The following is a 115,343-nucleotide window of genomic DNA, read 5'->3' on the forward strand; positions in this document are numbered from 1 at the left end:
TAAAAATGCATTGCTAAATTGTTGCTGTAATGCTAAAGTATCAGGAAAATCTTGTGCAGTGACAAATTCTACATATGCTTCATCTACAATTACTGGAATATGACTTGGTACTTGTTCTAAGAAACCTTTAAGTTCTTCATGCGTAAAATATGTCCCAGTCGGATTATTCGGATTACATAGCCATACTAACTTTGTTTCGTCGTCAATTTCATTAAGTATTCCATTTAAATCAAAGTAGCCATCTTTCAATGGTACTTGTACTACTGTTGCCGCTTCAACTACTGCGTTGTGATAATACTGGCCAAATGTCATTTCACTTGTCACTATTTTATCACCAGCAGTCAACACCGCACGAGAAATCATCAGGATGACTTCATCTAAACCCGCTCCAAACAGGATACGTGATGGTTCGACATTTAGATGTTTACTAATTGCTTCTTTAATCATTGGAGAACCCGTTTCCGGATAAAAATTCAACTCTTCTAAATGACTTTGAATTGCTTCTTTAACCTTTGGTGATGGTCCATATAAATTTTCATTTGATGCTAATTTATATAATTCACCTTCAATGCCGTAAGTCTCTTTTAATGCACGAGGCGATAACCCCGGTTCATATGCTGATAATTGTTCTATTTGTTTTTTCATGGTTGCTTCGGTCCTCCTTAATTTTACAGAAATTTCAAAACTTAGTAACTATTATAAACCTTATATGATGGGAAAATCAATGTGTCCCCTAGACAGAAGAAATACTCTGATATACAAAAAGAGAGTTTTAAATGTAAAATACATAAAAACTCTCTTATTATTCCAATTTATTTTAAAATGTGTTCGCGTTCCAAATAATCCTTTGCAACTTGATATGGGTCCTTTTTCTTCACGGTTACATCATAATTCATTTGTTGCATGTCTTCATCAGAAATTTTATTAGCTAATTGATTTAATGTTTTTTTAATTTCAGGATGTTCTTTAAGGTACTTTTCTTTAAACATCGGTGCACCTTGATATGGTGGGAATACATGTTTATCATCTTTTAATACAACCATATCATATTGCTTTAATTCCGCGTCCGTTGAATAGGCATCTATTAAATTAATGTCACCACTTTTGATTGCTTGATAACGTAATTTAGGCTCCATTGTCTTCGGCTTAGATATGTTTAAATGATATGCTTTTTTTACTGCAGGGTAACCATCTGAACGATCATTAAATTCCAATGTAAAACCTGGCTTAATTTGATCACTTACTTTATTTAAATCACCAATTGTTTTAATATTATGCTTTTTAGCAAAGTCTCGTTTAACCGCTAAGGCATAAGTATTATTGTATTTCATAGGTTTCAGCATGGTCATATCGTATTTTTTCTCTAAGCTATCTTTAGCTTGTTGATAAACTTTATCTTCTTGTTTTGATTTTAAGTCTTCTTTCGTTAATTCTCCAAGCACAGTGCCAGTAAATTCTAAATAACCATCGATATCGTCAGACTTTAAGGCATTAAATAAGAATGATGTCTTACCCATGCCATCTTTAACTTCTACCGTATCGTCAGTCTCTTTTTCTATCAATATCTTATACATATTCGTAATAACTGATGGTTCTGATCCTAATTTACCAGCTAACGTTACTTTTTCACCCTTCTGAGCTAATAAAGGTGCGATAATAACTAATAATAATACAATTACGATAATTGTTAATGAAATAATCAATTTTTTGTATGATAAACCTTGCATATAACGTAAGGCTAAATCAAATAATATCGCTAACAACGCAGCAGGTATTGCACCAATAAGAATAAGTGAACTATCATTTCTATCAATACCTAATAGAATTAAATCCCCTAATCCCCCTGCTCCAATAAGTGCAGCAAGCGTAGCGGTACCAATAATCAATACCATAGCAGTTCTAATACCAGCCATTATTACTGGCATTGCAATAGGTAACTCGACCTTTGTTAGTCTACGTCCTGGTTTCATACCAATACCCTTTGCCGCTTCTACAAGAGAAGGGTCTACTTCTGCTATACCTGTATATGTATTTCTTAGAATAGGTAGTAAGGCATAAACTACAAGTGCGATAACGGCTGGCACTTTACCAATACCAAACAATGGAATCATTAATCCTAATAGTGCTAATGATGGAATAGTCTGGAGTATCGCAGCGATATTCATAACAATTTCAGATAGTTTTTTAGTTTTTGTTAATAAAATACCTAAGGGTACTCCAATTAACGCCGCAATAAGTAATGCAATAAATGAAATTTGTATATGTTCAAATATCGTCGTCAGTAGTTGACCGCGTCTATCTGAAAGTGTCTGTAATATTTCAGTCATCTAAGACACTCCTTTCGCTTCAGCGAACAATTTAAACACATCTTGTCTGTACATCAAATAGCGTTGGGCATTAGCTTTATCATCTATGATTACTGCATCATGTGTAACAAAATGCGAATATACATCCTTGACCAATTGGCCACTGTCTACTAATGGATACGTCTGCACTTCCTGTGACTCATTAATTAATGTTAACTGTTCTGTTAACTCTGATAATTTCACATCATTTAATGAGCGTTGTACCTTATTGCCTAAAAATTGTTCTACAAATGCATTATTAGGTCTTGTAGCAAATCCCTCTGGTGTATCAATTTGTTCAATATGACCTTCATTCAATAAACATATTCTGTCACCTAATTTCATTGCTTCTTCAATATCATGTGTGACAAAAATGATCGTCTTCTTAATTTGTTGTTGGAGTTGAATTAAATCATCTTGTAGTTTTTCTCTGCTAATCGGATCTAATGCACTAAATGGCTCATCCATGAGTATAACGGGTGGATCTGCAGCAAGTGCCCTTACTACCCCAACACGTTGTCGTTGCCCACCAGATAACTCATCAGGTTTACGTTCTTTGTATACAGCGGAATCTAAACCAACCATATTTAATAATTCATCGATTCGCGTTTCAATATCTTGCTCTTTCCACTTCTTCATCTGTGGTACTTGGGCAATATTTTCTTTAATTGTCATATGTGGAAACAGTGCAATCTGCTGTAACACATAACCAATATCCCAGCGCATCTCATATACAGGATAGTCACTTATTGGTTTGTCTTTAAAGTAAATATAACCTTCAGTTAGAGAAATCAATCGATTAATCATTTTCAGAGTAGTCGTTTTGCCACAACCTGATGGACCAATTAAGACAAAAAACTCTCCTTCTTTAATATTAAAACTTACATGATCGACCGCCGTCTTATCCCCATATTTCTTTACAACATCTTTAAATTCTATCACATTGTCACCTTCAGTCTTTTATATACACTAATATACAATTATTTGTAGTGTCCGTATTCCCTTTTAATTATATGTATATGTAAATATCATTAATTTATCCCAAAAAAATACACACTTACAAAATTAAATACCACAAAATCTATTTAATACTCAAAAAATAAAGTTAATTTTAATAACCAATCAAAATAATGCCTATACAAGACTTATTTCGACATGTTGTTAAAATTAACTTTGAGATAATTTATAAATTGCCCATTGTTGTACAATGGTTATCAACACTACATATGCATTTTCCGCATAGTCAATTTAAATTTGTGCTTTATAAGATTGAATAGTCTCTAAGAACATTGGACAGTAATGCTTTAATTTATAACTTCCTACACCATCAATAGAGATCATATCTTGTTTAGATTCTGGCTTTCTTTTTGCAAATTCTTCTAAGGTATAATCTGAGAAAATACTTACCGGCGCAATATCCAAATCTTCACTCAATTTCTTACGGACTGCAATCAATTCATCAAATAATGCACGATCAACACCTTCGACGGTATTGATATTCACAATTTCTTTCGATTTACGTTTAAATGGAGTTGTAAAGATTGTCACTTCATCCGTCAACAATTGTTTGACTGAATTATCACACGTCAAAATTTCATCGTGTTCGTTTAAATATCCCTTAAATCTAAGTTCATCGATTAAATGACTAAGATCTGAGGTTGTATATTGCTTCATTATGCCGTGTGTAGATAATTTATTATATTCACAATAACGGATATAATCAGTATCTTCACCTCGTAGAACTTGAATAATAACACTATAGCTTTCTTTTTGTTTCATTCTCGCGATACAACTTACAATCATTTTTGCTTCATTAGTCATGTCATACGTCTTGTTCTCTCGGGTACAATTACTACATTGCTCACACTCTTCTAGCTTTTCATTTGGTTCAAAGTAATGGACTAACGTTGCTTCCAAACACTTCTTCGTTTTTGTATAAAGAATTATCTTTGTTAGTTTTTCACCCATTTTATCTTTGTAATCATCATCTGCTTTTGAAGCAGAAATAAAGTACTGATGCAAACCGATATCGCGTTCACTAAAGAGTAAGATACAATCACTTTTCAGACCATCACGGCCAGCACGACCTGCCTCTTGATAATATGACTCTAAATCACCTGGCATATTATAATGTATCACAAAACGCACATTTGACTTATCAATCCCCATACCAAATGCATTCGTTGCAATTACTACACGCACACGATCAAAGACGAAATCATTTTGCGCAGCTTCTCTGTCTTTGTTAGATAACCCTGCATGATAAATCGTACTGCTGATTTCATGATCTTCTAATGCTTCTTGCAACTCTTCAACCTGTTTACGCGTAGAACAATAAACAATGCCAGCTTCATTTGCATGTGATTTCACATATTCAAGTACAAATTTTTGGCGTTGATAAGTTGGGTTGACTTGAAAGACTAAATTACGACGTTTCGTACTTGTTTTAACTTCATCGTGTTTATTGATATTTAGTCTTTCCATGATATCTTTTTGCACTTCAGTCGTGGCAGTTGCAGTCAAAGCTACAATTGTAAAGTCTTGTGGTAAAGCAAATACCTTATGAATCACTTCTTGATAACTTGGTCTAAAATCATGCCCCCATTTAGAAATACAGTGTGCTTCATCAAATGCTACTAAATGGATAGGTAGACGTTGTAATAACGCCATAAAATAATCATTATTAAAACGTTCTGGAGCAACATAAAGAAACTGTATGTCACCATTTTTCAATTGCGCTTCAATCGCCTTTTGTTCTTTCTGCGTTAAACTACTGTTTAAATATGCTGCGCGTATACCAGCAGCCTTCAATTGATCGACTTGGTCCTTCATTAATGAAATTAATGGACTAATGACAATTGTCGTACCACCTAGCATTAAACCTGGTACTTGATAACAAATCGATTTACCACCACCAGTTGGTAACACCCCTAATACATTACGTTGATCCATTACTTTTGAAATTATTTCCTTTTGGCCAGGACGAAACGTGTCATAACCAAAATAATGCGATAAAGTTGATTCCATGTTATAAGATCCCTCATTGTTCTTTTAGTTCTTCAAGTTCACTCCATCTAGCAATATCATCTTCATAAGTTTGATTTAGTTCTTGTTGCTCTTCACTTAATGCTTTAATCTTTGCGTAGTCTGAACTTGCATTTATCATTTCTTCTTCTATCTCTTCTAGCCTTTGTTCAGTCGTTTCTATGCGCTCGATAATTAATTCATATTCTTGTTTTTCTTTATAGCTCAAACCTTTTTTCCTTTTTTGAGTAGGCTGAGGTTTCACTTTTTGTTGTTGTTTTTCTATTTCCCGTTGTTTATCTTGTTCTTTTTTATAAGCTTCATAATCGTCAAATGAACCAATAATACGCTCCATTATACCATCATGAATATACCAAAACTCTTTAGCAACTTTATTTAAGAAATATCTATCGTGACTGACGGTAATTACTGTACCACCAAATGTATCGATATATGATTCTAATATCGTTAACGTCTCAGTATCTAAATCATTCGTTGGTTCGTCGAGTAATAGGACGTTCGGTTGATGTACTAATAATTTCAATAAATACAAACGTTTCTGTTCTCCTCCAGAAAGTTTATAGACTTTCTTTCCATGTGTTGCACTCGGGAATAAAAATCGCTCTAATAGTTGCGTAATTGACACTGATGTTCCATCTTTTTCCTTTGCAACTTCACTTTCTTCTCTAAGATAGTCAATCATACGAATATCTCTGTCTAAACGCTCTTCTGTCTGTTTAAAGTATGCGACTTTGACAGTTTGTCCAACCTTTAAGGTCCCTTCAAATGCACTATCTTCACCACTTAAAATATTCAATAACGTTGTTTTACCGACACCGTTAGGTCCGACAATACCGATTTGTTGACCATTTTGTATAATTTGCGTAATATCTGCAAACAATGTTCTATCTGGAATACGTTTTGTTAATTGTTCTAATTCAAATACTTGCTTGCCTAAACGTGAATACGCTAAGTTGAGCGAAGCTTGATCTTGTTGCTGTTGTTGCTTTACTTCTTGTTCTAAATCACTAAATCTATTCTTCCTTGCTTGTTGTTTGGTAGTTCGTGCCTTAACTCCTGCACGCATCCATGCTAATTCTTGTTTATACAGTGAGCGTTGCTTAGCTTGTTGCTTTTGCTCAATGATTTCGTTCTCAGCTCTTTGCTCAATATATGCCTCATAATTTCCTGGATACGTTTTTAATTTTCCTTGTGTTAATTCAATGATTCTGGACGAAACTTCATTTAGAAAATAACGATCATGCGTTACAAACAAAACAGTATGAGGATATTGTTTCACATAGTTTATTAACCAATTTATAGATTCAAAATCTAAATGGTTGGTAGGTTCATCTAATAATAGTAAATCAGGTTGCTCGATTAATGTTTTAGCGAGGCCGACACGCTTTTGTTGGCCTCCTGATAATTGATTTACAGGCTTCGTCGTATCATTAATGCCTAGCTTAGATAATATTGTCTTGATTTCAGAACTGTAATCCCAAGCTTGATTGGCATCCATTGCTTCTTGAGCTTGCATCATTTTCTGAAAATGTGCATCAGTTTGTTCTGCACTATATTGATTCACAGCAAACTCATAATCACGTATGACTTGTAGTGTCTTTGTCTCCGAAGTTAATACTGCCTCAAAAACAGTTAAATCTTCATCAAATTCTTGCTTTTGAGAAGAATAACGGATGCGATAGGAGTTGGGATGCGTGATTTCTGCATCGTAATCTTCGTCTATACCTGCTATTACCTTTAATAAAGTACTCTTTCCAGTACCATTAATACCTACGAGACCAATTTTTTCACCATTGGATATCGAGAGTTGTAAATCATCAAAGATAACTTTATCGGCATAGGATTTATGTAAATGTTCTATTTTGTAAGCTTCCATAATCCAACATCCTTTTTAAATATCGATAAATATAGTTAATTCTGTTAAAATTAATTTCAGTTCCATACATTATACACCTTTTTGGGTTCAAATGATACAAAGGAGACAAGCTTATGACGGAATTTTTCCAAGCATTACCTCCTTATATCCAAGCACTAATAGCTGGAATTATCACTTGGCTATTAACAGCACTAGGAGCTGCAGCAGTATTCATATTTAAACGTGTAAATGATAAGATTTTAAACTCAATGCAGGGTTTCGCCGCAGGGATTATGATTGCTGCAAGTTTTTGGTCTTTATTACAACCTGCCATCGATTATGGTAAGGACTCCTCATTTGCATGGTTACCAGCTGCTATCGGATTTTTATTGGGTGGGCTATTTATTCGTGCCTTAGATTTAGTTATACCTCATATCCATCCCAATACATCCGATGAGAATCAGTTCCATGAAGGTGTTGGCACTAAGAAACTCAACAAGAATACTTTACTAGTCTTAGCAATCACGTTACACAATATACCCGAAGGTCTCTCAATTGGTGTTGCTTTCGGTGGTATTGTTTCGGGTAATGGTCAAGCGACATTATTAGGGGCATTAAGTTTAGCTATAGGTATAGGTATACAGAATATACCTGAAGGGGCAGCACTATCTATGCCTATTCGAGCAGCGGGGGCATCTCGATGGAAGGCCTTCAACTATGGACAAGCATCAGCAATTGTAGAGCCAATATTTGCTACAATTGGTGCAGCTGCAGTATTAGTCATTACACCTATGTTACCGTATGCATTGGCATTTGCTGCAGGTGCGATGATATTTGTTGTTGTTGAAGAATTAATCCCAGATTCACAAGCTAGTAATAACACCGACCTTGCCACACTCAGTCTAATGTTAGGATTCACCATAATGATGATTCTTGACGTTGCACTTGGATAAGGACGATAACATTACTTATTAATATCTGATTTACAACAAAGCGTTTAGCATATGATTTATAAATGATGACACTACGGTAATATTGTTTGCGATAACTAAGCATCAATCTCATATCATACCTAGTGAATTATTGTTCGTTTATATCATATCGTCATTAAACGCTTTTTTGTTATATATAGATTCCTCATGTATGCACTAATAAGGCAACATAACGCTTGTGAAGTAGCGTATTTGCACTAGATATACAATTTTTTAATACAGCGGTAAAACCACACTGTACCATGCGCATAGCGTAAGGTTTTTTTAATACAAAAAAGAAGGTAACGCTCTGTTTCATCGAGCGTTACCTTCTTGCTTTTGATCATTATTTTTACATTAAATTTAAAGTCTCTTCTAATTTTTTTCTTGTCCTTTTGGACCTGTTTTATATTCATATTTAGAAGGATTTATTTTATCGAAATCAGGGTTCTTATAGAATCTGAATAAGTCACCGTTTAAGACATTGTCACTCATTTCTAAGTCTTTTTCAGCTTGTTGTTTACGTTTTTCAAAGTCTTTCGGTGTTTTTGTTACAGGTTCATTTGTCTTATTATCATAAATTCTACCATTAACATATTTATAGTCTTTAGTAATAAAGTCACCATTTCTGAATGGTACTGTATCATTATGATCTTTAGATAATAAGTCTGTACCCATCATCAAGTAGTTCTTAGTATCAATACCCATTAAGTGTAAGATTGTAGGCATTACATCGACTTGACCAGCATATGTCTTATCGACTGTACCTTCTTTACCAGGAATCTTCAACCATAAACCTGTACGGTTTAAGTCTGTAAATTTAGCTGGAGTAATGTCTTCACCTAATAGTTTTTCCATGGCTTTATTATGGTTTTCTGAGATACCGTAATGGTCACCATAAATCATGATAACTGAATCGTCATATAGACCTTTTTTCTTCAATTCATTAACAAATTGTTCTAATGATTCATCTAAGTATCTCGCAGTTTGAATATAACCATCAACTGTAGAATCACCTGTATTTGGTCTATCTATTGTTGCATCTTCAGATGACAACGTAAATGGATAGTGGTTTGTTAATGTAATTAAATGTGTATAGAATGGTTCTTTTTCTTTTGCTAAGTAATCAGTTGATTCTTTAAAGAACTCTTTATCTTTAAGTCCAAGGTTTTCGATATTATCTGGTGACATATCGAAGTATGTTGCATCATAGAACTTATCGATACCAAAGTGTTTGTACACTTGATCACGGTTCCAGAAAGTTTTGTAGTCACCATGCATAACGCTTGATGTATAACCTTGTTGTTGATCAAGTATAGCTGGTAATGATTGGAAGGTATTATCACCTTTCAATGAATAAGCTGACCCTTGTGGTAGACCATATAAACTGTTATCCATTGTAAACTCAGCGTCAGATGTTTTACCTTGGCCAGTTTGATGGAAGAAGTTTGGATAATATCTATATCCTTCTTTACCAGTTGACAGTTTATTTAAGAATGGTGTTACCTCTTGACCGTTAACCTTTTTATTAATTAAGAAAGTTTGGAAACTTTCTAAGTGAATTTTGATAATGTTTTTCTTCTTAGCTGCACCAAAATATTCTTTATTTGGTTCAACTTGCTTTTGCTTTGTATAATTTAACACTTTTGTTAAATCATCTTCGTTTGCAAGCGCTTTTTGCTGTTTGTTTTGAATTGTTTTTACGCCATCATACACTGTGAAGTTATATGGTCCTAAATATTTAACTAAATATTTATGGTCAAATGTACGTGTTAACAATTGTGGACGATCAGATTCTGCAAATGCTAAGTTTAAGAAGAATAACGCGACTGATGCTGCCATGATGAATGGAATAAATTTTTTGCTAAATACGCGTTTATCAATCCATTTTTGTTTAAAGATTAAAATAAATAAGTAAATAATCGTATCAAGGAAATAAATGAAATCGTACCATTTAAATGAAGCTGTTACTGCTCCACCCATCGAATCGACGTTACCCACTTGATTTAACGTACTGAACGTTAAGAAGTCAGAGAAGAATCTGAAATACACAACGTTAGCATACAATAGGAAACTTAAGATAAAGCCTCCAATAAAGATAAACCAAAAAGCTTTCTTACCTTTAAAGAATAAGAAGACACTTAAAATTAAAGCCACTAAACTGTATGGATTCATTAATAAGATTAAGTTTTGAACTAATCCTTTAACACCTAAAGAAAAATCAACATAATATGAAAAATACGTCTTTAACGTGACAGTAATCACCGTCAGTATAAAAAACGCAAAAAGAGTCAATTTCTTTTTGTGTAAACTCATGTTTGTTTCCCCCGTTATAAATTAATATAGGCTGGTTATTATCCATACCTAGAAAAAATTGGCAAAGTTACTGTAATGATGTCCTGTTTGCGATAATCATATTGCTTAGTAATTCATTAAATCGTTATTTGCAAAAATACAATCCTTCAGGCTTTAAAGTCATTAAGAAACACATCAGTTATGTTGGCGATTTTACTTCTTTTTAATTTAAAATTTGAGTTCAATTCATTGTTTTTAATATCAATATGCATATCATAGTTATCAATTGTATCAACACATAATATTAATAGTTTGCTATCAAATTTAATTATGTAAAGGCAAGATTTACATTCTGCCTATTTTTGTAATACAAATGTAACAAAACGCATACAGTTCAATTAATTAATATAAAGCAATTCAAGTCAAATTTCAAGTAAAAACACACTTTTTGAGGTGAATAAACTTATAAAAATCCTTTTATTAAGGACTTATTAACGACATATTAACAATCTATTAAGGAACAAGGTACGTATTAATTATACGCACTATCTCTGATATATTAATCAGACTATAGTCCTATATATAAAATAAGAAACAATTATAATATGTATGAATTTCTTATATTTTTTTAATAATATCAAACAATTATCCGTCAATTCAAACTAAAAACGAAAGAAATCACGTTAAAGCAAACGTGATTTCTTTCCGTATTATCTCAATTATTATTAATGAGTACAAACTATATCTGCACGCAACATGATAAGAATATCATATTGTTATATAATTCCACTTTTTTTTGCTATTTCAGCATTTCTAATTGCATTCTATACTCAATGCCATGAAATAATTGGTTTAGCCAGTTAGAATATTTCACAAGATTTTTCTCAGCAGTTTCAACATCTATAAATTGGAATTTTAATTTAGTACCTTGATGTTTTTGTCCTAATTTAGTTAAATGATAGCTCGCAATTGTTCCTAGTTGGGGGTAACTACCTAACGTATAATGATCATTGAGTAAGATGATCGGTGTACCGTCACGCTTTACTTGAATTGTACCTCGTTGGACAGATTGATGTGCTGGCATATCCTCATAATATGCTTTTACAGACGGTCCTTCAACGAGCATGCCAACTCTATTTGCCTTACTTGAGACCTTATATTCACCAAGTGTGAAACGATTCAGTGCATTCTTTTTAAAGTCTTCTGTACCTTTATTTTTGATGACATGAATTACATCTGACATATAGTTAAATGATAATGCATAGCCATCTATACCCCAGTCTGTTTCTCGGCGTTCTTCAAGATTTTCAAATAGTTTATGATGACGTTCTGTATAATCACGTTTCATATTTATCTCGTCGCCTTTTTTTAATTTGCGACCATGAAAACCACCAATTTGAGATTTAAAGTCTGTAGACGTAGAACCAAGCCATTCGTCTAATTCAAAACCGCCACCGATTGCTAAATAGACACGAGACGTTCGCTTTGTTTCCGTAAAAGCAAGTACATCCCCTTTTTCCATTAAATATAATTTATTAGGCAATACCTTCATTTGCTCTGTTGCAGCTTTAAAATTCCCACCACTTAAAGCAATAAGTGTTGGTTCGGTAAAGCGGATACGTGCCATATTATTAGTCATTTCTAATGTTGCTTCACGTTTATCATTTGCGACGAGCCTATTTGCAATTTCATGTGCTAATGGATCTAATGCGCCACCAGGTATAACACCATTATGTTCATATCCTTGACGTCCAAAATCTTGAAAGCTTGAAAATAGCCCCGCATCTTCAATTATAATTGACATGGTTTAAAGCCTCCTAAGTCAAGTTCTTGTTCTGTAACAGGTTTGAATTGCACATTATCTCCTAACTTTAATTTAGCAAAATCAACTTTGTTAGGATTAAATAGCTCAACCGGAGTATAACCAACAACCAACCAGTCACCATAAGTATCCGTTGTTGTTATTCCACACTTTTTACCTTCAATAATAACTGACCCTGCAGGAATAAAGGTCTTTTCATCACCGGTATGATTGACAAACAAACGTTTTTCCATACCTGTTAAATAAGGAAAACCAGGCGTGTAGCCCATCATTGAGACAAAGTAATTAGGCTTCGTATGTAATTTAACAAATTTATCCATTGTTAATTTATAGTATTTTAATAAAGCTTCTAAGTCTGGACCATATTGTCCACCATAAATGACAGGGATTTCTATAGCTGGTGCCGCTTCATCGACATGTGTAATTTCTAGTTGTATGGATTGTAACAATGCTTTCATATACAAAAATGGCGAGCGAATATTATGATGTTTAATCATGTCTCTTGCATCATAACAAATCATCATGTCTGATTCTGTTGGAACAATTTCTGTAATAAAAGAAAAGTTTTTGCTTGATAAATAAGACTTTAACGCCAATAAATCTTCTGTTAAATCTCTTGAGACTTCTTTTTCTATAGAGACCACAATTGCCTGATCTCCCTGGCTATAAATCTTCATAAATTCACCTCATAAATAGTTACCTTGCTTAATGGTAGAATACACGCAACCCTTGAACTAAGTGATGTATAAGTTCAATCATAAAAAAGTAAATAAAGATAATTTGGACAATACAAGATATAGTAACTATGATTTGTGCACGTATAACCACGTGTTGCTTTAATAATTGATTCGTCCATAACTTTGTTAACATCGCTAAAATGATAATCGCTACTGCCCAAATCCATATCATCCATCTTGCCTCACTAACTCATTATTTTTATTTAAACTGTACCTACTCAACGACATATTAATCTAAGTTATTACTTAAAGTTCATTGTGGAAACGATTATTTTATCGTCATTTACTTTGTAATAAAGTATCACTGTTGTACTTAAGCTTTATTTTAAAGATAAAACCTAACCTCGGCAACCTCTCTTAAACTATTTATCAGAAAAACCTCAATCTCTCCACGAATCAATTTATCCTTGAACACGTCTATCGAATAATCTCGCTCTATTAATTTACCTTCTTCTATGAGTTCCTCTCGCATACAACCTTTCAAGAAATCCCCATTATACTCCGGTGTATAATATTGATCATCTTCCTTTATCATGACATTACCGATATCAAATTCTAATAACTTGCCAGATGCATCATATAATAATATCAAATCTGTCGAATGATCGTGTGCCAAATGGTTGCGATGCGTTGTCTTATAAATGACTTGATCTTTGTTAGTTGGCCATTTCAATTGTACTAGTCGTGCCGTAAAATAACTTTTACTTGGTAAATCAGCTACGACATGTTCCATCTGTCCTTGCTCATCAACCAAGACCTTTAAGCGGAACGTCCCATAATGATAAGTTGAACTAACTTCTTTGATAATATCCTCAAATGTTTGTTGTTGAAATTTAATATCGAGATTTTCACATGCACTACGCATTCTTTTAATATGATAATTCAACCTGTTTACTGTTCCATTCTCTAACTTCATTGTTTCAAATAATTGCATTATAATCTCTCCAATATACGCGTCTTATCTTTAAATTCTTGAATTTCTAATTCTGGATTTGAATCAATTGTAATCCCAGCACCAACGCCATATACCGCTTTATCATTGATATATTGAATGGTTCTAATAGGTACATTAAAGATAGACTTGCCATTCGGTAAGAGTAAACCTATTGAGCCACAATAAATATAACGCGGTGTTTGTTCTAATGCTTTGATATATTTCATCGTATTTAGCTTGGGCGCTCCAGTTATAGAGCCACATGGAAATAGTGCCTTTAATACATTGACTAGTGACATTGTGTGATTGACTTTACCCGTCACCATTGTCGTCATCTGATAAACGGTCGTGTATGCTTCTATATTAAAAAGTTGATAGACATAGACTGATCCTGATTGTGCAATTCTACCTATATCATTACGTAATAAATCTACTATCATTACATTTTCAGCTTTATCCTTTGCTGAATGACGCAATGTTTCTAAATTTCGACGATCTTCTTCAGGCGTCCGACCTCTCGCTATGGTCCCCTTCATCGGTTTACTGACGATAACATCCTCATCGTCTTTAAATGGCCCCCTCTGAAAGAATAATTCAGGTGATATTGATGCCACTTTCAGTTCTGATGTATCGATTAAAGCAGAATAAAAGCCATTATTTCCTTTTAATAATATTTCATATAATGCCGCAATCGGATAATGAATATCATCTATTAAACGTGTTGTGTAATTTACTTGATACGTATTCCCCTCAATTATTGCCTGTTGAACTGACTTTATATGATCCATCATCGTCGTATGACTAAATTGAAATTGAAAATTGCATCGTTGACTATGCCCTTCATATTTCGGAAGTGCTGCCATATCATAGCTTTCAAAAACATAGGCCGCAGCATAAAGGTTACGTTCAGAAATTGAAACGGTTGCCATTTCTGGATTAAAATAGCTTGCCGCTTCATATGATAAATATAATGCGACATAATACCCCATTTTTTGCTTAGTCTCTGCAAAGTTAACCACGTCACCTACATCTTGCAATTGATAGGCAAGCCTTTGCTCAATACTATTTGTAAAGTTATACTGATGTGTTTCATGTTCTATTTCATCCTTTAAATAGCGATAATTAAACTGGATTTGCATGTTTTGTCACCATAATTTCTATAAATAATTTCAATTGTTCAATGCCATATTCACTTAATATGGATTCCGGATGGTATTGTACGCCGTATATAGGGAGGCTTTGATGTTCAAATGCCATAATAATTGCTTCATCATTACGTGCAGTAACCTTTAAATGCGATGGCATTGTATCTTGTTGTGCCATCAATGAATGATATCGCATTACTTTAAATGACTGTGGTAAGTCCTTAAATATACCTTCGCCAGTATGCTCAATAACTGTCGTATGACCATGAATTGGGCGATAACTTTTAACAATGTCGCCACCATAGTATGTAATAATATGTTGAAATCCCAAACACACTCCTAAAATTGGCACTTGTTGTGCAAATTCGTCCATTACTTCCGTTAGTATTGGATAATCCTTAGGTGTTCCCGGCCCCGGAGAAATCACAATGCCTTTTGGTTGAATTTGTTGTATCTTCGCAATCGACAACGCTGTAACATCAATAACACAAACACCATCTTTGTAGATTTGCTTAATATAATCTACAATGTTGTATGTGAATGAATCTTTATTATCAATCATTAGTATCATGCGTTCACCTCTTTTTAATAGATATTCTATAATATGATATTAACCCTATTATCACAAATATCACCTTGATTTTACAACGTAAATATATTATTCTATATCACGGCATAAATGAATACAAAGAGGTTCCTAGCTGATACCCTCTATAAAAAACTAGACACTCAAAAACGTCTGTCTTTTTATAGAGACAGACGTTTTTTTGCGTCATTTTTAATTTAAAAAGCTAGTATGAAATTAATAAGGAGTGTACAATACTATGACGCAACAAACATTAAATAATGATAAAGCCATTGTCGTCTTTAGCGGTGGTCAAGACAGTACAACCTGTTTATTCTGGGCTAAGAAACATTTCTCAGAAGTTGAACTCGTAACCTTTCAATACGGACAGCGTCACGACACAGAAATAAAAGTAGCTCAACAAATAGCTGAAGAACAAAACGTCAAACATCACTTGTTAGATATGTCATTATTATCACAGCTAACTCCAAATGCATTAACACAACATGACATGGATATCGAAGAGACAGAAGATGGTGTACCTAATACATTTGTCCCTGCAAGAAACTTATTGTTTCTTTCATTTGCAGGTGCATTAGCTTATCAAACAAATGCTAAACATATTATAACGGGTGTTTGTGAAACGGATTTTTCAGGGTATCCAGATTGTAGAGATAGTTTCATAAAATCTATGAATGTAACACTGTCACTTTCAATGGATAAAGACTTTGTCATTCACACGCCTTTGATGTGGCTAGACAAAAAAGCAACATGGGCCCTAAGCGATGACTTAGGCGTACTTGATTATATAAGAACAAAAACACTTACTTGCTATAACGGCATCATTGGCGAAGGTTGTGGGAAGTGTCCGGCTTGTCATTTACGTGCACGCGGTTTAAATGCATATTTAGAAGAAAAAGGAGCGCGATAATATGTTCCAACAAAATTATCCAAGTGTACAACACGATTATCAATTTGAATTAAATAAAGATTTTAATTTTTCTGCAGCACATTACATTCCTAGTGAAGATGCTGGAAAATGTATGAGAACACACGGTCATACTTATTTCGTCAACCTAACGATTGCTGGGGATACATTAGATCATAATGGATTTCTTGTGAATTTTAGTGAATTAAAAAAAATAGTGCATGGTCAATTTGATCATCAATTACTAAATGAACTACCACAATTTACAGGTAAGAGTCCATCTACTGAAGTTGTAGCACAAACAATTTATGAAATGGTGCAAAGTGCATTAGATGAACGCCAGAATAAGCCACAGTGCTTACAAGTATATGTAAGAGAAACGCCAACAAGTTATGTTGTCTTTAGACCTAAGGAGACTTCACATGAGTAAGATACCTGTTCTAGAAATTTTTGGACCAACCATTCAAGGTGAAGGTCGTGTTATCGGCCGTAAGACGATGTTTGTCAGAACAGCTGGATGTGATTATAGATGTAGTTGGTGTGATTCGAGCTTTACTTGGGACGGAAGTGCAAAGGAAGATATTCAGTTAATGACTGCTGAAGAAATATACGATAAATTATATGAAATCGCCGGTGATTCCTTTAATCATGTAACTATTTCAGGAGGTAATCCTGCGTTGATTAAAGGGATTCAATCTTTAGTTGATTTATTCGACAGTAAAAATATCCAAAGCGCTTTAGAAACACAAGGAAGTAAATTCCAACCTTGGATGACACAAATTGATGACTTAACTATTAGTCCCAAACCACCAAGTTCTAAAATGAAACCTAATCTACCTATACTTGATGACGTAATAGCGAAATGTGTTCCAGAAACACTTAACCTTAAGGTTGTTATATTCGATGATGAAGACTATCAATTTGCTAAAATGATTCATCATCGTTATCCAGAAATACCATTTTATTTGCAAGTTGGTAATCCATACTTAGATGGAGAATATGTTGAATCACATACTGAAAGATTATTAACATTATATGAAACCTTGGTTGATCGTGTTATGGCGAGTCCCGATATGAATAATGTTTATGTTTTACCTCAATTACACACACTACTTTGGAGTAATAAAAAAGGTGTTTAAATTGAGATTTTACTGTGATGCGTTGTATAATGCTCTTTGTCCTAACAACGCATCACTTTTTTATGATAAAATTTAGCATTATTAAATAAAATCATAAATTACTGTTAAGCCAATTATTAAATTGAATTTGAAACCCTGTCATTCAAGCTTAACAACCCTTACGTTTATTGACTGATTAACAAGTATTTAATAAATGCTATAATAAATAAAACTTACTTAATCACTTAATAGGACAGTTACACTGCTTATTATTAAATATAATTTATTTGAAAAATAATACTAAAATAAAACATTTGAATAAATGATTTTAAACACGTGACATTGCATGTTTTCGTATGAATAAATTTATCTTAATTGATATAATATTGCAGTGAAGTATCTAGGTTAGGAGAGCACCATGCTAATTAATATAATCATAAATATAGCTGCGGTATTAGTCATCCTCGGCATTGATTTATATCGTCAGAATTATAAACAACTCAAGTTTAGCTCTATACTCATTGCATTAACCATTTCTAGCTTTATCAATTTAATTATCGTCGGCAAGTATGACTTCATTTCACTTTATACCAATATACAATTGCTATTATGGACAATCTTACAGCTTTACTTAAATAGAAAGGTACATACGTATGTAATTTCACAACAAAAATTCATTGCCTTTATTATTACAAGTATATTGAGCACTTCGTTAATCCTAACGTATAGTACAAGTAATGATTCATATTATATGTCAGTACCTTATTTAGCACCAACAGTATTTATGTTCGGGGCAATCATCGTATTTTATACTACCTTTTCTCCAAGTGAAAAAGAAAAATTCGGATTTATACATCGTATTAAACATCCGATTCTTGTTGGACAAATACTAATGATTATTGCTACTACATTAATGACATTACTCACACCTTATTGGTACATGTTTATTATAATCCACGCCATTTTTATTGCTTTTATTATTTGGCAAAATATATTTTTACATAAACGTGATTAATCCAATTCAAATTGTGGTAACTATTAATATCGTAGAAATTAATTATAAGGAGGTTATATTATGGGATTTATATTAATGCTTATCGTCGGCGGTTTAATCGGTTGGATTGCTGGTGGCATCGTCGGTAAAGATATTCCAGGCGGTATCTTAGGTAATATTATTGCCGGTATCGTTGGTTCTGCTCTAGGTAGTTGGCTACTTGGAGATTGGGGTTGGCATTTAGGTGGCATCGCCATTTTCCCTGCGTTAATCGGTACAATTATATTAGTAGCAGTTGTATCATTTGTAGTAGGTAGACTACGTAAGAAAAATTCAAAATAATATAACCAATAAAAGTTGTTTGCAGTCAAAATGTTATCAAATGAAACATTTTGACTGTTTTTTTATAATAAAAAGCTTCGTAATCTCAGTATATTTACTGCACATTACGAAGCTTTTATTGAAATGATTCAAAGCAATCGACTTAGTATAATTAGCACTATCTCTGGATAATCATTGTGGAACTATTTACTTTGAATTTGTATAAATTAACGATGATTAACTAACTCTTTATCTTTTCTATAGTGTCTCTTATATTTGAAATGATTGCTATTCAAATCTTCTGTAGTTACATTTGAATCTAAATCATGACTTAAATTCGACTTCACTTTATCATTACTTAAATTAGAGGCTTGTACTATATATTTAGGTCGCGCTTTAACTTCATAATAGATACGTCCAATATATTCACCGACAACACCTATAGAAATGAGTTGAATACCACCTAGTAGTAATATAGCTGCTATAGTTGAAAAGTATCCTGGCGTATTAACTCCATTTAATATAATACCTGCAAAAATAAATGTAATGTAAAGTATACTAACAAAGAATACAAATAATCCAAGATAAATCATTGCACGCAGTGGTTTTGTATTAAATGATAACAATCCATCAATACCATAATTTAATAATTTACCAAATGACCATTTGGACTCGCCATCTTCTCTTTCAACATTTTCATAGGTAAACACTTTAGTATTATAACCAATCCACTCGTATAAACCTTTAGAGAAACGATTGCATTCATCCAACTCTGTAAGTGAATTAACTGCACGTTGACTTAACAATCTAAAATCACCAACGCCATCTTCCAATTCAATGTCTTCGACAAAGCGATTGATTACTTTATAATAAATGCGCGTCATAATTTTACGTGATTGTTTTTCACCTGTTCTATCTCTTTTTGCTACAACTTGATCATAACCATCCATGTAGCCTTCAATCATTTTAGGGATTAATTCTGGTGGATGTTGCAAGTCAGCATCTATCATAATTACTGCATCACAGTCTTTACTATGCTGATAACCAGCTATCATAGCTGATTCTTTACCGAAGTTTCTACTAAATGAGATAAATTTTACGTGTTGATCTTTAGTAGCTGCTTCTTGAATATAGTTAATTGTTTTATCTTTACTTCCATCATCGACAAATAATAAATCATATTCATATTGATGATGCGCACTATCTTTTGATAATATCTCCGATAAACGTTGATAAGTTTTTAATATTACTTCACCTTCATTAAAGCAAGGCACAATTACTCTTATTTGCATACCTTAACACCTTCATTTCAGTTACTTCTATTCCTACTTTATCAATATTAATCATCTTTATGCTAACTTAATCCTTTAGATTTACACAATCTTTATACTCTGTTAATATTCACGCGTAAAACTTAATCTTTTTAAAATTAAAATTGCTTTTTTGGTTAGATTTCATTATAAATCTATTAACGGATGGACGTCATTTGTTTGATATATTCAATAATATAATAGTCTAAAACTAATACGCATAAAAATTATAATTAGTTTCAAGTCTTTAAATTATTCCCCTTTTTTAATAATAAAAACAAATTCACTTTATATTTAATACATAAAAGCACTTATTCTAATCGCTCATTAACTCATTTTATTATTTACAGTATTTTGTATTACTGGCTCGCTTTCCTTGGGGACAGCTTCAGCCTGTAGTCTTCAGCTTGTCCTGTTCCCTCAGGAGTCTCGCCTGAATACTAAGCAATGTATTATAGTTCCACATTAGTTTTAGGCATTGATGACTTAGTATTAAACTTAATTTGAAAGTATTTTATTACAAGATAATGCTTATTTTTTCTATAATAATCAGTCATTTGCAACGATTCATACACAAAATGACACAAAAGGTAAAAATGATGCATTTGAAATTATAAACTCAAATCTATTTATCTTAAGCTATGACAAAGATATACGTTCATAATTATAGCGTTTAAATATAAAAGAGAGTTAATCCTTTACGGAATAACTCTCTTATTTTGCAAATGGAGATTTAGCCCCTATTCCATTTGTTATATCTTATATTTGCCAATCTGTTATTTTAAAGTGCCTATCGCTACTTTATCAGGATCTTTACCTTGTCTTTCATTCACATTTAAATTATCAATTTGAGCAATATCTGTTAATTCCAAATTAAAATCAAAAATATCAATATTTTCTCTAATGCGGTCTGGTGTTTTAGATTTAGGAATAATGAGTCTATTATGTGCAAGGTGCCAACGTAACACAATTTGTGCTGGTGTCTTATCATATCGTTTCGCAATATCAGTAATTATTGGATTATCTAGTAGCCCTTGATTTCTCATCAACGGCATCCATGCGGTTACTGCTATATCATGCTTGTCACAAAAATCTTGCAACTCTTGTTGGTTAAAGTAAGGATGTACTTCAATTTGATTAACTGCTGGTACCACATCTGTCTCTTCCATCAACCTTTCCAAATGGTGTTGTTTGAAGTTGCAAACACCAATCGCACGTACCCAACCTTCTTCATACAATTTTTCCATTGCTTTATAGCTTTCAATAAATAAATCATTTTCTTCACATGGCCAATGAATAAGGAATAAATCTAAGTAATCTGTGCCAAGGTTTTCAATAGACTTGGTAAAATATTCGATTGTTTTATCATAACCTTGATAATCATTCCATAATTTTGAAGTAATAAATAAATCTTCGCGAGGTATATCTGAATGTTTGAGTGCATTACCAAGTGCAATTTCATTTTTATAAAAATATGCAGTATCAAATGCTCTATAACCAGCTGCTAATGCCGCTTCAATAGATGTCTCCATTTCTTCTTCTGTAATTTTATATACACCGAGACCAACCTTAGGCATTGGGTAACTATTATTTAAATAATAAACGTCTTCAATCATGATGCAAATCCCCTTTCGATAACTTAAATCATTGTTCATTACATTTTAATATACACTGCCATAAAAATATACTAACAGCGCTTATAATTGATTTTAAACCTAATATCAACTCATAAAAAAACCAGCTAAGCCTTTACATAGGCTCAACTGGTTAATTAATTATGACAAGTTCAGAATCAAAAATTAATCTTTTTCTTCTTCGTCTTCTTCATCCTCTGGTGTTGGACGTGTTTCATTAAATTCATATTTTAATATAACACTAATGATTTGATGATTATCAATTTCTGAAATAACCCAACGATCATATTCAGTATCGACATAATCATTCTGTTGTAAATTGGTATTGTGTGCTTGTAACCATCCACCAATTGTATCAATATCATCCGAATCAACAAATTCAATACCAAATTGATCATTTAAATCATCAAGTAATACTCGACCATTAATTTGATATTTATTGTCGGCTAATTTAACTACATCGTTCACTTCATCATCATCAAATTCGTCTCGGATCTCACCAACAATTTCTTCTAATATATCTTCCATTGTTAAAATACCTGCTGTACCACCATATTCATCAATAATAAGACTCATATGTACATGCTCACGTTGCATACGAATTAAAGCATCACTGATACGTGTTGTTTCAGAAATCATTGGTAAATCATGGATATAATTACTTACTTTAATTGGCTTACCAGATGCATATTCTGTTAAAAATTCTTTAACATTAACGAAGCCTTTCACATGGTCTTTATCGCCATCTTCAGTAATAGGATAACGTGTAAATTGATGTTCTTTAATCGTCTCTAATAATTCATCGACATTAAACGGTTCATTTAACGTTATCATTTGTGTACGTGGTACCATGATATCCTTTGCGTGGCGTTCATCAAATGAGAAGATATTTTGCATATAAGCTAACTCAGTTTGATTAATTTCTCCGCCATTATAACTGTTGTTTATTATGATTTTAATTTCTTCTTCAGACATTGCATCGTTATTAGCGTCTGGATCAACTCCAAACAATCGAATAATCATTCTCGCTGATCCATTCATTAACCAAATTAATGGTTTCATTACTGTTCCAAAGTAATACAATGGTCTAGCATAGATTAAAGCTAGTTTCTCCGTATATTGAATGGCCAAAGTCTTAGGCGCCAATTCACCAAGTACCACATGTAAATATGTCACTACAATAAATGCTACGATAAATGAAATGGTTGTAGTCAAAGCCTCTGGTAAGTGAATCAATTCAAACAATGGATGCAATAATTTATCAAATGTCGGCTCACCAAGCCACCCAAGTCCTAAAGATGTAACAGTTATACCTAACTGACATGCTGATAAATAATAGTCTAAATTCTTAATCATCTTCTTCACGACTCGAGCGCTACCATTGCCCTCTGACGCAAGTTGTTCTATTCTTGTCGTTCTTACTTTAACAAGTGCAAACTCCGATCCGACGAATACCGTCGTCAATGCTATTAAAAGAAAAAATATAACTAAGTTCATTATGGTCACAGTTTCCAATTAGTTCCCTATTTCTAGGGATTCACCTCCAAAATTTCGTGTCACAATAGGTGACCGTTCATAAAATTGTTTATCTGGTACTACTATTAAATTAATTACTAAATCCTTCCCATTGTAACACCTCCCTAAAAATACGCATTTCCTTTATTTTATCATAATGTAATCTTGCAATCTAATTTATACTACAAAATTTTATTTGTTCAACTAGACATTTAAACGCAAAAATTTGTTTGAGTCAACTTTCTAATTTTTCTTTTTATTTTATCTTTTAAAATAATCTTTTAACAAATTGGTGTATTTCACCTTCTTTAATCGTTGCACAAACTTGTTGATCGTCATCTAAAATAACTATATCTGCATCTTTTCCCACAGATAAGCTACCTTTTTGATGATCAATATTTAATGCTATTGCTTGATTGAGACTTGTGACACGCCAAACTTTCTCAAGTGGTTCGCCTGTATATTTCAATAAATTATTTAGGCCTTCATTCATTTTTAAAATACTGCCAGCTAAAGCTCCTGAGGCTAATCTTGCCTCAGCACCTTGTACATGCACATTTTGACCACCTAAATCATATTCACCATCTGGCATTCCTTTAGCTCTCATAGCATCAGTAATTAAGAAAAATTGCTCATTACCTTTTTGTTTAAAGGCAATCTTTACAGCAGCAGGATGCGAATGAATACCATCAACAATCAGTTCAGTACTCAATGCGTCATTCGTCCATGCAGCGCCAAACACACCAGGCTCTCTATGTTCAAATGCAGTGCCAGCATTATATAAGTGCGTCACATGTTTAGCACCTTGTGATACGGCTTTATTTACCTCATCATACGTTGCAACAGTATGACCTATTGAGAATTTAATTTTGTCATGGAATGCATTTAATGTTTCTTCGGCTCCAGTCACTTCAGGAGCAAAGGTTATCACTTTAATTTGACCATTCGCAATGCTTTGAAACTGTCGTACTTTTTCAATCGAAGGTCGTTGAACAAATTCTGGATTCTGTGCGCCTACTTTATGTTCAGAAATAAATGGCCCTTCTAGATGGATACCAACGATGTCTGCTGCTTGGTATTTATCATGTTTACTTTGATAGCTCACAATTGTTTTCAAAGCTTTCATAATATTATCATCTGATTGTGTCATTGTCGTTGCTAAAAAGCTCGTTGTTCCTTCAGATAATAACGATTTTGCAAGATGTTGTAATCCGTCTTCAGATGCATCCATTGCATCTTCACCATAACCTCCGTGAATATGAATATCAATAAAACCTGGTAATACGTGATGACCTTGTGCGTCATATGTAGTCAGTTCACCTTCATATTTACCTTTACCTACACCGGCAATCTTACCAGCTTTGATGATTAAATAACCCTTTTCTATTGTTTCATCCTCTGTATAAATTCGACCATTTTCAATTACATACTCTGCCATGCCTATCTACCTTCTTTACGTTATTTTACTCATTTCACACACTGACGCTTTTCTCCCATTTTACCAAAATTATTTACCATATTATAATCTTAAGTTTATTTCATATAAAATAAAAAATTCAGTAGAAATACGTTAGCAACGCCTTTCTACTGAATTAATTTAATATATCACATCTTATTCATTCATTGCTTCTGAAGCACGGATTTCTTCTTTTCCAAGTTTAGGCTTCAAGATACCATATAAAATCGCTGCAACGATTGAACCAATAACAATTGCTATTAACGATTGTAATACGTGACCAAAGTCAGTACCAACGATAACGAAGATACCACCATGTGGCGCTTGAATTGAAGAACCTAAACCAAGTGCAATCGCACCTGCAACACCTGAACCAACCATCATAGATGGAATAACACGTATAGGGTCAGCTGCTGCGAATGGAATTGCGCCCTCTGTAATAAATGATAGACCCATTACATAGTTTGGTACTATAGAACCTCGTTGTTCTTTAGTAAATTTCTTCTTAAAGATTAACATTGCTGTAGCAATAGCAATTGGAGGAACCATACCACCAATCATTGCTGCTGTAATTGGAGCAGCATTACCTTCAGTTAGTGCCGCTGTTGCGAATACATATGCTGCCTTATTGAAAGGACCACCCATGTCAATCGCCATCATTGCACCAATAACTAAGCCTAGTAACATAATATTTGTGCCTGATAAACTTTGTAAACCATTAAGTAATAAATTATTTAACCAAGAAGCTGGTGGATTTAATACATAGATCATTAGTAAACCAGTAATTGCTACAGAGAATACTGGATAAATCAATGTTGGTTTTAAACCTTCAAGTGCTTGTGGTAAACCACTGACCACCTTTTTAATACCTTGTGTTAAGTAACCTGCTAAGAAACCTGCTAAAATACCGCCAATAAATCCTGAATCACCAGAAACTGCTAGCATACCACCGACTAAACCTGCGGCGAAACCTGGTTTATCAGCAATACTACGTGCGATATATCCAGCTAATACTGGAATAATTAAGGCAAAGGCACTATTCTTACCGATATTCCATAATTGCTCTGCAAAGGCATTATGTTCTGAACTTTTTGGATCAAATGAATTGGGTCCAAATAAAAAGACGATTGCCATCAAGATACCACCAGCAATAACAAGTGGTAACATATTAGAAACACCGTTCATTAAGTGTTTATAAATTGTCTTACCGACACTTTGTTTCTCATTCGAAGTTTCTGATTTACTACTATTTCCTTTAGCTACAAATGGCGTTCTTGAAGTATCTTGAGCCATATCAATTAGCTCTTTAGGTCGCTTGATACCATCAGCAACTGGTACTTCAATTACATTTTTACCATCGAAGCGATCCGTTTCAACATGAACATCAGCCGCAACGATAATTCCTTGAGCACGTTCAATATCTTCTGCTGTTAGATGGTTTTTAATTCCGCCTGAACCATTTGTTTCAACTTTAATATTGACGCCCATTTTTTCCGCTTGTTTCTTCAATGCATCACGTGCCATATACGTATGTGCGATACCTGTCGGACATGCTGTAACAGCTAATACATACGGTTCATTGCTATCAGCAGATGTTGTTGCTGATGCTGCAGCTGCTTCTGAAGCTTCCTCTTCTTCGGTTGCCTCATCATCAGCTCTATCAATAATATTCAATACTTCTTTTTCAGATGATGCGTTTAATAAATCCTTTCGAACATCTTCATCCATTAAGATACCTGATAATTTTGCTAATGCATCTAAATGCGTTTGTGCACCGCCTTCTGGTGCTGCAATCATAAAGAATAAATGCGCTGGTTGCATATCTAAACTTTGATAATCGACACCTGCTTTAGATTTCCCAAACGCAATTGCTGGTGTGTCCACTGCTGCAACCTTAGCGTGCGGTATTGCTATTCCTTCCCCAATTCCCGTCGTGCTTTGTGATTCTCTATTATGAATTGCTTCTTTAAAGGCTGTATCATCATTTAATTTACCAGCTTTGTTTAATTGATTCACTAATTCATCAATTACTCCATTTTTATCGTTTGAAGAAAGGTCCATCGCTATCGTGTCTTTTGTTAATAACTCAGTAATTCTCATAGTTATACACTCCCATCTAGTGTCTTAATTTCAACTTGTGACTGGATGTCTGATATAGCATCACGCGTCGCCAAATCTTCGCTAAACGCTGTTGCAGTCCCTGCTGATACTGCTTGTTTAAATGCTTCTCCCACAGATAATCCATTTTCTAAACCGGCAACCATACCTGCCACTGTGCTATCACCTGAACCAACAGTATTAATAACTTGGCCATTTGGGACAATAGCTTTAAAGCTTTGTTTGCGATCAACATAAATCGCTCCATCTCCACCAAGTGAAATAATGACTGACACTGCACCCTTATTTAAAATTTCATGTGCATACTTAATCACTTGTTGATCAGTTGTAATCTTTGTATTAAACATAACCTCTAATTCATCTTTGTTTGGCTTGATAAATAGCGGATTATACTTCAACACACTTTCTACTAAATCTTTCTCAGCATCTACTACAAGCTTTGCACCCGTTTCACTAGTAATCTTGGCAATTTGTTCATAAGCATCCGCTGGTACACTTTTCGGAATGCTACCCGCAACGATAACTGTGTCTTGGGGAGTTGTTGATTCTATTTGCTGTAATAAATCTGAAAATTGAGTCTCTGTAATAGTAGGTCCTGGTGCATTAATTTCTGTTTCTTTCCCAGTCTTTAATTTCACATTGATTCTGGTATCCTCGTCTACCTTTACAAAATGAGTTGCAATATCTGCTTGCTCTAATGTATCTTCGATAAACTGTCCAGGAAATCCTCCTGCAAAGCCTAATGCTGTTGACGAAACGTCTAAAGTCTTTAATACTCTTGATACATTAATTCCCTTTCCTCCTGCAAATTTATATGTTTCTGTAGCACGGTTTAAACCATCTAGTTCGAAACCTTGTGCAAACATTATATAATCGATAGAAGGGTTAAAAGTTACTGTGTAAATCATAATGTTCCCCCGATAAAATTGTATTTTTCTGAAAAATATTGAAACGTCGTACCTTCTATTGCTTTCTTAGATGTAACTAATGTCACTTCATCAGAGAGTGGCACATGTGCAAAATACACTTTGTTAAATTTTGAATGGTCTACTAACACAAAATTTCGTGTTGCTAAGCCCATCGCTTTATTCTTAATAATGGCTTCTTGGTCATCTGGAGTCGTCAATCCATATTTCAAATCAATACCATTCATACCGAGAAATGCCTTATCAAAGCGATAACGATCCAGTGTTTCAACCGCGCTAACTCCGACAGTTGCAAATGTCGTAGATTTCACTTCTCCACCAATAATCAATGTACGTATACCTTGCTTTAACAGCTCTTCAACATGGGTTAAACCATTTGTCACAACAATAATATCTTGCGCCTGTATATACGGAATCATTTCCAGTGTTGTCGAACCAGCATCTAAATAGATACAATCATTATCTTCAATTTGCTGTGCTGCTAATCTTCCTATTTCTTGCTTTTCTCTATGGTTGGTACTGCGCTTATCTGCTAAATTAGGTTCTAATAGAGATGATTGGTTGAGTGTTGCGCCACCATGAACTCTTTTCAGTTTACCTAGTTGCTGAAGTTTAGATAAATCTCTTCTAATTGTTGAAGCACTACATTCAGTTCTATCAATCAATTCCTGTAACGTTAGAAAGTCTTTTTTTGACAGTTCAGTCAAAATTAACTCATGGCGCTTTTCCGTAATCATCATTTCACCTCATCTCAAAGATATTATAATGTTTCCGCTTTCTTTTTTCAATCACATTTTATCAAAAACAATCAAAAACAATCATTATTTCTGAAATTTTTCAACTTTTTGTCACTTTTTGCCCATCCATTTCGAAAACAACAAAAAAAGATGCACAAACGATCAAATACTTTACTCGTTTATACATCTCTGTAACTTCATTGTATATAATGTTAATCAGCTAACTTTCAATAATTGAGGTAACTTGTGCTTTAGTTTGCGTTATTAAATCTGTTACTTTAATCTGAATTTGGGTACCTCTCTCACCACCACTTACATAAACAGTGTCTAATCGTTCAGACTGACTATCTATGACTGTTGGGAAAAGTTTTTTCATTCCTATTGGCGAACAACCACCTCGCACATAACCAGTCACCCGCTTCAAATCATCAAGTGGCATTAAATGAAGTTTCTTTTCCTTTACTGACTTTGCTGCTAGTTTCATGTTTAAAGTTGCATTAACAGGAATGATAAATACAAAATGCTCGTGTTGTGCATTTTCTAATACTAAGGTCTTAAATACCTCATCTACACTCACTCCGACGAGTTGCGCTACACGAGTACCGTCCATATGTGCTTCAGTAACAGGATAGTTGTTAACTTTATAGTCTATATGATTCCGATCAAGCATCCGCATTGCATTTGTTTTTTTGGATTTCACGTTAAATACACCTCATCTACTTCTCTTTAAATCAATTGTACGCCTCTTATTATGATTAAACTAGCTAATCGCTTACTTTACCTATTATAATTTATTTCAAAAATCAATAACGCTAAAAAAACTGACTATTAGACTACAATCAATTCATACGCGACTGTAGTATAGTCAGTTTCGATGTTTATTTTAGTGCAGGTTGTTGAATAACATCTCCCGCCTTAGTAATAACTACTCTGCATTCATTTTCTGTTTTAGAGTCTATGAATGTATAATACATGCCCTCTTTAGCTTCCTTAACTTGTTTAAGGCTCGCATTCGCACCTAAATGATCTGCTGCATACTTTTGGGCTATGACTTCAGATTCTTGTGGTGATATACATGGTGCATTTTGTGATGGGTTATCTGTAACTCGGTATGATTTATCAAAGATTTCTGCATTACTGTGGGTATTAACAGTGACTCTATAATATGATCCTGGATTCTTGTCATTTTTAAAGGTGAAAATATAATAGTATACACCTTGACAGGTACTATCTATACCATAATCATTATATTGGTTATTACTATGATTATCGTTATTCACCTTTTTTTGTGCAATAGCTAAGGCTTTACTAAATTCAGGTAAATTAGCTTTGCCAACTGCATTATTTTCTAAGTTATGTGTAGAATTCTGTGCAATCGGAACAAAATTCTTGGCGTTATGCGGCTTTTCGTTTTCATTCTTTTTCATTGATGCTTCAATAATTCCCTCATGTTTATCGTTCTGCGCTTTATCTTGTTTATGTGCTTGCTTTGATTTATCTTTAGCTTCAACCACACTTTCAACACCTGAATAACTTGAAATCTTTTCATGCACTTTAACTAATGCGTTTTGATGTGTTGCTAAAAATAACAACAAGACTAAGCACCCAGCTAATACCATCGCTGACAAAGCCAAAGTTATATTTTTCATACTCATTTATATAGATACCCACATTTCTTTTAACATTTCTCTACATATTAGCACATAAAATTAACAAAAAACTTATATAGACCACAATTTAAAACAAATGTAATATCTGTAACAATAGTATTACGCAATATGATTCAATTTAATACAATTGTCATGTTTACTTCACTCCACTAAATTCAATATTCAGCTATTGATATCCTCTATATCTGCAATGGTTTCTCATTTTACTCCCATATTAAAACAGTGTTTAAACAGCTATGAACTCATTGATTAATTGAACTAATAAAAAAGAGAATGATTAGAATTGAGTTATCCTAATCATCCTCTGCCTATAATTTAAATAGCATATTGTTTAATTGTTCATTTTTAGTTTTAAGCTTTATTAAACTTTTTTCTGATAGACTTTTCTACAAAAATCACAAAAATACCTAATAGCATAACCAATACTGCCATATATAATGGAAATTCATAGTTTACATCATACAGTCCTCCAGCTACAAGTGGACCAATAAAGTTCCCCATACTTGTAAACGTTGAGTTGAGACCACCAGCAAATCCTTGACGATCTGCTGCAATATTTGAAAAATAATTTGTAATTGCTGGACGTATCATGTCAAAACCAATAAATACAACAAAACTGATAATCATAATCGACCAATAGCTATGCACTAGAGTCAATCCAAGTAAAATTAACGCTGAATATATCAGTGCATATGTGATAAATGTCAATTCTTTAAAGTATTTCATGAATTTATCGAAGAAAAATACTTGGAAGATAGCACCAAAGATGCCTCCACCTGTAATTGCAAATGAAATATCTAATGGTGAATAATGTGCTTTATCAGCAGTATATAATGGGAACAATGTCTCAAATGCTGATAGACCAAATGCTAATACCAAAGTTAGAACAATAGGTGTTATAAACACTTTCCAATTAATTTTAGACAATAATTCTGGCTGATATTTTGTAAAACCATCTTGCGTTTCATTCTTAGGATTTTTAATTAATATCACAGATAATACTAAGGCTAAACAGCCACTACCACCTGCAACAAAGAATGGTAATCTGTGTGAGAATTCTGCTAAAAATCCACCTAACCCTGGTCCTAAAATAAATCCAGAGTTAATAATTGCAGACATATATCCAAAATTTTTGGCTTTGTCTTTTCCTGGTGAAATGTCGGCAATCATACCTGTTACACCAGGCATAACCATCCCTGCACTAAATCCACCTAATATTCTTGAAATAATTAGCAAACTAAATGAATGACTTACCGCAAATAAAAATTCAGATATCGCAAATAGTGCCAATCCAATACAAATGATTAACTTTTTACCAAGTTTATCTGCTAACGTCCCTCCAAAAGGCGATATGACCATTTGAGCAAGTGCAAATGCTGCTACTAGCACTCCAAGATCACTACCATTAAGCCCTAAGTCTTTAAGATAAACTGGTAGTACCGGTACAATTAACCCAATACCTAAAAAGACTAGAAAAATATTAAAATATAAAATTACAAATTGCTTATTCACATGGCTCCCTCCATTCTATTGCTTTGGATAGAGTAAGTACGATTTACATTTTCAAATTGAAGTTCACAGATGTTTAACCTATTTAACAAATAAAGACTATAATTTTTAATTAAGATAAAATTTTATTAACTCACATTTTTTAAACTATAAATACCTTATACCCTATTCCCTATATAATTGTCGCAAACATAATATTAGAACATTCTATAACATATAGACTATAAAACACAATAGAAGAATTTTATTTTTTACTGTAAATTATGAAATATGCGTTATTACCGTATATAATAATGGGTAAAGAGTGATAGGACGGTGATTGAGAATGGTATATCAAGAAGATAATAATACAATCGTACTTGTGTTAGAACAAGGAGAAGATATCGTAGAAGCAGTAACGGATATCGCTCGTGACAAAAATGGAAAATTTGGAACTGTGAGCGGTATTGGCGCTTGTTCTGAAGTCGAATTAAACTTCTATAATCTAGAAACTAAAACTTATGAGAAAAAATTGATACAAGAGCCTTTAGAATTAACAAGCTTATTAGGTAACATTTCACATATTGATGATCAACCGTTTGCACATTTACATGCGACGTTTGGCACGAACAAATATGAAACTTATAGTGGTCACTTATCGAAAGCGACTGTTTCTGCTACAGCAGAAATTGTTATCACAATGACAAATTTAGATATTAACCGAAAATTCAATGATGAAATAGGTCTTAACCTACTCAATCTATAGTAAAAAATCATATATCGATTAACTCAAGAGCTTATGACAAAGCGTATTGTTATGTACTTGATCATCGACAGTAATTATGTTGCTATTTAACTTGGAATTTAGCAGAACTATATACAGATTAATTACTGCACACGATTTTCTGAATACATTCAATACTATTGTCCTAGGCTCTTTCTTCTTTACATGAGATATTTGATACTGAGTGTTTTTAACACTTACACCACTTATACCACATATTTATATCACACAATCGATTGCACATTAACCTTAATTATATTTCAACATTAATACTGCAAAAAATTAGCAATTATTGATTTTTATTTTTACAACTTGTATTATGTATATTTGTATTTCAAAAATGTGGAACTACATTTTTTTATTATCTCTGGGAATTACGTGCAATACTCCCGAGGTTAAATATTTTAAACTTTATTATTTAATATAATTAAAAGGTAGGTGTGAATATGCGCGCACGTTATATTGCTAGAACTGTTTTTCTTATTTTAATGATTGTATCTATATTCTTTAATAGTTTTTATAAATTTATGACACTCAACTTATTTCTAGCCTATGTCCCATTTGAGCTTTGTTTGTTACTCAATTTATTTAAACCCAAATTTAAATTTGAATGGCCACTTTTTATTATTTTTTCACTTATTTTCTTATTGATGGTCCCAAACACATTGTATATGGTTACAGACCTAATACATTTAAATCAATTTTCATTTAATTTTTATCAAGGCTTGATACTAATTGAATGGGCGTATTTTACTTTTCTTGTATCAGCAGTCATATTTGCGCTATACCTCTTAACTATTATGTTTTTAGAAATGGAACGATTCACACATTACAAATGGTTAAATTATGTGCTGATTGTCATAATGATGTTCTTAAATGGATTCGGGATATTTATCGGTCGCTTTTTAAGATTACATTCCGTGTATCTGATTAATGAACCGATGCGAATATTTAAAGAGGTCGTATTACGCACTGATATAAATGCATTTGGTTTTATTCTACTATTAGTCGTGCTACAAGTCTTATTATTTTCATTCGCGAAAGGAGTGCGAGCTATCAAATGACGTTTAATATTATACTCCTAGTGATTGTATTAATTATCGCTCAACTTATCATTGGTCATTTGTTACATGATATTGGCTTTAGTTACAAAAAAAGTATTATCTTAATGTGCTTTCCCCTTGGTATTGGTCTATTTTATTTACAACTCTTCTACTATGAACGCCGATATCATAAATGGGATGTTCCAATACAAGCCAAGTTAAGACTAAAGTATATGTATATCTTAACCTTTTTCGAATATGTAGCAGTCTATATCTGTTTATTTAAAATGTAATAACATATATGAACTTCGTATTGTTTACGAGACACCTAAGGTCGTAGGGTGAGTGTCTAGAGCAAGGCTCGACCCATCCCAAAAGATAAGCAAGCAATAACAATACGGAATATTGATATAAATAACAAGCCCATCAAAGATTTTGTTCTTTGATGGGCTTAATGTTGGGTATTTATGTTCCAAACGCTTTATAAATAACTATTATTAATAGTAGTCTTTTATTTATTTGTTAATGATTGTTTTACTTCAGTCACCGAATCAGCTGAAATTTGCAATTGTTGTTGTTCATCTTCTGATAACTGTAACTCGACAACTTGTTCAATTCCATTTGCTCCTAAAATAGTTGGAACGCCTAAACAAATATCAGTAAAACCATATTCACCTTCTAATAGTGCAATACTTGGTAATAATCGCTTTTGATCCTTTAAAATTGCCGCAATCATACTATAAATTGCTGAAGCAGGTGCATAATATGCTGAACCATTGCCTAATAATTCAACAATTTCTGCTCCTCCCTTTCTAGTACGTTCAACAATTTTTTTAATTGTATCACTATCCAACATCTTACTTAAAGGGATGCCGTTGACATTTGTTGAATCTACTAAAGGTACCATTGTGTCACCATGACCACCTAAGACCAATCCTCTAATATCCTTTACAGATACATTAAGTGCCTCCGCAATAAATGTCTGATATCTTGCTGTATCTAAGATTCCAGATTGACCAATCACTCGTGATTTAGGGAACCCAGATGCCTTTATTACTGAATATGTCATCGCATCAACCGGATTAGTCAAGACAATGATTGTACAATCAGGTGAATATTTAACAATATTTGTTGTAACATCATGCATGACTGATTCATTTACTTGAACTAAGTCATCTCTACTCATTCCAGGCTTTCGTGGAACCCCTGCAGTAATTACCACGATATCAGAATCTGCAGTATCTGCATAATCGATAGAGCCTTTCACATCAACATCAAAGCCATAAACAGGACTACTTTCTAAAATGTCTAAAGCTTTACCTTTAACTTGACCTTCGTTGTGTGGTCGGTCAATCATTACAACATCTGCAAGTTCTTGCTGTGCGATAATGAACGCCAATGTTGCTCCTGTATTACCTGCTCCTATAATTGAAACCTTTCTATTTGCCATAATATCCCTTCAATCATTAATTTATTATCTTTATTATAACATCAGAAATAAATATATTGTCTCAGCACAAATAAAATAGTGATTCATTTTAGTTAACTAGGTTTATCAGCTTTACTTATTCTTTTTAGAACGTTTTAACCATTTCCAAATAACGAAAATGATTAGAATAGCTAAAATGATATAGATAATACGTGAATATATATCCATATAATGTACAATCGTATGCCAATTACCACCGACAGCTTGTCCTAAATAAATTAATACAATATTCCAAATCAGAGTACCTATCGTGGTAAAAATAATAAATAATGGCATGTTCATTCTTGTTAAGCCTGCTGGAATTGAAATCAAACTTCTTAATAATGGTACAAAACGACAGAAAAATATCGTCCAATAGCCATACTTTTCAAACCAACCAATTGTTTTATCTAAATCTTGGGTCTTTACACGTAATATTTTCCCATAGCGATTAACAAAACGATATAGATTTCGTTCACCTATCCAAGCGCCGATACCATATAATACAATAGCACCTAACACTGAGCCAATCGTTGATGTAATAGTAACGCCAAGAAAACTCAAATCAGATTTCGTAGTCATAAATCCACCAAAGGTTAATATAATTTCTGAAGGAATTGGTGGAAACACATTTTCTAAAAAGATTAGAAACGCGATTCCCCAATAACCAAATTTCTCCATAAAGTGTGTAATCCAGACTTCCATTCATTTCCCCCTATAATCGTATTATCTATTTTATGATTATAATTCCCTATTCTTAGCCTAGCTAAAATATAAAATATTATATTAAATTGTTTGCCGCTGCGTATAAATAAAGTGATAAACCGAATAATGTTAATGATAAGATGGTTAATATTAATGACAAAATTGTAGTTCGTTTATAATGTTTTATAAATGATACGAACAAAATGCCGCCATTATATAAGAAAAATAATCCAAATAATGTCATCATTATATTTATATCCGGAAAGCTTAGATTTAATATCGCAATAATTAATGCAAATGCTAAAAATGGAATATTAATAAAGTTACGTTCAAATTTAAGTTGCTTTCTGCGATGTGTTTCATTTTGGTTATTCATTACTTTTACTCCTCTTACAAATAAATTACGCTATGTCATGTCCTAAAGATGCCGTATAAATGTCGAACCATTCTTGATCCGTCAATGTTAATCCAAAGCCGTCTATTGCTTCATCTATTCTATTAATATTATGTGTACCTAATACTGGCATAATAGATGCAGGATGCTTATTTAACCAAGCCACAATAATACTATTTATAGATACATTATATTTTTCTGTTAATGGTGTTATGACAGTCATGATGCGTTGTGACCTTTCGTCTTTCGGATCAAACAATTTACCACCAGCCATAGGACTCCATGCCATTATTTTAACATCATCTTTAAACATATGGTTGATAATACCATCATCAAGCGCATCTAAGGTATATGGTGAAACCTCCAATTGATTGACAGTAATATGTAGTTTGTCGCAAACCAAACTACGATTTATTAAATCATATTGAGATTTGTTAAAGTTCGACACACCAAAGGACTTGACCTTACCTTCCGTAACTAACACCTTTAACGCGTCTGTAATTTCTTCAGGATCCATTAATGGTGATGGCCTATGGATGAGTAGTGAGTCTAAATATTCCACGTTCAGCTCTTGAAGAGAGCGTTCAACTGAACGTTTAATATGTTGACTACTGTGATCATAGCGATGACCATCTGCATTTGGTATGCGGTCTGTCGGCAAAACAATGCCACATTTCGACACTATTTCTAACTGTTCACGTAATTGCGGTGACAACTTTAACGCCTCTCCAAAGATACCTTCACAGCTATAATTGCCATAAATATCGGCATGATCCATTGTAGTGATTCCTCTATCATGCAATTCGTTAATATATCTATTTAATTCTTGCGCCGTCCAATTCCAGTCTTTCGCCCTCCAAAATCCTTGAATGAGTTTAGAGAAAGATACGTGTTGATTAATTTTAACTTTTTCCATAATTGCACCACACCTCTACCTTTTTAATTATGTGAATTGTAATCCGTCTAATTTATTGCGTAATCGATTGATGTCAAGTTGTTCGCCAATTAATACAATCTTTAATTCCATTGCCTCATCAATAACATGGTAATCTGGCAATCCATTTGCATATTGAAATTCATAAGTATCCATCGGTGCATCTCGAAACTTAACATATCCCTTTAATCTTAGAACATTATCAGGCAACCGTAAAATAAATTGATAAAATAGTTGTCTATCAATCGGACTAGTAAAGGTATAAACTAAACTATTAATACCATGATGATGTCCATATTTAACGCCAGTCATTGATGGTGTGGCAATATTTGCCTCATTAAGTAGATCCTCAATATCACATTCTGTATATGTTGTGTATGTAATTGCAGCATGAGGATTTAACTCTTTTAATACTTTTAAATTTTCTTTTGCTTCATTGTCAATTAAGTCCATTTTGTTAACAATAATTGCGTGACACACTTTTAACTGTTCTTCCATTAAATCTTTTGTATTATTTGTATACAACTTTCTTTTTAAAAATTGTGGCCCATCAACTAAGCCGATAACAGTAGGCACATCAGTATATTCAGCAATTTCTGGATCTTGACATGCAGCTATAATTTCTAAGGGATGGGCAATGCCAGTTGCTTCAATTATTATATGGTGCATTGCACTTTCGTTAATAAAATGTTTTAATTGTTTTATTAAATCTAGTTGCGAATCACAGCATACGCAACCATTTAATATAGATGCGACCTCTACTTGATTACCGAGCGCATAGCTATCAACATCTAAATTCCCGTATTCATTAACAATAACTTGTGGCTTTTCTTGGTTGTTTAATAGGTAACTTACATATTTATTTAAAAATGTAGTTTTCCCACTACCTAGAAACCCCGTTAAGATTGTGATAGAAATTTTTCGATTTTTAATATTTTTCAAAATTATCACTCATTTCCAATAAATGTTTGCATAAGAGTTTAAATACTTATATAATTAGGTCTTTATTTGATACAATATTAAAAGACTTCCGAATTTTTGTACAGGTTTTATTTTAGCATGGCAAAGCACAAAAGTATTCAGGAGGTAGTATCGCACAACATTAGACGGATTCAGTCCGATACAGAGAGAACAAAACGGATAGAATGTCTGGAGGAGAACTTTATGTCTGAAGAACTTAATTTAAAGGAACAACTTTGTTTCAGTTTGTATAATGCTCAAAGACAAGTAAATCGCTACTACTCAAACAATGTCTTTAAGAAATACAAACTTACTTACCCACAATTTTTAGTTTTAACAATTTTATGGTCTGAGTCACCCGTAAATGTTAAAAAGGTCGTAACAGAGTTGGCACTTGATACAGGTACTGTATCACCACTACTTAAAAGAATGGAACAGGTTGATTTAATTAAGCGTGAACGTTCTGAAGTAGACCAAAGAGAAGTATTTATTCACTTAACTGAGAAGAGCGAAGAAATTCGTCCTGAGTTAGACACTGCATGCCAAGACGTCGCTGTGGCATCGTCATTAAGCTCAGATGAGTCAGATGAATTAAATCGCCTTTTAAGCAAAGTAATTAATGCTTTTACAGAAGAAAAAGCAAAATAATTTTTTCTTAAGTTAAAGTCAAACAATCAAATTATAAATTTTGTAATATTGAGAGCTCAAACACAAACGTATTTGAGCCCTCTTTTTTTATTCACTTCCATTGATTTGTAACATTTGATATAAGTAACCTTTATTAGCTATCAGTGTATGATAATCTCCAGATTCTACAATATGACCTTCTATCATAACAATAATTTTATCGAAGTGTGGTAACAATCTTAAATCATGCGTAGCCACGATTAATGTTTCTGCCACTGTATGAATCTTTTCCATGATTGCATCTGTATGCGTAATATCTAATGCAGTCGTTGGTTCATCTAATATCCATAACGGAGCCTGTTTCAACAATAATCTTGCTAAGCCTAATCTCTGTATTTCTCCTCCAGATAAAGTGTTTCCACTTAATGTTATTTCTCTATCTAATTCAATATGTTGTAATCCTAAATCATTAAATACTTGTCGAATTGACTTATCATCTTTGTCCGTAAACAAATTTTCTCTGACAGTACCGTCAAATAATTGTTGAGCTTGTAATAATGCATTTATATATTGATATTTGGACTGATCTTCGACCTCAATTATGTCTTGTCCCTTTAGCTTCAGTTGTCCAGTCTCACTTTGATAAAGTCCTAGCATCAATTGTAGTAGCGTACTCTTACCAGAACCAGACGGTCCTATTACCGCTATTTGTTCACCTTCATGGATTGTTAAATTTATATTTTCCAGCACGTTTTGTGATTGATTCCAATATTTAAAAGCTACATTTTCAAGTTCGAGCAAAGGTTGTTGCTCAGACTGGTCTAACGCATGTGTACCTTGCTTAACTGGGTGTGCAATCACTTCATTTAAACTCGCTAGTGATTCATCCGTATCTGCTTTATAGTAGGCAACATTACTCATTGGTATCGCTTGTTCAAATAACGTTAACATCATTAAAACAATACTCGTCAAATACACGACATCTAATTCGTGGTGCTGAACTTGAAAGGCCCCCAAAGCTAAAGTTCCAAATAATGCGATCATGGAGACAATATTCAAACTATACTCATATAGCGTCAAGAAATTTTGCTCTCTCGCCTGAGCCTGTTTAAATGTAGTTAACTTTTGTAGTAATCCCGTTTTAAATTGGTCTACTTGGTTGAATCGCACGAGTTCTTCATAACCTTCTTTATAATCATAAAATGTACTGAGTAAGGCACTTTGTTCACGATCCACCTTTATTTTCAACTGACGGGCACGTTTACCACTTAACCATGGAATAACTAGTAATGTTAATAGCATACTTAAACATATGATTATTGCATGTATATAAGAAAAATAAATCATTACAATTCCAGCAACTATTGCTGTTATACCTATTACAACAGGCGGATAATACACTCTTAGATAGATATTTTGTAATGCTTCTACACGATCTACCATTTTTGAAATTAAATCACTTGAATTATATTTCCGATAAATATCTGGCACCACTGGAATCAATTTTTTGAAAAATTGAACTCTTACATTACGTAACATTGTAAATGTAGTCCGGTGTGACAATAAACGTTCAATATAACGCGCAATGGCACGTAAAAATCCAAACATTTTCACCGATACAATGAGTACCATTAATGCAAATAACGGTGCCCCCAGTGCACTTTGGGTAACCATATATCCACTTAAAAAGAACATTCCTAGCGCTACAAGACTACCTACCACACCTACGACGATTGAAAGTATTAAGTCTCTATCTGCTTTAAATTTAATATAGGGTTTCATCGTCTTTCACCATCCTTGTATGATTGAACAGGTTGCGTTGTGCGTTGTGATTGCACACAACCATTGTTCATCTCAATACATTTATTCGCATTTTTAATCGTATGGGCACGATGTGCAATAGTAATCATTGTTGTTTTCCGGAATGATGTGAGCAAGACCTCTTGAATAATATGTTCTGTCTTAACATCAAGTCCCGTCGCTGGCTCATCAAAGATCAATAAATCAGGTCTCAGTAATAAGATTCGTGCAAGTTCAATACGTCTCATTTGTCCACCTGACAACATTTCTCCACCTTCACCTATCACCGCATGAATACCATCTTTCAATGCTAGAACCTGTTGCTTAAGTCCTACATCATCTAACACTTTAATAATTGTCTCATCTGGTACATCATCAAACATAGCAATATTCTCTTTAATTGAGCTACTAAATATATAGGGTGATTGACTTAGAAAGCCAATCTTTAAATCTTTATATTTAAAAGAGACACTACCCTCTATTGGTCGAAATCGTTGAGCGATAACTTGTGCTAATGTTGATTTGCCTGCACCGCTTGATCCAACTAAAGCAATATTGTCACCTTCATTGATATCAAGATTAATGTTATTTAATGCATTTTGTGTCGCATCTTTGTATCGATAAGTAACATTACGTAATTGTACAAGTGGGATTTGATTGATATTGACGTTGTACTGTCTTTCCTCTGCTACAGTAGATTGATCAAGTAATTCAAACACTGCGTCACTGGCACCTTCACTTTGCTTTCCTGTATGGAAGGATTGACCTAAATCTTTGATTGCATTATAAAATTCAGGCGCTAAGATTATCGCTATCGCTGCTGTCTTAAAATCAATATTATGAAATAGAATAAGTCCTAAACCAGCCTCTAATGCAACTAAACCGATACCTAACATACTAATAAATTCCAACATTAAACCTGATAAAAAAGCACTTTTTAATATTTTCATAGTTAGATCTCTAAAAGTTGTACTCTCATTATATAATTCTTGTTCAGTTACTGATGTTTTATTAAACAGTTTTAATGTAATTAATCCCTTCACCTTATTCAAAAATTGTTGGCTAAATTGATTTAGATACATCATTTTATCTTTAGATTCATCCCGCGTTTTTAAACCGAAAATGATGTAAAACAAAGGAATAAATGGTGCGGTAACAATCATTATTAATGCAGTATTTAAATGGATAAAGCACATCGCCACAATAATAAAGATTGGAATCATCATAGATTTAAATACTTGTGGCAAATAACCATTAAAAAACGATGTTATTCCGTCGATATTTTGAGTTAATGTACTTAATTGTGCGCCAATTGGTGCTGCAGATTGTTTTGATATTAATTGTTGTCGCAGATCATATTTAACAACCTGAGCTAATCTATCACCCATGAGTTGATTTAATGTATTGAAGGTCGCTCTAGCTAATAATATAAATAATGTAATCGTGATTATGACGACGACATCTTGATTTGTTTTTAGCAGTAACCTATTCAATATTTCTGCGATTGAAACATTCTGTATTACAACCGTAATTGCTAATAAAATACTAAATGTAAACATTAGTATTGGATAAATTTTATATTGTAAAACCATATTTGTTAATCTTTTCACAAAATATCACCTGTCACATATTATAAACTTATTCTATGAAAGTTGAATTAATTCGCATTAAATTTTAGTGGAAAATTTATGGTGGTTTCATATTTCTGTCATATTTATATTTTTTAATATTAATAGTTAAAATACCCATCAATATATAGAATATTACTACAATTTAATCTTTCTCTTAAATTCACAGATATATGTGGTAAATCATATTTTTGTTATGCTATGATTAAAAAATGAACAGCACCATATTATTGAACAAAAAGACAGAAAGTAGGTAAAATATGTTAATACTTGAATTAATAAAAGGTATTATCTTAGGTATTGTAGAAGGCTTAACTGAATTTGCCCCTGTTTCATCTACAGGTCATATGATATTAATTGATGACATGTGGTTGAAATCAAGTGAGTTCCTCGGCTCTCAGTCCGCTTTCACTTTTAAAATTGTAATTCAACTCGGCTCTGTTTTTGCCGGTGCATGGGTATTCAGAGAACGTTATTTTGAAATGTTACACATTGGAAAATATAAATCAGAACCCATCGACGGTATTGGCCAAAAGCCTAAACGTTTGAATTTATTACATATCTTAGTAGGTATGATTCCTGCAGGTATTTTAGGCGTATTATTTGATGACGTAATTGAAAAATATTTATTTAGTGTTCCAACAGTTATGATTGGGTTGTTTATAGGTGCAATTTACATGATAGTTGCAGACATCTATAGCAAAAAAGTTACTAACCCTAAAACTGTAGACCAAATCAACTACTTCCAAGCCTTTGTCATTGGCTTATCACAAGCTGTAGCGATGTGGCCAGGTTTCAGTAGATCAGGGTCAACAATTTCAACTGGAGTATTAATGAAGATGAACCATAAAGCAGCCTCTGATTTTACATTTATTATGGCTGTCCCAGTTATGCTAGCAGCAAGTGCACTATCTTTAGTCAAAAATATGGAATATATTCACATCAGTGATATCGGATTCTATATTTTAGGTTTCTTAGCTGCATTTATTGTTGGTTTAATCGCAATTAAGACGTTCCTATTCTTAATTAGTAAAGTAAAGCTGATTCCATTTGCAATTTACCGAATTATTTTAGTTATTATCATTGCAATTCTTTACTTTGGTTTTGGTATTGGACAAGGCATCACAAATGCATAATTACAACATACTTTGAGATTGGACACATGCGTCACATGTGCCCAATCTTTTTTTGCACCAAGATAATATATCTCGAGAATTTAAATGTGTAGCGCGCTATTTATTTATTTTTAATAAGCCTTTTATAAAACTGTAATTACAGTTTATTTTCATGTATCATAGGGTAATATGAAGATAGTATAAATTAAATGGAGGCAACGAGTATGGACAAAAAACAATTAATCAAAACAATCATCACAGTAGCTCCTGTGTTTTTAGTACCTCTAATTGTTGAGCGAAAAAAAATAAAAGATCATCCAGATGTTAAAAAGGCTACAGATAAAACTGTAAGTGCTTCAAAAACAGTAGCAGGTAAATCAGTTCAATTTAAAGATGCAGTTGTTGATAAATCATCTACTGCAAAAGACTATGTCGTAGAGAAAAAACATGACAGAGATCAAAAACGTGAATTAAAGCGTATTGCTAAAGAACATGACCCTGCTTATATCGAGAAAAAAGGCGAGAAATTAGCTAAAGAAAATCGTAAAGAAGCTAGTAAAATGGATAAAATTTTACAAAAAAACATCGAAAAGCGTCATAAACAAGAAGATAAATTACGCGAAGAAAACAAAAAGCAACGTATTAAAGACATGAAAAAAGCCAACAAACATATGGAAAAAGTTGGTCTTACACCTGGAAAGCTTGACGCTACTACAGAGAAAAAAGGCGAGAAGTTAGAAAAAGATAACCGTAAAGATATCAATAAATTAGATAAAATTCTACAAAAAAATATTGATAAACGCCATAAACAAGAAGAAAAAGAACAAGAGCAGAATAAAAAAGCTAGATTAGCTGAATTTAAAAAATATAAAAACTACGTTGCAAAAAGTGTCGTAAAACAAAACAACGAAGAAAAAGGCAAATAATTTCATGACACGAGTCATAATAGATGGAGATGCTTGTCCTGTAACCAATTCAGTTATTGAATTGACCAAAGGGACAGGCATTTTTGTTATAATAGTACGTAGTTTTAGTCACTTTTCTACTGTAATACAGCCTGCTCATGTAGATACTAAATATGTTGATGATGGACCAGACGCCGTTGATTATCGTATTGTGCAACTCGCCAAATCAAATGACATTGTGATTACACAAGACTATGGTTTAGCCAGTTTACTAATCAACAAGGTACATACTGTACTCCACCACAAAGGATTTCGTTATGATACACAAAATATTAATACATTATTAGAACAGCGCCATGTCAGCGCACAGTTTCGAAAAAGTGGCGGTCGGACAAAAGGACCCGCTCCCTTTACAAATCAAGATATTAAAGTTTTTGAGTCAAAATTTATAACGTTAATTCAAGAATTGTTATAAACAAAGGAGGATATGAATATGAAACGCATTGCTGTTTATTGTGGTGCAAGTAAAGGAAACAATGAAACATATATGAAAGAAGCATATCAATTAGGTAAAAGTATGGCAGAACAAGGCTATGAACTTGTGTTTGGCGCTGGTTCTGTTGGTATTATGGGCACAATTCAAGATGGTGTGTTAGACCATGGTGGACGCGCCATCGGTGTTATGCCTAACATGTTAAATGAACGCGAAATCACTAGTCAAAAACTAACAGAACTTATACTAGTTGATTCAATGCATGAACGAAAGTATAAAATGGCAGAGCTTGCAGATGCCTTCGTTATGGCTCCAGGTGGTGCTGGATCATTAGAAGAGTTTTTCGAAATGTATAGTTGGGCACAAATAGGTATTCATGAAAAACCAATCGCAATTTATAATATCAATCATTTCTATGACCCATTAAATACTATGATTCATCATATGATTGATGAAGGTTTTATCGATGATAAATATAAATCACTGGCCCCATTGTGCGAAACGCCCGAACAGCTATTTGAAACAATTAATACCTACCAACCATTAGGTATTAGAACATATGACTAATCGTCACTATCATTAAAACGTATTATATTTACTTTCATCTTTGTTAGTTGCTTACCAAAGCACTCTGTTCCATCCTAAAGTAATAGATTTTCATATACAATAAAAATGCTATTCTTCTCTACGTTATGAGAGGAATAGCATTTTTTATTACATATTTTCAAATCATATTACCGTCTGGTGAATGTTTTGCCTTTTAAACCTTATTATTAAAGTTTCACGTCAAACATTAACCGCTTATTTAAATAATTGAATAAGTTGTTTAATAATAATAAATGCCACAACTAAGATAATAATACTTGATATTTTATTTAGTAATACAATCCATCTACCTCTCTTATCTATGTGATGTAAAGTTTTTCCCAATATTGCAAGCAAGACAAACCATATCCATGAAACCAATATAGTAGCAATAGTAAACGCTACCTTATCCTCACCGTGATATAGTGTCGCATTGGTCCCTATTACACCTACTGTGTCCATAACAGCGTGTGGATTTAATAGAGAAACTGACATTGCAAAAGTAATTTGTTTTTTGACTGACAATGCCGACTGTTGCGACACCTTTCCAACTTGTTCATTCCATAATGTCCAAGCCATATATAGTAAAAATACTAATCCAATTACATATATGATTACTTGTAACATTGGTAGTGAATAAAAGATTAGCGACACACCTAATACTGCTAATAGTATAAGAAACGTATCACAACACCCTGCCGCAATAATAACTGGCGCGACACTTTTCAAACCATTATAGTTGGCACCCTGGTTAAAAATAAAAATATTCTGTGCTCCTAATGGTAAGATTAAGCCTAGCGCTAAAATAAATCCATGTATAATAGCTTCTATCAACGAACGTCCCTCCAAATTAGATTCTCTTAACATGCTATGGCACAACCCATAATCGTAAGAATTAATATAAATCTATAATCATTATGCTATAATAAAATTCAAATATTTTGACCAACCACGACATAATTTATAATCCAACCAATCATGAGGAGTCGTTTGCTAATGGCAAAAGCAAAATACCAACAAATTATCGATGATATCCTTCTCCAAATTCAAAATGGCTCGCTTGAAGCTGGTATGAAATTACCAACTCAACGTGAACTAGCCACAATGTATCAAGTGAATCGCTCAACTGTGATACAAGCTTTGGATATATTACAAAGCTATGGCACTATTGAAAGTAAACCAAGAAAAGGATTATTTATTGCCGATAATAAATGGAATACTTATATCAAAGATAATATTCAATGGCAAACTTATATGAGTCACAGTACTTCTAAAAATAATCAGTATTTTATACAACGAATCAATGAATTAGAATTTCGTTCAGACTTATATAGGCTCAGTACCGGAGAGTTAAGTCCAAGTTTAATCCCTAACCAACAATTCAAAGAAATACTAGCACAGAGTAATGATATTCCGTTAACATCAAATTATGAATACCCATTAGGTAGTTTGAGTTTAAGAAGCGCTATTGTCGAGCATGTAAAACAATGGGGAATTAACTGCACGGTAGATCAAATATGTATTACTTCAGGGGCATTACAAGGATTAAAATTAATTGCTGATGGCTTACTGGTACCACAATCACATATCATTATTGAATCGCCTTCATATATTCATTCCATTCGAACATGGCACAATATACATGCTGAATTAAAGTCACTACCAATTTCAACAATTAAACGTAATATCAATCATATATTTAATCATTCACAACGTTTTAGACATAGTCTATTCTATACTATCCCCACCTGTCATAATCCGACACAGCATAGCTATAGTATAGAAGAACGCAAAAAAATCGTTCGCCAATGCCAACTACATGGTATTCCAATTGTTGAAGATGACGTATATGGCGAGCTCTACTTTAATAGACCTAGACCACGCCCATTAAAGTCACTAGATCATAACGACAACATTCTTTATTTAGGTAGTCTATCAAAATCTGTAAGCCCTGGACTAAGAATAGGTTGGATTATTGGTAAATCAACTGTAGTTTCACACTTAGCAGATTTAAAAATGCAAAATGATTATGGAGCAAGCTCAATTTCTCAATATATTGCTACACAATGGCTTACAAATCCACAGTATCACCAATGGCATATTCAAAAATTAAAGCATGAATTATTAATAAAAAGAGACCAATTCCTACAATCATTAACAAGTTATTTTTCAGATTTAGGAACATGGCATATTCCTGAAGGTTCGTTTTACATTTGGTTTGAGCTCTATCATCCGATTGATATGAAAGCACTTTTCGATTTAGCAATCAGTCATCACATATTGATCAACCCAGGTGAAATCTATAGTGAAGAAGCCAATCGCGCTATCAGATTCTCATATTCCTATATAGATGTATCAGACATAGACAACGCATTAAAACAACTAAGTCAATTGATTATTCAATTACAGTAACAAACTCATCCATTCGTATGTCACTCCTATCCTTTGTTTAACAGCGCAATAAACATCAAAATAACAGGCTGAGATATTAAATTAAACATATCTCAGCCTGTTGCATTATTTATTCATTAATAACTTATTAAAAACATTTGATTTTAAATTGTTTCCACTGTATTGATGATTCTTTAAAGTATATGAGTATATATTATTGTTGCACCCATAGTTGAATCTCCCAACGATAATAAATTATAAAATTAAGTAAGCTTAATATGATATCGTGCACACGATTTCAATTCATGATAAGGGCTCAATTCTGGATACTCAAAATGATCATAAAAGGTCATTCCAATCTTTTCCATAACTTTACGTGACGGTATATTATTTTCAGTTGAAAATGCATATACTTCAGATATCCCTTTTTGTTTAGCGTATTCTAATACTGCTTCTGCACCTTCTGTAGCAAAGCCATTGCCCCACACTTCAGGTATTAAACGCCAACCAATTTCATAAAATGGCAATTCATCAAATTTATATTTACTATCACTTGTTATGTAATTTACACCAATAAAACCAAGCCAGCCATTTGTCTCCTTTAGTTCCACTGCAAATAGCCCAATACCTTCTTGATTAATTGCATTATTCATTTTATTCATATCGCTTTTTGAACGTTGGTAACTTAATAAACTTGGAAAATATCTTCGAACTTGCGGATTGGCATTCATTTGTTGAAATAACAGTAGATCATTTTCCTCCCAGTCACGTAACCTTAAACGTTCAGTTTCAATATAAACTGTCATTTGTTACACCTCGATACTGGTTAATTACTCCCTATACAAAAGTAACGCGTTATGACTAATCATAGCGCGCTACTCACCTAACATCTAAATTCACTAAGCTCTTGAAATATAACTAATTAATTCTACGTGAACCGGTATTTCTTTCAAACGATTACGCTCACTTTTCGGAGCAGTAAATGTTGCATCAATGAAATCATTTTGATGATTCAATTGATAAGTAGCTACGAATGTATCCGTATCTGATTCAAAATTCGGTAAATGTGCGATAACACGTTTGATTTCTCCTGTAGAATCTTTTATTTGTCTACCAGTAATATTTTCTATTTCTCTACCTAATTCAGGTAGCGTTATTGATCGACCTTCTAATAAATTAAAATCTTGTTCATGCATAATAATTACCTCTCTCCTTATATAGGATAATCATTCATTTGTTTTAACCTTAGTTTAGATGTCCCTATAAAACAAATGTAAAACAACATAACTATCCAGTAAGCCAATTCTTTTTTTATATTTTCAATTAATACACATATACTAAACTGCATTTATCATTAATGATACCCATTATAACAAGTAGCAAAACCATATTACAATAATTTCCTAGGAAATAAACGACAAAATAATAGTATATTTGATTAAACCGCATATGCTTGATTTACGAATCATTTATATACTGAGTAGTCATTTCGTTCGATTTTAGAAATTTTCTTAAATAATTACTCTCACTATATTTCTAATATTTTTCTTATGCTTGTTACGTATCTGCGTTAATTTCTTTTTCTAAATCTTTTGACTTGTCTTTTAGTTTATCATGTTGCTTTTTTAATTTTTCTTTTTGTTCTTTTAAAGATTTATTATCTTTTTCAAGTTTTTTAACATCTTTCTCTAATGCTGCTTTTTCATCGCTTTTTCCACATGCAGTCAGCGCCAAAGTAGACGCTAATATTAAAGCTAAACATTTTTTCATTTGGGAGCTCCTTTTTTCATACATTATCACAATTATCTTATCATTTATCCTTGTTGTGTTCATTATTTAACGGTAATTTTTTGGTCATTATTACTTTACTCACTTGGTAACCTTTTTGTTGATTCAACTGTTGCATCATTATATTATGAGCATCAACTGTGCCTTGCATTTCCTCAGCTCCCTGCTCTATCGCCCATCGCTCTATTTCATCTTTCAACTTTGATGCTATACCTTGTTGTCTATACCTCAAAGCAACATATAGAAATTCAATGATGACCTTCTGTTCATGCTTTAAATAGCGCCCCCAAATTACTCCTATTAATGTATCATCTACAATATGTGTAATTAGGACATCCGTTCCGTGGTATAACCCATTTAAGAGCATCTCTTCGCGTAACGAGACCGACAAAGTTGTCTGTTGATAATCTTGATGCTGCCTTTCAAGTTCAGTTTCATGAAGCTGTGCTATTTGTGAAATAATATGCTTATCTTCGTATGTTATATATCGCATGTAGCCCCCTATAAAAAAGTTATATTGATTTCTCTTATTATATTCGTCATAATAAGCCTATCATTAATATTTTATAAAAAGGAATGCGAAATTCAAATGAAATCTACTGAAAAATTGATGCGCGAAAATAATGTTAAATCTTTACGCCTAAATAATACGGATAGAGAAATTTTCGAAAATTATATGACATATGTACGTGCTGATTTAAGTGTGAATCCTCATGATTCCGAAAAAATGTTGAATCGCATTTTAAATCAACTTTTTAAAGCTGAAAGTAATGGCACTTTAGCTATGGATTTCTTTGACCATGATCCAAAAGCACATGCCAAAAAAGAGTTAAAAAAATTGCCTAATGAAACACTGTACAATATTTTTAAATACATTGTTCAACATCTATTATTATTTTTTGGTATCTTTTGTTTTTTAAAGGGCTTTATAGGTTTCTTCATTGGCGCGAATCGTCTATATTTATATACATTCCCAATCATGATACTCATTGGCATTTTCATCATCTTTTTGTTTATTTGGATGGCTTTTAAAACAGTACAGATGCAGTGTTTTACAAAATCACATTGGACTTGGATACTTACATATATAGTAATATTGCTCCTATTATCAGCAATATTTTATGTATTTTTTATTCCACAATCTAGCTTAGCTTTTGGCCCCTATATCTTTGTTGGCAATTGGACATTTATCATTATCTCATTCATCGTGTTACCCATTGCCTTGTATATAGATCACAAATTCATTAAAAAGGAAACAACTACTTCCTTATAAAACACATTTTTATAAAATAACGAGTCTGAAACATAAAGTTTTGGATCTGTATAAACAGGCAATTTCTATTGAAATAATATAGAAATTGCCTGTTTCAATATTATTTGGAATGATATGTTTTACAACTATGCTAACATTTGAATTCATCAAATTTATTTCCAGGCCTTGTTTCAACGATTTCATTAACTTAACGCGCTATAACATTTGATCACATACGTACTGAAGTTGCCTTTGGTAGTCTAGCTGAGTCATGTTACAGTCTTTATACTTAAAATATTTCGATATTTTATTTTATAAGTGGTTATTAAATGAGAGGATCTTAACTTTTTCTTTCAATAGTATACTAATGTGACTTTACACATAGACAAATTGTATATAGGTGAGACTCCAAAGAAACAATGACAGTTGAAGACCAAAGACGAGAAAGCAAATAGGAAAGCGAAAGCGAGACAACAAATAATAAATGAAGTACTGTGTGTTTTATGATTTAAACATAAACAAAATATATTTAATTAACGTACCCTAAAGTATCTCAATATGAAATCATAATTCTTTAAAACGTATTTTGGCGAGACTCCTGAGGGAACAGGACAAGCTGAAGACTACAGGCTGAAGCTGTCCCCTAGGAAAGCGAGCCAATAATACGAAATATTTAAATAAAAAAAGCACACAGACAAATTGATAATTTATCTGTGTGCTATATTGTATGTCCTTGAGACGCTTTATTTTAAACACAAGTAGTAAATTCATTATTTATATGGCATATACTGCATCAAACACATGAAACAATAACGTTTAACTATGAATGAGATACTAACGTATCTTCCTTACGTTCAACAGCTATACTGATAAATAAGAATATTAAACCGATAACAGTTAAAATCGGTGCAATTAAGCTTAATGATGCAAGTGGTAAGTTTGTAACCACAACACCACCAATAAAGGCACCTAATGCATTACCTAAATTAAATGCAGATTGGTTTAAAGTACTTGCTAAAGTTGGTGCATCTTTAGAAATTAACGTACTCTTAAATTGTAAAGATGGACTCATACTAAAGCCGATTAAACCAAAGAAGAAAATACCTGCTACCATAAGAATACCGCTTGTCTGTACAAAATATAATAAAATGAAATACAAAATAAACACAACAAAGATAATTTTAAGTGCTTTATTTAGATTCCAGTCTGCAAGTTTTCCACCTACAATATTACCTAATGTCACACCCACCCCGAAAATGATTAATAAATAAGAAATCAAGTTTTCCGGTACATGTGAAACATCTGTTAACGTCGAAGAAATGTATGTGAAGTAAGCAAAAACGCTACTAAAACCAAACAATGTTACAGCTAACGTTAACCACAAACGCTTTTCTTTTAATATCTTTAATTCTTTGAGTACTGATGATTTCACAGTTTCACGACGCATAGGAACAAATATAATAATTCCTATTAACGCAAGTACACCAATAATTGAAATAATGATAAAGGTCATTTGCCAACCAAAATTTTGTCCTACTAATGTACCGAATGGCACGCCTAAGATATTACTTAAACTCAATCCCATAAACATAAGTGCCATTGCACTTGCACGTTTTTCAGGATTAACCATACTTGCTGCAAGAATAGAACCAATCCCAAAGAAAGAACCATGTGCTAAAGAAGTAATAATTCTACTTGTCATCATTAAGCCATAATTAGGACTTAGTGAAACGGCAATATTTCCCAAAATAAATATTCCCATTAGTACGAGCAGTAGATACTTTCTATTCCATTTGATTGTTAACATTACTAGTATAGGACCACCAATCGCTACACCTAATGCATAGCCGGTAATCAGTTGTCCTGCTTGACTGACTGTTACATCAAAATCACGTGCAATATTTGGTAACAAACCCATAATTACAAATTCTGACATCCCTATCGCAAATGCACCAATCGCAAGCATCCATATAGCTACTGGATATTTCATATGTGGTTTCCTCCGTTTTCAATTTTTTTCAAACATGTTTGTGATTATACTAAAAATTGCTTAGTGAAAACAAGAGGGTTGCTTAAATTTAATTAATTTTTATAAATAATACGCTTTCATTAAATTTTTAATTACACAATTTGACATAACTATATATATTGAATAATTAAAGTTAATAAAAATAAAATAGAGTTAACACATGCAGCACCGATATTATTTGAAATATCGACACTACATTCTGTTAACTCTTTCGATTACTCACGATTGATTTAATTAATTAATTAATAAAGCATCAACAAAGAACCAAATTACCATGATAAGCATTACGATTGCTTGCGCAACTGAACTTGCTAAGAAAGCGATAACTGAGCCGAAGCTTGCCTTCAATGCTTGTGAAAGGTTAGGTTCTTGAATTAATTCTACTATTAATACCGCTACAAAAGGAATGATAATAATACCAAATGGAGGAAATACAAAGCACCCAATAATTACACCAACTAGAGCTGCATATTCACTTAACTTTGAACCTCCAAATTTATTAACAAAGTATTTATTCATTAAGAAATCTGCCAACAAAATAAATACCGTAAATAATATCATTGAAACATAGAACACCCATGTTAAATGATGATTATGAAAACCAAATTGATAAATTAAAAACCCTATCCATAAAACTAATACTGATGGGATAATCGGTTTAATCAAACCAATAAAAGCCACCACAAATGCTAAAATAATTAGTATCCATAAGATTAGAGACAATCTAGTTCACCGTACTTTCTTCTGTGAATTTTTGATCTTTAGTAAAGAAAATGAGTACCATACCAATAAATATAGACAATGCTGATACAAAGAAAACATTTCCTAAGCCAACCCATTGACTCATAATACCTCCGAGCAAATTACCACACAACTGCCCGATAACCATGGCATTAGCAAAAAGCGTGGAGGCATACCCCGGAAAGTCAGGTAAAATATCTTGGAAGTAGCTAATACCTAATCCCAATAAAATTGCTAAGAAGATTGCTAAGAATACCTGACCAACAAACATCATAACTAAACTATCGAACACTCCAATGCTAAAGTAGAATAATCCTCCAAACAAACCGCCTAACATCAATAATGTTCTAGTTGCTAACTTTGCCGACAGCACACCTAGCAACACCATAAATGGTACTTCTAACCCTGCACAAAGGCTGGCAAGTCCACCTACATAGCCTTCCGGTTCCTTTAAATACTTTGTAACAAATAATGGCATGTTGAGTGTATACATCCACTGTCCAATATGTAATAAAATAAAGGCAGCAAATGGCACGAATAAACGTTTATCACGTAACATGTTAGGCGCTTCTGCTTCCACATGTGTAACATCAGAAACACTTTTCTTAGTTTTAATATCTTTAAAGAAAAATACTTGCAATATGAGTGTGAACAAAATAATCGAAATAGTTCCTGCAAATAAGCCTGAATAACCATTCATTTGCAATAATAAAGCTCCGATCAATGGCCCAAATAAAAATCCAAATGAAAACATTGAACGTAATACTGCATTAGCAAACTTTGCCCTATCTCTAGAGGCAGAAGCATTAATAGATTCACGTGCTGATGCATACATTTGTGGCATTGCAGGTGCAAAACAACCTTGGAATATTGCATAAATAGCGATAAACAACCATATTTCATGGATGTAGAAATAAATAGAAAAACTTACTGCTCCCATAAATAGCGCACAGACTATAATTAATTTTCTGTTAATATCATGTGTATCTGAAAAGCGCGCTACAATCGTATTCATTATAAATTGACTTATCGCAGCTAAAGCCAATAATAAACCATACTGTGACGATGTCATGCCTAATTCATTTGTAGCAAATAAAATGAGGTATGGTACTGTTATTGCAATGCCCATACCTAACAACATCATATTCACTACAAATAATTTATAGTTTTTAATATGTAGTAATGCTCCAAACATCGATTTAACCTCAATTCTTTGTAAAATAGGTTTGAATACATCCATCCAATTATATTCACTTGAATGCTTGAATTTACATGCCTTATTTTTTATTTATGATTCGACATATTCCATCATTAAATTAATAAATGAATCCACCTGAGGCAATTGCAACATACTTGCATCATAACTCATATAAGTCGATCTAATAAGTGGTTTCTCATCGATGTTAACGCGTTTAAATTCAAACTGCTCTTCGTCTAAATGACGCATCATAATCTCTGGTAAAATCGTTACCCCTACACCGTTGAGTAGCATTTCTTTACATGTTGCGACTTGATCCACTGTTATCATCGCACGATAATCTTGTCCAATTTGGCTACTATACCATTCTTTGATTTGATTAATATAAATCGGATCTGCCTGAAATTCAATAAATGGTAATTTATCAACTTCATCAAAGCGATTTTTTGGATGAATAAAGTAATGTTCATCGTTAAAAAGATGTGTGTTACTTAAATTCATAATTTTGTTACCACGAATTATGATTACATGGTAGTCTCTATGATTCGCCTTTATTTGTTCACTTGATCCTACTTGAACTTGAATTTCTACATTTGGAAATTGTCTCGTATATAAATTCAATACCTCTGGTAACAATGTTTGACCAATTAACGACGAACAACCTATTGAAATTGTCCCATTCACTTCGCCTATATGCGCTTGCATTTTATCGAGGAATAGTCTTTCTCTATTTAACATATCTCTAGCATGTTCTATAATCATAGTTCCTTCAGTTGTCGTAATCAGTTGCTTTTTCGTACGTATAAAGATTTCCACACCAAAAGCATTTTCAATGGTTTTCAAACGTTGTGTTACCGCTGGTTGTGATATATAGAGTATTTCAGCAGCTTTTCGTAGTGTTTTCGTTTCATCTAAAGTAGTTAACAAGCGATAATCATCAATCTTCATATTATCCCCCTATATGCTCAAAAAAACCGACATTCTATTGTTCATTTAATAATCAATGCATTTATCATTAAATTAACTATATATGCAATGTGTCGATGGATTAACTTGAGTCTCTTATACTCTTATTTGTTTCTTAACCATAATAATTACTATAACATGATTATATCTATACCGATATAATGATTCATATCCTTTTTGATAGATACTTAGCTATTGATACAACAGGCATTTAAATGTGATTATCTCTAAATTTATACCTCTATAGTGGGTAAATAACTTTAATTCTGCTCTTTTGAGTCAGTGTGTTTATTTTGTGTGTTTGAAGCATAATTAGGGTGTTGCTTATGTTTTGCATGCTTTGATTTATGCCCATGGTGGTTACGCTCATTCTTTTTATGTTTGGGGTGTTTATATGGCTTTTTCGCTTTAGGTTTATGCTTTATCTTATGATAGCAATACATAATCTTATCTTGCATTGTCTTGAAATCTTCATCTATCTTAATCATGAGTTGATGTGCAATAACATACGCTTCATGGTACTGCTTTCTAGTAATTTGCCCTTGATCTAATGCACGTTGCAAATCATCTTCGTCCACCAATTCATACTCACCATTCGGTAACACCAACACATCTAAACATAAATCAATCGTACGAGCATTTCCTTTTTGTGTTACATTTTTTATATTTATATCGAAGTAATACTCTAATGGATTGCCCTTGTCATCTAACATCACTGTGATACTATAACGTTTCTTTTCAGGTAAAATTTGTAGCCACTGATAATTATCATCAGCTACGACGATATTTTGTCCAACGACGCTCACCTCTAATGGTTCACGTACTTTTTTCATCGTTACTAAGCCGATAATCCCTTTGTATTTATTATTATTCACCTTAACTTCTGTATACTCTCTATCAATGATGCGACGCCAGTGACGCTTATCAATATATTTTACTTTCACTGCCATCAACTCCTTGTCATTATTATATATAACTGACTTCTATGTGTCATCTGTTGTTATGCCATTTCAACGTCTAAAATAACTTTGCACAATTTATTTAGTACTATTGTACTATATTTCATAGCCCAAAAGCGAAATTGACATTACTTTTGAATTCTGTTAAATTTTATTTATATTTTTCTGAAAATTCTTAATAAAAGGAGATAGAGACATGGCAATAACACATAGACCTTTCAGAGCGGATCATGTCGGCAGTTTGTTACGCCCTCAACGTTTAAAAGACGCCCGCGCTGATTATCAAAATAACGTCATCGATGCTAATAAATTAAAGCAAATCGAAGATGAAGAAATTGAACATATTATCGAAAAGCAATTAGAAGTAGGTTTACATAGTATCACAGATGGTGAATTTCGCAGAAGTTGGTGGCATTTTGACTTCTTAGAAAATTTAGCAGGTGTTGAAGGTTATACTTCTGAAAAAGGTTTATCTTTCGAAGGTGTAGAAACGCGTAATCATAATGTCAAAGTAGTAGACAAAGTAGCATTCAATGCTGAACATCCTCATTTTGAACATTTTAAATTTTTACATGATAAAGTAAATGGCCGCGCAACAGCAAAAGTTTCCATCCCAAGTCCTAACCAACTCTTCCATCCAAATATTTTAAACGAAGATATATACCCAGATATTGAAGATTTTGCAAAAGATGTATCTAAAGCATATCATGATAGTTTACTTAAATTTTATGAATTGGGTGCTCGTTATATACAATTGGATGATGTTTACTGGGCAAATTTAACTTCTGGTACTCAAAAGACACGTGGTAGAGATCGTTCAGAAGAAGAAAAAGAAACAGCAAGACAATTGGCTTACCGTGTCGTCAATGATGCAGTACAAGATTTACCAGAAGATTTATTAATTACTACTCACATTTGCCGTGGTAATTATAAATCAACATGGGCTATTTCTGGTGGTTATGAACCCGTCGCACCTTATTTATTCAAGGAAAACTTAGGTGGTTTCTTCCTAGAATATGATGACGAACGTTCAGGTGATTTTGAGCCATTAAGATTCTTCCCTAAAGCGCAATCGGCTGCTGTACTTGGATTGTTCACTTCAAAAAAAGGTGACTTAGAAGATAAAGCAACCGTACTAAAACGCATCGAAGAAGCAAAGGCTTATATAGATTTAGATCAAATTTGTTTAAGTCCACAATGTGGGTTTGCTTCTACAGAAGAAGGAAATAACTTAACTGAAGAACAACAATGGCAAAAGCTAGCTTATGTAGTAGAAATTGCCAAAGAAGTATTTGGAACAGCTAAATAATAAAAAAGAATGTTATCACACCACGCAATTCGCATGTGATAACATTCTTTTTTTATGTGTTAATATGATTGATTAATCTCAGATTCTGATAATGCATATCTTTTATTAATTTCAGTTAAGTGTGGATAATCCTTATTAAGCCTTTCAACACTCAACATTTCAAAGTGATTAAATTCAAAGGCTGGCTGACACATACAACCTACTAAAGCATAACCTTGTCCACCTTCAATTGACGAAGCAAATATCGTTCCTTTCGGTACAACATACTGTAAGACATCACCTTTATCAATGTTATTACCAATAGTGACATATTTATAAGTACCGTCTGGCTGAATCATGTGTACGGTCAAAGAATCTCCAGCATGGTAATACCAAATTTCATCTACATCAATGCGATGAAAGTGGGAAATATTATCATGGGTTAACAAGAAATAGATACTCGAATAACTTGCACGAGATGTTGTTTCGTCCCATTCTCCTTTAATTATTTCTTTATAATAACCACCCTCTGGATGTGGTGTTAATTCTAGTTGTTTTACCCAGTTATTCACTATATGTTTCATATTATTTCAAATCCACGTTGTGGAAAACATTTTGTACGTCTTCTAAGTCTTCTAACGCATCAATTAAACCTTCAAACGTAACTTGATCTTCTGCAGATAATTCAATATCTGTTTGAGGTAACATTTCAAATTCAGCTACTTTAAATTCTTCCACACCAAATGCTTTTAATGCATCTTGTACTTGAGCAAATTGATCAGGTTCTGCATAAACAATTGTCAGACCATCTTCATCAATCACATCTCGTACATCAACATCTTGTTCCATTAATGATTCTAATGTATCGTCGACAGATTTACCTTCAATACCAAACACAGCAGTATGATCAAACATGTAAGCTACTGAACCAGAAACACCCATATTGCCGCCATTTTTACCAAATGCAGAACGTACATCTGATGCTGTTCTATTTACATTATTTGTCAACGCGTCGACAATAATCATTGAACCACTAGGACCGAAACCTTCATATCTCAATTCATCAAAGTTTTCATCGCCAGCGCCCTTTGCTTTCTCAATTGCTCTATCAATAATATGATTAGGTACTGAATATGTTTTAGCTCGTTCTAACGTTAAACGTAACGCTTGGTTAGACTCTGGATTTGGTTCACCAGATTTAGCTGCAACATAGATTTCCTTACCAAATTTCGCATAAATTCGACTTGTATTTTTATCTTTTTGGGCCTTTTTCTCTTTAATGTTATTCCATTTACGTCCCATACTGTCATCTCACTTTCTCGATAAATACTTTAACTACCATGATATATTATACAATATTTTCTATTTATAACATAGATGCACGCATAGTTAATCTATTTAAGCCTCGTTACAAACAAACACACACTTAATATTTTATTAATCAAGTGTGTGTTTAGCTTGGCAAAGTCGCCCTATTTAATTATGACATTTAGCGTTTAAATCTATTAGCTAAGTTCAATACATATTTAATAATGTGTAATAAATTGATAAACAAATTAAAGCCCATTTCTCGCGGTGAGAACTGTCCGCGTTTCATACGGTTAAAGTCATACAACGTATATAATAGGAACAATAACAAACCTACTACCGTTATCACTGTGTGAAATATAGGATTGTGTATAAACATACCTATTAAACTAGCAACAATTAATGCAATTAAAGTGACAAATAAATATTTACCCATACTCGCAGCATTGCCGATGAGGAAGTACCCTATCAATCCAAATGCAATAAATGCTGCAATTGCAAGAATCACATTTTTATAAAAAACTTCTGGTCCTAAATTTTGCAGATAAGCAGTAAAGGTAGCGTATGATAATAGTCCTACGACAATTGCATATATATGAGAAATGACGATACCATAACGTCTCGCACGGTTAAACAGAACTGTAATCAGTACTAAGACAAGTAACACAATAGATAATGGTCGACGCCATTCTAAAGGTAGATATTGTCCAAAATAACAACCTATGCCAAAGATAATCCAATAATATACAAAGAATAACCATACTTTGCCATATGTTCGGGCTTGTGACTTGTTATTAGATTGGCGATGTTGCTTCTTTGTGCTATGTGCTGTTTCAGCCATATTGTTCACTCCTCTAATTAACAACTACTCAGTTGTGTGGTTCATTGATGCGTGATATCTCTCTTTTTATTCTTGTGATAAAAACATTACTTCACATACATTTTCACTAAAATGAGTCACTACAAACATCAATATAACATCTTTAAACAGCAAACCATATAAAGTATATGAATTTTGACCTTATTTTTTAATAATTAAAATTGCTTTCAGTTAATCCTATTGTTACATATTGATTTATAAATTAATATTACAAATGTGAAAATTAACTATTACATTAAATCAATATTATTAGTTTTAAATACGGCTGTAAGGGTATTCAACGTGCATAGGATTATTTGCCTTAAAATGTTAATAATATTACAACTTTATAACAACGGACACAAAGGTTGTGATTTTTGTTAATATGGAAATTGTATTTAGATTATTACTATAAACTATATGCTCTTATAACTTCGGGACATATATAAGGTATCAGAGGAGGAGTTCTTTTGAAAAAATTAGCATTTGCAGTAACCGCTGCTTCTGGAGCAGCAGCATTTTTAGCTAATCATGACGCTGAAGCATCGACACAACATACAGTACAGTCGGGTGAGTCACTTTGGACTATTTCACAACAATATGGTGTTTCTGTAGAGGAAATTAAGCAAAATAATAATATCAATAACAATATGGTATTTCCGGGACAAGTTATTGAAATTGGTGGAAGTGGATCACAAAGTCAAAGCAGTAACTCTAACACTTCTCAACAATCAGCAGGTGGCAATACACACACAGTACAATCTGGTGAGTCATTAGACATTATTGCAAGTAAATATGGTGTTTCTGTAGAAGACATCATGTCTGCAAACAACTTAAATAGTTATATTATACAACCAAATCAAACATTAACAATTCCTGGAGGAACAGGAGTAGGCGGTTCAGGTGGTACAGCTACTGGATCAACTACAACTTCAAATACAGGTTCAACAGCAAGCGATGCTAACTTATACGACTGGGGACAATGTACTTGGCACGTATTTAATCGCAGAGCTGAAACTGGACAGCCTATCAGTACATACTGGTGGAACGCTGATCACTGGGCAAACAATGCCGCAGCTGATGGTTATACAGTAAACAATACACCAAGTGCTGGTTCTATTTTACAAACATATGCAGGTGCTGTAGGACACGTAGCATATGTTGAACGTGTTAACCCTGATGGTAGTATCTTAATTTCAGAAATGAATTATAATACACCTCCAGGTACAGTTGACTATCGTACTATCCCAGCTTCAGAAGTATCAAGCTACAATTACATTCATTAATTGATTAAATAAAGTAACCGATACGCCAATTGGTAATTTCACCAAAGGCATATCGGTTTTTTATTTATTATATGATGCATTATGAATGAATTTAATCTTACATCTAATGAATATAGATATAGCGTATTTCTGACAGTATACGACAATGACCATAGATATCATATGACTATAGTTGCCTTCCCCCATTAAATGTATTGAACCGCTTTAGATTTCATAGTTCTATAGTCATTATCTAACCTACAATCCTGCATGTGTTTGTAAGGCAAGGACTCAGATGAATAATCATAAAGAACAAGCATTGTCTATATTTATAGATTGAACGATTAATAACCATTTACAACATGAATATAATTTCAAAAAAAGAAGCAATCTATGCGATATAAGCACAGATTGCTTCTTTAAGTATAGGTCATTTCATAGTCTTAAACTATCATTCAACCCTTTACAAGAAAATATTAATGATATAATAAATAATTGCTGCTACAAGCGCTGAAATTGGTAATGTGATTACCCAAGTGATAATCATACGTTGCGCAGTGTTCCATTTAACACCTTTAATACGGTTTGCTGAACCAACACCAAGAATAGATGATGATACAACATGTGTTGTAGATAATGGGAAATGTAGTGATGATGCTACAAAAATTGTTAGTGCTGATGATAAGTCAGCTGCTGCACCATTAGCTGGACGAATTTTCATAATGTTTCCACCAACTGTTTTGATGATTTTCCAACCACCAACTGCAGTACCAAGACCCATCGCTGTCGCACAGGCAACTTTTACCCATAATTGTGGCTCAACACTTGTACCTTGCTGAACATTAGCTACGATAAGTGCTAAAGTGATAATACCCATTGATTTTTGCGCATCGTTTGTACCATGTGAAAATGATTGTAATGACGCTGTGAAAATTTGGAAAAATCTAAAGTTTCTATTTGCTTTTGTAAGATTAGCATTTTTAAATACGACTTTAACAATCGAATAAATAATAAACCCTACTGCAAAAGCAATTACAGGTGATAATAGTAATACGATGATTATTTTTGTAAATCCTTGATAATGCAATACGGCAAATGAACCTTGAGATGCAATCGCTGCACCTGCAATAGAACCGATTAATGCATGTGATGATGAACTTGGAATTCCATAATACCAAGTAATCAAGTTCCAAAGAATCGCAGAAATAATCGCCGCTAAAACTACGACAAGTCCATTTTCTAATTTAAATGGATCGACAATATCTTTTGTAATTGTACCCGCTACTCCAGTAAATGTTAATGCACCAATAAAGTTCATAACAGCTGCTAATAGAATCGCAGTTCTAGGAGTTAATGCACGCGTTGAAACAGCAGTAGCAACAGCATTGGCTGTATCATGGAAACCATTGATAAAGTCAAATGCAAGTGAAAAAATAACGATAGCTACTGTGATAATCATAATGTATTCCATAAAATTAAGACTCCTTAGCTATTTTTCATAATTATAGTTTCAAAATTATTCGCTACTGCCTGACATTTATCAGCAATTTCTTCCATGCTTTCATATATATCTTTTACTTTAATTAATGTGATTGGATCTGTTTCACTATTAAATATGTGTTTAATTGATTGACGTAATATACCATCACAATTTGTTTCAAATTCTTTAATGTTAATAGAGTGTATACGCATATGTGATAATTTCTTATCAACAAGTAAGCCCACTGCTAGTTTCATTTCTGCAACAGCCTTCTGTATATTATCTACAAATTCAGCCATATATTCATCTGTGTATTCGATTGAATACATTTCAAACATTGCTGAAGTTTCTTCCATTGCATCTAATACATCATCAATTGCGTTACATAAAGAGAGGATATCCTCACGTTCAATTGGTGTAATAAAAGTTTGGTTTAAATCTGAAATCACTTGGTGCATCAACTCATCACCATGAGATTCGTAGGTTTTAATATTATCTGAATAAGCTTTAAGGTCTAAATGTGTATTAAAATCCATCTTCCCAAATTCAATTGCTGCTCGGTCTAAGTTGAATACCATTTCCTCTAGTTGCACCATGAACTTATCTTTTTTCTTGTTTAACATCCAAAAAATCCTCCATTTACAGCGACTGTCACCAATCACCTTCAATAAATTTAAAAAATTAATAATTACTTCCTGACAAACTGAGCATGCGCAGATTTACAATAAACTCATTTTTTTGACTTTTCAAACAGTTTTGTAAAAATAGTGTAAATGAATTTTTGCTCTAATCGTTTTAAAAAATCTCACAATTCTCTATTTGTCCTTTATTGAAAATAGCATAAAATTTACAATCCTACAATTAGATTTACAAATTCTTAACATTACATTTTCATAAAATTAATAAAGTTGTTCACATCTACACTGACAAGACGTTTCAAGATTTTTAATTTTTGGATTATTAAAGTAATCTAATCAAAAAACATCTTTCCCGCTTATATTTTCATAATTATTTCATTTTTTCAACTCATAACGTTCAACTTAATTCAGTCATTATTATTTAGTATCAAAAAAATAAAAGTTGAAGTGACCGATATGGTATTACTTCAACTTTATCACTATTCCGATATTCTTTTCACTAACTCATTTTGTGTTGGGAAAATAAAGGTAACTTCTGTCCCATGACCTTCATCAGAAACCACTTCAACTTGAATACCTAAATTTTCTTTTACTGTATTCACTAAATATAATCCAATACCTGAGGAAGTCGTTTCATTTCTATAATTCGTCGAGGTGAAACCTTTATCAAAAATTCGCGGTAAATCTTTTTTACTAATACCGCGGCCTTCATCCTTAATTTGAACTTGGATTTGTCCATTGATAGGTGATGACTTTACATAAATCGTCCCATTTTCACTATACTTAATTGCATTTGAGAATATTTGTCGAATCATCATTCTACACCATTTTGAATCAGTATAAACATGATGACTTTCATCTAGATCTAATTCATAACCAATACCTTTAGCTTGGCTAAGATAACGAGTCAGTTGAATCTCTTCTATAATCAGTCTTTTCAAAGGGACATATTCAAAATACATATCGTTATTTTGTGATTCTATACGTGTTAAATACAATTGCTTGTCTAACATATCATTGATACGAGTCCACTCGAACAACAATGCACGTTTTTTATCCATGTTCGCTTCTTTTTCAATCATCAATTTCATAGCTGTAACTGGTGTCTTAATATCATGAACAAAGTCTGTCAATGAAGCTTCTGTAGATTGAATTTTCATTCTTTGCTTGGTCACAATTAACTTTTGACTTGTGATTTGATTATATAAGTATTCGACCATTTTTTGTTGAAATGGTGTATCAGCAAGGCCTTTGTGCTTTAATTCTTCAGGCTCTATATTATCGTTTAAATGTATAAAAAACTTAATTTCCTTCACATATGTAAATACTAAGAACAATGAAGTTAAACCTAAATTTAAAATAATAATATAATAAATGCTACCCACGCTTATATCATAGTCAATATACGCAATACCTAGAAAAATTAGATGCAACAACATTATCCATAAAATCCAACTAATACGTGTTCTTAAAAATAAGAAAAACCATTTAAGATGCTCCATGTGCCATGTAACCTTTACCAATTTTTGTCTCAATCGCATCTTTCATATCAATCTCGGCTAATTTTTTACGTAAACGGTTCACATTAACTGTCAGAGTATTATCACTTACAAACGCTTCATCATCCCAGAGCGCTGTGATAATCGTATCTCTATTGACGATTTGGTCTTGTTTTTTCACTAGCATTTCTAAAATAATCATTTCGGTTTTAGATAAATAAATAATTGTATCATCCTTATTGATACTATCCTTTGCTAAATCAAGTGTCGCCTTTTGCCATTGAATAACTCTTTTCTCATCTTTACTAAATTCATATACACGTCGATAAATAGCTTGAATTTTAGCTATTAATATACTGGTATTAAAGGGTTTTTGTACAAAATCATCTGCTCCTAATTCCATGCTCATCACTTGATCCATAGGATTATCCCTAGAGGACAAGAACAATATTGGTGTATTAGACACTTCTCTAATCTTTCGCGTCCAATAAAAACCATCATATTTAGGTAGCTTAACATCCATAATCACGATTGCAGGGTTGATCTGTTCAAATAAATGCAACACATCGCCAAAATCATCGACACCCTTAACTATAAAATCCCACTGCTCCAACTCTGTACTCAATTCATTAAATAATGTCATATCATCTTCTACTAATAATATTTCCACATTATAATCTCCCAACTTATTTGGTATATTTAATATCTTCTCCTGATTGAATACGACGATTAAAATGTCGAATACGGCACTCTATTTCAAATCCTCTCATCATCAAACTTTGAAACGGAGATTGAACCATATAATAAATCGGCCACACTAATTTTGGTATATAATCATATAAATGCACCATTACCGTCTGAGTACCTGCTAATTTTCTAAACTCAAGTTTACCTTGTTTCTGTACCTTCTTATTCATCAATCTTCCACCAACAATAAATAACGTAATTAAATCATCATCTGTCAGTTCTTTCTTCAAGACTAACAACGGCTTATTGGCATCTTTAATATATATAATATAGTAATCTTCATCCATTTTTGTGTGTAGCAATGTTCCATTAGTTTCATTCAACCAATTAAAATAATAGTTTACAAGTTGTTCAAGTGTCAACTTCAATGGTTGTTGCATACTTAAGGCACTGCGCACATCATCATATTTCGAAACTTGTAGTTCAACTGCTACATGAGGTCTCGGCACAATATTATCTGTCTGTTCAACTGGCGTACCATAAGCTTTCAATCTTGCTATAGATTCATTGTCAAAACGTCCCCCACTAATATATATAATCTTGCTTATATTTTGTTTTGCTGCCGCTCTGCCAAAATTATCTGCAGCCAATAAATTCATATCGCGTGCACTAGCCTTCGTAAGCTTTGCAGAATGTTTGGTAGGATCTAAGTAAAAGATAGCAATATCCATACCTTCCATTGCGTCTACAACATCTCTATAATTAAAAATATCTTTCTTTAACCACTGCACATCTCGTAAATCCTGTTCCTTAGGATACTTTGATAATGTATATAAATACGCTACATTTTTTATTTGAGGCACCAAGTTCTTTCCTATATAACCTGTTGCACCAGCTAGTAATATATTAGGCTTCATAAAACATACTTCCTTTATAATGATTTATTAAAAATTAATATTGTCTAGTAAAATAATGATTTTGATGTTAAATTATATTATGATTAAATATATGTAAAATTCAAACAAGGAGTGGAAATGAATGGTTCATCAAATCCGAGAAATTAGTATAAAAGATATCGACCCATTTATTAAACTATTAACCACGATTTATGATGAGTCAGACTACCTCATCTATAACCCAGGCGAATATGCACCTTCTACTACAGATGCTATTTCTAATTTAGAACATTTTATCACATCACCCTCTAACGCAATATTTGTAGCCGAAAACAATGGTGAACTCGTTGGCTTTGCTACTGTGACAACAGAAGATTATGAGCGTGCACGCCACGAAGCTAAATTCTCAATGGGCGTAATTAGACATTACCGTGAAAAGGGGTTAGGTCAATCACTCATAAACGCTGTAGAAGCTTGGTCTTTAAACCATGATATCAGACGTATTGAAGTATTAGTCGTTCCCGAAAATGAAACAGCAGTTTCATTATTCAAAGCTGCCAATTATCAAATCGAAGGTGAGTTACGTGATAAACTCTATATCGATGGTCGTTATTACAATAAATATATCTTGGCAAAGCTATTACTATAATCTACCTCTATCACTAAAGAATAAACTATTATAAATGTTATTTAATTTCGGTTAAAACATATGTATCTTTACATATAACAATGAGCAAAAATAATTATTTTAAATATGATACCTTGACTAATCGTAGGAAACAGTCTGGGACATAAATACACAGCATTAAGCCCATCAAAGATTGTTGATCTTTGATGGGCTTGTTATTGATATTAATACTGCGTATTGTAATTACTCGCATACCTAAGGGGGCAGTGTCGAGTCTCGGTCTCGACACTCATTCTACTCCCTCAGGTGTGTCGCAAACAATACGCAGTTCTTATATGTTATTACTACATCATCCTATTAATATGCCTTATCCATACTAGATACCACTGCAATGGGACTCTTTAGCTCATTTAATAGGGATTTAGTTCAACACCATTTGGATTCGAATCTTCTGGATTTAATTTTGTTTCGACACCTGAAGAATTAGTATTTCTACTTAAGAATCTTAAGACATCTTTCATATTTTGTTGAGATTCAGGTTTATCTAAATGGAATTGGTATTGATGTCTCAAATGATGAGAACCATCATAGAATAGTTTATCTACTGGGACATCTTTAGATTTAAGTTTTTTATAAAATGAAATATTTTGACTATAGAATGGGTCCGCATCACCTACTGATAAAAAAGTTGGCGGATATTCTTTGGTCACTTGGTTAATTGTCGACATTTCACTAATATATTTAAACTGTTGCTCCCAATTACGCTTTCCTGTGTAACTTTCCATAAATAGTTGGATTCTTGGGAATTCAGTTTGTCGAACCGTCTTCATATCATAAAAGCCTCCGAAAAAGATTGCGGCTTTGATTTGATCAGGTTTGAACTGTTGTTTGAAATGCATATCTTCTCTTAAAGATTTATTCGTTTGTATTGCTGTATATTGACTAGAAAGCTGTGCACCAGCAGAATCACCACCAAATACAACTTGATCGAAATTAATTGGCAGTTCATGTTGATTATGTTTAATAAACCTAACTGCTCGATCAATTTGTTTCAATTGTGTTGGATATTTTGAATCTGGCGCTAATGCATAGTTAATATTTACTACAATATATCCTTGTTCAGCAATTTTAGAGAGTAACGGGTTCTTGTATTGCTTATCACCTGCAATGTAACCTCCACCATGCATCCAAAATATGACCGGTAATTTGTTGTCACTATCTAATTCAGTTGGCGTCAGTATATCTAGACGACTATTAGGAATCCCTTTACTATAGGTAATATTCGTAAATGCATTGACATTTTTATTGTTGATTTGCACTTTTTCTTTAACTTCTTTCGTGTGTTGACGGTCAAAATGTTGCTTAAGCAATAATCCAGTAATGATCGCAACCACTATGAACACAATGATTGTTATTAAAGTCCATTTATGTTTTTTCTTCATAGTTACCGTTCCTTTCGGAAGCATTGTATCATAATTGTTATTTTGACAATAGTAATTGCAAATGATATGAAAAATGATTAAAGATAAAACCTCAGCCTTCACAAAATTGAAAAGCTGAGATTTCTATAAATACTTATAATTATTTTTTTACTAAATTAAGCGATATGCTTTTTGTTTTGATTTTTACGTAAATAGTATTTAATCAAAACAGCTACAACGACTATAAGTCCGATAACACCCATTACTGGATATAAGAAATTGATTAAACTTGTAAATCCTACAAAACTTAAAGCAAATGCAATAAGTACCATTAATACAATAAAGATATGATATTTCTTACTATATGGTTCAGTAAATCGAGCTGCAAATGAATACATCAACCCAAGAATTGTATTGTACATTACCGCTAACATAATGATTGATAAAGCAAAACCAATCCATGGATGAATATCGTTTGCTAATGTTAATGTTGGAATTGAGGCATTTTTGATCTTTGGATATTCTGCTTGTAGTGCAAAGTTTATCAATGCTAATAACACTGTATAAATCACACCACCGAATAATGCACCAGAACCGGCTACCTTCCTTTTCGATGCATCGCCACCAATTGCCACAATCGTACTAAATCCAACTGCAAAAGCAAGTCCACCATAATTAATACCGAAAATGATTGCTTTCCATAAACTTGTTTTTGGTACTGTACTATTTACTTCATTAAGTGCAACACTACCATTAAATAAATAATAAATTGCGATTATAACTACAAAGACAATCAAGAATGGTGTAACAACCCCTAAGGCTCTTACAATTTTATTAAAATCCATTAGTAGTGTGATATAAATCGCAATGACCATAATTAAAGCACCAAGCCATGTTGGAACCCCAAAACTTTCTTGGAATGTTGATCCGGCTCCTGCAATCATTGTTACAGATATACCGAATAAGAAAAATATTAATAAATAATCGATAATCTTGCTAAAGACATCACTAAATAAATAGTCTAACGTCGATTCGTGGTTCTGTGCATCAAAGGCACTACCTATTTTGGCTACTTGTCTGCCTATAAAACCTAATATTAATCCTGATAGGATGACACCAATATACGACCATAGACCATAAGATGTAAAGAATTGCATAACTTCTTGTCCAGTCGAGAATCCAGCACCTACCACGATTCCGACATAAGCAAAACCAATTTTTACAGCTTCTTTATTCAACCCCATGTATATTACAACCTCCTAATTGTTTACACATTGAGATATTATACCTCATCAACTATATTTTGCAACATACAAAAAAACTTTCTTAAAATGTTAATCAATTCATTTTTTATTTACAGTAATATAATTTAACGTTCAAAGTATTCTAATAACCATTTATATAGAATAAAATTTCATATCAATTATTTTCCCGATTAAACAACAAAAAAACCGAAATTCTCACTATCATAAAATGAGTATTTCGGTTTAATTATTATTCAAATCTAATAATGGCTTAAAAAAACAGACGTTCTTATCTGTTAGTTTCTAATGAGCATCCTTAAATCGATTTAATTCATTGAAATCTACAACAACGTTATCCATACGTTTTGCAGTTTCCTTTAGCACATTACGTGCAACGCTATTAGCTGGATCTAACTTAAGAATTTGACGTGCTACATCGAAAGCTTTCTTATCAGAAATGACTGGTTCAGGCACTGCATGTAATAATAACATTTGCAATAAACTCTTTACTTCTTTGCCTTCAGTGAGCTTTATGGAACTTTGCGCATGATAAAAGGCAGAGTCAAGTGCACCTTCTAGTTCACTTAATGGATAAACAAGTAGTAGAAAGGCTAAGTCGTGCAATTCAGCAGTTTCTTCCTCTTTCATCATGTCTAAGATACAAGTATAAAACATGACGCTTTCCACTTCGTGAGCACTTGAAATATAAGCTTCTTCAAATTCCATAAAATCTGACTGGGACATTAATCGTTTGACTGACTCGAACTCACCGTTTAAGACATGCTTTTGGATTAGATCTTTCATGGCAATGTCCTCCTAGTATCCAGATTCCTAATTATAGTTAGCTTTTATTTTATCATATTTCAAAAATTAATTCATATAAAAATAAACTGTTTAGGACTATTTATTCTAAAAACGTCATTATACTGTTATTAAACACTTGTATCAATCGCTTTTTTCACTTATATTCTTAAATTAAAAGTTCTGTTTAATTTCATTAAGCGTTTCATCATAAGATCCACCTACAGACAATTTAACAGCAGCAGTAAAGCTACCCTCTACAATTGGCGCATCTACCTTTTCAATACGGTAATCACCTGTATACATTTCTATAGCCAAATCTAAATTCATTTCAGCTGATCCAATATCATAAAAACATATTGCATCATCCGATAATTCGTTGATCATCTCTTGAATATGGTCATAAGATGTACCAATACGACCTTCTGTGCCACCTTGTGCAATCACATTAACATCACCCGCCATTTGCTCTAATAAGGCTTGCGTTCCATTTGCAATATCCTCACTATGGCTCACTATCACTATTGATGTCATATTAATCCTCTCCAATCAATGCATTCAATATATATACGCTACTTTGTGCCCCTGGATCAACAAAGCCAACCGAGTCAGCTTTGAAATAAGATGCTCTCCCTTTTGTTGCTTCAATATCCTTTGTCGCATTTGCGAAGGATTGCAATTTCTCCATATCAACCTTTTCACCATTTCGAACCGCTTCATTAGCACGTTCTATCACGTCATACATTGTTTTCTCATTTAAACTCACTTTCCCTCTTTGGGCTATCGCTTCAGAAAAGGCCTGCAGTAACGCTTTAACATTTTCATTATCTATGTCATCCTCAACTACTTGTGACATTTTAACAAAGCTAAATCCATACAACGGTCCAGATGCACCACCTATATTTGACATTAATGTCATACCCGTAGATTTGAATAAATTTTGCATGGAACTATCATCGATATGATCCGGTAAAGCTTTGAATCCTCTAACCATGTTCACGCCATGATCACCATCACCAATGGCTCTGTCTAATTCAGTAAGTTCACTTTCCTTGTCCTCAAATACAGATACTAACTCAAGTAATCTATCTTTCATCGCTTTGACATCCATTATTATTACACTCCTTTAGTTAATCTAGACCAAATTAAAATAACTACTACTTGTTTCTGCAACAATAGCTTGCGATAATTCATCATTAACAGGTACAAAGGTCAACGATACACCTTGCATATCTAATGCAGTCATATAGTCACCAACTAGCCAGTGTGCTACTGTGATATTTTTACCTTTTAAATATTCAGCTACATACTTGGCTACAATATTTAATTCAGATAAAGGTGTGCCACCCATACCATTAACCATCACGATTAAATGGTTTGCGTCTACTTGCTTTAACAATTCATCACTAAGGCGAGCAACGATTTGGTCGACTGCGGTCATTTTTTCCCTGGACAATCCTTTTTCCCCATGAATCCCAACGCCAATCTCTATCTCATCATCAGCGATATCGAAACCATATTGCCCAGTAGTCGGTACCATTGGCGCTGTAACAGCCATGCCTATTGATTTAATTGTTGGTAATACTTGGTCCAAACGTGCTTTAATGTCATCTAATTTGACTCCTTGTTCAGCAAGGTACCCTGCATACTTATGAACTAATACGGTACCTGCAACGCCTCTTTGTTTATCCTCATCACTCACTGCAATATCATCTTTCACTACAATAGATGCAACTTTGATATCTTCCATTTCAGCCATTTCTTGAGCCATTTCAAAGTTCATGACATCTCCGGCATAGTTTTTAATTACTAATAATACGCCATCTCCATTATCAACCGCTTTAATCGCACTTAATATTTTATCTGGAGTTGGAGAGGTAAAGACTTCACCACACACTGCAGCGTCTAACATACCTTGTGCCACATATCCTGCATGTGCAGGTTCATGTCCACTGCCACCGCCTGAAACAATAGCAACACCTTCTTGTTTCTTATCTTTTCTAACAATGACTGAATCGGCAATGAGCTCAATATTTTTATTTACTTCTAACATGCCGTCAAGCATATCAGATAAGAACTGAGTTTTATCTTTAATTAGTTTTTTCATTTTTGTGGCCTCCTGTTCATAATATCCATATATCCATTTACAGTATACATCACACATAATTGTAAACGCTAACATAATTCATCAGGCTATTTTTCCATTCTAATTGCTTAACAATGATTTAGTTTTAATTTTAAAAAAATACCACAACCTAGCGTGTTGCTAAGTTGTGGTAGGAAAACATCTATGATGCACTTAAATATTCACATCTTTAAACTGATTTAGTTTTATACATTAAATATAAGAAATATGGTGCCCCAATAATTGCTACAACAATACCTGCTGGAATACCTGAAGGCTGTAGTATCACCTTACCTAACGTATCTGAAACAACAAGTAGTAAAGCACCAATCAATATAGAGATTGGCAAGAATAATTGATGTCTAGGACCGACGATTGATTTGGCGATATGAGGGCCCATTAGTCCAATAAAGCCAATAGCGCCAGCTACAGATACTGCTGCAGAGGACAATACAACCGCCACTAGCAGTAGGACAATACGCTCTTTGCCTATTTTCACTCCGACACCTTGCGCAATATGTTGATGTGTATTTAATAAATTCAAGACATTCGATTTAAATAATAGATATGGCACTAGAATAACTACCCATGGTAAGAAAGCAATAACAAAGGTCCATTCATCGCCCCAAATATTACCAGCAAACCATGATGCCATAAACTCAGACTGATCTTTATCAAATGTAGACATCAATGTTAACGAACCACCACTTAAAGCTGCTGCCATACCGACACCAACTAATACCATGCTAGCCGGAGAAATACCTTCACCTCTGTTATAACTAAATGAAAATATAATAATTGCTGTTAATATACCGCCTATCATACTAATAATTGGCAACACATAGACAAAGTTTTCAGCATTCACCTGACCAATTACAATAAATAAGGCAATGACAAAACCACTACCTGCATTGATACCCAGTATCCCTGGTTCTGCTAATGGATTGCGTGTTACACTTTGCAAGATAGCACCGCTCATAGCTAAGGCTGCTCCAGCAAGAATGGTGATAAGCATACGTGGCAACCTAAATTCCATTAATATTAAAGTATCCGTATACTCACCTTGCCCAAACAAGGTCTTAAAGAATGTGCCTACAGACATCTTATATTCACCAGATGTCATACTCCAAGCACATGCTAATAATATCAAGATGATCAAGACAATCATTGTAACCCACTGTTTATATCTCAGTTTTGGATCTATCATGAGAATCGGCCCCCTCTTTTAACTAAATATAAAAAGTAAGGTACGCCGATAAATGAAATAATAGCGCCAACTGGTGCCTCGCCTAACATACGTGCTACTGTATCAGCGACCAACATGAGCAAGCCACCAACAATTGCCGTTAATGGTATCACACGGGCATAGTCAGTACCAACCAAATAACGAACAATATGAGGTACCATTAAACCAACAAATGCAATTTGACCCACCATTGCAACTGCAATACCGGCTAACACCATCGATAATACTAATGATATACCACGTGTCATACTTACATTTTGTCCAAGTCCTTTAGCCAAGGTTTCACCTAAATTAAGAATCGTTAACTGTTTACTCATTGCAATAATAATCGTTAAAGCAATAATAATAAATGGCGCTGCCCAAACAAGTTGATGCCAAGTCGTTCCGGAAACACCACCAGCACTCCAAAATGTCAAACTCTGATTCAGACGGAACAATAGCGCTACACCTTGGCTTAATGCAGTCAATAAAGCACTTACTGCTGCACCAGCTAAAATGATACGCATAGGATTAAATCCATCACTTCTAGATCTACCAATCATTAAGACTATAAATCCGCCCATTAATGCACCAAGGAAACCGGCAAACATCATTACTAAAAAGGGTGCCGATGGATAAAATGCAAACGTCATCGCTAACATAAAGGAAGCACCTGAGTTCAATCCAATTAAACTTGGATCTGCTAAACCGTTTTTAGTCACACCCTGTATCACAGCCCCTGAAGTTGCTAATGCCACACCGACCAGCATTGCTCCTACATCTCTCGGTATTCTAATTTCACTAATAATGTTATGTTGTTGATTATGTTTATCATAATTGAAAATTGCATCAATTATCGTTGAAAGGTGAATCTTTGCATCACCTAATAATATGGAGACTAGCAATGCAGCCACCAATAAACAGATACTGATAATCAGCACTGTCGGAAAGTTCATCTTGCCTTTTCTATTTGTCGACATAATTTAACTCCTACACTTGCGAATAGCTCTTCTTACACAAATCATAAGTTACAAGCATTGGTTTACCTGTACGTGGATCTGTGCTGATTTCAACATCAATATTGAATACGCGTTCTAATATATCCTTCGTCAACACACTTTCTGTGTCGCCATCTGCAATAATATTTCCATCTTTCATTGTAATTAAATGATCGGAAAAACGAACTGCTTGGTTAATATCATGTAACACCATAATAATTGTACAACCTTGTTCTTGATTCAAACGTGTTATCAACTCTAATATTTCTAATTGATGTGAAATATCTAAGTAAGTTGTAGGTTCATCTAAAAATATAATATCTGTTCTTTGTGCTAAGGCCATAGCAATCCATACACGTTGTCTTTGTCCACCACTTAAATCGTTAATTGAACGATGTTTAAAGTCAAACGTTCCCGTTACCGTCATTGCCCAATCAATTTCCTTTTTATCTTCTGCAGATAAACGTCCGAAGCCCTTTTGGTGTGGAAAACGACCATAAGAAACTAATTCGCCAACAGTTAAACCATCTGCGACTTCCGGTGACTGAGGTAAAATTGCAATCTTCTTAGCTACCTCTTTTGTTGATTGTGCATGCAAGCTTTCCCCATCTAACTTGATTTCACCATCTTTAATAGGTAACAATCTAGATAGTGCCTTTAGTAAGGTTGATTTCCCACAACCATTCGGTCCAATAATCGATGTAATCTTCCCATCTGGAATTTGCACGTCTAAACTATTAACGATAACATTATCTCCATAACCGATTGTTACTTGTTCTCCATTTAAGCGAGTCATAAGTTCCCTTCTTCCTATAAAATAAGCTTAAGTCTCTATTTATATTAACCACTAATTTATCAAATTTTGTCGATTATCACGTTAATGATAATCATTATCATAAGTGATATTATATCATCTTTGAATTCTATTGACTATGAAATTTTACCATTGCTTGTAGATACCGAGATGAATTAAATAGCATTACTTGATAAGCTCAGTCGTCAAATCTATACCGACAATCATCATCAAACTTCATAGCAGAATAGAAAAAGACTTGTCGCTAGATGCTGTTTCCATCCATAGACAAGTCTCATTTTTATAACACTACTTTAAGGCGATTAATGTTCATCAATTAAAAAGCCATTTCCATAAACATCACGCACATCGTGAATAACTAAAAATGCATTATCATCAATCTTCTTAATTAATCGCTTTGCCTTCGTCACTTGCGTCTTAGTAATAACTACATACAAAACGTCTTTATCTTCTCTAGAGAAATAACCTCTACCATTTAAAATAGTTAGCCCACGACCTACTTGTTCATCAATCACTTTAGCAATTTCATCTGGTTTACTAGAAATAATAGTCATTGCTTTTTTCGTATTTAAACCTTCTATTACGTAATCCATTACTTTAGTACCGATATATAAAGAAATTACAGTTACCAATGCACTCGCAACCGGAATAACAGACAATGAAATTGCCACAACAATCAAGTCAAAGAATAATAGCGCATATGGCGTACTGACATCGAGATACTTGTTCGCAATACGTGCAAGAATCGTTGTTCCTGCAGTAGTTCCACCAGCAAGTACAATCACACCAATACCAAGCCCAACACACGTTCCACCAAATACTGCATTGACTAAGATATTGCCTGTTTCAATTTCCCAACTTTTCGTTACTTCCAAGAATAATGATATAAGCACTGTTGCCACTATTGTTAAATACATGCTACGTTTACTTAAAAATTTATAACCAATCGCTATAAGAATCGCATTCAAGACAAAGTTTGTAATACCGGGCGAGATGTGAAAGGCATAATAGAGTACGATCGCTAATCCGGTTACGCCTCCCTCACCTAAATCCGCAGATATTATAAAGGTATTGACGCCAGCAGCAAAAATAAACGAACCGATAACGATTAATATTAAATCACGTACTGTTTTATTCATCCACATAACCCCCTCTTATTTAGTTCAATCAATTGAATGTTAGCAAATATTCTTTCACATCACAACACTATCTCCAAAAAAAGTTATTAAAATTAACATCTAAAAAATGCCATAATGACGGCACTTGTAAAAATTATTTATTTATAATTTTAAAAATTCTGAATTTTCGATTTACTTATGCACTTCTATTTGCTATAATAATATCTATCTTCTTATTGATAGCCAATAAGAAGCCATCTCCTTTGTGTTGTTTATAGTAACAAACAAAACAAATTTTTGCTCGAGTGTATTAATAGTACCTAGTCCTTACTATTGATATACAATTAATTCATTTCCCGTAAAAGCCAAGTAATGATGAATGTGTCTCCTCACTTCATTCACTTGGCTTTATTTTTTTATCCCATTTATATCAGAACATTCTTATCTTATTATCAATTTTATACTGTAAAAAAAATAGACTAGGCGAAATATAACTTCACCTAGTCCAAGAAATATAATATTTAATTCATTACCACGCAAACAGACCTACAAATCCTGCAGTCATTAATGATACTAAGATACCTGCTAATAACATCATCGGCACGTATTTAGAAACAAAGTCAGATGTTTTTTGATCAACTATTCCTTTTAACGTACCAACAATCATACCGATTGTTGAGAAGTTGGCAAATGAAATTAAGAACGTCGTAATAACTGCTCTTCTATGTGGAGAGTATGACGCAACGACATCTTTAATTTGACCCATCACTACAAATTCATTTGTCACAATCTTCTTAGCCATTTGTTGGGCAACTACCCAAGCTTCATCAAATGGTAGACCTAATAATAAGGCAAATGGATACATTACAGTACCAAGCATTTGGTCTAAGCCAAAACTACCCTTCACACCAATCCATCCACCAATAATTCCAGTGAATAAATTAATTAATCTATCTAATAAATCTGATAATGCTACAAAACTGATGACAAACGCAATAATGATTAGAACTAACTTTCCAGCATTCAAAACGGAATCACCTAAGAATGAGAAGAATGGTTGACGTTCAACTTCATTATTCTTAATGCTGTAAATGATGTCTTCTTTTTCTTCAACACTTACCGGATTTAAAATACAAGCTACAATAATTGCATTAATAATATTTAACGGAATGGCTGTAAGTACTAATTCACCCGGTACCATAGTTACATAAGCACCAACAATTGCTCCTGATACAGAACTCATAGACATCATTGCAATTGTTAATACGCGTGTCTCATTCATTCTTTTTAACTGTTCATTTGATACAGCTAAAGCTTCAGTATTTCCTAAAAACATCATCTCAATACCAAAGAATGATTCAAACTTAGGTTGACGTGTAATTTTCGCTAAAACCCAACCAATTGCTCCAATAAGCTTTGGCAAAACATTTAAATACATTAAAATATCAAATAACGGTACTACAAGTAAAATTGGAAACAGTGCGCTCACTGCCATATCCATCGCACCTGGTTTCACCCAACTTGCAAAGGCAAATCCAGTCCCTGCATGCGCGGAATTAATCATCCAAGCAATACCATTCGCTAATCCTTGAACCCCTGCTCTTCCCCAAGGGAAATAAATAAAGAACCATGCTAACACTAAATTTAATAGTACTAATATCCCAATTGATGTCCATTGTATGTTTTTTCTATTTCTAGAAAATAAGACTGCTATGCCTAAGAAAACGAACAATCCAATTATGTTAATAACTAAAAACATAATACACCTACCATTTCAATTTTATATAAAGATACGATATAAATCCTTAAACCACATGCTATGTAAAACAAATAAAAGGTAAACACCTATAGCTATAAGTTTGATAAGAACGAAGTCATATCTTGTACAGTAACTATGTGTGTTCACCTTCATTAACCTCATTTATTATCTTATTCTCTCTATAACTTATTATAAATGCCATTTTAATTTACATTGCATCCTTATAATTCAAAACAATTATAGCATGTATGTACTTTATAGAAAATAAGAATTTTAAAGTTCGATTTATTGGTGCTATTCAACTACTAACACCCATTAATATTCGGTTTACGTGATGAAAACGCATTCACATTAGCGGGATATTTTGTATTTTGTATTTTTCTCTCATCTTAATCTGCTAAATTTTGTGTATTTACAAAGGCTTGATATTTCTCATGCGTCGCCATAAGTTCTTGATGTGTGCCTTTGCCCGTAACTACTCCTCCATCTAAAAAGATGATTTGTTCTGCCTTTTTGATTGTCGATAATCTATGGGCAATCACAACGGTTGTTCTATTTTCCATCAATACTTCTAATGCTTCTTGTATCTTTCTTTCACTTTCACTGTCTAAATTTGCAGTTGCTTCATCTAATAGTAATATGTCAGGATTTTTCACAAAGCTTCTTGCGATATCAATACGTTGTCGTTGACCACCAGACAATTTCAAACCTCTTTCACCAACCAAAGTATCATAACCATCTTCAAACTGTTCTATAAACTCATGACAATTTGCCATTTTCGCATAATGTATCAATTCTTCGTCAGTCACCTGTCGATTTATACCATATAGGATATTATCTCTAATCGTGCCACTCATTAAAGAATTAGACTGCATGACATAACCGATTTTTGCTCTCCAATCTGCCAATGATAAATCATAAATAGATGTACTTCCATAAGTAATTTCGCCTTGTTCGATATCATACATACGCTCAATAATATTAAATATTGTACTTTTACCTGAACCTGAGGGTCCAACAAATGCTGTCACTTTACTATATGGAATTTCAAATGACACATCCTTTAAGATGGGCTTTACACCATATTTAAAATTCACATCCGCAAATGTTAAGTTACCATCCGGAATCGTCAATTGATCATTAAATTCAATTGTTTCAATTGGTTCTTCCATAATTTCATGAATTCTGCTACTTGCACCAATTGCCTTTTTATAATCGGTTACTAACGTAGATAAATTAACCAATGGCGTTGATAATTGAATCACGTAAAATATCATCGCAATCAACGTACCTGCAGTAATCGCTCCTGTAGATATGCGTATTGCACCAAAGCCTAGGATAACTGCAATCGTTAATAACATGATTACACCCGTAATCGGTTGAATAATTGCTGTAATTTTCGCTTGCTTTAAACCTAAAAAATATATTTCTTTTAGATTTTTATGTGCGTTATCTAACTCTTCGCGCTCAGTATTAGATACCTTGACCAATCTCATTTCTGTTAATACACGACCTAATAAACCACTAAAATTGGCAATTTCTGACTGGGTTTTCTTAGAAATAGTTTGCATTATTTTACCAAGTGGTATCATGATTGCTACAAAAATAGGAATCGTAATAAATGTTAATAGCGTCATTTTCCAATCCATAATAAAAAGCATGATTAAAGAACCGATAATAGTTAATACGGATGGTAATAAATTAGGTAACTTTTGCGAGATAAATTCATTAATCACCTTAGTATCATCTGTTAAACGACTCATCAATTGACCACTTTCATTTTGGTCAAAGAATGGCATTTTCAAATGAATAATATGACGCCACAATAGCGAGCGTATCGCATAAATAATCTTCTCACCTATCTTACTTAGTAAATAAAGCCCAATTCCACTAAGCAGAGCGTTCAAGATAAATATGCCGACGAATGCAATTAGGAAGTTCCAGTTGAAGTTTGTAAATGAAAACTTATCAACAAGTTTACCTGTAAAGAATGGAACAACAAGTCCTGTGATACTCCCTAAAGATGATATACACACGGCAATAACAATTAATCCAACAGGCCATGTTAACTTTTTGAATAAATAGAACAATGGATTCTCTTGTTTCATTTTTCCTACCTCTTCTGAAATTTTGTTATGTATATATTTTTAAAAGTGCAAAAATACACGCGATAAATTATATGTGTTTATTGATATTAATTTTCTAATAAAAACATGCGCAAAACAATATTCCGCCCCATTTTTAGCAATGCAATAGTTTTGCTAACAACATACAATATGCTAAACTAGGTCTATTATTAAAAAAACTGAATATGTTAGAGGGTATGTTATGTTTAAAAGATTAATTTTGACAATTATCGCTTTATTTTGCGTCAACGTAATTATAACACCTTTTGCCGATGCGGAAACAGTAACACCTACTCAAGCGGCAAATCAATATGGTTATAATGTATCCGACGCTTATCAGCCAGAAGGTGCTATGAATATCGCTCAATCTGGACAAATTTTATATCAATACAATGCAAACCAAAAATGGTACCCAGCATCAATGACTAAACTGATGACTATGTACCTGACACTTGAAGCAGTAAAAAAAGGTGATCTCTCTTTAAAGGACAAAGTGAAAATTACGCAAGATCACTATCGTATGTCTACACTTCCAGAGTTGAGTAACACTAAACTTTATCCTGGTGAAACATACACAATCAAAGAATTACTACAAATTACTGTTTCAAACTCAAGTAATGCTGCTGCACTTATTTTAGCTAATGAAGTCTCTGACAACACTTCAGACTTCACCGATAAAATGAATGAAAAAGCAAAAGAAATTGGCATGAAAGATACACATTTCGTAAACCCAACTGGTGCCGAAAACAAACAATTAAAAGACTTTGCTCCTAAAAAGTATAAAAATGAGGATAATTCTACTTCGACTGCAAAAGACTACGACATTCTATCCCAACGTGTGATTCAAGATACACCTAAAATTTTATACTTTACAAAACAGTTAGCACCAACCCAACATGGTGTAACCTATTATACATTTAACCATTCACTTGAAGGTGCTGATATGAGCTTAAAAGGTACCGATGGGTTGAAAACTGGTTCAAGTGACCAAGCTGACTACAATCATACTATAACAACGAAACGTAATGGTTTTAGAATTGTACAAACAATCATGGGTGCTGGTAATTACAAATCATTAGGTGGCGAAAAGCAACGTAATATGATGGGTAATGCATTAATGAACATGTCGTTCGACCAGTACAAATATGAAAAAATTCTATCTAAAGGCGAACATAAAATTAACGGTCATACATATTATGTAGAAAAGGACCTCTATGATGTTTTACCAAAAGATTTTGATAAAGATGACTATAAAATAGTCGTAAAGGACGATAAGGTACACATCGAATATGATCGTGAATTTATTTCTAGTAAATATGGTCCACCTTCTGTAGAAGTGAACAAACCACTCGTGCACAAAGCTACGACTGTTGTTAAATCTACATGGGATGACCATCCAATTCTAACTTTATTAGGTATGTTATTGATTATTGCAGCCATTGCAATTGTGATTTATCTCATCATTGAAGCAATTCGAAAGAAATCATCTAAAAAATAATCATTGCTTTAGTTAAACTACAATGCTGTAACTTGTTGTAGCATACTAATAATATATGCATTACAGCACAATCTATCACTACAATCGAAAAATAGTCTTGGCCATAAAGTAAAGCCACTGCAGAAGATTAAATGCATCTTTTGCAGTGGCTTTTCATATTTTTATATATATTACTCCCTTTCCTAGTGTATGCGTTGCTCCTTAGCCTTGAAATCTTCCTATCCCTATATACTATCACACACAATGCTTCAAGCAGAGAAATTATGATCACCTAATTTAACCCATATCGTTCTGTAAGTTTATGAGTTGCCTAATCTTTATGCCATATTATACGTTGACTTCTGTAGGAATAGTACAAGCCGTAGACTACTGGATAAAGCGCCACCAACAGAAAGTGTGCATAAAAAATATGCCAACAAGTATTTTAACTTGTTAGCATTAAATGAATGTTATGACAAATATTAAAAAATATCGATACACTCAGTAATCAACATTAACAGCACGAATCAAAGCAAGCACATGTATCATTAATATACATCTCGCTTAAATTATTTAGCTGAATCACCATATAATTCTTTTTTAATTTTAGTCGTTGAAATACCTTCAGTACGATTTAAATAAATCACTTCACATTTATCTTTCAAGAAGTCAAACTCGCCTTCCCAATCATGGCCCATTACAAATTTATCAATTTCATAACGGTCAACATCGATTTCCTTTTGACCCCATCCACTTTCAGGAATAACAAGGTCCACATAACGAATAGATTCTAACATCATTTTTCGTTGTTCAAAATTATAATATGATTTCTTGTTTTTCACACGGTTAAATTCGTCAGTTGATAATGCTACGACTAGATAATCGCCCATTTCTCTCGCTCTTCTTAATAGTTCTATATGTCCGTAATGTAACAAATCATATGTTCCATAAGTAATTACACGTTTCATTCACTTAATCTCCTTAACATAAAATTAAATTTAAATTTACATTTTTAAGAATTATAGCATAACAAACCTAAGTTTACGAATATTCGAAGAATTTAGCGATTTAGGTATTGTTTCAATTTTTGCTTTCCTCTAAATGTTGTACGCTTCGGTAATACTTCAACTTTAAATCTCAAATAATTTGGGCGACCAATGCCACATCTTAATAATGCTGATTTCCACTGTTCATACAATGCTTTATTCCACTTTGTACTACCATGTTCAACTACGTTTACAATTCTAAATAATGCTTCACCAGAATAATCAGTCCTTTGCATATCATCAAGATAATTGATTACAACATCTAGTAAGCTTTGATTAAGTTCACTATTCTGAGTTAGATATGCTTGTATTAAATAACTGACAATTAACTCGTCCATTCGATAACTATAATAGATACGTTGGTTTCTCAACGGTAACAAGGGCATTACTCTAGCTCTAGCTTCCCTAGCATCAGACATATAGGCAAGAAATTCTGTTGCTCTACGTTGCGTAACCGATCCTTCGACTTCATGATAACCATAGACAATTTCTGATAGCACTTGAATATCCTTAGCCTTACGATAGGCTTGAATAATAAAGGAATGCTCCTCACAAAATACAATATCCTCATCAAAGCGCAATGATTTAAAGTCAGCGCTAAATAATTTTGCTCCCGGTCCAATTGATTGCATAATTTCAGGACTTTGAGCTAAATTCACTTTCATATCCTTGCACATCGCCTCATGCGTCGGTACTGGCTTCCACTCTCCAGATACACCTCGTCCTATTTGACCAATGACAATTTCAACATTGCTATCCTTCTGATAACAGTTAGCCATCAAATCTATTCTACCTGGCAAGAATATATCATCCGCATCTATAAACATAAATACATCGCCACTTATATTAGTTAATCCGACATTTCTACTGGCAGCCGCACCCTTATTCTCTTGATTAATCACTTGTATATGCTTATATTCCTTTTGCAATTGCTTCAGTACGTCTTGTGTATCATCTGTAGATCCATCATTAACACAAATCACTTCAAAATCATGTTTAGTATCTATAGATGCAATTGTACGCCTAATTGTACTTGCTGCATTATAAACTGGAATAATTATTGAAATTTTCATACTTTCACCATTTCTTCTATAGTTTCTATAACTTTCGTTAAACTTTGTGTCACATTATACTCATGCCAAGATTTAAACAACGGTTGTAAGTCACTTTCATACTTTTTGATATTTTGAATCAATTCACCTTCATTATATACCTTATACATGTCGGGAATCTCATAATAAAAAGTATTCAACCCTCGCTCAGTTTCATATTGTTGTTCATCATAAACATAAAGTAAAGTCGGTTTATTCAATAAACTTGCCTCAATTGCCAATGAGCTATAATCACTAATAATGATATCAGCCATAATCATTAAAGATTGTAAATTGATTTCTGTATGTTGTTCATTGACTATAGATGGGTGCAATTTACTAAATAAAGTATAGTTCGGTAATGCAGTTTCAAATTTATGTTTATCTATCGTTCTATTCGCTTGATGATGTTCTCGATAAGTCGGCACGTATAGTGCAACTTTACCTTTAATACCATATTGTTTTTTTAATTCTCGTTGTCGTTGTGTAATATCAACCGTACGATACGGTACTAATCTTGGCAAACCTGTTCTAAGCATCTGTGCATCTGTTGCTCCAAATGATTCTTTAAAGCATGTTACCATTGGTTCACCACCAACAATGTATTTATCTGTCGCATTATAAACTTGTCGATATTGTTCAACCATTTTGTTATTATTCAAATCAACTTGGTGATCTGTTAATCCGAAATTTTTTAAAGCTCCTGCAGCATGCCAAGTTTGAATAACTGTTTGCCCTTCTTTCTTGAGAAAGCCACCCATGAGTAAATAGTATGTGTCGATAATAATAACCTTTGCTGTACTCAAATATTTCAAATGTTTATAAAGTTGTTTATTGCCTGCTAACACATAAGTCACATGTTCCAAATGCTGGGTATATTTTCTATGCACACCCTTACCAATTACTGTAATTTGATAATTCCCTTTTCGATTGAGCCCTTCAATAATGGGTAACATATCCTCTGGAAATGTCATCAAAATAACAATACTTTGTTGTTTCACCTTTTTCTTACTGAAAAGTATATTTAAAAATTTTGTCATAAAAATATATAGTGCTTTTATCACTTGCCTCAAATTATTCACCGCCAAATGGATTATATTTCATCAGTCCTTTTATTATATCTATCTTAAAGTAAAATTTATAGAAAAATCCTTTGACGACATTACTTGCCATCAAAGGACCATTGAACTCACTATATTCAACTTTTATTGTCTATTTGTCATTTTACATAAAGTCTGCAAAGTGATCTCTATAACGCATATGCAAAATAGAACCAATCATAAATAAGAACAGTATAATAAATAAATTATATAACGTTAATTCCCAGTGCGTAATAAAGTACCATTCTTTATGCAACACTGCAGAACGATATGCTTCTGCAAGATAGTAAATCGGATTCAATTGCATTACCTGTTTAACAATACCTTCAGGCGGTACAATAAGAATTGAAGATGCAAAGAATACCATTCGCATCAGTGCTTGAATCGCTTGTTGTGTGTCCTTTACTAACACACCTAACGTTGAAGTGAAAAGTGCTATTGTTGTCGTTAATATCAATGCAAAAGGCACATATAATAATAATTGCAATGTATAAATAGTAGGATAAAAACCAGATATCGTACACAATAATATCACTACAACCAATAAGGCAAGGTGCCCATAAAATCTACTCATAACAATGTAAGACGGAATAATGGATAACGGAAAGTTCATCTTCGCAACATGATTATACTTTGTAGCAATGGCTTTAGTTCCTTCTAACACACCTTGGTTAACAAAGAACCACATGCTGATACCGACAAGTAACCAATAAATAAATGGCACACCATCAACATCACTATTGCTTCTGATACCCAGACCAAATACAAACCAATAAACCATGATTTGTAAAGCTGGGTTGATTAACTCCCAAGCCATACCTAGATAATTATTCGTGTTTGAGATTTTCAATTGGAATTGGGCTAATCTTTGAATAAGATAAAAATTCTTAATATGTTCTTTAAATACAACCCACACAGCATTCATTTAAATAAACCACACTTTCAATCGATTTGACAATATTGTATTTCTTTTTCACTTTGGTTAAACAATATACTGCGAAACTTTTATAAATATCATAACAATTTCTTTGCTAAGTTTTAATAGTATAATTTATATACGCTAGCCAAATCAGCAGTAACTTCATAACAAATACAATTGTAATTTTTAAAACAAACAAAAAAACATTAATTTCTTTTTTCTTAATAGTTGATTTTATGCCAATTATTAAGTAAACTTTAACAACTGTATAAGTCTAATAATAGTAAAATAGTACTCACTTACTTTACAATAGGTTAATAAATTTAACAACCAATATAATATATAATATACTTGAAGTAACTGTAAATAAGGAAGGTAAAAATATGAATGTATCAGTTAGCATTGAAAATGTAACTAAAGAGTACCGTATTTATCGCAACAATAAAGAACGGTTGAAGGATGTTATCATACCTTTTCACAAAAATAAAACTTTCTACGCACTTAACGATTTATCTATCACTGCTTATGAAGGTGATGTCATCGGACTTGTTGGCATAAATGGATCGGGTAAGTCTACATTAAGCAATATGATTGGTGGTTCATTATCTCCTACCGAAGGACATATCGAGCGCAATGGCGATGTCAGTGTTATTGCGATAAGTGCAGGATTAAATGGTCAATTAACAGGCATTGAAAACATTGAATTTAAAATGCTATGCATGGGTTTCACACGTAAAGAAATTAAAGCACTAACGCCACAAGTCATTGAATTTAGTGAATTAGGCGAATTTATCTATCAACCTGTTAAAAAATATTCTAGTGGTATGAGAGCTAAACTTGGTTTTTCTATCAATATTACAACCAATCCGGACATTTTAGTTATTGACGAAGCATTATCAGTTGGTGACCAGACATTCGCTCAAAAATGTCTCGATAAAATTTATGAATATAAAGCACAAGGCAAAACAATTTTCTTTGTCAGCCACAATATGAAACAAGTACGTGAATTTTGTACTAAAATCGCTTGGATTGAAGGCGGAAAATTAAAAGAATATGGTGAACTCGATGAAGTATTACCGAAATACGAAAAGTTCTTAAGTGGATTTAAAAAACGTTCTAAAAAAGAACAAAAACAATTCAGAGAAGAATTAGATGCATCAAGATTCGAAGTAAAATAACTAATAAACTTTAATAATACAAAAATAAGACGTAACAAGCTGTTAAATTAAAGCGCATTGTTACGTCTTATTTTTGAGCTTCATAACTGTCGTTTTCGATTCAACAGTAAACTCATGAATTTATGTGTATCGGAAATACATTCCAATCGTCTAAATAAAAGAGCTATTCCTTGATGGATTAGCTCTTTCCACAAATATCATACACATTATTTTATGTCTGTTTTTTTATGTAGCATCACAATTTTTCTAGGACGTATTTTGGTGAGACTCCTGAGGGAACAGGACAAGCTGAAGACTATAGGCTGAAGCTGTCCCCTAGGAAAGCGAACCAACAGTACCAAATTTTAAATAAAAAGCCAGTTTATAAAGTATTAAGCAATTCTTAAATTCATAATTGATGTTATATTTCGACACAAATTTAAAAAGAAGTCCGTAGTCTATTTTTTTATGTAGCATCACAATTTTTCTAGGACGTATTTTGGTGAGACTCCTGAGGGAACAAGACAAGCTGAAGACTACAGGCTGAAGCTGTCCCCTAGGAAAGCGAACCAACAATACATAACTCAGACTCTTGATAATATTAAATATTCACCTACTAAATAACATCTATTTTAAACATTTTTACGCTTAAACTTCATTTTCAAAACATTTACAATAAATTTCGGTATTGCCTTCGTTCTGCCTATGCGCTTCCAATCTATAATCACACGATAAACCCACTCTAAATTTAACTTTCTAAATAGTTTCGGAGCACGTTTCTTAGTACCACTAAATACTTCAATTGATCCACCTACGCCCATAAGCAAAGTTTGTTCAAATTGATTAGCATGCTGTTCAATCCAAGACTCTTGACGTGGGTACCCCATCCCAACAAATATATAATCTGGATTAAATGCTTTAATTTGCTTTACCACCTTATCATCTGACAATTCAAAGAATCCATGGTGAAAATCAAATTTAACGTTAGGAAACTGAGCTTTCAATCTTGCATATGCTGCTTTTACAACCTCATTTTCTGCACCTAATAAAAATACTTTCTGATGTTGCTCATTTGCTATATTCAGACAAACTTCCATTAATTCAATGCCCGGGACTCTTTCTTTTAATGGTGTTTGTAATAATTTAGATGCCATAACAACACCTGTACCATCCGCAACAACATAATCAGCAGAATTTACCAACGCTCTATATTCAGTATCTTGTTGGGCATAATCTACGATTTCAGGATTGGCTGTAACGATAAATAAATTGTGTTGTGTTTGTTTTTTGAAAAAATATATAATGTTTTGTTTCATATCAGCTAAAGTTACATTATCAAAAAATACTGACAATACATTTATACGTCGTACTTGCTTAGTTTCATTCATTTATTCAATTCTCCTATCTCCATGATTCCATTCTACTTTATGCTTATTTTACTGTCATATTAACACAATCATTATAGTCAACATATTATAATATAATACGTCCATTGTTAAAGATACATCAAAAGTCCGTATCCTTTATCTTGTGATATCCTATATAATTTATTTTATAGTTACTCTAAACTATAAATCATTTACATAAATTATCCATTTCACCTATGTCATCCCATCAAAGACATGATAGCCTTTGATTCATAGTTTTATAGTACTTGTAGCATCAATGAAATTTAAAATCGAGGTAGTATTAATGACTTATATACATGATTTTTTCAGCTCCACCATACAATTGAATATATTTTCGGTCATCGTTGTTGCTTTACTTTATATTGTTATACACAACTATCGCCATAAACCATTTAATCGCTTTTTAGATATATATTTAAATTATATTCCTGTTCTAACCCATGAATTTGGACATATACTTTTTAATAAATTGAGTAATGGTAAGGCTAAGGATTTAGTCATCGTCGCCTCACCTAGAGAACGCGCTGAAACTTCGCAACAAGGTTATGCTATCACCCAATCTACCAGTCGTATTGGTCAAGCAATCACTACATTCGGCGGCTATATTATGCCTCCTTTAATGCTACTTATCGGGTTTGCAGCAATTAAATCGACTTACCCTAGTTTATTTATAGCAGCTTATCTAGTCATATTCATATATTTTGTTATTTTAACATCTAGAAAATTATTACCGACACTCATCATCTTAGTGCTCATCATTGTATTATATTGCTTATTCCATAGTGATAATCAACTCATGATGACATATGTCGTTACTTTTACGTATCACTTTATTATCGCCGTTCTATTAGGCGAAGTCTTACAATCATCATGGACGATTGCTCGATTGACTTTCTCTGGACATTCAGTAACTTGGGATGGTAGTACATTGAAAGACTTAACCCATATTCCAACTGTAATATTTAGTTTAATTTGGATTGGAATCAATCTTTTTGTCGTTTATCTTTTAATTACAAACTATTTATTTAATGGATAGCATTTTAATATCATATAGACACTTTAAAGACTCGATCGATGCCTTTTAAACACTGCATCAATCGAGTCTTTATTGCTTATAATCATACTGGCATTCCCATTTTTTATAAACTAAAAAACAGACCACTGCATGACTTGCATATCGTCGTACAGTAATCTGTAATCTATCCGTATCTATATTATTATGTAGCTATAAACACTACAATATCTGCTCCATTTACCTAGCGTCTCAGCTTGTAATACCCTCGCAGTCTATCCTTTATTTCTCAGCATAAATATGCTCGGCATTATCATAGCTCAATATCGTAATATTATCTTCTTTCTGCACAATAATTACTTTATTCGTATCATCTTTATTAACTATTGAAACTTCTTCATCGATTAGTATATCTTTACTCGTTAGATATACTAAAAGTTCTGTTCTATCTCTCACGCGCTTAATCGTTACCTTGTCCCCTGCCTCAAATGATAACAAATTATTTGTATATAATTCTTTATATTGATTATTTCTCGGAATGACACCGCCATGTGGGCAAGTAATCGGATATTCTAATAATTTGTCTAATCGTTCGACAAATAAATGTGATACACGATGCTCCAATACCTCAGCTTCTTGGTGCACTTCTTCCCAATTATACTGCAACACTTTAATTAAAAATAATTCTAGTAATCGGTGCCTTTTAATGATATCTAAAGTATATGTTAAACCTTGTTCAGAAAGTTGGACGCCTTTATATGGTTTAGTAGTAACGTAACCAGATTTTTCGAGTCGGCTAACCATCTCACTGACTGAAGGTGGCTTAATGTTTAAATACTGTGACAAAGTCTTATTCGAAACGAATGAACGGTCGCCGTCATGCGTTAAAATTGCTTTTAAGTAATCCTCTTTTTCTTCAGTTAGCATTCTCTCACCTCTCAAATCATTCACTTTATTGTACCACGAATCTACTTGACACGCTAAAAGTTCGTAGTATATTATAATATAAATTAGGTTAACCTAAAATTTTATTTAAGGAGGTCTAACGTGTTAAAAATTCAAAATTTAAATCTTACTTTAGGGAATAAAAGTGTGTTAAAAAATATAGATTTAGACATACCTATCTCCGGGGAAATAATTGGCATTATGGGACCAAACGGTGCAGGGAAATCATCGTTATTGAAGTCGATTATTGGTGAATTCAAATCGACTGGTGTAGCCAATTTAGAAGAACGTCCTGTCCAAAGTGCGCTTAAAGACATTACGTACATTCCTCAAAAAGCGCATATTGATTTAGACTTTCCAATCAAAGTTGAAGATGTTATCTTATCTGGTGCTTATAAAGACATCGGTTGGTTTAAATGGGTCAACGGCGATACCCGCTTGAGATTAAACCAATTGTTGCAAACTTTGGAACTACAGGAATTGCGACATCGTCAAATATCTGCTTTAAGTGGTGGTCAATTACAACGTGTACTTGTAGCCCGTGCACTGATGACTGAAAGTAAATTATACTTACTCGACGAACCATTTGTTGGGATTGATTTTCATAGTGAGCAAATCATTATGACACAATTACGCCAGTTGAAAGATGAAGGCAAGTTATTACTTATCGTCCATCATGATCTATCTAAGGCTGAAGAATACTTTGATCGTGTAATTCTATTAAATAAAACACTTCGCTATTTTGGAGATAGCAGCACAGCAATGCAACCCGATTATTTAAATCGTACATTCCTAAGTGCTACTGCTGAAGATGATAGCGAAGTAACACAGTAGAAAGGACGTAACTGATATGGATTTTATTCAACATTTATTTGACTATTTGTTCCTTAGAAATGCCTTAATCATTTCCATTGTCGTAGGTATCGTCTGTGGTACTGTGGGATGTTTAATCGTTTTAAGAGGACTATCACTTATGGGTGATGCAATGAGTCACGCAGTTCTACCTGGCGTAGCACTATCATTCTTCTTCCAAATTCCTATGTTTATAGGTGCCTTAGTCACAGGTATGATTGCCAGTATCTTTATTGGATTCATCACTAAGAGTAGTAAGACTAAACCTGATGCTGCAATCGGTATAAGTTTCACTGCATTTCTAGCAACAGGTATCATTTTGATCAGCGTCATCAATAGTACGACAGATTTGTACCATATCTTATTTGGTAACATACTTGCCGTAACACATGCTACGTTCTGGTCAACTATCATCGTCGGCATTATCGTAATGATTCTCATCATTGCATTCTATCGACCATTGATGGTTTCTACATTTGATCCTACATTCAGTAGAATGAGCGGGTTAAATACGACACTAATTCATTATTTTGTTATGCTATTACTGTCTCTTGTTACAGTTGCTAGCATTCAAACAGTTGGTATTATCTTAGTTGTTGCACTATTAATCACTCCTGCCTCTGCAGCATTTTTAATAGCGAAAAAATTGCGTACTATGATGATTATTTCTAGCTGTATCAGCACAATCAGTTCAATTGTTGGACTATACTTCAGCTATGTATATAACTTGCCAAGTGGTGCAATGATTGTTTTATGTGCATTCTTTATTTATATTTTAGTGTTTATTGGTAGTAAACTTAATTTCTTTAAAAGGGAAGGAACAACTGTATGAAAAAAATAATTTCAATCGCTCTTATTTTCTTATTATTCCTAGCCGCGTGTGGCAATGGAAAAAGCGGTACAAGTTCAAATGAAAAATTAAAAATCGTAACAACTAACTCAATTTTATATGACATGGTTAAAAATACAGCAAGTAAAGATGTCGAAATACATAGTATTGTACCTGTAGGTCAAGACCCTCATGAATACGAAGTAAAGCCTAAAGACATTAAAGCACTTACAGATGCAGATGTCGTGTTCTATAATGGTTTGAACTTAGAAACTGGTAATGGATGGTTTAAAAAGGCACTTTCACAAGCTAATAAATCATTAGACGACGACAAAGTAATTAAAGTATCAAAAAATGTAAAACCAAACTATCTTCATGGCGCTAAAGAAGGAGACGAATCAAAGCAAGACCCTCATGCATGGTTAAGCTTATCTAACGGTATCAAATACGTTGAAACAATTAGAGACACATTGTTAGAACGCGATAAAGGTCACAAAGATGAAATCAGCAAAAATAGTAAAGCCTATATCGATAAACTTACAGAACTAAAAAATTCTAGCCAAGAAAAGTTCAATGATATTCCTAAAGCAGAAAGAAATATGATTACTAGTGAAGGGGCATTCAATTACTTCTCACAACAATATGACATAAAACCTGGTTATATTTGGGAAATCAACACTGAGAAACAAGGTACTCCTGAACAAATGAAACAAGCAATTGATTTCGTAAGAAAGAATAACCTTAAACATTTACTAGTTGAAACTAGTGTAGATCATAAGAGTATGGAAAGCTTAAGTGAAGAAACTGGCCGCGATATCTACGGTGAAGTATTCACAGATTCTATCGGTAAAAAAGGATCTAAAGGTGATTCTTATTATAATATGATGAAAGAAAATATCGAAACAATCCATGGTAGCATGAAGTAATCATAGATTTGGGCTATTAACCTCATTGAGGTGAATAGTCCCATACCGTACGTTACCCTCCTAAAAACGTACGGTATGGTGGTATTCAAGCCTTAAATAATCTCCCAAAAATCATAAATGGTAGGCTCCTCCCCCCATTTATGACATGTAGCAGCTAGGTTACACACCTAGAAAAAAATCACTTGAAGCCTATCTCATTTAATTGAGTAGATAGGCTTCATTTTTTTATGTATTTTAAATATAAAAATAAAAGAGACAGGATTGTAGTCATGTATAGATAGCTAAGTGCGTACCATTATACAAGCGTCAATCTTGTCTCTTTTTATTATTAATCTGTTAAACTATCTACGATGATCATTTCGTCATAGTTTATCGCTTCCCTAATTTTTAATGCTGTCGCTTCACTTACTTCTTCTTCTTCAATTAATTGATTTAGAATTCGGCGTTGTTCCTTCAAAGCAACTAACTTAATTTTAGTTATTGAGTTTTCATTTTTAGGATTAAAGAAGTTCGATGGTGTTAAGTTATCAGTTCGTAGTAAATAACTATCACATACCATACCTACTTCTAATTTATTATCCTCTGTCGTTTCCTTTGCTAATCTACTAACGACTCTATAATGTACTGTTCTCATCACATTAGAAATTTCTCTTAAATTGTCTACAACTGATAGTGATGATGCAGCATTCGTTTTAACTTTGTTTTTGATTCGACGTTTTAAAATCATCGCTCTCAACTCCACTTTAATACGTTGTATTAATGAAGCTTGTTTATAAACTTGTGTACGTTCGGAGTAGCGCATATAGTTGTCTAAAACATTGGTAGTGATGTCTCCATTTTCTACTAACCCATTCAATGTTTCATTCTCTACGTCGAATGCAATTTTTTGTAATCTTTGTAGTTCTTTTGTATTTTCATCTTCATTTTCTACCGTTCTAATAAAGGCAAGTTTATCGTGATAATCCTTGATTACATTACCATACTGGAAGCTTGAATCCACCGTAGACATTTGATTTAAACTATCTATTACCTTTTCTAAAATAAATACACGGGCCTGTTTAAAGTTCATACCTTTAATCTTAGGCGATTCCGCATTTGGTGTTGCAAATGGCAATATCAATTGGGCCACAATTAAACTAATTAAGACCATTCCAGATGCTACAAATAATAAATCATCTCTAAACGCAAATGAATGGTGATTCGCCAACATGTACGGTAATGTCAGTGCGATTGCTAATGAAATGGTTCCATGTACACCACATAACGTCATAATAAAGGCATACATACTACGCTTAGGCGGTGCTTCTGTAGATTTTTCTTCATCTTGATTATAGGAAATCATTTTTTGGAAGGGACTAACTGGTAAATAAAAATAAGGATATAACACGAACACCCATAAAAATCTAAACAGATAAATCGCTAATGCGACTAAGAACGTCACCACGATTAAAAATACCAAGTTATGCGGTTCATTTTCTATAATTCTTCCGACAACTTCTGGTACTAAAAATCCTAAGATAGTAAACACAAATCCATTTAATGCATAACCTAAGATATTCCATGTATGGTTATAACTCATTTGTAAACGCGTACGTGCTTGTGCAATTCTATCTCTTTCAAAACCATGAACGAGACCTGCTACAACTGCTGCAATAATACCTGAAGCGTGGAACATTTCGGCAACCAAATAAGTTACAAATGGTGTGACAAGTTGAATAAATGTAAACATGTTGATATTTTCAATACCACGTCGTGTGAGTGTAACTCTAAATCGTACTAATGCAACACCGATAATGATTCCGACAATAAATCCACCAATGGAAGAAATTAAAAATTGAGCAATTGCATTAGTAACAGAAAATGCACCCGTAACTAGTGCTGCTACAGCAATTTTAAAAGATATGATACCCGCTGCATCATTTAACAAAGATTCACCTTCTAAAATTGTCATAGACCCCTTCGGTAAGACTTTCCCATTTGTAATAGCTTGTACAGCTACGGCATCAGTAGGACATAAGATAGCTGCTAGTGCGAATGCTGCCGCCATAGGTAAATCCGGCCAAATCCAGTGGATAAATAAACCTACTACGATTACCGTTGTAACTACTAAACCTAATGCCATCATCAGTACGGGTTTAATATAACGTCTCAAGTGCACCCTTGAAACCTTAACCCCTTCCACAAATAGCAATGGTGCAATTAATGCAACCATAAACAGTTCCGTGTCAAATTGAAATTCTACTGGTATCGGTGTGACATATAAAAGCATTCCCAAAATGATTTGAATGAAGGCAAGTGGTACCTTTGGAAGAAATGTATGTACAAATGAACTAGCGATAACAAGTGCTAAAAAGATAAGTATCGTTTCAAATATTTGCAAGGTTTCACCTCTTTTCTATTTGAGATTTACTGTTCATAATTGTTGAGGTTGAAACATAAAATCAATTTTCCCGTGAATTAATTACATGTATTATTCATAGTTAATAACCGATGAATAAGCGCTTCTTGATTCACCTTGTGATTAATATTTTCAAAATTAACACAATTACAAATATATATTATTTTATCATTTTTTTGCTCATTGCTTAAATGTATTGCACTCATTTTGTAATATTTCCTTTACAAAGCGATTTAATCTTTTAAAATTAGTCTACTTACAAAGATATATGACAATACTATTTAACTATATATAAAATAAACTGCGTATCGATCAATATATTGTTAAACATTTTATCCTAAATATAATCCACAGTTAATCAACACAATGCTCTCAATACCCATATCTAAATTTCAAATTGACCATTTCATATAAATATAGACGTAAAAAACAGAGCTAGCCCACTATCATGGTTTAGCCCTGTCTCTCGTGAATCACACATTATATGATTAAAAATCATGTTCCTGTTCATAAGTTTTACGTCTTTTTGCTTCTCGTGCTTCTGCACGTTTTTTTAGTTGTTCAAAGGTATTATTCTCACTACCACTTAATAATATACTCGACTGTCTAGGTGCATCACTTTTCCTATACATATAAGCTCCAGTACGATATGCCGCACGTGAAATTAAGTGACCACCTACTGGCGCAGTCAAATTAATAAATACAAGTGCAAGTATCATCCTAACACTGAGATAACCTTGTGACGAGATAAAATATATAATGACTCCAACAAGTGTTAAGAGTACAGACAATGTTGAACTTTTAGTTGAAGCATGACTACGTAAGAATACATCTTGGAACTTAATTAAACCTATTGCACTGATAAGTGCGATAATACTTCCTAGAAACATCATAAAGGCGGCAATTAAGTTAATAATTTCGCTTGTTATTTGCATTAAACACATGACCCCCTTCTATAAATCTAGAAATAGAGACTGAGCTTACAAATGAAATAATAGCTATAAGTAAAATCGAATCTAAGAATGAAAACGTTCCAAATATAATACTCAGTACACCCACTACAGACATCAAGATGGCACTAGCCGTATCAAATGCCACAACTCTATCTGCAGTGGTTGGTCCCTTAATAATTCTGAATAAGGTAAGTAACAGTGCAATACCAAATATAATAAGTGAACTCGTTATAAAAAAGTTTATAAGTGTATTGATCATTCTGTCACCTCCAAGATAAGCCCCTCGTACTGCTGGATACTTTTTAATAATTTTTTCTTTTCTTTTTCAGAAACATCTATCGCATGAATAAAGAACTTTTGTTTCTTCTTAGAAATTCTAATCACCGTGGAACCAGGTGTAATGATAATTAGAATTGTTAAGAAGGAAACTTCCCAATCACTAGCTAACTTTGTTTCGTACGTAACTAAACCTGGATTCATTTCTTTTGTTTTAAATAATATATAGTTAATTGTTGTCATACTCGATGTGATTAATTGATATAAATACACTGCTAAAAATTTAATAGCAACCCATACTTTTCTCAAGTAGAATTGTTGTCCGAAAAAGCGATGTAAAATATATATAACGATTAATCCAATGAGATAACCTGCAAAGAAAGTTGAAATCTTAAATGATTCTTCGTCTTGAAATAGTACCCATAAAAAGGCGATAACAATATTTAGTACGACTTGTCTCATTTTTCAACCTCCTTTTTAAGGTTAGGGTTAACTGATTTTTCGTAATGACCATCGTCCATGTTTAAATGTGTAGCATTTTCTGTGACTTGGAAAATCACAGGTGCCGCGATACCCATAGCTAACACTACGGCCACTAATATGCCAATCAATCCCTTTCTATAACCTGGAATCTCTTTAAATTCCACTTCTTCACCTGTTTTATCGTTACCGAGATACATTGTAAAAAATACTCTAAATAAGCTAAACATAGCTATGAGACTCGTTAATATCATCAATGTTAAACCAATGTAATTCCCATTTTCTATTGCACCTTTAAAAATAAACAATTTACCTGGAAAACCACTAAATGGAGGCACACCACCAATTGCTAATATCATAACAATAAACGCGACACCGAAGAATGGCTGTTTCTTCGCTAAACCTGTTAAATATTTATAGTGACGATAACCTGTAATATAAACAAGACTACCTATAATAAAGAAGAGTAATGTTTTAACTACAATATCATTTGCGAGATAAAATATTGCACCATTCACACCTGCAAAGGTCTGTGTACCTAAACCAAAAATAATAAAGCCAATTGATAAGATAACTTGATATGCTGCTATCTTTTTAATATCTCTATAAGCCAACACACCGAATGCACCAATAATCATCGTAATGCACGCTAAAAATACGAATAATGGATGCGTAATCGACTCATGTTCATCGAAGATTAACGTAAAGAAACGAATTAACGCATACGCCCCAACCTTAGTCATCAGCGAAGCAAACAATGCTGCAAGTTCCGTATTTAATACTGCATAAGCCTTAGGTAACCACATAAATAATACCAATGCTGCCTTAGCACCAAATGCAACTAAAAATACCATTGAAATAATAACGATTGAACTCTCATCTTTCATCGTTTCCAATCTTGATGCAACAAGCGCAAAATTTAATGTCCCCGTTAACTTATAAAGCATACCAATACCAATTAAGAGTAACCAAGAGCCAATAATATTCAATACGACATATATAATTGCTGCACGTAATTGCTCAACCGATTGTCCAAGTGTTATCAATACAAAGGATGCTAACAGCATAACTTCAAACATCACATAAACATTAAATAAATCAGCAGTTAAAAAAGAACCGATAACGCCAACAGTTAAAAATAAAATAAAACTAGGTAAATAATAACGAATTGCTCTTTTTTCTGCTCTACCAAATCCATAAGCCATAATAAGCGTTACAACAAAGCTCGAAACAGTAACCATTAATAAGCTTAATGAATCGCCAACAAATTGAATACCAAATGGGGCCTGCCAACCACCAAAATCTAATTTAATTGGGCCATGTACCATTACTGAAATTAGCAACATCAATGAAATAATTGTCGTTAATGCCATCGTTCCAATTGAGAAGATGCGTGACAATCTACTTTGTGTACGTATAAATACCAGTAATAATGCACATACAGCTGGTAACAATAATGGGAATATTAGTAAATTACTCATCGTTGTCATCATCTCCTCTCAGTACATCTATTTCATCTTCTTTCGTTACTCGATATGTTCTATACACGAGTACTAAGAGAAAGGCTGTCATCGCGAAGCCAATAACTATGGCCGTCAACACAATAGCTTGCAATAATGGATCAACGAACGCTTTACTACCATCACCGATTAACGGCTCTACCATATCTTTGCCATATTTACCCATACTCATAATGATTAAGTTACCAGCATGTGTGTAGATTGAAATTCCGATTACAATTCTGATTAAATTGACTGATAATATCATATACGTTCCAATAAATATTAAAAAGCCAATCACTAATAGTAAGATAAGATTCATGAGCGACCACCACTAATAGATAACATAACAGTGACCACAACACCGACTACTGCTAACACAATCCCCGCTTCAAATACAGTAATTGTCGTTAGATGTACCTCTCCTAAAATAGGTAACGTCACGTATGCCTCAGCTTGGTAAAGGAACGGTTTACCAAAAAACATGGGTATAATCGCCATCGTAAATGACACTAATGAACCAATTATCATCAATATTCTAAAATCTATCGGTAATGATACTAATACTTGCTTAACATCGAACGCTAGGAACATCAATAAGAATGCCGAACTAAAAATCAAGCCACCAATAAAGCCACCACCTGGATTATTATGACCTGCTAAAAACAGATAGAACCCAAATGTTAATAAGATAAAGACTACAATTTTCGTGACTGTACGTAATACCACATCATTCTCTTTCATCTTGTCCCCTCCGATCTTTAAAGTTAAGTAATGTATAAATGCCTAAACCAGCGATAATTAATACGAGACCTTCAAATAATGTATCAAGCGCTCTAAAGTCTCCGAGTATAGCATTAACAATATTTTTGCCACCTGTCAGTTTATACGCATCATGATAAAATGTTGAAATCGTAGGCATCGCGTTACTTTGTTGTGCAATAAACACTAATGTAACTACAATAATCGCCATTAATAATGATACGACGATTTTGACAGCTTCACGCTTCTTATGAACTTTCGTTCTAGGTACGTTAGGCAACCTTGAAAAGCTCACAATAAATAGAATTGTAGTAATCGTCTCAACCACTAATTGTGTCAACGCTAAATCTGGTGCCTTCATTAAGATAAAGAATATCGTTACACAATAACCAATAATACCATTTAGGATAACCATCGTTAGTCGCTGCCTGATAAATGTCAAAGCAATACCTAGTACAAAAACTACGATAAGTGTAATAACCTCTAATGGACCAAACTCACTGACATGAATTTGATGTACCTTAGGAAATCCTGCCTGAATAATGCCATACGTAACAATCATAATAAAGATAATTAATGTAATCGTGATATAGTGATTTAATCTATTGTTCATCAACGAGCGAATACTATATCCTGAATAATATTCAAATTGTTTATATGTACCTAAGTACATGTCAGATATAGATGTTGCTTTAATTTGCTGTGTGTGCTTTTTCCAATCAATCTTCAATGCCGCTGTAATACCTACTATAAATACAATTACGCTTAAAATTAACGGCAAATTCACACCATGCCATTGAGAAATATGTGGCGCCAATTGATCTGCTTTACTACCAATTGAAATATTTCTAAATGCAGGTAATATAATGTAGTGCGCAAATAAATTTGGTACGAAAAAGATAATAGGCAATAAGAGCATCATAATTAATGAGGGTACTGTAAATAAGAATGGCTCATGAACATGTTGTTTAGGTAACCGAGCCTTGGAGTAATCTCCCCAGAACACTTCTTTAATCATGTAAACCGCATAAATCAAAGTAAATATACTTGCCACAACACCAACTGCATCTAACAATAATGTAAGCCATATATTAAATTGAGTTAATTCGTGTGCGCTAACTAACCCTTCAAAAAACATTTCCTTACTGAGGAAACCATTTAAAAATGGTATCCCTCCCATTGCTAAAGCCGAAACTAACATCACTACGTGTGTAATTGGTAATACCTTACGCAAACCTGAAAGCTTTCGTATATCACGCGTACCTGTCTCATGATCAATAATACCTACACCCATAAACAATGCGCCTTTGTACAATGCGTGATTCATCAAGTGAAATAACGCGCCAAATAACACTAAACTATATACCTTTGCCATTTCGCCAGTGGGCTGTTGAACAACACCTCCACCAATACCTACCATTGAAACAATCATACCGAGTTGACTAATTGTAGAATATGCCAAGATACCCTTTAAGTCGAACTGACGTATAGCATTAATCGCACCAAAAATCATGGTGATTAATCCTACAAATGTTACACAATAAATATAAAAATCACTTAATCCTAAAATAGGCGTAAATCTAAATAGCAAGAAAATACCTGCTTTAACCATTGTGGCAGAATGTAGATATGCACTCACCGGTGTTGGTGCTACCATAGCTTTAGGTAGCCAAATATGAAATGGAAACTGCGCAGATTTTGTAAAAGCTCCAATCAATAACATAATAATAATCGGTATAAATAACGGACTATTTGCAATGCTATGACTATCATTAATTATGTCAGTAATGGTATTTGAACCCGTAACGGTATATATCATTATGAAACCTGTCAGCATTGCCAAACCACCGAGCACCGTAATCATAAATGATTGTAATGCGCCAAATTGACTATCTCGGTTACCATACCAATATGCGATAAGCAAGAATGAAGAAACACTTGTTAATTCCCAAAATACATACAGTAAAATAGTATTATTTGCAGTAACTACACCCAACATACTAATCATGAATAATAATAAATATATATAAAAACGGGGTAAATCATCATGATCTTTAGACATATAGCGTGTAGCATAATAAAATACTGCCACTCCAATTAGTGATATTAACAAACTGAAGAATAGACTTAAGCCATCTAATCTAAAGTCAATATTGATATCTAAAGATGGCAACCATGGTAACCTAATCGCTACATAATGCCCAGCAAATACACTCGGAATTTGCCATAAAAAATATAATGCTGAAACAATCGGTGCTATCATTACAATTGTGCCAGATACATTTTGTAACTTCTGGTGCGTGTATGTAAATAACAACAATATCATCAGCACAATTAATACACTGAATAGAATAACTAAACTCATACGGTCCCTCCTTCATCTCTATTTATAAAGTTAATGCGATCGTGGTATTGCTTTTCTTAGTCGATATACCGATAAATTTCATTGTCTCAAAGGTCGTTTGATGACCTAAATATTTTTGAATAATTGAAATAGAAATACCTGATTGATAAGCATGATAAGCAAATGTCTTTCGTAGCGTTGTCAATCCAATATGCAACATGCCTAACTCATCTGCTGCTGCATGAATAATTCGATACGCCTGTTGTCTCGATAAACCTTTCAGTGTTCTATTAGATTGAAATAATAATTCATCATCTTGTATATGATGTGTTTCAATATAGTGCGATAATTCTCGTCTAAGCACTTCAGGTAAACGGATATGGATATTTGGTGCATGGTCTTCTAACCAATACATTTTTATATCCTCCTGCTCACTTCTTACATCTGCCACACTCAGATTTAACAATGCCGATAGTTTAATTCCTGTATGGATTGCAAATTTAAACAGTAAGTAATCTCTATCTGATTTGCGCTTTAACACTTCATACATTGCCTTTATCTCTTTAATATCCCTTATCGGATCAACTTGATTCATATAGCCACCTCTATCACTAATAAATGTTTCATATTTAATGATATATGATATTTAAGTAACATTAAAGTTTTTTTACTTAATTTTTTGAAAAAATTTTGACCAATTCCCTGTGACAGTTCGATATATAGAGTGAAAGGAGGTTCACAACCATGAACAATATAAACCAATTAGCTCTAAACATGGCACGCACTTTGTACGATAAAGATGGCAAAGCTAAGATTGTTAAACGGCACTTTTCAAATTTAAATACTGCTGCAACCAACGAACAATTATTAGCCTTTAAAACGATTATCGAACAAATCACTGGGGAACGTTTCGATTCACTCGAAGTTATTAAAACAGAAGCAATTAAATAAGGAGGTTACAAGCAATGACACAAACATTAGAATTGGTATTTAACGACGCTGTAAATAAAGCGATAAAGATTCAGTTACCTAATATCGAACGTTTTGTTAACGAATCTGCAGTTAAAGAAGGCATGAAAAAGATACTCGATTTGGACTTACTTCGTCCTAAAGCAGGTATCCCAACTAAAGTGGCTTCAGCACATATCATCGACAAAACAACTAAAGTTATTTTTGATAATTAATCGTTATCAATACTACACAAAAATATAATAAGTTATAGCATATTATAGGTAATAAGTGGCTAAGTAGGATGCATCATCTTGTTAATAATCAACCCAACATTTAATATAGTATAAATTGAAATATATGATGTTATATATTAATGAATAGACAAGATAAACTACTTAGCCATTTTTTATTAACAAAGCAGCTACCGAACGCTATATAACTTAACTATAAAGTACCTAGTTCTTCAATTATATAAAAAACATAACGCCATTGATCCTTTCATCGGTACCTTTCCTTGCTATAACCACAAAAAACCACTTTGACTAAAGGAATATTTAATGTATCCTCCATATCAAAGTGGCTTATTTATTCTAAAATATAACAGTGCTATATCAATGCATATGCGGCAATTTTTACTACGCTATATTTTTTTAACTATTAATATTTATATTTTTATAAACTTTCATCTACAGGTGCTTCACTATTATTATTTATAGGTCTCAGTCTAACAGTATCACCAAAAAAGATTTTTTTCTTTCCTAGTTTTTTACAAAGCGTATACTGATCAAAAACATCAATAACTTGAGCTAAGTTTTTATATGAGCGTTTGGGATTTAGTACTTCTATAAATTGTTGCTGCTTAATCCCGTCATTAATACCAGCATCAACAAAAAAAGTTTCTTCGTCTAACAGACGAATAATAGATAATTGTTTCAATATAATTTTCCACCAATTCCACTAATCTCAATCATGATAAATATATGAAGTTTTTGGTTACATTACTTTACTAATTGATAACTTTATATTTATCAGTTGTTTAAAACATAAAAAATAACTAACGCCATTCTATAACATTTTTTGTATTGTGTACATGAATGTAGTGATAAATTATATAATTCTTATCTGAAATATAAAGATATGAATTCTAACTACTTTGCTATATAATGATAAAGATAACTTTATAAGAAAGAGTGGTTTTATGTTTCTTTTATATATCGTCGGAATTATAGCTGGAATGGTGGTCCCATTTCAAACTTCTATTAACTCAAGACTCAGCATTTACACTAAATCTTCATTTTATGCATCTACTATCTCTTTTGGTACTGGCACAATCTTTTTAATTATTATCAACCTTATTGTGAATCCACACGTTTTCACTTTAGCTTTTTACGATAATCAATCTCTAAGTTATGTTTGGTATGTGGGTGGTATGTTAGGGGTCATCTTCCTCACTGGAAACTTAGTTTTATTACCACGGTTAGGCGCTTCATTAACTGTTGTGATGACTGTAGCAGGACAAATCATAATGGGTGTCCTTATCGATACATTTGGTTGGTTTGGTGCAGAACATGAACCTTTCACACTATTTAAAGTATTAGGTGTAATATTATTGATATTCGGAATTATTTTAATGAACTACGTTCGGAATACCAATAATACAAGTAAAACACATCCTACATTTTATATTTGGATTATCGTTGGCTTTATTTTTGGATTTTGTCCACCAATACAAACTGCAATTAACAGCGCACTAGGACAACAAATTCACTCTTCAGTAATGGCAGCCCTTGTATCATTTACAGTTGGAACTATTGTACTGTTCATTCTTACGTTAATCTTTAACCGAAGCTTAAAATTAACTACATATGACAATAAACAAGGTAAATTGAAACCATTATATTTTATTGGCGGTACATTAGGTGTCATCTTTGTAACAACGAATATCATACTTATGCCCCATTTAGGTGCAGCATTAACTACAATTATTGGTATGCTCGGTCAAATGTTAATGGGTATTATTATCGATCACTTTGGCTTACTTGGAACAAATAAAAATAGAATAACACCTCGCAAAGTTATTGGTATTGTCTCAATTATGATAGGTATTATATTGTTACGTCTTTTCTAATACTTAATCATATGTAAACAACTAGCAGCCTACAACACATATTAAATCATCGTGTTGTAGGCTGCTTTATTTTGTCTAATATCCACTAACCTTCAGTTGTGGCATTTGAACTAAACTACATATACATAGCAACATAACTTATTTATAAACTAAATATTTATCAAATATGTTCACAATTTATAAACCACTTATTTGGTATCGAAATAGCCTCCACAAAATTAATTGTACTTTTATATTTTTAGGGTTATATTACATAAAAACTTTAGGAATTTGGTATATATTTACTTCCCAAAACTCCTCCTTTGCGTTAGCATATTAAAGGGTATTTTCTTAATTATAATAATTAAAATTTAAAAAATAACAATATGTAATGAGCAACTTGTTATAAATCGAAGAATTAAAAAATTTATTAAACGGGTTATTATTTAAGGAAATATGGGTAATAAAAATTATGTATAAACTTTTTCAATAGTAAATTCATTGGTTTTCTTTTGAATTATTGGCACAATGCGGTCTAAATTTCAGATGTGTACATTATAATTGATTAGCATTATAAAATTTAAATTATTTTTGTTTCAAATTTATCAAATGACGATAAATTGAAATATAACAGAATAAATTTAATTTACACTAATGGTTTGGAAATAATTGTATTAATAACAGAAAACATTAACGTAACGCTTAAACAGATTTTTGTTTACTTTCTATTTTTATTTAGTTATAATAAACTAAATAAAAGAGGGTTTATTATATATTATCCAAATATAATAAAGCAATAAATTATGATAACCCTTTGAATTTAACTTTGAATTAAGACAGATAATTATACAAAAACAAATTTAATATGTATACTAAATTGGGCATTTAAAACTAGGGAGGAAATTAGGATGGCTATCACAAAAATCAATGATTGTTTTGAATTATTGGCAATGGTAACATATGCTGATAAATTAAAAGGTATTATCAAGAAGGAATTCTCAGTAAGTTTTGAGGAATTCGCTGTATTAACATATATTAGTGAGCATGAAAGTGAAGAATATTATTTAAAAGATATTATCAATCACTTAAACTATAAACAACCACAAGTTGTTAAAGCAGTTAAAAACTTATCACAAGAAGATTATTTTGATAAAAAGCGTAACGAACACGATGAAAGAACTGTTTTAATTTTAGTTAACACTAAACAACGTAAAAAAATTAACGAATTATTATCACGTGTAAACCAACGTATTAAAGAAGCTAACGACGACAACGAAGTATAAATCGCTTCGGACATAAACCCCAAAAAACCAGTAAATGATTTTACAGTCATTTACTGGTTTTTTATTTATAATACTACCTTACTTCCCTAGTACACTAATTCAATCTTGTCCTTCAATTGACATTAATTCCATATGATTGCCATCAAAATACTTCAAAAAATTTAAAAGAGAGCCAATCCATTCAACATGGTTTAGCCCTCTTTACATTTAACACCTAATTATTTTAATTATTCATTCCTACTTTCACTTTAAAAAGTAAGTACTATTTCTATTATTAAGTTAATAAGACTTTATTTTTGAAATTCTAGTGAGCCAACAAAATTTAAATACACATTTAGAAAATGGTTAGGTTCCTCTATGTGCGGTGCATGTCCAGATTGTTCAAATTTGAAAGTTTTTAATGATTTAAATGCCCCACGATATTGTTCAAAATTTTCCATTTCTACTAAAGGATCATATATACCATTAACAATTAAAGTTGGTACATTTACTTTTTGAATAATAATTTCTTCATTTAGTACTGGGAAGTTCAATAAAGCTCTTGTAGCTATAGCACTTGCTTCAGGTGACTGCCTGCTATAAATCAATTGATTTTGAAACCATTTTTTCGCTTTTTCTTGCTTTTTGTATAAATACGGGAATAAGATGATCAAAGCCTCTGACTTATCAAAACCTTCTATTTCGTCTTGATGTTCGACCATTAATTTGTTTAATCCATGTACACTTTGTATTAAATTAGACGCAATTAATGTCAAAGATCTAACTTTGCATTCATATTTATTAGTAAATTGTTTGGCGATGACGCCTCCCATATCATGCCCTATGAGATGCGCTGAATTTATTTCTAGCTTGTCCATCAAACATTTTAAATCCTCAACATGATCATCTAAGTGAAATGAAGTTGGTTTAGATGATTTGCCATGACCTCTCACATCATAAACAATGACATCATATTTATCTTTCAATTCATCTTTCAGACTATACAATGATGCCATATTACTATCTAGTCCATGAATTAAGATAACAGGAAAACCACGACCCTCACGGATGTATGCAATCTCGGTGTTAAAACTCGTCTCTATTTTTTTCATCATGGGTCACCTCCCTTTACAAATGTAATATACCCGAATTTGCTGTGCTCTACGCTACATTTCCAATTAATAATATTGTATTTTTCTACAATTCTATAGTTATTAAAGTGCATAAAAAAGCCTCTTTAAGCTATTTGTGTCTTTATACACTGACACCTTAAAGAGGCCTTTCTTAACCTTTACGATAATTCAATTTCTAGATGATATACGAATCGTATAATAAATAATTACTATTAATAATAATACCCAGATAACTATTGAAGCTATTTGTGCAATGCTTGCACTACTTATCATTGCATCAATGGTTTTTTGACAAAATAATAAGCCTATACCAGTAAATTCTAATCGTCTAAAATATATACCACAAATACTAAATATGATTCCTACAAAAAACATAAATTGGTGGGCATACATTGATACTGCCACAATACCTAAGTTTAAATCTAGTGCATGTACAATAACTAAGAAAAATGAAATACCTGCTATACCAATTCCGATTATCCGTTCAAATTTATTGCTATATAGATAGTTCTTCCAACCAATTCTTAAATAAATAAAGATAGATATTGGTAAGATGACTAGACAGTAAAAGATGGATAAACCTGAAGCAGCTTGGAAAGTCACATAATGTTTATCATATAAGTATGAAAGTAAAATAAAATTCACAATAAAAAATACGATTGGATTTAACTGTAATGTAAATAAATTTCGTTGGATTGTTAAGATAATTTCTGCTGGCGACTTACTTCTATACTCAATATAATCTTGATCTTGAGCTTCTGATTTATGAAAATCCCTTTTTAATTTATCTTTGATATCGTCAATGAGATTTGGAGATAGACCTTTATGAGTGAAGTAATCATTTATGTTTTCTAATAATACTTTGTCATTAACTCGCATGAAATACTCCTTTAGTAAATTTTAACAGTTGCTTAACAGTTCATATTTCTATGACGCTTGCTTATTCTAATACACTTTTAATATATTATCTCTCATATTAATACATTTTAACAATTAAATAACCGACAAGCATCAAATACACACTTGCCGGTTATTCTATAACTTTAAACATTAAAATATATTATTCACTAATATCAATTCGATATAATTTAATGTTCTTATCACTTGGAGATGAAGAACTGAATTGGTAAGATACGTCATTATCTTGAACGTATCCAAAGTTACCAGTTACATTATTGTAATGTTCACGCGTAATGGCACTACTACTTACTTCGTTCTTTACAGCTTTATATGTTGGACCAGAAGTATCGTTATAACTCATTGAAATACGTGTGATTTCACCTTGATTCTTCTTACCATTTGCCGTTACAACTAATACACCATCATCAAGTTTGAACTCGTAATAATGTTCTTTATTGTCAGTACTATGTGAATAAATCGGTTTGCTATTGTTCTTTAATACAGTTTGAATTGAGTCACCTAGTTTAGCACCTTCTAAAGTTGTATCTCCTTGTTGTAATTGTTTAACATTTTGGATAGTGTTACCAGAAGCTGCTGACGCACTTCCTGCACTTACCCCAGAAAACGCCAAACCTGAAACTAATGCCGCTACTAATATCTTTTTCATAGCATTTCTCTCCTTTATTACGTTTTCCGTATTTTTATTGTACTATAAACATTACTAAATTAACAGTAATGTTACAATATTATTACAGAGAAATTATTTTTGTAATTCGGAAGCACTAGAAAACACTACATTCTACACCTATCGTATCATTTATCTCACACAATGGTAATTCTTTTTTACAAATGATTTTACCTCAGTTATAAATTTAGCTTTCTCCTCAATGAATGGATAAAGACCTGATTCAGCAAATACTTCAAACACAGAACCTGCAATCATATCACTAACCTCTTTAGCTTCTAGTACCGTCGTTCTTTCACCATGTTTTCCGACTATTATTTGTGTCGGGACATCCATTTTATCTAAATAATACATAATATTATTATCATTAAATGAATGTCGTACTGCTGATAATTCTGCTTTTGTAGCCATATCATTGGTATTTTCAACTTGCTTTAAAAACTTTTTAACTTTAAATTTTGAATGATATAAATGCTTTGCAAAGAATTTTTGTTGTTCATCTTTATCCCAACTGCGAATCTTATAGGCGTATTTTTTAAATAAACGTTCTGATGGATCCATATCATTGAGTAATGTTGGATTAACTAATGTTAATGCACTAACCATTTCTGGATGCTCGGCTGCAAATCCAACCGCAATCGACGCTCCCATCTCGTGTCCTATCAACGCGCATTGATCCACATATAAATAATCTAATAATGCTTTAATATCTTCAATATAATCTGTAAAAGCAATATCTAATGGTTTATCTGAATAGCCATGACCACGTAAATCTACTAAAATGACTTGATAATCTGAATTAAATTTATCTTCAATCGGATGAAACACAGATAAATTATCAAATGATGTATGCAACATCACAATGACTTTACCTTCACCACTAGAACTATAGTTTAATGCTACGCCATCATTTGTTTTAAATAATTTCATTTTCTAATTCCCCTTCTTTCCAATAGGCAAAATAGACAATAATTCTTCTAATGTCGTAATTGTATAGTCAACTTCTTCAGGTAAAGGTTCTAACTCTGCATCTTCTTCTTTAAACCATACACTGACCATACCCATAGCACGTGCTGGTGCAACATCATTTAAAGGATCATCGCCTACATACATGGTTTCTTCAGGCTTTGTACCTAACTGTTCTAATATACTTTCAAAAATTTTAGGATGTGGCTTTCTATAACCTACTGTCTCAGAGGTCGTCAAATAGTTTATCGCATCCTCAATACCTAAGGCATGGAGTCTAAATTGTTTAATTTTTGACTTTCCATTTGCAATGACTCCAGTTAAATAACCATAATTCGATAATTTTTCTAACGTATACAACGTATCATAATATGGAAATACATAACGATAGAAGTGCATTTCAAAGTCATTAAACAAATCTTTCCAAGTGAGTCGGTCGACATGAAAGTCTTTAATTAATGCCTTATAAAGCTCTGGCTTATCATGGTCTTCGTCATCATCCAGTTCGATAAATTTTTTACGAAAATCGGCAAGTTGAATGCGTACGAGATAATCATGAAATCGTTCATATTGTTCTTCTATAAATTTATCTCTTGATTTTTTTCTATCTAAGAGTGTCCCTTCCAAATCAAATACGATTGCTTTTATTTCTGTTAAATCCATTTTCATACCCTCTTTAATTCAAACATTTCATAAAATTGATCATTCATTTAATTAATTATCTTTTTGTTTGCCAAGTACCCCATTTTCACATAATTACTCGTTCAAGCGTGGCTCAGTTACCATAATGTAAAACAACACTGGAATACCAAGTAATGCAAGGACAATACTAGCTGGTATTTGATAAGGATTAATAACAATACTCCCTAGCCAATCGGCAATAACCATAACCGTGCCACCAATTAGCATGTTTAACATAAAATGTTGTCCTAAATTAAACTGTTTATAATGGCGACGCACTAGTTGGGGAATGACCATACCAATAAAGCCTATCACACCAACATATGCCACAATAACGGCAGTCACAATTGAAGCGAGAATCAATACACTATATGTTACTAAACGTACATGTAAACCAAGTGATTGCGCCCTCAACTCTCCTAGTTGTAATATTTTTATACTTGAAATCATACTTAATAATATACTAATAGCTATCACCAAAACAATAGCAATATAGATTACTTTATAATATTCTGCTGATGCAAAGCCACCGAACATATAATTGACAATGCTATTTAACTTTTTAGGGTTAAATTCAATTAATAAATACAGTAATGCATTAAACAATGCTCCAATCATAATACCCGATAATATTAATGTGCGTACCGGATATCCTCGCGACATTACGGCCGTTAAGCTAAGTACGATTGCTAATGTTATTAAACTACTGATTATTGACATTAAAGGTATCCAAATCAATGACATTCCTAACGCCACTGCGAAACCTGACCCCAATGTTGCACCACTTGCTAAACCTAACGTATAACTATCCGCAAGTGGGTTATTTAATAACGTTTGGAACATATGTCCTGCGATTGTTAAGCCTATACCTGCAAGAACGGCTTCTAACATTCTAGGTATCCGAACTTCTAATAAAATCGTTTGTGTAAGACTATGGTTAATCGAGGTTAAGCCCCACAACAAACTCAGTGTGATAGTGAGACATAACATAAACATCCATATCATCACAATTTTATAATATTTCATAATTGTTGCCACGCTTTCAGTTTGTTTTATCAAATTAACCTTATCATCTGTTGTTATTTATCTCTATGATTAATTATAAATATCATTTTTTGATTGCAACCACAAGATCCATTTTCAGTTAACCAAGACTATAAATAATCGTTTCTATGATGTTGATAAATAGATAAAGCACACGCTTAATATCTATAATAATGTACAATTGATGACTTATAAAAAATACAGCAGCTTCCAAATTACAAATCAGAAACTACTGTATCAAATATATTATTTATTGTAGATTGCTTCTTTCAATTCCTTTAAACCATCGTCTAATCGTGGCCCTGGTCTAGAAATTTCGTCTCCATTGACCGCCTTTAATTTATCGTTTTTCACTGCGTTAATCTTATCAAAACCGCCTCGTTGTTTCACCTTTTTGGCATAAGTTTTTTCTGTTTCTCCCATTGTTGAAATCATTATATCTGGATTCTTTTTAATTATGTCTTCTTTACTAACCTTTTGCCAGCCATTTACATCCTCAAAACTATTTTTCGCATGTAGTGTTTTTAGCATATCATTGAAGAACGTATGATTTCCTGATGTATAAATCTCAGGTTCTGACGAAACTTCCATAAAGACTTTTTGTGATTTAGCATCCTTTGGTACAGAATCTTTAATCTTTTTAATATTTTGCTTCGTTTCCTTTACCAATGCATTTGCTTGATTCTCTTTTCCGGTTACTTTCCCGATTTGTTTGAAGGTATCATACATTTCAGATATTGATTGTGCGTCTTTAACATAAACAACTTTAACACCGCTCTTTGACAATGATTTCAATACATCACCAGCAGTAGATTTCTGTGATTCATGCGCTAGAATCAAGTCAGGGTTAGCCTTTAATAACGCCTCTTTGTTTAACTTCATAGCGTCGAATTGTTTTTTATCTTTTACTGACTTTGGGTAGTCATCTACAGTAGATACACCGATAACCTTTTTACCTAAACCAAGTTCGTAAAGCGTTTCAGTATTACTTGGCATCAAAGAAATAATTCTGTTATATTTTGCTTTTTCTGCATGCTCTGTTTCTTTTTGACCTGTACTACAAGCCGTTAACAAGACAACAAATATAGCAACAAGAGAAATAAATTTAATAGACTTGTTCATGATTGTGCTCCTAATTAATATTTTGCTTTAATTTTATCAAAAATATCACTATTTTATAATATTATTTGACAAAATATTTTTCTAAAAATTGAAAATCGCCATTATTTTTACTATTGAAATATGCTTTACCAAAATTATCTAATAGTGCGTGTAATTCATTGGCATCTTGGTTCGTAAAGTCATGAGGTAAATCTATTTTCTGTTTTAATTTATGATATCGTTCTGTTCCACTATAACCCAACTTGCTAAATATTCTACGTGTATAACTATCTGGTATAAACTCAATACCATCAAAGACATACACCATTAGCACATCAGCTGTTTCTTCACCTATACCTTTCAATTCAAGTAGAGACTTTCTCAGTTGTTTACCATAATGTGCTTGAATACGTGCATAATCAAAGTCAAAGCGATTTAACCAAGTCAATATTGTTAAAATTGTTTGTGCCTTAGCCTTATAAAAGCCGCTCGATTTAATCAATAATTGCAAGTCTTCTAACTTGGTATTTAATATCTGATGTGGATCCAATTCCGTATTTTCAGTTAAACTTTCTAGTGCATAAGCCGCATTTCTCCAATTCGTATTTTGTACTAAAATTGCACCTAAGATGATTTCGATTTTCGAATCTGCTGGCCACCAATTTTGAGGACCCATATGTTGTAACAATATTCGATATAACTGATTAACCTCTAGCAATGATTTTCCCTCCAAACAAAAAGAGTGCACGAACTCATTTGAAGTTCACTCAACAGATACTCATATCCATTGATGAACCAAAGTTTCGCGCACTCTGTGCTCTTCATTAAAAGAATTGATTTATAATTTCATTACATTGATTCAGGTGCAGTAACACCAACTAAGTTCAATGCATTATGCAATGTTATCTTAACTGCATCAATAAGTGCTATATGCGCTTTTGTCTTTTCAGTATCGTCAGTTAATACCTTTTCAGCGTTATAGAATCTATGGAAATGTGCTGCCAAATCTTGAATATAATTGGTAATACGATGTGGCGCGCGTTGCTCTGCTGCACTTTGAATTGCTGATTCAAATTCAGCTACTTTCTTCAATAGTTCAAATGCTTTTTCATTATTGATCAATTTGAAGTTCACATCTGTCGATGGCGTAATGCCTCTTTCTGCTGCTTGTTTCAATATTGAACAAATTCTAGCATGAGCGTATTGTGCATAATAAACTGGATTATCTTGGGATTCTTGCTTTGCTAATTCCATATCAAAGTCGAAATGAGTATCTGGACTACGCATTGTTAAGAAGTATCTCGCAGCATCGACTCCGACTTCATCCATAATTTCACGTAAAGTAATTGCATTACCTGTACGTTTACTCATCTTAACTTCTTCACCATCTTGCATTAAACGAACCATTTGCATAATTTGAATTTCTAATCTGTTACTATCAACACCAAATGTTTCTAGTGATGCTTTCAAACGATTAATATAACCATGGTGATCAGCACCAAATAAGTTAATTAAAATATCATTTCCACGCTCAATCTTGTCAAAATGATAAGCAATATCTGGTAAGAAATAAGTATAATTGCCATCTTTTTTAATTAACACACGATCTTTATCATCTTTAAAATCTGTTGTACGCAACCACGTAGCACCGTCTTCTTCATACGTATAACCAAGTTCCGTCATTTTTTCTAACACTGCATCGATTTCACCTTTTTCATAAAGTGAAGTCTCACTAAACCAATTGTCATAATGCGTATTGAAGTCTGCTAAATCCTTACGTAACTTCGTCATTTCATAATCTACACCCAATTGTCTAAAGGTCTTAATACGTTCATCTTGGGATAAGTCTTTAAGTTCTGGTTGCTTTTCAGCTAAATCTTTACCAATATTGATGATATCTTTACCATGGTAACCATCTTCAGGCATTGAGACTGTGTTGTCACCTAACGCTTCAAAGTAACGTGCTTCAATTGAGCGCGCTAAATTTGTAATTTGATTACCTGCGTCATTAATATAATATTCACGTGTCACATTAAAGCCAGCTGCAGTTAAGATATTTGCTAATGTATCACCTACAGCAGCATTACGTGCATGTCCGATATGTAAATCACCTGTAGGATTTGCAGAAACATATTCTAACAAGACATTTTTACCGTTTGGTGTAT

113 protein-coding genes (2 of these 113 only partly in view) are annotated in these 115,343 nt (G+C 33.0%); 29 read left to right on the forward strand and 84 right to left on the reverse strand.

What is annotated here, in order from left to right:
• From hisC to ACF91D_RS07205, 5 genes are all read right to left on the reverse strand, one after another.
• Window positions 1-645, reverse strand: the 5' portion of a protein-coding gene (hisC, locus tag ACF91D_RS07185; RefSeq protein ID WP_107526565.1) for a histidinol-phosphate transaminase. The gene continues 411 nt to the left of window position 1, outside the view; 645 of the gene's 1,056 nt are visible here — the first part of the coding sequence; it begins with the start codon at window positions 643-645; its stop codon lies off the left edge, out of view.
• A 167-nt stretch (window positions 646-812) separates the two neighbouring features.
• Window positions 813-2,327, reverse strand: a complete 1,515-nt coding sequence (locus ACF91D_RS07190) for an ABC transporter permease/substrate-binding protein (RefSeq protein WP_107526564.1) — start codon at window positions 2,325-2,327, stop codon at window positions 813-815.
• Complete coding sequence (locus tag ACF91D_RS07195; RefSeq protein ID WP_107526563.1) at window positions 2,328-3,287, reverse strand: ABC transporter ATP-binding protein; 960 nt, start codon at window positions 3,285-3,287, stop codon at window positions 2,328-2,330. It abuts the gene before it with no gap.
• A 306-nt stretch (window positions 3,288-3,593) separates the two neighbouring features.
• Window positions 3,594-5,372, reverse strand: a complete 1,779-nt coding sequence (recQ, locus tag ACF91D_RS07200) for a DNA helicase RecQ (protein ID WP_107526562.1) — start codon at window positions 5,370-5,372, stop codon at window positions 3,594-3,596.
• A 13-nt stretch (window positions 5,373-5,385) separates the two neighbouring features.
• Complete coding sequence (locus ACF91D_RS07205) at window positions 5,386-7,266, reverse strand: ABC-F family ATP-binding cassette domain-containing protein (RefSeq protein WP_107526561.1); 1,881 nt, start codon at window positions 7,264-7,266, stop codon at window positions 5,386-5,388.
• A 113-nt stretch (window positions 7,267-7,379) separates the two neighbouring features.
• Here ACF91D_RS07205 and ACF91D_RS07210 point away from each other — a divergent pair, with 113 nt between their 5' ends.
• Entirely contained in the window at window positions 7,380-8,198 is an 819-nt protein-coding gene (locus ACF91D_RS07210) for a ZIP family metal transporter (protein WP_042738191.1), read from the forward strand.
• A gap of 393 nt (window positions 8,199-8,591) precedes the next feature.
• Here the strand turns inward: ACF91D_RS07210 and ltaS are convergent, their stop codons facing one another.
• The 7 genes from ltaS to ACF91D_RS07245 all read right to left on the reverse strand — a co-directional run bounded on the left by ltaS (window position 8,592) and on the right by ACF91D_RS07245 (window position 15,720).
• Window positions 8,592-10,532, reverse strand: a complete 1,941-nt coding sequence (ltaS, locus tag ACF91D_RS07215) for a polyglycerol-phosphate lipoteichoic acid synthase LtaS (RefSeq protein ID WP_392436780.1) — start codon at window positions 10,530-10,532, stop codon at window positions 8,592-8,594.
• A gap of 778 nt (window positions 10,533-11,310) precedes the next feature.
• Window positions 11,311-12,315 carry a 5-oxoprolinase subunit C family protein gene (locus tag ACF91D_RS07220; protein WP_107526559.1) on the reverse strand — a complete coding sequence of 335 codons (1,005 nt, stop codon included), beginning with the start codon at window positions 12,313-12,315 and terminating at the stop codon, window positions 11,311-11,313.
• On the reverse strand, window positions 12,303-13,010 hold the full coding sequence (locus ACF91D_RS07225; protein ID WP_042738188.1) for a 5-oxoprolinase subunit B family protein: 708 nt from the start codon (window positions 13,008-13,010) through the stop codon (window positions 12,303-12,305). The genes ACF91D_RS07220 and ACF91D_RS07225 overlap by 13 nt, the downstream gene beginning before the upstream one ends.
• A gap of 28 nt (window positions 13,011-13,038) precedes the next feature.
• Window positions 13,039-13,242, reverse strand: a complete 204-nt coding sequence (locus tag ACF91D_RS07230) for a hypothetical protein (RefSeq protein WP_107526558.1) — start codon at window positions 13,240-13,242, stop codon at window positions 13,039-13,041.
• Window positions 13,243-13,395: 153 nt separating this feature from the next.
• Window positions 13,396-14,004, reverse strand: a complete 609-nt coding sequence (locus tag ACF91D_RS07235) for an aminotransferase class IV (RefSeq protein WP_107526557.1) — start codon at window positions 14,002-14,004, stop codon at window positions 13,396-13,398.
• Window positions 14,004-15,143: a chorismate-binding protein gene (locus ACF91D_RS07240; protein WP_107526556.1), complete on the reverse strand. Its 1,140-nt coding sequence runs from the start codon at window positions 15,141-15,143 to the stop codon at window positions 14,004-14,006. The genes ACF91D_RS07235 and ACF91D_RS07240 overlap by 1 nt, the downstream gene beginning before the upstream one ends.
• On the reverse strand, window positions 15,127-15,720 hold the full coding sequence (locus ACF91D_RS07245) for an anthranilate synthase component II (RefSeq protein ID WP_107526555.1): 594 nt from the start codon (window positions 15,718-15,720) through the stop codon (window positions 15,127-15,129). Before ACF91D_RS07245 ends, ACF91D_RS07240 begins: the two co-directional genes overlap by 17 nt.
• 253 nt (window positions 15,721-15,973) lie before the next feature.
• On the opposite strand from ACF91D_RS07245, the gene queC reads away from it, so the two are divergent.
• The 5 genes from queC to ACF91D_RS07270 all read left to right on the forward strand — a co-directional run bounded on the left by queC (window position 15,974) and on the right by ACF91D_RS07270 (window position 19,096).
• Window positions 15,974-16,645 (forward strand): 7-cyano-7-deazaguanine synthase QueC, encoded by a 672-nt coding sequence (queC, locus tag ACF91D_RS07250; RefSeq protein ID WP_042738183.1) that lies wholly within the window; start codon window positions 15,974-15,976, stop codon window positions 16,643-16,645.
• A gap of 1 nt (window position 16,646) precedes the next feature.
• Window positions 16,647-17,072, forward strand: a complete 426-nt coding sequence (gene queD, locus ACF91D_RS07255) for a 6-carboxytetrahydropterin synthase QueD (protein ID WP_042738182.1) — start codon at window positions 16,647-16,649, stop codon at window positions 17,070-17,072.
• Complete coding sequence (gene queE / locus ACF91D_RS07260) at window positions 17,065-17,781, forward strand: 7-carboxy-7-deazaguanine synthase QueE (protein ID WP_042738181.1); 717 nt, start codon at window positions 17,065-17,067, stop codon at window positions 17,779-17,781. Before queD ends, queE begins: the two co-directional genes overlap by 8 nt.
• A 397-nt stretch (window positions 17,782-18,178) precedes the next feature.
• A complete protein-coding gene (locus tag ACF91D_RS07265; protein WP_107589968.1) occupies window positions 18,179-18,775 on the forward strand; it encodes a hypothetical protein in 597 nt (198 codons plus the stop codon).
• Window positions 18,776-18,835: 60 nt separating this feature from the next.
• Window positions 18,836-19,096, forward strand: coding sequence for a GlsB/YeaQ/YmgE family stress response membrane protein (locus tag ACF91D_RS07270; protein WP_042738179.1), 261 nt, complete (start codon window positions 18,836-18,838; stop codon window positions 19,094-19,096).
• 206 nt (window positions 19,097-19,302) lie between these two features.
• Here ACF91D_RS07270 and ACF91D_RS07275 read toward each other — a convergent pair whose 3' ends face one another.
• From ACF91D_RS07275 to norA, 10 genes are all read right to left on the reverse strand, one after another.
• A complete protein-coding gene (locus ACF91D_RS07275; RefSeq protein ID WP_042738178.1) occupies window positions 19,303-20,367 on the reverse strand; it encodes a glycosyltransferase family 2 protein in 1,065 nt (354 codons plus the stop codon).
• 794 nt (window positions 20,368-21,161) lie between these two features.
• Entirely contained in the window at window positions 21,162-22,001 is an 840-nt protein-coding gene (locus tag ACF91D_RS07280) for an aldo/keto reductase (protein ID WP_107512572.1), read from the reverse strand.
• 183 nt (window positions 22,002-22,184) lie between these two features.
• The gene (locus tag ACF91D_RS07285) at window positions 22,185-23,534 is read right to left on the reverse strand and encodes a hemolysin family protein (protein ID WP_042738176.1); all 1,350 of its coding nucleotides are present in this window, start codon (window positions 23,532-23,534) and stop codon (window positions 22,185-22,187) included.
• A 268-nt stretch (window positions 23,535-23,802) separates the two neighbouring features.
• Complete coding sequence (gene nagA / locus ACF91D_RS07290) at window positions 23,803-24,972, reverse strand: N-acetylglucosamine-6-phosphate deacetylase (protein ID WP_107589967.1); 1,170 nt, start codon at window positions 24,970-24,972, stop codon at window positions 23,803-23,805.
• 174 nt (window positions 24,973-25,146) lie between these two features.
• A complete protein-coding gene (locus ACF91D_RS07295) occupies window positions 25,147-27,090 on the reverse strand; it encodes a PTS fructose transporter subunit IIABC (RefSeq protein ID WP_107527387.1) in 1,944 nt (647 codons plus the stop codon).
• A 2-nt stretch (window positions 27,091-27,092) separates the two neighbouring features.
• The gene (gene pfkB / locus ACF91D_RS07300; RefSeq protein WP_107527388.1) at window positions 27,093-28,016 is read right to left on the reverse strand and encodes a 1-phosphofructokinase; all 924 of its coding nucleotides are present in this window, start codon (window positions 28,014-28,016) and stop codon (window positions 27,093-27,095) included.
• Complete coding sequence (locus ACF91D_RS07305; protein ID WP_229366984.1) at window positions 28,013-28,774, reverse strand: DeoR/GlpR family DNA-binding transcription regulator; 762 nt, start codon at window positions 28,772-28,774, stop codon at window positions 28,013-28,015. The genes pfkB and ACF91D_RS07305 overlap by 4 nt, the downstream gene beginning before the upstream one ends.
• 217 nt (window positions 28,775-28,991) lie before the next feature.
• Entirely contained in the window at window positions 28,992-29,447 is a 456-nt protein-coding gene (gene ybaK / locus ACF91D_RS07310) for a Cys-tRNA(Pro) deacylase (protein WP_107527389.1), read from the reverse strand.
• Window positions 29,448-29,649: 202 nt separating this feature from the next.
• A complete protein-coding gene (locus ACF91D_RS07315) occupies window positions 29,650-30,426 on the reverse strand; it encodes a hypothetical protein (protein ID WP_319633835.1) in 777 nt (258 codons plus the stop codon).
• Window positions 30,427-30,792: 366 nt separating this feature from the next.
• Complete coding sequence (norA, locus tag ACF91D_RS07320; RefSeq protein WP_042738170.1) at window positions 30,793-31,953, reverse strand: multidrug efflux MFS transporter NorA; 1,161 nt, start codon at window positions 31,951-31,953, stop codon at window positions 30,793-30,795.
• A 322-nt stretch (window positions 31,954-32,275) separates the two neighbouring features.
• Here norA and ACF91D_RS07325 point away from each other — a divergent pair, with 322 nt between their 5' ends.
• The 3 genes from ACF91D_RS07325 to ACF91D_RS07335 all read left to right on the forward strand — a co-directional run bounded on the left by ACF91D_RS07325 (window position 32,276) and on the right by ACF91D_RS07335 (window position 34,049).
• Window positions 32,276-32,695 carry a PPC domain-containing DNA-binding protein gene (locus ACF91D_RS07325; protein ID WP_042738169.1) on the forward strand — a complete coding sequence of 140 codons (420 nt, stop codon included), beginning with the start codon at window positions 32,276-32,278 and terminating at the stop codon, window positions 32,693-32,695.
• Between the two features lie 464 nt (window positions 32,696-33,159).
• Window positions 33,160-33,777 carry a DUF1361 domain-containing protein gene (locus ACF91D_RS07330; protein WP_042738168.1) on the forward strand — a complete coding sequence of 206 codons (618 nt, stop codon included), beginning with the start codon at window positions 33,160-33,162 and terminating at the stop codon, window positions 33,775-33,777.
• Entirely contained in the window at window positions 33,774-34,049 is a 276-nt protein-coding gene (locus ACF91D_RS07335) for a hypothetical protein (protein ID WP_042738167.1), read from the forward strand. Before ACF91D_RS07330 ends, ACF91D_RS07335 begins: the two co-directional genes overlap by 4 nt.
• 218 nt (window positions 34,050-34,267) lie before the next feature.
• On the opposite strand, the gene mdh is transcribed toward ACF91D_RS07335, so the two are convergent.
• The 5 genes from mdh to ACF91D_RS07360 form a co-directional block, all read right to left on the reverse strand.
• Window positions 34,268-35,206 carry a malate dehydrogenase gene (gene mdh, locus ACF91D_RS07340; RefSeq protein WP_042738166.1) on the reverse strand — a complete coding sequence of 313 codons (939 nt, stop codon included), beginning with the start codon at window positions 35,204-35,206 and terminating at the stop codon, window positions 34,268-34,270.
• Window positions 35,207-35,317: 111 nt separating this feature from the next.
• Window positions 35,318-35,929 carry a DedA family protein gene (locus ACF91D_RS07345; RefSeq protein ID WP_042738165.1) on the reverse strand — a complete coding sequence of 204 codons (612 nt, stop codon included), beginning with the start codon at window positions 35,927-35,929 and terminating at the stop codon, window positions 35,318-35,320.
• Between the two features lie 76 nt (window positions 35,930-36,005).
• Window positions 36,006-36,305: a hypothetical protein gene (locus ACF91D_RS07350; RefSeq protein ID WP_042738164.1), complete on the reverse strand. Its 300-nt coding sequence runs from the start codon at window positions 36,303-36,305 to the stop codon at window positions 36,006-36,008.
• Between the two features lie 25 nt (window positions 36,306-36,330).
• Window positions 36,331-37,239 (reverse strand): aldo/keto reductase, encoded by a 909-nt coding sequence (locus ACF91D_RS07355; protein WP_107527767.1) that lies wholly within the window; start codon window positions 37,237-37,239, stop codon window positions 36,331-36,333.
• Window positions 37,240-37,266: 27 nt separating this feature from the next.
• Window positions 37,267-38,199 carry a CobW family GTP-binding protein gene (locus ACF91D_RS07360; RefSeq protein ID WP_107527766.1) on the reverse strand — a complete coding sequence of 311 codons (933 nt, stop codon included), beginning with the start codon at window positions 38,197-38,199 and terminating at the stop codon, window positions 37,267-37,269.
• 222 nt (window positions 38,200-38,421) lie between these two features.
• Here ACF91D_RS07360 and mgrA point away from each other — a divergent pair, with 222 nt between their 5' ends.
• Window positions 38,422-38,865: a global transcriptional regulator MgrA gene (mgrA, locus tag ACF91D_RS07365; RefSeq protein ID WP_042738161.1), complete on the forward strand. Its 444-nt coding sequence runs from the start codon at window positions 38,422-38,424 to the stop codon at window positions 38,863-38,865.
• Window positions 38,866-38,952: 87 nt separating this feature from the next.
• Here the strand turns inward: mgrA and cydC are convergent, their stop codons facing one another.
• Window positions 38,953-40,626: a thiol reductant ABC exporter subunit CydC gene (gene cydC / locus ACF91D_RS07370; RefSeq protein WP_107527765.1), complete on the reverse strand. Its 1,674-nt coding sequence runs from the start codon at window positions 40,624-40,626 to the stop codon at window positions 38,953-38,955.
• Window positions 40,623-42,254 (reverse strand): ABC transporter ATP-binding protein/permease, encoded by a 1,632-nt coding sequence (locus ACF91D_RS07375; RefSeq protein WP_107527764.1) that lies wholly within the window; start codon window positions 42,252-42,254, stop codon window positions 40,623-40,625. The genes cydC and ACF91D_RS07375 overlap by 4 nt, the downstream gene beginning before the upstream one ends.
• A 278-nt stretch (window positions 42,255-42,532) precedes the next feature.
• On the opposite strand from ACF91D_RS07375, the gene ACF91D_RS07380 reads away from it, so the two are divergent.
• From ACF91D_RS07380 to ACF91D_RS07395, 4 genes are all read left to right on the forward strand, one after another.
• Entirely contained in the window at window positions 42,533-43,408 is an 876-nt protein-coding gene (locus ACF91D_RS07380; RefSeq protein WP_042738158.1) for an undecaprenyl-diphosphate phosphatase, read from the forward strand.
• A gap of 203 nt (window positions 43,409-43,611) precedes the next feature.
• Window positions 43,612-44,313, forward strand: coding sequence for a hypothetical protein (locus ACF91D_RS07385; protein ID WP_107513196.1), 702 nt, complete (start codon window positions 43,612-43,614; stop codon window positions 44,311-44,313).
• Between the two features lie 4 nt (window positions 44,314-44,317).
• Window positions 44,318-44,767 (forward strand): YaiI/YqxD family protein, encoded by a 450-nt coding sequence (locus tag ACF91D_RS07390; RefSeq protein ID WP_107527740.1) that lies wholly within the window; start codon window positions 44,318-44,320, stop codon window positions 44,765-44,767.
• Window positions 44,768-44,785: 18 nt separating this feature from the next.
• Complete coding sequence (locus ACF91D_RS07395; RefSeq protein ID WP_107527739.1) at window positions 44,786-45,352, forward strand: LOG family protein; 567 nt, start codon at window positions 44,786-44,788, stop codon at window positions 45,350-45,352.
• A gap of 234 nt (window positions 45,353-45,586) precedes the next feature.
• Here ACF91D_RS07395 and ACF91D_RS07400 read toward each other — a convergent pair whose 3' ends face one another.
• Window positions 45,587-46,204 (reverse strand): LysE/ArgO family amino acid transporter, encoded by a 618-nt coding sequence (locus ACF91D_RS07400; protein ID WP_107527738.1) that lies wholly within the window; start codon window positions 46,202-46,204, stop codon window positions 45,587-45,589.
• A gap of 162 nt (window positions 46,205-46,366) precedes the next feature.
• On the opposite strand from ACF91D_RS07400, the gene ACF91D_RS07405 reads away from it, so the two are divergent.
• Window positions 46,367-47,782 (forward strand): aminotransferase-like domain-containing protein, encoded by a 1,416-nt coding sequence (locus ACF91D_RS07405; protein ID WP_107527737.1) that lies wholly within the window; start codon window positions 46,367-46,369, stop codon window positions 47,780-47,782.
• 242 nt (window positions 47,783-48,024) lie between these two features.
• On the opposite strand, the gene ACF91D_RS07410 is transcribed toward ACF91D_RS07405, so the two are convergent.
• The 4 genes from ACF91D_RS07410 to ACF91D_RS07425 form a co-directional block, all read right to left on the reverse strand.
• Complete coding sequence (locus tag ACF91D_RS07410) at window positions 48,025-48,567, reverse strand: GNAT family N-acetyltransferase (RefSeq protein ID WP_107527736.1); 543 nt, start codon at window positions 48,565-48,567, stop codon at window positions 48,025-48,027.
• 93 nt (window positions 48,568-48,660) lie between these two features.
• Window positions 48,661-48,957, reverse strand: a complete 297-nt coding sequence (locus tag ACF91D_RS07415; RefSeq protein WP_042738151.1) for a hypothetical protein — start codon at window positions 48,955-48,957, stop codon at window positions 48,661-48,663.
• 361 nt (window positions 48,958-49,318) lie between these two features.
• On the reverse strand, window positions 49,319-49,531 hold the full coding sequence (locus tag ACF91D_RS07420) for an SA0632 family lipoprotein (RefSeq protein WP_107589954.1): 213 nt from the start codon (window positions 49,529-49,531) through the stop codon (window positions 49,319-49,321).
• Window positions 49,532-49,571: 40 nt separating this feature from the next.
• On the reverse strand, window positions 49,572-50,042 hold the full coding sequence (locus tag ACF91D_RS07425) for a GNAT family N-acetyltransferase (protein WP_392436792.1): 471 nt from the start codon (window positions 50,040-50,042) through the stop codon (window positions 49,572-49,574).
• 96 nt (window positions 50,043-50,138) lie between these two features.
• Here ACF91D_RS07425 and ACF91D_RS07430 point away from each other — a divergent pair, with 96 nt between their 5' ends.
• On the forward strand, window positions 50,139-50,822 hold the full coding sequence (locus ACF91D_RS07430) for a DUF1129 family protein (RefSeq protein ID WP_107589952.1): 684 nt from the start codon (window positions 50,139-50,141) through the stop codon (window positions 50,820-50,822).
• 799 nt (window positions 50,823-51,621) lie between these two features.
• Here the strand turns inward: ACF91D_RS07430 and ACF91D_RS07435 are convergent.
• The 5 genes from ACF91D_RS07435 to ACF91D_RS07455 all read right to left on the reverse strand — a co-directional run bounded on the left by ACF91D_RS07435 (window position 51,622) and on the right by ACF91D_RS07455 (window position 56,679).
• Window positions 51,622-52,791, reverse strand: coding sequence for an MFS transporter (locus tag ACF91D_RS07435; protein WP_042738148.1), 1,170 nt, complete (start codon window positions 52,789-52,791; stop codon window positions 51,622-51,624).
• A 273-nt stretch (window positions 52,792-53,064) separates the two neighbouring features.
• Window positions 53,065-53,553 (reverse strand): DUF456 domain-containing protein, encoded by a 489-nt coding sequence (locus ACF91D_RS07440; protein WP_042738147.1) that lies wholly within the window; start codon window positions 53,551-53,553, stop codon window positions 53,065-53,067.
• A gap of 1 nt (window position 53,554) precedes the next feature.
• Entirely contained in the window at window positions 53,555-54,766 is a 1,212-nt protein-coding gene (locus ACF91D_RS07445; RefSeq protein ID WP_107527407.1) for a sugar efflux transporter, read from the reverse strand.
• Window positions 54,767-54,859: 93 nt separating this feature from the next.
• Window positions 54,860-55,717, reverse strand: a complete 858-nt coding sequence (locus ACF91D_RS07450; protein WP_042738146.1) for a LysR family transcriptional regulator — start codon at window positions 55,715-55,717, stop codon at window positions 54,860-54,862.
• A gap of 278 nt (window positions 55,718-55,995) precedes the next feature.
• Complete coding sequence (locus tag ACF91D_RS07455) at window positions 55,996-56,679, reverse strand: ribonuclease FAU-1 family protein (protein WP_371130126.1); 684 nt, start codon at window positions 56,677-56,679, stop codon at window positions 55,996-55,998.
• Between the two features lie 211 nt (window positions 56,680-56,890).
• Here ACF91D_RS07455 and ACF91D_RS07460 point away from each other — a divergent pair, with 211 nt between their 5' ends.
• A complete protein-coding gene (locus ACF91D_RS07460; RefSeq protein ID WP_107527405.1) occupies window positions 56,891-58,003 on the forward strand; it encodes a 5-methyltetrahydropteroyltriglutamate--homocysteine S-methyltransferase in 1,113 nt (370 codons plus the stop codon).
• Between the two features lie 59 nt (window positions 58,004-58,062).
• On the opposite strand, the gene ACF91D_RS07465 is transcribed toward ACF91D_RS07460, so the two are convergent.
• The 3 genes from ACF91D_RS07465 to ACF91D_RS07475 all read right to left on the reverse strand — a co-directional run bounded on the left by ACF91D_RS07465 (window position 58,063) and on the right by ACF91D_RS07475 (window position 60,131).
• Window positions 58,063-58,566 carry a cupin domain-containing protein gene (locus tag ACF91D_RS07465; RefSeq protein ID WP_042738144.1) on the reverse strand — a complete coding sequence of 168 codons (504 nt, stop codon included), beginning with the start codon at window positions 58,564-58,566 and terminating at the stop codon, window positions 58,063-58,065.
• A 1-nt stretch (window position 58,567) separates the two neighbouring features.
• Window positions 58,568-59,284, reverse strand: a complete 717-nt coding sequence (locus ACF91D_RS07470; RefSeq protein WP_392436796.1) for a YebC/PmpR family DNA-binding transcriptional regulator — start codon at window positions 59,282-59,284, stop codon at window positions 58,568-58,570.
• A 187-nt stretch (window positions 59,285-59,471) separates the two neighbouring features.
• A complete protein-coding gene (locus tag ACF91D_RS07475) occupies window positions 59,472-60,131 on the reverse strand; it encodes a Bax inhibitor-1/YccA family protein (protein WP_107527406.1) in 660 nt (219 codons plus the stop codon).
• A gap of 488 nt (window positions 60,132-60,619) precedes the next feature.
• Here ACF91D_RS07475 and ACF91D_RS07480 point away from each other — a divergent pair, with 488 nt between their 5' ends.
• The gene (locus ACF91D_RS07480; protein WP_042738141.1) at window positions 60,620-61,435 is read left to right on the forward strand and encodes a LysM peptidoglycan-binding domain-containing protein; all 816 of its coding nucleotides are present in this window, start codon (window positions 60,620-60,622) and stop codon (window positions 61,433-61,435) included.
• Between the two features lie 442 nt (window positions 61,436-61,877).
• On the opposite strand, the gene ACF91D_RS07485 is transcribed toward ACF91D_RS07480, so the two are convergent.
• The 5 genes from ACF91D_RS07485 to ACF91D_RS07505 all read right to left on the reverse strand — a co-directional run bounded on the left by ACF91D_RS07485 (window position 61,878) and on the right by ACF91D_RS07505 (window position 66,635).
• Window positions 61,878-62,885, reverse strand: coding sequence for an inorganic phosphate transporter (locus ACF91D_RS07485; protein WP_042738140.1), 1,008 nt, complete (start codon window positions 62,883-62,885; stop codon window positions 61,878-61,880).
• A 14-nt stretch (window positions 62,886-62,899) separates the two neighbouring features.
• The gene (locus tag ACF91D_RS07490; protein WP_042738139.1) at window positions 62,900-63,517 is read right to left on the reverse strand and encodes a DUF47 domain-containing protein; all 618 of its coding nucleotides are present in this window, start codon (window positions 63,515-63,517) and stop codon (window positions 62,900-62,902) included.
• Between the two features lie 494 nt (window positions 63,518-64,011).
• Window positions 64,012-65,034 (reverse strand): sensor histidine kinase, encoded by a 1,023-nt coding sequence (locus ACF91D_RS07495; protein ID WP_107527763.1) that lies wholly within the window; start codon window positions 65,032-65,034, stop codon window positions 64,012-64,014.
• The gene (locus ACF91D_RS07500; protein WP_107527762.1) at window positions 65,021-65,701 is read right to left on the reverse strand and encodes a response regulator transcription factor; all 681 of its coding nucleotides are present in this window, start codon (window positions 65,699-65,701) and stop codon (window positions 65,021-65,023) included. Before ACF91D_RS07500 ends, ACF91D_RS07495 begins: the two co-directional genes overlap by 14 nt.
• Window positions 65,702-65,717: 16 nt before the next feature.
• Window positions 65,718-66,635 carry an NAD(P)H-binding protein gene (locus tag ACF91D_RS07505; protein WP_107527761.1) on the reverse strand — a complete coding sequence of 306 codons (918 nt, stop codon included), beginning with the start codon at window positions 66,633-66,635 and terminating at the stop codon, window positions 65,718-65,720.
• Window positions 66,636-66,756: 121 nt separating this feature from the next.
• Between ACF91D_RS07505 and ACF91D_RS07510 the strand changes: the two genes are divergently transcribed.
• Window positions 66,757-67,263, forward strand: a complete 507-nt coding sequence (locus ACF91D_RS07510; protein WP_107512428.1) for a GNAT family N-acetyltransferase — start codon at window positions 66,757-66,759, stop codon at window positions 67,261-67,263.
• 389 nt (window positions 67,264-67,652) lie between these two features.
• Here ACF91D_RS07510 and ACF91D_RS07515 read toward each other — a convergent pair whose 3' ends face one another.
• The 12 genes from ACF91D_RS07515 to ACF91D_RS07570 form a co-directional block, all read right to left on the reverse strand.
• Window positions 67,653-68,684: an alpha/beta hydrolase gene (locus tag ACF91D_RS07515; RefSeq protein WP_042738134.1), complete on the reverse strand. Its 1,032-nt coding sequence runs from the start codon at window positions 68,682-68,684 to the stop codon at window positions 67,653-67,655.
• Window positions 68,685-68,839: 155 nt separating this feature from the next.
• Window positions 68,840-69,907, reverse strand: a complete 1,068-nt coding sequence (locus ACF91D_RS07520; protein ID WP_107527759.1) for a YkvI family membrane protein — start codon at window positions 69,905-69,907, stop codon at window positions 68,840-68,842.
• Window positions 69,908-70,210: 303 nt separating this feature from the next.
• Entirely contained in the window at window positions 70,211-70,711 is a 501-nt protein-coding gene (locus tag ACF91D_RS07525; RefSeq protein ID WP_107527772.1) for a hypothetical protein, read from the reverse strand.
• A gap of 171 nt (window positions 70,712-70,882) precedes the next feature.
• The gene (dhaM, locus tag ACF91D_RS07530; RefSeq protein WP_107527771.1) at window positions 70,883-71,242 is read right to left on the reverse strand and encodes a dihydroxyacetone kinase phosphoryl donor subunit DhaM; all 360 of its coding nucleotides are present in this window, start codon (window positions 71,240-71,242) and stop codon (window positions 70,883-70,885) included.
• Window position 71,243: 1 nt separating this feature from the next.
• The gene (gene dhaL / locus ACF91D_RS07535) at window positions 71,244-71,819 is read right to left on the reverse strand and encodes a dihydroxyacetone kinase subunit DhaL (RefSeq protein WP_042738130.1); all 576 of its coding nucleotides are present in this window, start codon (window positions 71,817-71,819) and stop codon (window positions 71,244-71,246) included.
• A 24-nt stretch (window positions 71,820-71,843) separates the two neighbouring features.
• Entirely contained in the window at window positions 71,844-72,815 is a 972-nt protein-coding gene (gene dhaK / locus ACF91D_RS07540; RefSeq protein WP_107527770.1) for a dihydroxyacetone kinase subunit DhaK, read from the reverse strand.
• 208 nt (window positions 72,816-73,023) lie between these two features.
• Window positions 73,024-74,040, reverse strand: a complete 1,017-nt coding sequence (locus tag ACF91D_RS07545) for a FecCD family ABC transporter permease (protein WP_107527769.1) — start codon at window positions 74,038-74,040, stop codon at window positions 73,024-73,026.
• Complete coding sequence (locus ACF91D_RS07550) at window positions 74,037-75,014, reverse strand: FecCD family ABC transporter permease (RefSeq protein ID WP_371130142.1); 978 nt, start codon at window positions 75,012-75,014, stop codon at window positions 74,037-74,039. Before ACF91D_RS07550 ends, ACF91D_RS07545 begins: the two co-directional genes overlap by 4 nt.
• A 34-nt stretch (window positions 75,015-75,048) precedes the next feature.
• Window positions 75,049-75,852: an ABC transporter ATP-binding protein gene (locus ACF91D_RS07555; protein ID WP_107527768.1), complete on the reverse strand. Its 804-nt coding sequence runs from the start codon at window positions 75,850-75,852 to the stop codon at window positions 75,049-75,051.
• Window positions 75,853-76,172: 320 nt separating this feature from the next.
• A complete protein-coding gene (locus ACF91D_RS07560) occupies window positions 76,173-77,009 on the reverse strand; it encodes a YitT family protein (RefSeq protein ID WP_042738125.1) in 837 nt (278 codons plus the stop codon).
• A gap of 508 nt (window positions 77,010-77,517) precedes the next feature.
• On the reverse strand, window positions 77,518-78,747 hold the full coding sequence (locus tag ACF91D_RS07565) for a NupC/NupG family nucleoside CNT transporter (RefSeq protein ID WP_042738124.1): 1,230 nt from the start codon (window positions 78,745-78,747) through the stop codon (window positions 77,518-77,520).
• A 389-nt stretch (window positions 78,748-79,136) separates the two neighbouring features.
• Window positions 79,137-80,855: an ABC transporter ATP-binding protein gene (locus tag ACF91D_RS07570; RefSeq protein WP_107512420.1), complete on the reverse strand. Its 1,719-nt coding sequence runs from the start codon at window positions 80,853-80,855 to the stop codon at window positions 79,137-79,139.
• Between the two features lie 220 nt (window positions 80,856-81,075).
• On the opposite strand from ACF91D_RS07570, the gene pbp4 reads away from it, so the two are divergent.
• Window positions 81,076-82,371, forward strand: a complete 1,296-nt coding sequence (gene pbp4, locus ACF91D_RS07575; protein ID WP_042738122.1) for a penicillin-binding protein PBP4 — start codon at window positions 81,076-81,078, stop codon at window positions 82,369-82,371.
• A gap of 548 nt (window positions 82,372-82,919) precedes the next feature.
• Here the strand turns inward: pbp4 and tagD are convergent.
• The 4 genes from tagD to ACF91D_RS07595 all read right to left on the reverse strand — a co-directional run bounded on the left by tagD (window position 82,920) and on the right by ACF91D_RS07595 (window position 86,512).
• The gene (tagD, locus tag ACF91D_RS07580) at window positions 82,920-83,318 is read right to left on the reverse strand and encodes a glycerol-3-phosphate cytidylyltransferase (protein WP_042738121.1); all 399 of its coding nucleotides are present in this window, start codon (window positions 83,316-83,318) and stop codon (window positions 82,920-82,922) included.
• A 92-nt stretch (window positions 83,319-83,410) separates the two neighbouring features.
• On the reverse strand, window positions 83,411-84,469 hold the full coding sequence (locus tag ACF91D_RS07585; protein WP_107527611.1) for a glycosyltransferase family 2 protein: 1,059 nt from the start codon (window positions 84,467-84,469) through the stop codon (window positions 83,411-83,413).
• Window positions 84,466-85,560 (reverse strand): teichoic acid glycerol-phosphate primase TarB, encoded by a 1,095-nt coding sequence (tarB, locus tag ACF91D_RS07590; RefSeq protein WP_107527610.1) that lies wholly within the window; start codon window positions 85,558-85,560, stop codon window positions 84,466-84,468. Before tarB ends, ACF91D_RS07585 begins: the two co-directional genes overlap by 4 nt.
• Window positions 85,561-85,711: 151 nt before the next feature.
• A complete protein-coding gene (locus ACF91D_RS07595; protein ID WP_042738118.1) occupies window positions 85,712-86,512 on the reverse strand; it encodes an ABC transporter permease in 801 nt (266 codons plus the stop codon).
• A gap of 377 nt (window positions 86,513-86,889) precedes the next feature.
• Here ACF91D_RS07595 and tagH point away from each other — a divergent pair, with 377 nt between their 5' ends.
• Window positions 86,890-87,684: a teichoic acids export ABC transporter ATP-binding subunit TagH gene (gene tagH, locus ACF91D_RS07600; RefSeq protein WP_042738117.1), complete on the forward strand. Its 795-nt coding sequence runs from the start codon at window positions 86,890-86,892 to the stop codon at window positions 87,682-87,684.
• A 611-nt stretch (window positions 87,685-88,295) separates the two neighbouring features.
• Here the strand turns inward: tagH and tarA are convergent.
• Window positions 88,296-89,051 (reverse strand): N-acetylglucosaminyldiphosphoundecaprenol N-acetyl-beta-D-mannosaminyltransferase TarA, encoded by a 756-nt coding sequence (tarA, locus tag ACF91D_RS07605; RefSeq protein WP_107528098.1) that lies wholly within the window; start codon window positions 89,049-89,051, stop codon window positions 88,296-88,298.
• Window positions 89,052-89,355: 304 nt separating this feature from the next.
• On the opposite strand from tarA, the gene ACF91D_RS07610 reads away from it, so the two are divergent.
• Window positions 89,356-90,108 carry a M50 family metallopeptidase gene (locus ACF91D_RS07610; protein WP_042738115.1) on the forward strand — a complete coding sequence of 251 codons (753 nt, stop codon included), beginning with the start codon at window positions 89,356-89,358 and terminating at the stop codon, window positions 90,106-90,108.
• A 258-nt stretch (window positions 90,109-90,366) separates the two neighbouring features.
• Here the strand turns inward: ACF91D_RS07610 and ACF91D_RS07615 are convergent, their stop codons facing one another.
• The gene (locus tag ACF91D_RS07615; RefSeq protein ID WP_042738114.1) at window positions 90,367-91,011 is read right to left on the reverse strand and encodes a metal-dependent transcriptional regulator; all 645 of its coding nucleotides are present in this window, start codon (window positions 91,009-91,011) and stop codon (window positions 90,367-90,369) included.
• Window positions 91,012-91,131: 120 nt separating this feature from the next.
• On the opposite strand from ACF91D_RS07615, the gene ACF91D_RS07620 reads away from it, so the two are divergent.
• Genes ACF91D_RS07620 through mntC form a run of 3 tightly spaced genes read left to right on the forward strand, consistent with a single transcriptional unit; the run spans window position 91,132 to window position 93,636 of the window.
• On the forward strand, window positions 91,132-91,863 hold the full coding sequence (locus ACF91D_RS07620) for a metal ABC transporter ATP-binding protein (protein ID WP_042738113.1): 732 nt from the start codon (window positions 91,132-91,134) through the stop codon (window positions 91,861-91,863).
• 16 nt (window positions 91,864-91,879) lie between these two features.
• Entirely contained in the window at window positions 91,880-92,713 is an 834-nt protein-coding gene (locus ACF91D_RS07625; RefSeq protein WP_042738112.1) for a metal ABC transporter permease, read from the forward strand.
• Entirely contained in the window at window positions 92,710-93,636 is a 927-nt protein-coding gene (gene mntC, locus ACF91D_RS07630) for a manganese ABC transporter substrate-binding lipoprotein MntC (RefSeq protein WP_042738111.1), read from the forward strand. Before ACF91D_RS07625 ends, mntC begins: the two co-directional genes overlap by 4 nt.
• 328 nt (window positions 93,637-93,964) lie before the next feature.
• Here mntC and ACF91D_RS07635 read toward each other — a convergent pair whose 3' ends face one another.
• The 9 genes from ACF91D_RS07635 to ACF91D_RS07675 form a co-directional block, all read right to left on the reverse strand.
• Window positions 93,965-96,016, reverse strand: coding sequence for a cation:proton antiporter (locus tag ACF91D_RS07635; protein ID WP_042738110.1), 2,052 nt, complete (start codon window positions 96,014-96,016; stop codon window positions 93,965-93,967).
• 506 nt (window positions 96,017-96,522) lie between these two features.
• Window positions 96,523-96,969, reverse strand: coding sequence for a Na+/H+ antiporter subunit G (locus ACF91D_RS07640; RefSeq protein WP_042738109.1), 447 nt, complete (start codon window positions 96,967-96,969; stop codon window positions 96,523-96,525).
• On the reverse strand, window positions 96,944-97,246 hold the full coding sequence (gene mnhF2, locus ACF91D_RS07645) for a Na+/H+ antiporter Mnh2 subunit F (protein ID WP_042738108.1): 303 nt from the start codon (window positions 97,244-97,246) through the stop codon (window positions 96,944-96,946). The genes ACF91D_RS07640 and mnhF2 overlap by 26 nt, the downstream gene beginning before the upstream one ends.
• Window positions 97,243-97,725 carry a Na+/H+ antiporter Mnh2 subunit E gene (gene mnhE2, locus ACF91D_RS07650; RefSeq protein WP_042738107.1) on the reverse strand — a complete coding sequence of 161 codons (483 nt, stop codon included), beginning with the start codon at window positions 97,723-97,725 and terminating at the stop codon, window positions 97,243-97,245. Before mnhE2 ends, mnhF2 begins: the two co-directional genes overlap by 4 nt.
• Window positions 97,722-99,224, reverse strand: coding sequence for a Na+/H+ antiporter Mnh2 subunit D (gene mnhD2 / locus ACF91D_RS07655; RefSeq protein ID WP_042738106.1), 1,503 nt, complete (start codon window positions 99,222-99,224; stop codon window positions 97,722-97,724). Before mnhD2 ends, mnhE2 begins: the two co-directional genes overlap by 4 nt.
• Entirely contained in the window at window positions 99,217-99,564 is a 348-nt protein-coding gene (gene mnhC2 / locus ACF91D_RS07660; protein WP_042738105.1) for a Na+/H+ antiporter Mnh2 subunit C, read from the reverse strand. Before mnhC2 ends, mnhD2 begins: the two co-directional genes overlap by 8 nt.
• Window positions 99,561-99,986, reverse strand: a complete 426-nt coding sequence (gene mnhB2, locus ACF91D_RS07665) for a Na+/H+ antiporter Mnh2 subunit B (protein ID WP_042738104.1) — start codon at window positions 99,984-99,986, stop codon at window positions 99,561-99,563. The genes mnhC2 and mnhB2 overlap by 4 nt, the downstream gene beginning before the upstream one ends.
• Complete coding sequence (locus tag ACF91D_RS07670; protein ID WP_107527311.1) at window positions 99,973-102,369, reverse strand: DUF4040 family protein; 2,397 nt, start codon at window positions 102,367-102,369, stop codon at window positions 99,973-99,975. The genes mnhB2 and ACF91D_RS07670 overlap by 14 nt, the downstream gene beginning before the upstream one ends.
• 22 nt (window positions 102,370-102,391) lie before the next feature.
• The gene (locus ACF91D_RS07675) at window positions 102,392-102,943 is read right to left on the reverse strand and encodes a tyrosine-type recombinase/integrase (protein WP_107527310.1); all 552 of its coding nucleotides are present in this window, start codon (window positions 102,941-102,943) and stop codon (window positions 102,392-102,394) included.
• Window positions 102,944-103,092: 149 nt separating this feature from the next.
• Between ACF91D_RS07675 and sroA the strand changes: the two genes are divergently transcribed.
• Both sroA and ACF91D_RS07685 read left to right on the forward strand, forming a co-directional pair.
• Window positions 103,093-103,299 carry a sigS mRNA-stabilizing protein SroA gene (sroA, locus tag ACF91D_RS07680; RefSeq protein WP_042738101.1) on the forward strand — a complete coding sequence of 69 codons (207 nt, stop codon included), beginning with the start codon at window positions 103,093-103,095 and terminating at the stop codon, window positions 103,297-103,299.
• Between the two features lie 14 nt (window positions 103,300-103,313).
• Window positions 103,314-103,532 carry a DUF2922 domain-containing protein gene (locus ACF91D_RS07685; protein WP_042738100.1) on the forward strand — a complete coding sequence of 73 codons (219 nt, stop codon included), beginning with the start codon at window positions 103,314-103,316 and terminating at the stop codon, window positions 103,530-103,532.
• A 439-nt stretch (window positions 103,533-103,971) separates the two neighbouring features.
• Here the strand turns inward: ACF91D_RS07685 and ACF91D_RS07690 are convergent, their stop codons facing one another.
• On the reverse strand, window positions 103,972-104,235 hold the full coding sequence (locus ACF91D_RS07690; protein ID WP_042738099.1) for a hypothetical protein: 264 nt from the start codon (window positions 104,233-104,235) through the stop codon (window positions 103,972-103,974).
• Window positions 104,236-104,497: 262 nt separating this feature from the next.
• On the opposite strand from ACF91D_RS07690, the gene ACF91D_RS07695 reads away from it, so the two are divergent.
• Both ACF91D_RS07695 and sarA read left to right on the forward strand, forming a co-directional pair.
• On the forward strand, window positions 104,498-105,427 hold the full coding sequence (locus tag ACF91D_RS07695) for a DMT family transporter (RefSeq protein WP_042738098.1): 930 nt from the start codon (window positions 104,498-104,500) through the stop codon (window positions 105,425-105,427).
• A gap of 887 nt (window positions 105,428-106,314) precedes the next feature.
• Window positions 106,315-106,689, forward strand: a complete 375-nt coding sequence (gene sarA / locus ACF91D_RS07700; RefSeq protein ID WP_042738097.1) for a global transcriptional regulator SarA — start codon at window positions 106,315-106,317, stop codon at window positions 106,687-106,689.
• Window positions 106,690-106,979: 290 nt separating this feature from the next.
• Here sarA and ACF91D_RS07705 read toward each other — a convergent pair whose 3' ends face one another.
• From ACF91D_RS07705 to argS, 9 genes are all read right to left on the reverse strand, one after another.
• The gene (locus ACF91D_RS07705) at window positions 106,980-107,780 is read right to left on the reverse strand and encodes an alpha/beta fold hydrolase (RefSeq protein ID WP_107513413.1); all 801 of its coding nucleotides are present in this window, start codon (window positions 107,778-107,780) and stop codon (window positions 106,980-106,982) included.
• A 189-nt stretch (window positions 107,781-107,969) separates the two neighbouring features.
• Window positions 107,970-108,680, reverse strand: a complete 711-nt coding sequence (locus tag ACF91D_RS07710) for a hypothetical protein (protein ID WP_042738096.1) — start codon at window positions 108,678-108,680, stop codon at window positions 107,970-107,972.
• A 181-nt stretch (window positions 108,681-108,861) separates the two neighbouring features.
• Window positions 108,862-109,368, reverse strand: coding sequence for an SA0570 family protein (locus ACF91D_RS07715; protein WP_107527831.1), 507 nt, complete (start codon window positions 109,366-109,368; stop codon window positions 108,862-108,864).
• A 150-nt stretch (window positions 109,369-109,518) separates the two neighbouring features.
• Entirely contained in the window at window positions 109,519-110,316 is a 798-nt protein-coding gene (locus ACF91D_RS07720; RefSeq protein WP_107527832.1) for an alpha/beta fold hydrolase, read from the reverse strand.
• Window positions 110,317-110,319: 3 nt separating this feature from the next.
• The gene (locus ACF91D_RS07725; RefSeq protein ID WP_042738093.1) at window positions 110,320-111,015 is read right to left on the reverse strand and encodes an HAD family hydrolase; all 696 of its coding nucleotides are present in this window, start codon (window positions 111,013-111,015) and stop codon (window positions 110,320-110,322) included.
• 93 nt (window positions 111,016-111,108) lie between these two features.
• Window positions 111,109-112,059 carry a FecCD family ABC transporter permease gene (locus tag ACF91D_RS07730; RefSeq protein ID WP_042738259.1) on the reverse strand — a complete coding sequence of 317 codons (951 nt, stop codon included), beginning with the start codon at window positions 112,057-112,059 and terminating at the stop codon, window positions 111,109-111,111.
• 264 nt (window positions 112,060-112,323) lie between these two features.
• On the reverse strand, window positions 112,324-113,199 hold the full coding sequence (locus tag ACF91D_RS07735; protein ID WP_107527006.1) for an ABC transporter substrate-binding protein: 876 nt from the start codon (window positions 113,197-113,199) through the stop codon (window positions 112,324-112,326).
• 61 nt (window positions 113,200-113,260) lie between these two features.
• A complete protein-coding gene (locus ACF91D_RS07740; protein WP_232161486.1) occupies window positions 113,261-113,896 on the reverse strand; it encodes an endonuclease III domain-containing protein in 636 nt (211 codons plus the stop codon).
• Window positions 113,897-114,027: 131 nt separating this feature from the next.
• On the reverse strand, window positions 114,028-115,343 hold the 3' portion of the coding sequence (argS, locus tag ACF91D_RS07745) for an arginine--tRNA ligase (RefSeq protein ID WP_107527007.1). Its footprint extends 352 nt past the window's final position; the window shows 1,316 of its 1,668 coding nt (coding positions 353-1,668); the start codon falls outside the window, past its right edge; it ends in the stop codon at window positions 114,028-114,030.

The sequence above is a fragment of the Staphylococcus sp. 231237_7MaSpsaltlick genome, assembly GCF_043107035.1.

Bases quoted from the DNA above. Each gene is read 5' to 3' on its own strand.
- ACF91D_RS07190 (WP_107526564.1), bottom strand. From the start codon at position 2,327: ATGACTGAAATATTACAGACACTTTCAGATAGACGCGGTCAACTACTG.
- recQ (WP_107526562.1), bottom strand. From the start codon at position 5,372: ATGGAATCAACTTTATCGCATTATTTTGGTTATGACACGTTTCGTCCT.
- ACF91D_RS07205 (WP_107526561.1), bottom strand. From the start codon at position 7,266: ATGGAAGCTTACAAAATAGAACATTTACATAAATCCTATGCCGATAAA.
- ACF91D_RS07210 (WP_042738191.1), top strand. From the start codon at position 7,380: ATGACGGAATTTTTCCAAGCATTACCTCCTTATATCCAAGCACTAATA.
- ltaS (WP_392436780.1), bottom strand. From the start codon at position 10,532: ATGAGTTTACACAAAAAGAAATTGACTCTTTTTGCGTTTTTTATACTG.
- ACF91D_RS07220 (WP_107526559.1), bottom strand. From the start codon at position 12,315: ATGTCAATTATAATTGAAGATGCGGGGCTATTTTCAAGCTTTCAAGAT.
- ACF91D_RS07225 (WP_042738188.1), bottom strand. From the start codon at position 13,010: ATGAAGATTTATAGCCAGGGAGATCAGGCAATTGTGGTCTCTATAGAA.
- ACF91D_RS07230 (WP_107526558.1), bottom strand. From the start codon at position 13,242: ATGATATGGATTTGGGCAGTAGCGATTATCATTTTAGCGATGTTAACA.
- ACF91D_RS07235 (WP_107526557.1), bottom strand. From the start codon at position 14,004: ATGCAATTATTTGAAACAATGAAGTTAGAGAATGGAACAGTAAACAGG.
- ACF91D_RS07240 (WP_107526556.1), bottom strand. From the start codon at position 15,143: ATGCAAATCCAGTTTAATTATCGCTATTTAAAGGATGAAATAGAACAT.
- ACF91D_RS07245 (WP_107526555.1), bottom strand. From the start codon at position 15,720: ATGATACTAATGATTGATAATAAAGATTCATTCACATACAACATTGTA.
- queC (WP_042738183.1), top strand. From the start codon at position 15,974: ATGACGCAACAAACATTAAATAATGATAAAGCCATTGTCGTCTTTAGC.
- queD (WP_042738182.1), top strand. From the start codon at position 16,647: ATGTTCCAACAAAATTATCCAAGTGTACAACACGATTATCAATTTGAA.
- queE (WP_042738181.1), top strand. From the start codon at position 17,065: ATGAGTAAGATACCTGTTCTAGAAATTTTTGGACCAACCATTCAAGGT.
- ACF91D_RS07265 (WP_107589968.1), top strand. From the start codon at position 18,179: ATGCTAATTAATATAATCATAAATATAGCTGCGGTATTAGTCATCCTC.
- ACF91D_RS07270 (WP_042738179.1), top strand. From the start codon at position 18,836: ATGGGATTTATATTAATGCTTATCGTCGGCGGTTTAATCGGTTGGATT.
- ACF91D_RS07275 (WP_042738178.1), bottom strand. From the start codon at position 20,367: ATGCAAATAAGAGTAATTGTGCCTTGCTTTAATGAAGGTGAAGTAATA.
- ACF91D_RS07280 (WP_107512572.1), bottom strand. From the start codon at position 22,001: ATGATTGAAGACGTTTATTATTTAAATAATAGTTACCCAATGCCTAAG.
- nagA (WP_107589967.1), bottom strand. From the start codon at position 24,972: ATGGCAGAGTATGTAATTGAAAATGGTCGAATTTATACAGAGGATGAA.
- ACF91D_RS07295 (WP_107527387.1), bottom strand. From the start codon at position 27,090: ATGAGAATTACTGAGTTATTAACAAAAGACACGATAGCGATGGACCTT.
- pfkB (WP_107527388.1), bottom strand. From the start codon at position 28,016: ATGATTTACACAGTAACTTTTAACCCTTCTATCGATTATATAATGTTT.
- ACF91D_RS07305 (WP_229366984.1), bottom strand. From the start codon at position 28,774: ATGATGATTACGGAAAAGCGCCATGAGTTAATTTTGACTGAACTGTCA.
- ybaK (WP_107527389.1), bottom strand. From the start codon at position 29,447: ATGCGGATGCTTGATCGGAATCATATAGACTATAAAGTTAACAACTAT.
- ACF91D_RS07315 (WP_319633835.1), bottom strand. From the start codon at position 30,426: ATGAGTATGAAAAATATAACTTTGGCTTTGTCAGCGATGGTATTAGCT.
- ACF91D_RS07325 (WP_042738169.1), top strand. From the start codon at position 32,276: ATGGTATATCAAGAAGATAATAATACAATCGTACTTGTGTTAGAACAA.
- ACF91D_RS07330 (WP_042738168.1), top strand. From the start codon at position 33,160: ATGCGCGCACGTTATATTGCTAGAACTGTTTTTCTTATTTTAATGATT.
- ACF91D_RS07335 (WP_042738167.1), top strand. From the start codon at position 33,774: ATGACGTTTAATATTATACTCCTAGTGATTGTATTAATTATCGCTCAA.
- mdh (WP_042738166.1), bottom strand. From the start codon at position 35,206: ATGGCAAATAGAAAGGTTTCAATTATAGGAGCAGGTAATACAGGAGCA.
- ACF91D_RS07345 (WP_042738165.1), bottom strand. From the start codon at position 35,929: ATGGAAGTCTGGATTACACACTTTATGGAGAAATTTGGTTATTGGGGA.
- ACF91D_RS07350 (WP_042738164.1), bottom strand. From the start codon at position 36,305: ATGAATAACCAAAATGAAACACATCGCAGAAAGCAACTTAAATTTGAA.
- ACF91D_RS07355 (WP_107527767.1), bottom strand. From the start codon at position 37,239: ATGGAAAAAGTTAAAATTAATCAACACGTATCTTTCTCTAAACTCATT.
- mgrA (WP_042738161.1), top strand. From the start codon at position 38,422: ATGTCTGAAGAACTTAATTTAAAGGAACAACTTTGTTTCAGTTTGTAT.
- cydC (WP_107527765.1), bottom strand. From the start codon at position 40,626: ATGAAACCCTATATTAAATTTAAAGCAGATAGAGACTTAATACTTTCA.
- ACF91D_RS07380 (WP_042738158.1), top strand. From the start codon at position 42,533: ATGTTAATACTTGAATTAATAAAAGGTATTATCTTAGGTATTGTAGAA.
- ACF91D_RS07385 (WP_107513196.1), top strand. From the start codon at position 43,612: ATGGACAAAAAACAATTAATCAAAACAATCATCACAGTAGCTCCTGTG.
- ACF91D_RS07390 (WP_107527740.1), top strand. From the start codon at position 44,318: ATGACACGAGTCATAATAGATGGAGATGCTTGTCCTGTAACCAATTCA.
- ACF91D_RS07395 (WP_107527739.1), top strand. From the start codon at position 44,786: ATGAAACGCATTGCTGTTTATTGTGGTGCAAGTAAAGGAAACAATGAA.
- ACF91D_RS07405 (WP_107527737.1), top strand. From the start codon at position 46,367: ATGGCAAAAGCAAAATACCAACAAATTATCGATGATATCCTTCTCCAA.
- ACF91D_RS07410 (WP_107527736.1), bottom strand. From the start codon at position 48,567: ATGACAGTTTATATTGAAACTGAACGTTTAAGGTTACGTGACTGGGAG.
- ACF91D_RS07415 (WP_042738151.1), bottom strand. From the start codon at position 48,957: ATGCATGAACAAGATTTTAATTTATTAGAAGGTCGATCAATAACGCTA.
- ACF91D_RS07420 (WP_107589954.1), bottom strand. From the start codon at position 49,531: ATGAAAAAATGTTTAGCTTTAATATTAGCGTCTACTTTGGCGCTGACT.
- ACF91D_RS07425 (WP_392436792.1), bottom strand. From the start codon at position 50,042: ATGCGATATATAACATACGAAGATAAGCATATTATTTCACAAATAGCA.
- ACF91D_RS07430 (WP_107589952.1), top strand. From the start codon at position 50,139: ATGAAATCTACTGAAAAATTGATGCGCGAAAATAATGTTAAATCTTTA.
- ACF91D_RS07435 (WP_042738148.1), bottom strand. From the start codon at position 52,791: ATGAAATATCCAGTAGCTATATGGATGCTTGCGATTGGTGCATTTGCG.
- ACF91D_RS07445 (WP_107527407.1), bottom strand. From the start codon at position 54,766: ATGTTTGGAGCATTACTACATATTAAAAACTATAAATTATTTGTAGTG.
- ACF91D_RS07450 (WP_042738146.1), bottom strand. From the start codon at position 55,717: ATGAAGATTGATGATTATCGCTTGTTAACTACTTTAGATGAAACGAAA.
- ACF91D_RS07460 (WP_107527405.1), top strand. From the start codon at position 56,891: ATGGCAATAACACATAGACCTTTCAGAGCGGATCATGTCGGCAGTTTG.
- ACF91D_RS07465 (WP_042738144.1), bottom strand. From the start codon at position 58,566: ATGAAACATATAGTGAATAACTGGGTAAAACAACTAGAATTAACACCA.
- ACF91D_RS07470 (WP_392436796.1), bottom strand. From the start codon at position 59,284: ATGGGACGTAAATGGAATAACATTAAAGAGAAAAAGGCCCAAAAAGAT.
- ACF91D_RS07475 (WP_107527406.1), bottom strand. From the start codon at position 60,131: ATGGCTGAAACAGCACATAGCACAAAGAAGCAACATCGCCAATCTAAT.
- ACF91D_RS07485 (WP_042738140.1), bottom strand. From the start codon at position 62,885: ATGGAATACATTATGATTATCACAGTAGCTATCGTTATTTTTTCACTT.
- ACF91D_RS07490 (WP_042738139.1), bottom strand. From the start codon at position 63,517: ATGTTAAACAAGAAAAAAGATAAGTTCATGGTGCAACTAGAGGAAATG.
- ACF91D_RS07495 (WP_107527763.1), bottom strand. From the start codon at position 65,034: ATGGAGCATCTTAAATGGTTTTTCTTATTTTTAAGAACACGTATTAGT.
- ACF91D_RS07505 (WP_107527761.1), bottom strand. From the start codon at position 66,635: ATGAAGCCTAATATATTACTAGCTGGTGCAACAGGTTATATAGGAAAG.
- ACF91D_RS07510 (WP_107512428.1), top strand. From the start codon at position 66,757: ATGGTTCATCAAATCCGAGAAATTAGTATAAAAGATATCGACCCATTT.
- ACF91D_RS07515 (WP_042738134.1), bottom strand. From the start codon at position 68,684: ATGAAGAAAAAACATAAATGGACTTTAATAACAATCATTGTGTTCATA.
- ACF91D_RS07520 (WP_107527759.1), bottom strand. From the start codon at position 69,907: ATGGGGTTGAATAAAGAAGCTGTAAAAATTGGTTTTGCTTATGTCGGA.
- ACF91D_RS07525 (WP_107527772.1), bottom strand. From the start codon at position 70,711: ATGAAAGATCTAATCCAAAAGCATGTCTTAAACGGTGAGTTCGAGTCA.
- dhaM (WP_107527771.1), bottom strand. From the start codon at position 71,242: ATGACATCAATAGTGATAGTGAGCCATAGTGAGGATATTGCAAATGGA.
- dhaL (WP_042738130.1), bottom strand. From the start codon at position 71,819: ATGGATGTCAAAGCGATGAAAGATAGATTACTTGAGTTAGTATCTGTA.
- dhaK (WP_107527770.1), bottom strand. From the start codon at position 72,815: ATGAAAAAACTAATTAAAGATAAAACTCAGTTCTTATCTGATATGCTT.
- ACF91D_RS07545 (WP_107527769.1), bottom strand. From the start codon at position 74,040: ATGATAGATCCAAAACTGAGATATAAACAGTGGGTTACAATGATTGTC.
- ACF91D_RS07550 (WP_371130142.1), bottom strand. From the start codon at position 75,014: ATGAACTTTCCGACAGTGCTGATTATCAGTATCTGTTTATTGGTGGCT.
- ACF91D_RS07555 (WP_107527768.1), bottom strand. From the start codon at position 75,852: ATGACTCGCTTAAATGGAGAACAAGTAACAATCGGTTATGGAGATAAT.
- ACF91D_RS07560 (WP_042738125.1), bottom strand. From the start codon at position 77,009: ATGAATAAAACAGTACGTGATTTAATATTAATCGTTATCGGTTCGTTT.
- ACF91D_RS07565 (WP_042738124.1), bottom strand. From the start codon at position 78,747: ATGTTTTTAGTTATTAACATAATTGGATTGTTCGTTTTCTTAGGCATA.
- ACF91D_RS07570 (WP_107512420.1), bottom strand. From the start codon at position 80,855: ATGAAACAAGAGAATCCATTGTTCTATTTATTCAAAAAGTTAACATGG.
- pbp4 (WP_042738122.1), top strand. From the start codon at position 81,076: ATGTTTAAAAGATTAATTTTGACAATTATCGCTTTATTTTGCGTCAAC.
- tagD (WP_042738121.1), bottom strand. From the start codon at position 83,318: ATGAAACGTGTAATTACTTATGGAACATATGATTTGTTACATTACGGA.
- ACF91D_RS07585 (WP_107527611.1), bottom strand. From the start codon at position 84,469: ATGAAAATTTCAATAATTATTCCAGTTTATAATGCAGCAAGTACAATT.
- ACF91D_RS07595 (WP_042738118.1), bottom strand. From the start codon at position 86,512: ATGAATGCTGTGTGGGTTGTATTTAAAGAACATATTAAGAATTTTTAT.
- tagH (WP_042738117.1), top strand. From the start codon at position 86,890: ATGAATGTATCAGTTAGCATTGAAAATGTAACTAAAGAGTACCGTATT.
- tarA (WP_107528098.1), bottom strand. From the start codon at position 89,051: ATGAATGAAACTAAGCAAGTACGACGTATAAATGTATTGTCAGTATTT.
- ACF91D_RS07610 (WP_042738115.1), top strand. From the start codon at position 89,356: ATGACTTATATACATGATTTTTTCAGCTCCACCATACAATTGAATATA.
- ACF91D_RS07615 (WP_042738114.1), bottom strand. From the start codon at position 91,011: ATGCTAACTGAAGAAAAAGAGGATTACTTAAAAGCAATTTTAACGCAT.
- ACF91D_RS07625 (WP_042738112.1), top strand. From the start codon at position 91,880: ATGGATTTTATTCAACATTTATTTGACTATTTGTTCCTTAGAAATGCC.
- mntC (WP_042738111.1), top strand. From the start codon at position 92,710: ATGAAAAAAATAATTTCAATCGCTCTTATTTTCTTATTATTCCTAGCC.
- ACF91D_RS07640 (WP_042738109.1), bottom strand. From the start codon at position 96,969: ATGCAAATAACAAGCGAAATTATTAACTTAATTGCCGCCTTTATGATG.
- mnhF2 (WP_042738108.1), bottom strand. From the start codon at position 97,246: ATGATCAATACACTTATAAACTTTTTTATAACGAGTTCACTTATTATA.
- mnhE2 (WP_042738107.1), bottom strand. From the start codon at position 97,725: ATGAGACAAGTCGTACTAAATATTGTTATCGCCTTTTTATGGGTACTA.
- mnhD2 (WP_042738106.1), bottom strand. From the start codon at position 99,224: ATGAGTAATTTACTAATATTCCCATTATTGTTACCAGCTGTATGTGCA.
- mnhC2 (WP_042738105.1), bottom strand. From the start codon at position 99,564: ATGAATCTTATCTTACTATTAGTGATTGGCTTTTTAATATTTATTGGA.
- mnhB2 (WP_042738104.1), bottom strand. From the start codon at position 99,986: ATGAAAGAGAATGATGTGGTATTACGTACAGTCACGAAAATTGTAGTC.
- ACF91D_RS07670 (WP_107527311.1), bottom strand. From the start codon at position 102,369: ATGAGTTTAGTTATTCTATTCAGTGTATTAATTGTGCTGATGATATTG.
- ACF91D_RS07675 (WP_107527310.1), bottom strand. From the start codon at position 102,943: ATGAATCAAGTTGATCCGATAAGGGATATTAAAGAGATAAAGGCAATG.
- sroA (WP_042738101.1), top strand. From the start codon at position 103,093: ATGAACAATATAAACCAATTAGCTCTAAACATGGCACGCACTTTGTAC.
- ACF91D_RS07685 (WP_042738100.1), top strand. From the start codon at position 103,314: ATGACACAAACATTAGAATTGGTATTTAACGACGCTGTAAATAAAGCG.
- ACF91D_RS07695 (WP_042738098.1), top strand. From the start codon at position 104,498: ATGTTTCTTTTATATATCGTCGGAATTATAGCTGGAATGGTGGTCCCA.
- sarA (WP_042738097.1), top strand. From the start codon at position 106,315: ATGGCTATCACAAAAATCAATGATTGTTTTGAATTATTGGCAATGGTA.
- ACF91D_RS07705 (WP_107513413.1), bottom strand. From the start codon at position 107,780: ATGAAAAAAATAGAGACGAGTTTTAACACCGAGATTGCATACATCCGT.
- ACF91D_RS07710 (WP_042738096.1), bottom strand. From the start codon at position 108,680: ATGCGAGTTAATGACAAAGTATTATTAGAAAACATAAATGATTACTTC.
- ACF91D_RS07715 (WP_107527831.1), bottom strand. From the start codon at position 109,368: ATGAAAAAGATATTAGTAGCGGCATTAGTTTCAGGTTTGGCGTTTTCT.
- ACF91D_RS07720 (WP_107527832.1), bottom strand. From the start codon at position 110,316: ATGAAATTATTTAAAACAAATGATGGCGTAGCATTAAACTATAGTTCT.
- ACF91D_RS07725 (WP_042738093.1), bottom strand. From the start codon at position 111,015: ATGGATTTAACAGAAATAAAAGCAATCGTATTTGATTTGGAAGGGACA.
- ACF91D_RS07730 (WP_042738259.1), bottom strand. From the start codon at position 112,059: ATGAAATATTATAAAATTGTGATGATATGGATGTTTATGTTATGTCTC.
- ACF91D_RS07735 (WP_107527006.1), bottom strand. From the start codon at position 113,199: ATGAACAAGTCTATTAAATTTATTTCTCTTGTTGCTATATTTGTTGTC.